We start from the raw sequence: 95,508 nt of genomic DNA on the forward strand, positions 1-95,508 counted from the left end.
AACGTTTAGGACGCAAGTGAAAATATGTATTTATTTTTAATTCAATAAAAAATAAAATTAAAATAAGAGAAGTAATAATAAATTCTCCCAAAATATTATTAATTTTCGGAAACTAACCAATGTGGAAATCGGTGAATGTTTATTTTTTTAACTAAAGAAAGGAGGCAAACAAAACAACGACAATGAGAACCGCTTGAAAAACCAAGCACAATTAAATTAATGATTCATTCACAAATCTTAAAAACTAAGTTATGTTAAAATTAACCAGTCGCTGGAACAGACTTTATGCTGTTTTGGCCGTAGTTTCCACATTTTCTATTTTTAGTTGCCAAAAAGCTTCATTAACTCCTGAGAGTCCAGAAGCACAACTGAACAAAAAAGCTGCTGTATCCGCACAGGCAGGAGCTACAATTGCAACATTAAATTGGGATCAAACCTATCAAAAGATTGATGGATTTGGTGCATTCGGAGGCCGGATTGTTCCATTCTTTGAATCCGCAAAAAGAGATAGTATTCTGGATTATTTATGGGGAGGCAGTGGATTGAAACTGAATATCCTTCGTGGAAAAGTACTTCATACCTATCCTTTTAATCAACAGACCAAGGTCGTTACCATTAAACCGGCAGGAGTTTCGATTGACGTAAACCCCAACAGTGCGACTTATCAGAATTTGACAGCAGATGAAAAAGAACAGCTTGGACAGGTCTGGATCATCAAGAAAGCAAAAGAAAGATTCCAAGTTCCCTTCGTTATGGCAAGTACCTGGACTCCGCCCTTATACATGAAGACCAATACGAGCAGTATTTCCGCGAAATGGTTTAATGGACTTAATTTTAATACTTCTTCAACAGCTTTCGCGCGCTACCTGACTGGATTTGTAAAATCATTTCAAAATGAAGGAATTACAATCAATGCTATCTCTCCTTCAAATGAGCCTGAAAATGTCTTTTCAGACTGGGATGCTTCTTATTGGGACGCTTCGCATTTGGGACAATTTATTACCAACAATCTCCGTCCAGAATTAAACGGCGCTGGTCTACAATCCACCAAGATTATATCTTCCGAAAATGCGGCCTGGGGAACTGCCGATAATTTCCTCTCAGGCATGGACAGAAGCAATGTCGACATCCTTGCGGGGCACGGCTACGTTGAAATAAGTGGCATCATCACTGGTCAACGTGGGTTTAACCAGAGTCCGTCCATGTGGAATTTTAGTATTGGTGGTAAACCAATGTGGGTAACAGAAGCGTCCGATGATGGCGGCAATTATGACAGTGGCATTGAAGGCGGCTTGAAACTGGCCGTTAATATGCACAAACTACTGGCGGATTGTAATGCCAATGCCTATGTGTTTTGGCTAGGGATGCTGGCATTTCAAAATAATGAGGCGCTTATTTGCACAAAGAGTAATGGTTCTTTGGAGTTTCCAAAAACGTATGATGTGATGGGACATTATTCCAGGTTTATCAAAGCAGGTTATATGCGTATCAATGTAGCGGTTCAAAATGGAAATGGCTTATTGATTTCGGCTTACAAAGATCGTCAATCAGGTAAGTTTGCCTTAGTTGTTACCAACACGGGTACTGCAGCTGTTCCATTGGATATCAACCTCACAGGTTTTGCAAGCGGCGCGCTGAACAATTACCAAACCACGGCAAGCAGTTCTGGCCATTGGGGTAACGTCGGAGCTGTAACACCAAACAGCTCAGGTGTCTATTCCTTAACAATACCTGCTAAAAGTATAAGCACTTTAGAAGGCAACAAACTTTAATTTGTTCATCATACTGAGGGAGCTGTCCTCCCTCAGTGTATTGTTCAAAACACATATTCTAGTTCTAAATTTTGTGCCATTGCCTATTTCCCTTTATCTTGAAAACTTAACTTTCCATAGCATCTGAAGATATGCCTTCGAAAGCATAAAAATTTGAACGACTTCTAAAAATAAGAATTTAAAGAACAAAATCCAGCTGGCTTTCGTTCTTTAAAAAATCAATTCTAAATCATTAGGAAATATAATGTTAAAAAAACAAATTGAAGAACGCACCTGTTCTTTCCGAACTAAAATATATTCCAATATCTTTGCTACCTATATTTTGGAAAAACTACTATGAAATTGCGCTACCTTACGATGCTTACTCTTGGGATATGTACTATCTCTGGATTAAAAGCACAAGAAAAATCAAATCTTATCAAACTAAATCTTTGGCCCCTATCTGTCGGAAATATTGCATTGGAGTATGAAAGATCGCTCAATGAGCACCTATCGATCAATGGAACGATAAGTTATCGTCCAAAAACCAACTTACCCTTTAAATCCCTATGGGAATCTGTTTTTGATGATGATAATAATATTTTGGGTGAAGCTAAATTAGGCGCTATTTCCATTACCCCCGAAGTACGTTTCTACCTCGGGAATAAAGAAGTGTTAAAAGGATTCTATATCGCGCCCTTTGTCAAATACGCCAATTACAGTGTACACACAAAGATTACCGTCGATGAATCAAATTATCACCGTGAAGTACCTCTATCGGGCAGCTTAGATGCTTTTACCGGTGGGGTAGCTGTCGGTAACCAATGGAAACTTGGACAAAACATCTATTTAGACTGGCGCATTGTCGGTCCCGGTTATGGCTTCAACAATGGAAAGTTCGAAGGGAAAACTCCATTAAATGCAGACGAACAACGCGAAGTAAGGAGACAACTGGATGAATTTGATAGTAATCTCATGAAAATCAAAAAAGAAGTAAATGCCGATGGCGTAACACTAAGCACTAGCGGACCGTTTGCCGGTATTCGCACCGCATTATCCATAGGCTACCGGTTTTAATTACAAGATCCTACGTTCCTCGTATCATCTTTTCCAATAAGCGCACAATGGTGCGCTTTTATCCATAGCAATCGCTAAGGATCCTTTGTGCAGTTTTCATTCCAGTTTCGGGAAGAAATAGATCAACTATTTAGTAAATACCCAAGGATTTCTATCTTTGCACAACAAATAACCAGAATATTTAACTAATTAATAACGATTATTTCGTCGCGAGGTTGGTAGCAGACTGGTTTAAACCTAATTTGATTATGTACGCCAATTTTCAAAGTCAGCTAAAGTCTACAACTAAAACCGCCATTATCTTGGTGAGCACTATGAAGGAATAACATCCCTATCGCTAGTTTTTTAAATTAGATTATGCTCACGGGCATACTTAAGCATTTATCCTATGGTTTGACATTCTGCTTTTGCCATCCCGGATTCTGGTAGTTTCAACAATCAAATCCACTTAGTCTTCTATCCGCTATTTAGAATGGCCCTTGGGAGGTGTTTCCAGAATTTTAATAAAATGTGCCTAATTTTATCTTTAATATCATTTTCTCCAAATACTCTTGCTACCTTTGTTCTTCAAATTAAATTAACATGCCAAAAGAGACAAGAACAGGGCTTTATCAGGGAATCATCGAAAAAGATGACAACGGGAATTACTTTTGTGGTCCCTACCTACTGGATTATCAGACCGTAGAAACTTACTATAAATTGGGCGATCGCGTTAGTATCAAAACCATTATCAAAAATACAAGCCGCAAGAGTATGGAAGCTTATCCGCAAAAATCAGTTAAATTTTCCTATGCGTCAGAGGATCATGGAAATGATTAAAACCCATTTAGATTGAACAATATAAATAACAAGGCCAGTTCTACAGAAATGGCCTTGTTATTTTCAAGATTGTTTTTGACGCGAGGCGAAAAACAAAGCCTCTGATTTTTGGTAAATCAAGAGGCTTCAACATAATCAAATGGATCGATTACTTTATAAAATAGGTATATTTTTTTTCAGCATAAAGAATGTACATTCAATAACTTATCTAAATGATGCATCTAAAATTCATTTTCCATAAAAGCTATTCTAAATTCACATTCTTTTTGAGCGATTCAACCCGTCGTCGCTACCATTTAGTGTAAGTGTCATTACTGATTTACGCATCAAATATAAAAAACTAGTTTAATAGCTTCCGAGCGGAGATAATTGCTTGTGCCTAATTTTCGTTGAAATAGCGATTCAGTACGATGAAATTAAAGAGCGAAGTAAGGCGATATATCTCGATAATAAAATTATATTTGCAAAAAAAACAATTAACCAAGCAATGAATAATAAATGTCTTAATTGCAATTGTGCGATAGAAACCAATTTTTGCGGCTATTGTGGACAAAAAGCTGCAACGCACAGAACACGATATTAATGCCGTAATCAATACCATTGGATTACGCAATCTAAATTATATTGGAATTAATATATAAGTATACACGAATCACTAGCCAATAAGGTCTTATGCTACAAAAACGATCAAGTTTTTTTCTACAATTTGGTATTCTATTAAATTTAATTACATGTAATTTTTGTTTTGCACAAAGACACAAATACGATAATAGACGAATAGATAGTGCAACATTTGTTGAAACTAGAACAATATTAAGCCAGTTAAGCACGGATCAATATGAGAAAAGGATATTCACCAATGAGTTCGTTACAATACCTTACCGGCTTCTCTTACCAAAAAATTTCAATTCAAAAAGAAAATATCCTGTTGTCATTACATTTCATAATTCATCTAGAATGGGTAGTGACAATGAAAACCAATTAGAACATTTGGCAAGAACCTGGATTAGAGAAGATATTTATACAAGGTTCAACTGTTTCGTTGTTGACTAGTACCGAGTCTTCAGGGCAATAGGTTGTAATTCCTCATTCGGTATCTGAGGAACATATACGGTCTGTCCTCCCCTTTCGTCGATCAACAAGGCCAATAAACTACTGATGTCGTCGATCGTGTCCAATCCTATAGGGCTGTCTACTATAGCTACATCCCGATCCGAAAGAATCTTTACGGCCTGATGGAAGCTTTCTTGAACCACTAAGATATCCCCGCGGCCATCCTGGCAGGCGCGATAGATTTCTTGAAGATCAGTGATCACTAAGCCCTTGCCCACAGCTGCTTCCAATTCTTTAAAGTAGTCCTCATTTTTTCGTACAAGCTCCTGTTTCATAAAATTCCAAGCACGGCTCTCCAACTGATGTGTTTCAATGTTGTTATAATCAATAGGCAGGTATCCGTAATAGACCGAGGGGCGATCTGCAACCTGTAAGAGCTTGCTATAGTTATCTTCTGTACAGAAAACGAGCGTGACAATCCTCTCTTCACCAATAAATCGTAAAAGCGCTTTATCAACCCGATTAAGATATTCCCTGAGAAGATCATCAAGATGTTTGGCATCACTGCTCTTATCCGGAAAAGTATTATGGAATTGATTTTCGGGAATCGGGAACTCTTCGCTACTGATATCCTCAACAATACGACCATTGGTGGCTCGAAAAAGGTGGACACCGCTTTGCGAAAGGAGCATCACAAGATAACTGGTTTGACGGCCAATCTCCTTCACCAACGGGCGTACTGCAAATGTATTGCTGATATGGACTCCTTCTTGGTTTGTCTCCCAAGAGGACTTGAAAACTTCACTGATGGTATCAGAAACGAAAATATGAAGACTTTCAAGATTATAATTGATATCGAGCTCCTGCTCAATTTTTTCCAATTTTTCAATCAGACCAGCAATATCTTTCTGATCATGTTTATCCAACAACCTATCAATCGCTTCTCTTTTAAAATTTTTGATTTTTATGCGGTCACTGAGATTATCAGGATGTGTTCGATGGGTATTAACAGAAATGGTTACACATAATTCATCCTGAACCCGAATAAGCGTTTGCAGAAGTTGTTTTTCGAACATTACCATAAAGAAATACGTTAAGAAGTAAATACAGTTATATGTAACAACAATTGCAGGAAGCTTCTTGTTTGGATAAAATTGAAGTGAAACAGTTTCCGAGAACTTATCTTCAAAAAACAATACATCCCCTTGACAGTTATGCTAGGTAAAAAAGCATCTACATGAAAAATATTTTTATCGCGGCGTGACAGGTTGTGTCGATCTCCAACACTCCTGTAGATACGATAAAACTGCCATTGAAGAAGTTGATTTTGATATTCTGATTGACTTTACCGCAGCGTTTATCGCAAAGGAAAATGTTCTCTTTCGAGGAATAAAAGCTAGACAATTGAGGCCTAGCTTTTATTTATAGTTGTCGAAACGGTTAATTTAAGCGGTAAACTTTGAGCTGTTTTTGCAGCTTTTTACGTACCATGTGAATTCTGGTCTTTATAGTGCCTTCTGGCATATTAAAATAGGAAGCGATTTCATGGTATTTATAACCATCTAAAAATAAACGGAAAATTTCATAATTTTCGGGCGTAAGACTGGTCATCGCTTTTTCGATGTCTTCGGCCATAAATTTATTGATCCCTTTGTTAAGTTCAGACGTATTGGTACTTTCTAAGGCAATATAATTATCCTGAATTTCCGTCACCCGCTTGGCTTTTCTATACTTATTAATATACGTATGCTTCATAATCACATATAGCCAGCTCATTAACTTCGGGTGCTGCACAAAGTTGTCTATGGACTTCAATGCCCTTATCCAGGTTTCTTGGATCAAATCTTCCTTTTCATCCGGATCAGCTGTAAATTTAGCAGCAAAATGATTAAGCAAACTTCTTTTTTCGTTGATGAGTACATTTAAATTGTAGTTGTTCATAACTTACCCTCTTTCTTTTTTCAACTGATTGTTTAAAATGGTTTTACATGAACAGAGGTAACAAGAAGGATGCTAGATTTGAAGTTCCATTTGCGCCAAAAAATAAATAGCAGCGTTGAGGGTAGAAATACGTTTTCCTATTTTATAAAGCTAATTAAGCAAAGTTTAATAGCTTTTTGACATTTATTTTAAATAATGATCAAAAAATAAGCAACTAATAAAAAAAGATAATAAGGTATTTATTTACTGCTGAAATGTTAGAAATACGTTTATTCTGCGTTTTAGCATTTTATATTCAAATGAACATTGTATACAGTTGTTGAGAAAACTGAACATCCTATTGATCGAAATACGATATAAAAGCAAACTATCACTCTTCGAAAGCTGTTCTAAATAAAAAAATCAAATTATGGGAAATCTATTGTACATCATCGCCGTTATATTGGTCATCATTTGGGCGATAAGTTTTTTTGGAGGTTACGCTACGGGGAATATCATCCACGTGTTATTGGTCATTGCCATTATTGTCGTTTTATTACGTGTCATTCGTGGTGCTGCTTAAACTGAACTCAAAAGATGAAACAAAGCCGAACATAAATTACGTTCGGCTTCGTTTGTTTTGAAGATTTACAAACTCGCTATTGATTCCATGGCAAAAAGAATAGTGTGATATTGTCGCTAAGTCTATGTTCTTCATTTGTAACTGAGGTAAGAATAATACCTTGACATTTTAATTAAGCTTTTCAAAACATCGAATGAGCGCAAACGTTTCGGTTTCCAGTTTTGTTCAAATTAAAAAGGAACGCCAGGAAGCATTTTTGCCGATCCCATTTAACGCTTTTTACGATATAAACTGAACCACTATGACACAAAACTCAGAAATCATGATTCATGCTGCCCGACTGGGCAATCTCGAAGTCTTACGTGAATTGATCAATCAGAATACCGATGTAAATACACGAGACGACAAAGGCTATACCCCATTGATCATTGCCTGTTATAACAATAAGCTGGCTGCAGCCCAATTACTATTGGAAGCTGGTGCCGATGTAAATGCACAGGATAACGGTGGAAACACAGCCCTGATGGGTGTTGCTTTTAAAGGTTATCATGATATTGCCAAATTATTAATCGGTTATGGCGCAAATTTAAACCTGCAACATGGAAACGGTGGCACCGCGCTGATGTTTGCAGCCATGTTTGGTAGAAATGAGGTACTTAAGCTTTTACTTGACAATGGTGCAAATACCAGGTTACTCGATACCCGTGGCTTGTCGGTGTTAGACCTCGCCGCGCAACAGGGAAATGATACCGCCGTCACACTGCTACAGCATTAGTATTTATTTAAATAGGATGGTCCATAAATATGCCCCAAATAGTATAAAACTTTTTGGGGCATATTTCTACATTGGATATTATTTAGATACTACGCAGGCACTTTGCGCGATTTTTCCCGCTCCCAAAACCGGTGTTGGGCAATTGCTTTAATGAATTTATCCACTAAGGACTTCGGATCCTGATCAACTATGATTCCGTCATCAAGTACAGTCTCCGCTGAAAACTCTTGGTATACCTTGCTAAAAAAATAGGTCGCTTCCAAAACTGGACTTGCCTCGACATCTGCTGCAATTGCTTTACAGTGTTTGAACGCTTCATTTAGAAAATGAACAGCATCGGCATTGGACTGTAACGTAGCAACGCTATCCTTTCCTCCAGGTATATATATGGCATCATACAGCACCGATGCTCCCGTTAGAAAGCTTTCTTCCACAGGGATCTTCTTTTTATCCGTGCCCGTAACCTCCCCGAGCTTAGGTGCAATAACGTGGACAATTCCACCTTGAGCCCGGATCGTATCTACCACGGCCTGAAATGATTTCGTGTCTACTCCATCAGCAGCAAGCACGGCAATCTTTCGACTCTTTATCGTATCTTTTATCGTATTTTGCATACTTAAGGCCGCCGATTTTTTTAATTTTTCCTTAACTTGAATAGGTTCATAATCGGAAGGATCAGCATCGGCTGGGAGGCTCTTATTAATTGGCTTTTCAACTTCTTCTTGCACCTGCAGCCCCAAGGCAAACGCAACTTCAGCTGCCAGCCCCTGATCGACCAGCGACAGTATACCGATCATGCGTTGCCTTACCGAAACGGCCTTCACTTTACCCAGCTCAAAACTGAACGCATCTACAAGATGATTTTTTTCCGGCTCAGACTGACTATTATAAAACAGCCTTGCTTGACTAAAATGGTCGCGGAAACTATCGCTCCTAGCCCGCACTTTTCTGGCATCAATACGCTCTTGATAACTTTTAAAACCACCATCTGCCTCGCCTACCTGCGCAGGATCATTATTCCCCAATGAATTTGGTCCGTAACTCGTTTTACCCCGATCAATCCTTTGCCGCATAAATCCATCACGCTGGTTGTTGTGCGAAGGACAGATGGGCCTATTAATCGGAATTTCATGAAAATTAGGTCCACCTAAACGAATAAGTTGGGTATCTGTGTAAGAGAACAATCGTCCTTGCAACAACGGATCATTTGTAAAATCAATTCCAGGTACAATATTGCCAATATGAAAGGCAACCTGTTCCGTTTCGGCAAAGAAATTATCGGGATTGCGATTTAGAGTCATTTTTCCAATAGGCTGAACAGGCACCAGCTCCTCAGGAACAATCTTCGTTGAATCTAGCAGGTCGAAGTCATACTTAAATTCATCAGATTCGGGAATGACCTGTATGCCGAGTTCCCATTCCGGAAAGGCACCGCTTTCAATGGCGTCCCAGAGATCCCTTCGATGAAAATCGGGGTCTTTACCGGATATATTTTGAGCTTCATCCCATGCGACTGAATGAACTCCAAGCAATGGTTTCCAATGAAACTTAACAAAGTGCGATTCGCCATTGGCATTGATCAACCGAAAAGTATGAACACCAAACCCCTCCATCATGCGGTAGCTGCGCGGTATTGCTCGATCACTCATCAGCCACATGATCATGTGTGTCGACTCAGGCATTAAAGAAATGAAGTCCCAAAATGTATCATGGGCAGAAGCCGCCTGTGGAATTTCATTGTCGGGTTCGGGCTTGACAGCGTGAACAAGATCGGGGAACTTCATTGCATCCTGAATAAAGAATACAGGCATATTATTACCCACCAGATCAAAATTACCTTCTTGTGTATAAAATTTGACGGCAAAACCACGAACGTCGCGGGCAAGATCCGTCGACCCCCTCGAACCAGCAACCGTAGAGAAACGCACAAACACTGGGGTTTCAGTTTCGATATCATTAAGAAAACCCGCTTTTGTCCATTCAGCTAAAGGCTTGTATAGTTTGAATACGCCATGCGCGCCCGAACCTCTTGCGTGTACAACACGTTCGGGAATGCGCTCGTGGTCAAAATGTGTGATCTTCTCTCGAAGAATAAAATCTTCCAAAAGCGTAGCGCCCCGATCTCCAGCACGCAGTGAGTTTTGGTCATCATTGATCTTGACTCCCTGATCAGTGGTCATTTGCTGTCCTGTGGCGTCCGCCGTATGTGGTCTTAGGGCGTTGACCTTTTTATTTTCCACTGGATCAACTTGTTCAGTCTTCAATTCTTTTTTTTTCATTATAATCGATTTTTGGGTTTAAACATCGTTTGTTGTATAAACTTTGGAGAAAATTCAGCTGTAACTTTTGCATATCCATCTGGACGGGCAATATTCACCATTTCATATAGGAACTTTTCCAATCGACTAATCGTTTGTTTTAATTCTAAAAGTGTTCTTAAATTTTCGTATCCCAGAAGATCGGATGGCCTGTCAATAAGGCAAAGTATAGATTGGATGAAACTTTGATAAGAGTAGGTTGGGCAGATAGTAACTCTACCGCTGTTAAAGGTTGCTGCTACGTTCAAACAAAAAAAAGGAGCTTTCGGGCTCCTTTTTTGGTTTATTGATTTTTTTCTTCGTCCATTAGGCTTTAAATGTTATACAAAAAGTTGTACCTATATTTAGCTCGCTATCGACGTTGACTTTTGCCTCGAGACGATCTACGATGCGTTTTACTATAGAAAGCCCAATCCCCGACCCTTCGAATCCCTGCGAGTTAGGCAAGCGTTTAAAAATATCAAATATATTACTATCATCCTTAATATCCATTCCGATACCATTGTCTTTAATGTAGTAGTGAACGAATTGTCCCTGCTTTTCACTATATACCTCGACTCTCGGGCGATCTTTTTTACTGCTATATTTTATGGCATTGCTGATCAGATTTAAGAACAACTGGTATAACAGTGTTCTTTCCCCTAAAATCGGCAAAGTTTCTCCCAAAACAAATTCAAGATGGGCGCTTTCAAACTGCTGCTTACAGCTTTCGAGAATGTTAAGAATTTTATTCCGTGGATCGATCAGTTCCGTTTTGAAGGCTACATAATTCGATTGCGTGAGCTGATACACCTTGTCCATCATTTCAGTGATCAGCGCAGTAGCATCCATAATATTTAGTGCCATTTTGCGTAACATATCCTTCGGAAGATCATCTTTCATCAACATCATCTGGGCAGCAAGCTTTATCGATGAAAGTGGATTTTTAAGATCATGGGTTAATGTATAGCCAAATGTATCCAAGGCATTGTTGGACCTGACAAGCTCTTTATTGAGCTGAGCGATCTCTCCGCCGCGCTGGGCAATAGCTTGTTGGGTTATTTGTGCGACTTTCTCCATAAAAGAAAGCTCGGCACTTTTCCACTGGATAGACTTGCCTTTCATCTTTTCACGCCAAGCTTCAAAAGATGTCCGTGGAGATGGAAATTCAACTTTCTTTTCAGGATCGTAATGATATATTTTTTCGGGTTTTCCAGCCCATACATCTTCGTAAACATGTTCTTTGCGGAATAAATAGATGTGCCATTTATTGCTGGGAAGGATATTTATCCGCAAAATGCCAGGCAATATAACCGCTTGCGGGGGTTCACTGTCGCCATAGACAAAGTTTGATGTGAAAAACAAGTCATCTTGACCCTCCTCTTCTATAAAGCGATCGATATCACGCAACTGCAATTGAGTGGGTACATCGCCCCAACTTTTAGAACCCCGGTCGTGCTTGATCATTAGTCCATCTGCGCCCACAATTTCTATAATTTGTGGTGCAAAGCGTTCAAGCACAACTCCAATATCACTATTAACCAATAACTCAGACTTCAGATCACGTTCCATAACACCCATAATGGTTTGCGCTACCAAGTTTTCTTTTTGATGTTCTGAAAGATAGTAGTTTATAGCGTATTGCGTTAAAAAAGCGCATAAATGACGTTGGGCGAGATCAACATTCAAAGGCTCGCTATTTTGGCACGCCACCAAGCCCCAAAGTTTTCCTTCGATAACGATAGAAAAACTGGCACTGGCCCGTGCTCCTGCGTTTTTAAGATATTGTAAATGTACTGGAGATAATGCTCTGAGGCTACAGCGTGTCAAGTCTACCTCAGCAGCCTCCAAACCCTGTATACCAATAGTCGGACCATCAACATCAGCTACGTGGCGCGCAAGAAACTTCACATAGAGTTCGCGTGCTTGTGCCGGAATATCAAATTCCGGATACCGGTAGCCCATCAATGGGGTCATTCCATCTGCGATGGACTCTGCAATGACCTGTCCGCTATTGTCCTCCTCGAAACGGTATACCATAACTCGGTCAAAACCAATGATCTGACGGATCAGTACAGTCAATGATTGCCAAGCATTGCCATGACGTTCTTCAAGGTACTTCGCATAATAAAATAATCGCGTCGCTTTTAAATGATTTTCATTACAGATTTCTATTTCAAGGTATGTCCGCTCGTCGTACTGGTAAATACTCAGGTAATAGTCTACATTTTTAATGCGGATACGCTCCACAAAACGTGTAAAGATCTCTCCTCTAATTTGCGTTTCAATCTCTTTAAGATTCAACTCCTTTTCGGACGATAGCAATGGTAATAGCTGAGCAATAGAGCGTCCGAGGATTTCCTTCATGGGAATATCAAGGACGATAGTTAAGTTTTCACTTGCGGCAATACATCCGCTCTCATCAAAAATACAAAGGAAACCGAAAGACTGGATCTTACCGCATAGGTGGATTTTCTCTTCGTGACACTCCAGTTGACGCATAGTTTGCTAGTTTTTAATCATTTAATTCGCTAATAATAGGAAATTCTCGAAAGAGATAATTTGCCATACATCATAAATCTAGCACCCCTCTTCAAACATGTCATATCTTAGGCTAAGATAAAAAAAAATTGCGACGAATAACAGATCAAACGTTTGTTTAAAATTTATTCTGAATAGCTTATCGTTCAAACCACTGATATTCAAAATCATAAGCAATTGTTCCTTTTAAAAATAAAAAAGCTAGGTTGGAAAGGACCTAGCTTTTAAAACTTTCTTCACGACTGGACAAGCCGTATTTATATAAGGAACAATACTTTTAGCGAAGTTGTTTGAATAATTTGTTTTTATCTTTTAATAGCTTTCATTCCTGAAGATCAACTCACTTAAATCTTTCCAAAACGATCTATTTCGAAGTGTAAGCATACCCTGACCATGGTAATAAGGAACAGTCCTGCACTGCAACAGCGTCAGTCTCTGCCAAAAGGTCGGCGTCCGGTACATTGGTATCAAATGATAAGGTCCATTGCACAGCTGCTGGTAGATTGACATGTTGTAAATGAGCTGAAAAGTTCATCAGGATAATCATTTGCCTCTCCTTTTGTTCCACATAGATACTAAGTACCTTCTTATCACAGAGGCACTCAGTCCTGATATCACTTCGTTGCATATTTTTTAACAACGGATTGCTTTTCCGAAATGCGATCAACGATTTATAATAGGACAACTGTTGCTGATATGGTAGCCTGTTCAATTCGTCCCAATCCAACACAGCTTGCCTAAATATTGTTTCATCCTGTGGATCGGGAACCTCGTGATCTGTGAGAAAATCTTCAAACTCCCGCTTGCGGCCCTCCCGCACCAGCTCTACTAGCTCTGGATCACTGTGACTGATAAAATACGGAAAAGGTCGCGCTGTCCCCCATTCTTCGCCCATAAATAGTAGCGGAAGATAGGGCGACATGAATACAGCAAAAGTCATAAGACATGTTATTTCTCTGGCGTAAAGCGAGGCAGCACGATCACCCAGCATCCTATTGCCGACCTGATCATGATTCTGACTGAAAACAATGAAGCGATCGCCCGGAATACCCGTCGTATCTGTTCCAAAAAATTTCTCGCGATGGAAAGAATAGTTCCCATCAAAAACATAGGCCTTCTCATAGGCTTTTGCCAGATCTTCCACGCCATTAAACTCCTGATAATAGCCCTTTTTTGGTTCGCCTATTGCTACGCGTAAGGCATGGTGAAACTCATCTAGCCACTGCGCATCCATCGCAAAACCATTTTTCACCAAGGGGTCTAAAAATCTTCTGTCGTTAAGATCACACTCAACAAAGAGATATCGATTTTTTCCCGATTTGGCGATCACATTATCCGTTTCCGCACGGATTTCCTGAAGGATGTGAATTGGACTAAAATCCTTGATCGCATGTACTGCATCCATGCGCAGCGCATCAATATGAAAGTCTTCAAACCACATCTGTACATTGTTGACTACCAAATCCCGCTGTCCGTGACAGAAACGGTCGTCATAATTGAGTGCATCGCCCCAGGGCGTTCGATATTTCTCAGTGAAATAAGCACCATACTGCGCAAAATAGTTTCCTTCGGGGCCTACATGATTATAGACCACATCGAGAATTACAGCTATACCAGCCTCATGACAGGCATTAACTAGCCGTTGCAATTCGGAAGCGCCACCATAAGAATGCTGTACCGCGAATGGAAATACGCCATCATAACCCCAATTTCTCTCTCCGGGAAATTGAGCGACCGGCATTATTTCGATAGCAGTTATTCCCAAATTTTTCAGATAAGGAATCTTTTTGATAACTCCATCAAAGTCATGTGACGACGAGAATGTACCTACATGAAGCTCATAGATGATAAAATCTGATTGTTGCGGCGGCTGATAGTCTTGATCGGTCCATGAAAAAGCGAGGTCTACAGCTTGAGACGGTCCATGAACACCTTCCGGTTGTGAACGAGAAAGCGGATCAGGGAATTCGTTGTCGTCTAACCGTATTCTATACAAATCGCCCGCACGGATTAAATCACTTTCGGCATACCAATAACCGTAGGCTTGCTGCTCTAGCGGGATTTCGACACCCATATTATAAAGCATGCAATAGACATTCTTTGCATTTGGCGCCCATACGCGAATCTCCCATAGCGCACCATTGTATTGAACTCCTAATTGTCTAATTCCTGTTTTGCTCATAATCCAGTGGTCGCTCTATTGTGATTGAAATAAAAGAATCGAGCGCGAGGGCACTAAAACCGTATCCCCGGCTGGAAACTCCCCAAAATCACCTATCCTATCGCTATTCGTATCTATGATCTTATTCCAGGAAGCCCCATAGATTTCACTAGGGAGTTTATAGGCGACATCTTCCCAATGAGCATTAAATAAGAGGTAAAAATTGGCATCCACTATTTTATTACCAGCGATGTCTACCGATCGAATTCCCTGACCATTGAGAAATACAGCAAGGGAACGGGCATAATCCTCCTGCCAATGATGATCGTCCATCTCAGATGCATCTGGGAGAAACCACACGATATCCTCGACACCCGTACCACGAATAGGTATACCTTGAAACCATTTACGACGGCAGAATACAGGATGTTCACGGCGAAAATGAATTAATTTTTTAGTAAAATCCAATAAAGTTCCATCCACGCTGGTCCAGTCCAGCCAAGAGATCTCATTGTCCTGGCAATACGCATTATTGTTGCCTTGCTGTGTTCTGCCCAGTTCATCGCCAGCGACGAGCATAGGCACACCTTGCGACAGGAACAAGGTCACCAGCATATTTCGTTTTTGTTTTTGTCTTAGGCTATTAACTGTAGCATCCTCTGTAGGTCCTTCGACCCCGCAGTTCCAGGAGCGATTGTGACTTTCACCATCTTGATTATCCTCGCCATTGGCTTCGTTGTGCTTATCGTTATACGATACAAGGTCATGAAGTGTAAATCCATCGTGGGCCGTAATAAAATTAACACTGGCGGAGGGTGTTCGATTATCCCCCCGATATAAATCGGAGGATCCTGTAAGGCGATTGGCAAATTCAGCAATCATGCTATCTGCCCCGATCCAATAATCGCGGATGCAATCACGGTATTTTCCATTCCATTCGGCCCAGCCAGCAGGAAATTCGCCAACCTGGTATCCACCTTCTCCGATATCCCAAGGCTCTGCAATGAGTTTAACCTGTGAAATCACGGGATCTTGATGAATAACGTCAAAGAATGAACTTAATTTATCGACCTCGTGTAACTCCCGTGCCAATGCTGATGCCAAATCAAAGCGGAACCCGTCAACATGCATTTCTTCAACCCAATAGCGCAGACTGTCCATAATCAGACGTAATACATTGGGTTGACGTGTATTTAAGGTATTGCCGGTTCCGGTAAAATCCATATAATACCTTTGGTCTTCCGCCAAGCGATAATAAGAAGCATTATCAATTCCTCTAAAAGACAGTGTTGGCCCCATTTCGTTACCTTCGCCGGTATGGTTGTAGACAACATCGAGGATCACTTCGATACCGGCATCATGTAAGGCCTTGACCATTTTTTTAAATTCCATAACCTGCTCGCCATGTGTACCTGAAGCGGAATAGCGCACATCGGGAGCAAAAAAACCGATGCTATTGTATCCCCAGTAGTTAGTGAGTCCTTTGTCCTTTAAATGACGGTCAGTCAAAAAATGATGGATCGGCAACAATTCGACGGCAGTAATACCCAGTTCTTTCAGGTAATTTATAGCAACAGGATGTGCCAAAGCAGCATAGGTTCCTCTTATTTCTTCGGGAATGTCAGGATGTGTCGCTGTAAAACCTTTTACGTGGGTTTCGTAAATAACACTCTGATGCATCGGTACCCGCGGCGGACTGTCGTTCCCCCAATCAAATTTGTTATCAATAACAACAGCTTTGGGAACAAAAGGAGCGCTGTCTGTTGTATCTAAACTCATATCATCGTCTCCAATAGTGTATGCAAATAGCGCATCATCCCATTGTACAGTACCTGATATTGCTTTTGCATACGGATCAATCAACAATTTATGGGGGTTAAAACGGTGTCCTTGCGATGGATCGTGCGGACCATATACCCGATAGCCGTAGCGTTGTCCCGGCCTAATTCCCGAGAGATAGATATGCCACACTTGGTGCGTCTTCTCGGTTATTTTAAATTTTGTGACTTCCTCCTCATCGGAACTGGTATAGAGGCAAAGTTCAACAGCTTCAGCATGTTCGGAGAAAAGGGCAAAGTTAACCCCTTCCCCATCGTAAGTAGCTCCTAATGGATAAGGGCTTCCGGTATAAATTTTTGTTTCCATCTGTATGTTTAACGGTTGTATAATTTCGTGTAGTAAGCTAATTTCTCCTGGTGGTTTGCTGCAAATGCCCCTTTTTGCATACGCCATACCCAATTGCCAGCTGTGCTGGCGGGACGGTTCATGCGGCAAGATCCATCAAGATTCAGGATATCTTGCATCGCGATAATGACGCTGTCTGCAACGGATGCGTAGAGTGAACGTATGAGGACATCATTTAGATTTGTATTTTCAACGATTTGCCCATAGTAATTATTGATCCTTTCTTTGCCCGCTCCATCGAGATCTTGATTAAACCAAGACAGCGAAGTATTATTGTCGTGGGTGCCCGTATAGGCGACAGTATTGCGGTTATATTGATGCGGGATATGAGGTGAATGGGGCATATCGTTGCCAAAAGCAAATTGTAATACGGCCATTCCCGGAAAATTATATTCATTACGTAGCTGATATACCTTAGCGTCTATGTCACCAAGATCTTCGGCGATAAAAGGCATATGATCCAACGAAGTTTTCACATGATCAAAAAAATCCGATCCAGGCCCTACAACCCAGCTTCCATTTTTTGCGGAAGTTTCTTCATGGGGCACTTCCCAATAGGAAGAAAATGCTCGGAAATGGTCAAGCCGTAACGTATCGAATAGCGTACAGTTATGTGACAAACGTTCCACCCACCATTGATAACCATCTTTTTGAAGTGAGCTCCAATTATAGGTTGGCATACCCCATAATTGACCGTCGGCGTTGAAGTAATCGGGTGGTACCCCCGCAACATGATTTATAGTACCGTCTGCTTTTAATGAAAAGTACTGCGGATTGACCCACACATCGGCAGAATCATAGGCAACATAAAATGGGATATCCCCTATAAACCTAATCCCATAATCACGCGCATAGTTTCTTAACGCACTCCATTGCCTAAAAAATAGGAACTGAAACCATTTTTCCTGTTGCAATTCATCTGCAAATCGGGTGGCGAAATCTTCCAGCGCTGCGCTATCGCGAAGCTTATAAAGCGCTGGCCATTGATACCATGGACGATTGTCATGTCTATTTTTCAAAACTTTGAAGAGTGCATAATCATCAAGCCAGGAAGATTCGCGGTCTACAAACTCGGAAAATTCTTGCGTAGGCTGCGCTGGAAGACGATGGAATGCCTTTTCAAGGAGCCGATATTTTGAGCTGTTTATTTCCGCGAAATCTATTGTTTGCAAGCCCTTCTTTTTCAAGGTCTTTAATTCATCCTTATTCAGCAAGCCAAATTTTAATAATTCCTTTAAATCGATGAGTAAGGGATTTCCAGCCCTGCTACTTAGCGTGCTATAAGGCGAATAACATTGTGCTAAGTCTGTAGGCCCCAATGGAAGGATCTGCCACCAGCTTTGGACTCCACGTTGGAGCTGTTTAACAAAACGGCGAGCTTCATTCCCGAGATCTCCGATCCCATAAGGTGACGGTAATGAGCTTATATGCAACAATACACCGGAACTCCTTTTCTGAGTGGAATCTTTATATTTTAAGATCGCCATGGGAAGATCCTTAAAAATAGCATTGATAGGAATTTCTGTGCCTTCGCCACTGCTATCCATCAAAACATGCTGCCAAGTCACTGAACGATGAGTTAAGAGATGAACTTTTGTATCGGACCAATCAAATGAACAGGGCACAAATTTTGCGATTTTACCAATAGCGGCAAGATGTAGCGGTAAAATCACCACTAACCACTCATCCCCTGACCTACGTGCGAAAGCCAATATATGTTTCCGATATCGACCAGTCACCTTCAGTGGAATATAGCTGCTATCCGGTGCAAGTGTATGATCGTCCTTTCTCAGTTTCACCAATTCCTTTACCAACCAAAGTTTTATTCTTCCATCGTGTCTATTTCGCCATAAAAATGGAATTCGCTCTTCTTTGGCTGTCTCTTCGATAGTGTCGAGGAGACTTTTACTTAATTCATAAGCTATAGGTCGTCGGTTGTCGGGATCAACAAAGCTATAGTTCCAAAGTTCTGATCCCTGATAGATATCGGGTATACCAGGACAAGTAAACTTTAAAATTTGCTGAATAAGTGAATTCAATATTCCATAATCAGCGACTGCCTCAATAAATTGATAAAAGCTCGTAAAAAAAGGACGGTCTTTGTCCAGCAAAAAAGAAGCGAAGTCCCGAACTGAAGCTTCATAAACTAAATTTGGATTCTCCCAGCTTGAGCGTTCTTTACCTTCGCGAAGGTATTTCACCAAGTAGTCCAAGAAACGTTTTTCAAATGATGCTGTATTTGCCTTCGCATCCTGTTTCTCCATTGGATAAGAGGAGACCAAAGACTGGTAGATGAAATATTCATCATTTGGGTGCGGAAGGTCCTTTCGATATTCATTCCAGACCACATCCTGCCAAATGCGCAGTTGTTTTACCCACTTTTGCGCCATAGCAGTCAGGACCAAAAGGCGGCTCCGTGAATCCTCCCCCCGCTTGGTGTCGTGTGTTGAACTGGCGTTGATTGACAGTGGCCAATCTTTTTGCCGATCCTGCATAAATCGGTGAAATTGCTTGATACTAAGCCCTAAATTCTGTGGATGGTCACCCACTTCATTATGTCCAATAAACCGGTTGTAGGTGTACATCAAGGTATCTTCCACCCCTTTTGCCATTACTGGCCCAGTCAATTGCATGCAGCGGAGAAAGAAATCGGCCAAAGCAGTTTGGTTCGGCGATTGATAAGCTACCTGCGCTTGCTGAAACTGATTTCGAAATTGATCGACCAGCTCTTGGTCGAGCTCGGGGTTCTTCATCAACTTTTCAAAAAGTGAAGACACAAGTTCGAAGTTCGTTATTGACAATGGAAAGCAATCATCATAAAGCCGATAGACCGGAAAAAGTGCAATAAAGGACTTTAAAATGTCCTTTAGCGCATCCCGCTTCTCTTGGTCAACAACACCCAGAAGTGATGCTAACGATTTGGCAAGATTGTCGAGCTCTCCCTGCATCTGATCTGTAAGAATCTTACATTTTTTTGCATATTGATCTTTTTTAATTGATAAGTTTTCGCCAGTAACTTTGCGATAATAGTTATTCAATATTTTCTTTCCCGACTGGCAGGAACATACATTATTACAAACTGATAAAAAATCATAGCCCGTTGTTCCCTGTATAGGCCAGTCGACCGGGAGCTTCTCTCCTTTCTCCAGTATCTTTTCAGCGACGATATACGTTTTCGGACCGATATATTTTCTCAAATTGTAGAGGTAGGCTGTGGGATTATAAAGTCCATCGATATGATCAATGCGGAGTCCATCAATCAGCCCCTCGTCAACGAGTGTTTTGATTAGCTCATGAGACTGCTTGAATACTTCTTCGTCCTGCACATTTAAACAAATTAGTTCGTTGACCGTAAAAAAACGTCTATAATTTATTCGTTGATGTGTATGCCACCAAGGACAAAGCTCATAATTCTGACTATTTACCAATTCAAGAATACGATCGGGATCCGCATTAAAGCGTTGCAGCGTAGACGTAAGTATCTCGCCTGAGAGACCTTTAAAGATGTGTATTCGCAACTGCTTCCACTCTTCGCTATCTCCATTGGCTTGAACGGTATTTATCTGAACCAAAAGGCCGCTAAAATCGGCTTGTGTGTCCCGTAAATAATCGCCCAATATAAAGCCATAGGATTCTGGTGAAATTGGATAAACATTTCCTTGATAAGAAAGTCGAAGACTATCATCGGAAGAAACGACTGTAATTTCATTGTCTGATATTGCTTCATCCAAAGTCTTTGCTAATATAGGTACCATTAATTTTCCCTGCTCAAATAAATTCGAACTATAGCAGGTATCAAAAAAACGGCTAAATGTTGATGACTGTCCAAATTCCAGCAAATCCATGAGCCATTCGTTCGCTGGATGAAATGCCATGTGATTTGGAACGATATCCTGAATCCATTTGATATTGGATTCTCTTAATTGTTTCTTAATAGCCCTGAGCTCGTCGAGTGTACCTACTTCTGGATTTATCTGACACATATTAACACCGTCATAGCCATGGACACTCCCCGGCGTTGATTGTAAAATAGGTGCAGCATAAATCGTATCTATACCTAGATCAAGCAGGTAAGGAATTATGGCCTTAAAATCAGCAAAGTTAAACGCTTTATGAAATTGAATTCTGTAGGTTGTATTTGGCTTATTAATGGATACATTTCTATTCGTCTGCATAGCGCTGGATTTCATTTTAGTTCAGAACGCCAGCCAGCCATTTTAGTTCAATCGTTTTTCAAAAAAGGGAAGTTGAAATGAGATGGAAGGGTGTTGAAAATAATAAGGCAAAAAAATAATTTAAAATTAAAACGAATCTTGCTGAGCTGCGTTCTACCTGTACTTCTTCAATAATTGCAGTTTAAATTATTATAATATGAAAAAAATAGGAATTACGTTTTCCGCTTTTGATCTGCTTCATGCAGGTCACATTAAGATGCTCGAAGATGCCAAAGAACAGTGCGACTTTCTGATTTGCGGTCTGCAGACAGATCCAACTCTGGATCGTCCAGAAAAAAACAAGCCGACACAATCGGTATTTGAACGCTATATGCAATTAAAGGCATGTAAACATGTGGATATGATTATCCCTTACGCTACTGAGCAGGACCTAGAAGATGTTTTACGTTCATACAAAATACATGTTCGCATTTTGGGTGATGAATATATGGATAAGGCATTTACAGGCAGACAGTATTGCGAAGAAAAAGGGATACGACTTTATTTCAATAGACGGGAAAACAGGTTCTCGAGTTCGTCTTTGCGAAGAATAATTGCATCGAAGGAAAACACTAGTAAGGGCGCCGTAGTCAGTATAAACGATGGGGCTAATTACGCGTTAAAGCGCATAAATGCATAAACTAATAGTAAAAATATGATTATAGGTATTATTTTCGGCGTATTTGACATGTTGCATGTAGGCCATATCGTTGCGCTACAGGAAGCGAAGAGTCAGTGTGATTATCTCATTGTGGGACTTAAAACTGATTCAAATGTACAGGAAGCTGATGGCCATGACACGGCTCAAACCATGGTCGAAAGATTCATCAAATTGGAAGGCTGTCAGTTTGTTGATGAAATCATCCCTTTTGAATCGGATCACGACATTACAGATATGCTTCAGTCACTACCTGTCCACAAATTCTTTATAGGGGAAGACTATAAGATGGTTGATTTTTCAGGCAGAGATTATTGTATTTCAGAGGGAATTGAAATTTGTTATACCAAGAACAAAAACCGATTTTCAAGTCAGTCGCTTCGAAAAATTGTGAGTGAAAAAGAAATTGAGAAGGCGGAAAGGAGTTTTGGCGCAAGTTTAAAATGCCATTCCGCAAATATTATTTCAACTACACCCCAATAAAGGAGCAATGAAATATAGATACTGCAGGCTTGTAAACAACAACAATATCGTTCGTTATGGAAAAAATCAATATCGGTATTATTACGAGTTTAAGAAAGCAGTTGTTTGCCTATCGCATCCTTTTTTCTGAACATTTACAAAGTCCCGCAAGGGTTGTCCTGGAAGCAGCATCTCTTGAATCTATTAGCAGCAATTCTCTCATTCATGAAAAGCCTGAATTGCTGCTGCTCGATTATCGTTTGGTATTTAAAGATACCGCCCTTTTCTTTTCGCTTCTAAATAATCGCTATCCAAACCTGATCGTTATTGTTCTTGTGGATCAAACTCAGCTAAAAGAAGCGAAGCGATGTCAACAGTTTGTTGATGCCTATGTAGCCCCAAACATAGAGATTCTCCAGCTTTTTAAACAGATTAGGAATCTAACAGTACGCTCTCCCTTCATGAACGCACATTAGTATAACAAGTGATGGCTTCGTTTTTTAATGAAATACCTGAGATAAGCGTATAAATAACGTGTACTTTGGGGCATTATCGAGAAAATTCCAATCGCAAAAATTTAATACGGTTTTAAATCCTTAGCTGATTATGTTGGCGCGACTCACACAGTGATTCTAACATACTGATAATGAACAGTCATGACCAATATTAAGTATAAATTACATCTTCCGTAATATTTACCTAAAGATCGTCTCAGCGTTCCAACACGCAGCATTTTGACTAAAATCTGCACTGTTGTTGTTCTATAATTGCCGTAACATTTAGAAAATAACAACATGCAGCACATCGAGATAAACTCATTTTTTAAAGAAAAAAGAAGCCTACTCAAAAATTTCGCTTCGCAATTTACTTCAGATCCGGAGATTAAAAATGATCTTATACAGGACACCATGGTTAATGCATTAAAATCCATCGAAAAGCTTATACATAATCCTAAGGTGGGCTCATGGTTGTATGTGATTATGCGCAACATTTATATTAACCATTACAGAAAAACAAAACGTACCGAGAACTATCACCATGAGTATGCAGCTTTAGCCAGTGCGGATTCTGTTTCAACAAATTTAAGCAGCAGCAAATTTATCCAGGATGATATCCAAAAAGCATTGCGTCAGCTTTCCGAAGATAATTATGAAATTTTCAACGTGTTTCTAGAAGGTTATAAATATCATGAAATCGCTGAATATATGCAGATGCCTGAAGGTACTATTAAAACACGCATTCATTTTATTCGAAAGACCATGCAAAAGCAGTTAGCAATATATCATTAATATAGGGGATATATTAAACTATAAAAAAATAAAAATTAAAACTATTTACAAATAAATCTTGTTATTTAAACATTATCACTAAATAAATAAATATTATGATTTCAAACAAAACATTACTTGCTTCACTAGCTACCGCAGCGATTTTAGTTTCGTGTAATAATCAAACACCGCAGGAAAAGGCGGCTGAGAAGTTGGAGCATGCGGAGGAAAAAGCAGCTGACGCCAATGAAGAGGCAATGAAAACTTCCGAAGATGCTGCGACGAAAGATGCAGAAGCCGTTGTTTATTCCGATAAAGCGGCGGCTAATGCAGCCATTGCTTCAGTGACAGCCCCTGTCCTTTCCAATGATAAAGCCAAGGAGCTTTATACAAAATTAGGTAAAACTTGGGTGGATCGCATCAATGCAGAGTCTGCAGATCAAGCGTTGGATAAAGAGAAATCACTGTTGGATATTAAAAACGAGATCGAAAAAAGTCTTGCTGATGGAAAAATATCTGCTTCGGATAAAGATAACATCATGAAATACCAATCGGATTGTTTAGCCGCTATTAAAGCTGCGCTCTAGAACATACGAGCATAATAATCAATAAATCATAGGATATTTTGCGATTCACTTTCAAATCGTAAGATATCCTATTATTTTTGTTGTTATCCTTACGGCTCCATTGATTAAAGAAAGATGAAAATTATGAAAATCCATTCGACCAATTATTTTAACACATTGATTGAAGCTGCTGCAGATACCAAAGTAGTTAAGGGCACTATTCCACCATCAAAAAGCAATAAAACCGTTGCTAAACGACAATATGAATTAATCGCCTCTGCACCTTATCAGTATACATCTGACGATATTATTTTCCAAGTCTATGCGGAAAGAAGGGATCTAACGCCAGATGAGTATCCTGAAGCAAGAGCAGTTTTTTTCTCAAGAGGACAAGCTTGCCTGCGAGCTTCCCCACTTACAAAAACCTATGGGTATGGGATTCATAGTAATAGTGAAGGCAAGATCGCTCTATATGGAATGGAAACAGCAATTTATCAGAAGTTTGTAGCGGATGATAATACAGCGAAAGTTAAAGCAATGAGGTCTACTAGGTAGCACTTGCAAAATAAAATGGTGTTGAAAAAATTAACATTTCTCATGAGCAATCACTTGCTCCAAAAAAGAAATCTGCCGTTCGTTTATTTTCTTCCTAGCCTCCGCAAATGTAAACCAACCTCCGCGATCTACTTCTGGATAAGTTTGCGTTTTTCCGGATTTCGGCGGCCATTCCATTTCAAAGGTATTGCTTACCAGATCAGCAGGATCTATATCTCCTTCAATCGCCCAGCACTTAACTATTTTTCCTCCTTTCTGTTGAATAGCTTGTAGCGCAATAAAATTTCCGCTGGGAAGATAGCCTGTCTCTTCAATAAATTCCCTTTTGGCTGCTTCAAGTTCATCTTCATACAAATCGATTTCTCCCTTAGGGATTGTCCAAGAGCCTTCATCTTTTTTCGTAAAATAGGGACCACCAGGATGTACTAAGAAAAAATAAATTTCTAGCGCCTCAAATTTATACAATAACAATCCAGCACTGGTATTTATCTTTTTAGCCATTGTTGCTGCTATTCCGTAACCGAATCCATGTAGGGGCATGATCGCTGCTCTTTTCCCAGCCGCGAACATGGCGATCAATACCGCCTTCAATCAAACGATTCTGAATTGAAGGGCTTAATAGGATATGATCTATACGCAAACCGGCATTTCGACTATAAGCCTGACGAAAGTAATCCCAGAACGTATACACCTGCTGATCCGGAAAAAGCTGACGAATCGCATCCTGCCAGCCCGCTTCAAGAAGTTGACTGAAAGCCTCTTTAACCTCCTTTCTGAACAATGCATCGTTGACATATTTTTCAGGTTTATAGGTATCCATTTCGGTTGGAATAATGTTAAAATCGCCGATGAGTATCGCTGGAATATCCATACTAAGCAACGTTTTGGCCCGCTTAGCTAAGCGCTCAATCCACGTCATTTTATACTCAAATTTGGGCCCGGGAAAAGGGTTCCCATTGGGAAGATAAAGACAGCAAATCGCGACTTGCTGGATCATAACCTCCAAATAACGGCTTTGAACATCTTCGGCATCACCTGGAAGCGCTCTAGAGATTTCTTCGATCTCATATTTGGAAAGAACCGCAACCCCATTCCAGCTTTTTTGACCGTGCCAAACGGCATGATATCCGATGGCATTAATTTCTTTCAGTGGAAAACGTTCCTGCGGAGATTTCAACTCCTGGAGGCATACAACATCAGGCGATTCTTCGGCCAACCAGCGAAGCAAGACTGGTAGACGCGCATTGATACCATTAATATTATAGGTAGCTATTTTCATGAACTCATTTTTAACTTAAATAAACAACCAAAGGAACCTCTTTATTGTTTGAAACTGCTAAGAAAAATTTAAGCGAGGAAAATTGAACACCTTTAGCAAAACAGCACTTATTTATGAAATTCGTATGGGATTAAATGACTATTTAAGTGATACGACGATAAATTCATTTCTCCAACGCTATAAATACGTATTTAACCTGTATTTTTCGGAAGTTCCTTAGCTACCCTACGCTATTTCTATTCAAAAACTACGGTTAAAGCTTCATAAACATCCTTTAGGTATAAATTTTGTTTCAATTACATCAAAAGAATTTACACTCAAATAGCGTACGGATATGGAAAATATTGAAAACAAAGCAAAAAAAATAGGTTTGGAGAAAGGCTACTATTTATTGCTAATGGCCATTTTGGATCTTCCAGTTGAAGAAGTGCAAAATACAGTAAAGGAGGGTTAAATCATATGAAAAAAATAGCAATCATCAGTACTTGTCCGCCTCAAGAATGTGGGTTAGCAACTTTTACGAAAGATCTTAAACAAGGTATGGAATTCGATCCTACTGTACAAATTGACATCATCGCTTTATCTAAACAGGGATTAGAGGATTTTAATGAATCTGTACGCTTTGTCATCTTTCGGGATCGACTTGATAGTTATCATCAAGCAGCTCGTATCATCAATGAGGAATATGATTATTGTATTGTGCAACATGAATTTGGAATATTTGGTGGTGCCGACGGTATTTTCATCACACAAATCGCCAACAATCTTACTATACCATTATTAACCGTATTTCATACTATTCTACAAACCCCTTCATTGCAGCAGAAAGAAATTATGGAATTACTTCTGGAAAAATCTCAGGTGGTTGTCAGCCTATCGCCAAAAGGAGTAGAATTGTTAAGGGAGCAATTTGATTCGGCTCTTACGGATAAAATTAAAGTTATACCGCATGGCGTGCCGCAGTTTGACTATAATCAGGGGTTAGCCAAGTACAGGTTGAATTTACAGCAAAACTTTGTGATGATGACTTTTGGTTTAATCGGAAGAAGTAAAGGGCTTGAATATGCCATAAAATCCCTATCGGGTATCGATCTTCCTGAATTCAAATACTTGATTGTTGGAAAAACACACCCCAATGTGCTTGCCCATGAAGGTGAATCTTACCGATTCGAACTTCAAAATTTAGTTGATCAACTAGGTTTACAGGATAAAGTTGTTTTTATTGATAAATTCTTAACGGATGAAGAACTTAAAGAGTATCTGACAGCATGCGATATATACTTATCCCCATACCCTCACGAACAACAAATTAGCAGTGGAACCTTATCTTTTGCAGTAGGCGCGGGAGCTGCAGTTATCTCCACTCCTTACTGGCATGCCAAAGATTTATTGAAAGATGATCGTGGCATTCTTACCCCATTTAACGACATAGAATCCATGCGTGGCAACATCAAATTATTGTATACCTCCCATCGACTACTCGCTTGGCATCGTTTCAAAGCACGCAGCTACGGAGAACAAACTGTATGGAAAAACGTAGCAAAAATGTATATCGAGCTTCTAAATGGAGTAACAACACCGGTGAGATCTTTAATTGATTATGAAAAATACCTCTCTTTTGATTTGAAAAGAGAAGCATAAAGTTAAAGGGCTGTCCGAGGAGTCTAACTTTTCAGGGCAGTGATTAACGTGGACAGCCCTTCCTTTTTACTATTTTATGTACATTCCATCCAATTCAACAACCTTTCGGATAATCAATTCTCAAACGGATTGGCTTCACTTTTTACTCACCCTATTTAGTCGTAATAGCCTATTTAAAGTTTCGAATGCCTTTATGGTATAAATGGCCTGCGCTTCTTCCATTTTGACGCTCGATTGAAGTTCAATTTTTTCAGTACATATAATCTTGTCCTTTTCAGCAATTGAAATATAGGCGAACAATTTACCAGCTGATTCGGGCACGGCTGTTGCATATCCGGTTGTGGCAATAGCCCATGTTGTACCAAACAGGTTGCTTACTGCAAGTGCCATTTCTTCGGTAATTTTCGGAGATACGCAGTCGCATCTTTCGGCTTCCTTTGCATCTACCTTTAGTATTTTTATCTTAGCATTAATCGTATAGGTGGTCACTCCCCCAGCGAAAACTTCCATTGCTCCCTCCATCTGTGTACAGGCTAACTGCAACAATCCCGCTGTCACACTTTCAGCAACGGCAATACGATCTTTAGCATCTTTGAGATTTTGAGCGACTTCGCGCAGTAACAATTCTGGAAACTCTATTTTCATTATATATTAATATAAGGTCATCTACATATGAAGGCATTGCCTACGCTATCTTTATGCCACATGGTATATTTTAATCTCAGGATTATTGCTTATTAGTGGCTTTAGTGCAACGAGGATGATATTATTGTATAATTCTGTTGACAAAAAGGCCTCAGCATCTTCATAAGTATCAAAGCCATATAAGAGCTGTATATCCTCATCGCTGAAAAGTAGCTCTTGTGTTTTCGCTCCTTTTATTTGTTCTCGAAATAAATCTTTGAACTTATTATATGTACTTGTCAATTCCCCCCTATTGGAAGAATTCATTTTTAACACAATTTGCAAATATGCTGTCGTCATTTGTTCCTTATTTTTATTGTCCATAATGGTTTAAATTTCCCTGACCCGGTACGAATGGATTGGAATTGCCCAATCCAAATGTCTCTAAAAACCAAACAGCTTCTAACCAAAGATCGTTTGTAATAAATTAATATTCCTTCGTTATCTAAGCTAACTTTAGCATAAACATTTTAGATGATATGCATGTTAAGTAAAAGGACGATCTTTGCATACTAACATTGAGATAAAATCTATCAGCACATGATATATTCAAAAATAGCGCTGTCAACTGTACTTTTCGTATTAATGGCACTCACTTGTACAGGCCAGAGTTTTGATCGCCAACTGAGGAATCAAAAGGAAAAGACGCAAAAGGAATTTTTGAAGTTTATTACTGAAATAGGAAGTAAAATAACGGATTCGACCTTAACGACCGAACAGCAAAATGCATTATTTAACCCGATCGTTGCGTATGCTCATAAAGAACATACTGGCTTAACACGATTGCGCAAAAAATACTTTGAAAAAATACAGGCTCCACCAACAGCACTTAATGCATTTATTTTTGATAGCAAGCCTCCTGAGGAACTTTCAAAAATGTTGGAAACCCCACAATTCACGACAGTAACCTTGCTACAGTGTTATCGACCTATCGAAATAGCGCGACTTATCAGCGGAATTATACAACCTATGATTTACCAACAATCGAACATAGGAACAAACGAATCTACAATAGCTTATGCCTTTGGAAATCAAGTCTTCGCTAAACAATTAAAGGAGGAGGTTTGGCAAATTTGGCTAGTAAATAAGCTTTATATGCTTAAGTTCAACCTTAATCTCCAAACGATGGTTATCCAAAATTCGGAATATACGCTACCCAATAAAGTGGAATATTTACGACTTGGGATTCCGTTCGTGCCCCAGAAACCAGCCAATGAATTAGAGAAACTCTACCAGGAAATGGATGAAATACGCTGGAACAGCTATTCATCAACTTGGATACAACAACTCAGCCCTCAAGAATGGCAAGATACTATTGATAAGCGATTAGGTACATTTTACCTAAAAAATCAGCCCCGCTTCATAAAAGTTCAAAATGAAATACTCAAGGATCTGGAAAAAGCAAGCAATTTGGATACGAACTGGCAAGAATTGCACTTATCTTCCGATGAAAATATACAATTGACAAAAACCTTAAAAAACAATATTTTGCAACCCGATGAAGTTGCACAGCAGCTATTTTCATTTTCAAACGGCATTATCCCCTTTAATCAAGATGTTGAAGAAATTGGAAAAAATGCAATGTCAGAGTTTTTACACTATATCGTTGGACATGAAAAAGACCAGGTGTGGAAAATTAGATCTTTAGGTTATTCCATTGCATTCGAATATAAGTGGGACCTAAAGCAAGGCCGGTTCTCTGAAATAAAAATCTTTCAGAGACCATCCTAGTGTAAATTCCATTGTGGCTATACTAAACTTTTTTGAATTAGGTATCGATAAAAAATCAGTGCTGAAAACAAAGCCGTCTTTATGTTATCATTTTATGCTTGGCGCCCCATTTTTCCAACTGACACCAAATAGGGATAAGTTCTGCCGCAATTTCAGTCAATTGATACTCCACTCGAGGGGGCACTTCCGCGTAAGCAATCCTTTTAACCAGTCCTTGCTTTTCCAGCTCTTTGAGCTGCAAAGTGAGCATGCGATCTGTAATCCCTGTAATCAATTGTTTAATCTCACCAAACCGCAGCTTGCCATGCTGTAATTTAGCAAGTATCAACAGCTTCCATCGGCCACCGATCTTACATACAGCATACGCTAAATCACATTCAATAATATACTGTTCATTAATCCTATTGGTTGAATTTTCTTTTCGTTTTCCCATAATTTAAAATCTCTTTAATAGCATACAATCCACAGCAAATAGGGACAAATTTAAGACTTCTACCCTACATCTGTGGCACCACATTCGTCAATAATATGACACAAAGCGAAAGGAGGTTATAGCTCCAAAGCTAATAATCATCAGCTTTGAAAATAATTTAAAACCGAAATTATGATTATAGAGAAAAACAGCTATTTTAGATTTGGTAATCCAATTATTCATTCCAAATATGCCAGATTCAAATTTTAGACTTCGAATATGATCCAACAATTCTATGCCTATCTAAAAATTTTAATGCTATTCATTTTTTTAGATCTTCTAATATTTTTAAGAATTCGGTCATTATCAACTTGGAAATCCAATCGAAAGCTACTGAACATAGTCTGGTGGTCTATCAGTATACTTTCCTATCTATCCATATTTCTTAATTTATTTTTTAGATGGACTAGTTTTGAATCTGCCTGTTTGGTATTTTTTCCAGTTTCGTTGCTATTGGGTAAGATAATCTGTCTTTTTTTTATTGGTATTGATGCGGTTGTGCATATTTTCAACATAATAAACAAACGAATAAAAGAAACTAAATCGTTGCCGAAACAAATTGGAAATTTACCCTCCATAAAAAGATCAGATTTTATAGTCAAAAGTGGTCTCCTGTTAGCCAGTGTCCCCATCGTTGCACTTACACGTGGATTTGCCTTCAATTTGTATAAGTACCAGGTCAATCACCTCGATTTAATTTTACCTAATTTACCGAAATCATTTGAAGGAATTACTATAGCCCAAATTTCCGATATACATGCAGGTAGTCTATTTAATTCAACTGCTGTAAAAAGAGGGATTGACCTTTTGTTAGCACAGAACCCTGACATCATCTTTTTTACAGGGGACCTAATCAATGATTTTGCTGCTGAAATGGAAGATTATTTATCCATATTTGATAAAGTGAAGGCTCCATTAGGTACGTTCTCTATCCTCGGGAACCATGATTATGGAGATTATCATTTTAACAGACATCATTTCTTTGATCAGAAGCATTTGACCAAACAACAAAACCTTTCAAATCTCAAATCCATTCATCAACAACTGGGTTGGCAACTACTTCTCAATGAATCGAAAGAACTCGTACTGAATAACGAAAAGATTACGATTATAGGTGTCGAAAATTGGGGCGCAAATAATCCACAAAATTATGGGAATATCGATCTGGCCATGTCTAAAGTAGATAAATCCTCGCCTATCAATTTGATGCTTTCACACGATCCCTCCCATTGGCGCGCAGAGATCCTACCCAAATATCCCACAATCGACGTCACTTTCAGCGGGCATACGCATGGGGGGACAATTCGGCTATAACAACCCGAATTATCAGTGGAGTCCGGTCAAATATGCTTACCGCGAATGGGCAGGCCTGTACCGTGAAAAGCATCAGGCTCTGTACGTAAATGTTGGCTTCGGTTATCTAGATTATCCAAGCCGAGTTGGGATACTACCGGAGATCACTATATTTCACCTGAAGAGTAAAGGTTAAAGCAAATTAAATACTGTCCCTGATGGATTTTTCACCCAGTACATATTTTCGGGTAACTCATTAAATTCATCACAGATTTCAACACAATTTCTAATCGAATTTCCTATCGGCTGGTCTGAAATACCAAGAAGTAGCAATTAGAATAATGTATAATAGTGCCGGAGCCATTAAAGCGAAAGAATCTCCCGATGCAATATGCGAATACAAGGCACCAGTAGCCGTAAAGAAAATACCCGCATATGCCCATTCTTTCCAAAGTGGTCTTTTGGGCCAAAGCAAGGCAACCACAGCTAATAGTTTCCAGATTCCTAGTAAAGGAAGTATATAACTCGGATATCCCAAATGGTCTATATTTTGTATCCCACCTGCACCTTCTGTTTGAATTTTAAAAATCTGTATGATAGCAGTTGACAATAACCCTACAGCCAACCATATGGTTGCTATCCAATAAATTATCCGATTTCTTTTCATAATGCGTTGATTTATTTATTATCCTGTTAATTACTTTACATTCCTAGCCACCTCTCCTATCTTCAACACCCGGTATTATCCTTGCCACCCAAAATAAAGCAGCTCTTTTACTGACCGTTCTTTATTATGTAGCTATTTGACTACAAATATAAATGTAGTTATGTAACTACGCAATATTATTTTCACTTTTTTAAAGCGAGGCATTGAATACAACGGCTATCCTGCGATACCCCAATTAAACCTGCTAATTATTTTTTCATTTATTTGAGTTAAGATCAATCCGACGTCACATAGTAACAACAAAATAACCGTAGTTACTATTCATCGCTGCGGTGGGCCGGAAATTCTGTAAGGATGCCGTAACATTGGGGCTAAACAAGGAGGCTGCAAGGTAGGTGAAGCCGTCATCACAACTGCAGGCAAGCTAGCCGCTAAATATGTAATTCATACAGTTGGACCAGTGTGGAATGGTGTCATTACACCGTTTCTGATGGCCGATACAACACTTAAGCAGATCAAAATAGTATGTTTGACGATGATACCTTTCTACTGATCAATCAAATAATAATATAAACCTAGCTTAAAACTAAGACTACTCCGCTTCAAATTCCCATCTATATTCATAGGAAGGAACAGGCTTATCAATGTGTGGAAATTGCAGTTTTTTGAGTTCCCTAATATGTTCAAAATCTTTATTTAGAAGTAAATATATACCTGCGTTCTTACCTATTTCTCTTAATATTTCTGGGGTAATCTCTTTTTCTCGACTGTTGGCAGATATGATCATTTTTACAAATTGCTTGCCCGATGAAGTTATATACGGATTTAGCTTATAGGGCCCCGGAATACCAGTATTTTCGTGAGATTGTCCTGCCAATACATCATTGATATAGATAGCATAGTCTACATTGTTTATTTCATGGTAGAGAAAGTATGATTTTACGACCGAGGCTATTCCGCTATGACCAACTTCAGCAACCTCTTCATTTCCCCTATCTCCACCGCTATTGTTACACGACATAAACAACACAACACAGTACACAGCAATGACGATAATTTTTTTCATTTCGTATTTTCTCCTTATTTTTAAAACTGTCGCAGTATTCCTTTGACAGCGATTCTAAGCCAATACGACCAACAAGTTAACAAACCAATTTAAGGCCCTAAAACAAGAAATTGCAGATGGCTATACAGCTTATTAAGATACAAATTAGTAGGAACAAAAAAAAGGAGGTAAACAAACAGATATGCCCAACTTTTTAAAATTTCTTTATAAGTCATTAGAATTCACGATATTTGAAAAAATAAACACCCTACCAGTATCTGTTTAAAACATTGGTTATCCAATAGCTGGATAACCATTTTTTTGCAAGAAGCTATCCTGAAGTTGCCCCACTCTCAATATAGCATGTCTAACAGTATGTAAACACAGCTTCACGATTGTTCGGCTGTCATCTATCTCGGTAAACTTTCGGGACGGCGCATACGATAAGAAGTCCCTGTGATGGCGTGCAAAAAGGCCTCAATATCTTTTATTTCATCTTTTGTCAGATTTAGGGGTTGCATCAATGGATCAGTTACAGGATAAAGTGGATCTTTTGCTTTCTGCTCAGCAGTAGCGGAATTCATCTGCATACCACTATTGTACATATTCAACAGACCGGTCATATTCCAAAACAATCCGTTGTGCATCCACGGATCGGTATTCATCACGTCACGTAGCGATGGTGTTCGAAAACGTCCTACATCAGCAGGATCCTTTGTAATCTCGTATCGTCCCAGGTCCTGATATTTCCGTTTGTAATAGGTGAGACCAATATTGTGGTACAGATCATCGGTAAAAAATTGACCATTATGACAATTCATACAGCGCGCTTTGGTGCGAAATAAATGAAGACCGCGAACTTCCTGATCTGACAACACTTTATAATTGCCATCTAAAAACTCATCAAAACGACTTCGCCTACTTGTTAATGTCCGTTGAAAAGCACTCAAGGCTTTCAGCACCTCTGGCATCGAATAATCGGCTTCCCCGAAAGCATCCACAAACAATTTGTTGTATGCGGAAATGGCCTTTAGCTTGGGAATCAGTTTTGTCAATTCCATATCCATTTCATGATGAGCCTCAATAGGCCCCAAGGCTTGTTCCTCCAATGAACCAGCACGACCGTCCCAAAACAATTCCTTGCGTGCATACACATTGAGCAACGATGGCGTATTACGCGTGCCTTCAAGATGATCATTACCAACTGGCACGGTAAGCTTGTCAGCCCAGGAACTTTGCGGGTTGTGGCAGCTACTACAGGATATTTGATTGCTTCCCGATAGAATGGGGTCAAAAAAAAGATATTTCCCCAACTTCACATCAGGCTTTTCCATTAAAGAAAAATAACCGGTATCGATCTTGGGTAGCGACTTAAATTCATTCCAATGAGCCCCAGCATCAATTGTTGGTTTTGGCCATTCGCTCACCGGCCGTCGATAATAAAGCTGTATCTCATCATCAAAGGCTTGCTGTTGATCTTTCATAGAAAGCAAACCCACAAAACCAACAATAGTAGCCAATACACAAAACTGCTTTTTCATTCTCTCTTAATTATGCTTATAAACAAGTACGATAACTATTTTAAAATATATAAGAAACTCCCAATTTACCCGAAAACCAATCTTTACCTGGCACACTTGACAACTCATAGTCTATCGGTACCAAATTACCCCTACACTGATAATCCATCTGGAGCTGTATGCTCCAATTGTTCTTTGCATGATGCGTGCCCCATACCCAGGACATATTCCAGCTATTACGTGGAGCGGTGTCGTAAAGATAATCTTGATACAGTATCTGCTTTCCAAAATCCCCTGTATTCAACTCAGATACGTAGAGATTATGGCTTGGTGACCATTGTTTAGTATAGCCGATTGTTCCTATTATGTCGGCCGACTGGCCGAGCCGGAATGTTCGATTCAGTCCCAGTCCCAGTTTAACTTGATCAAATTCCATTTGGTTACCACTAACACCATCTTTTTTCTCGGTCTTATACATACCAGCATGGCCTTCAAACAAATACTGATGTACGGCTAATTGAGTTTTAAACGAAATTTCATGCCGACGATAGGTGTAGTTATTTGCTAGATAACTATAATTAAAATCCTGTCCATTTTCAATTTGTCCCTGCAGCGCTACTCTTAGCAATCGCTTACGATGCATCTGCCGGCTCCATAAAAAATCGATTGATCCGATATCTTTTTTATAATCATTTAAGGACAAATAGGTCTGTTTTGAGTTATCATTTCGTCTGAATGATTGTTCTTCATTTAGATAGCGACTATTAAAATAGATCTTATTCCTATCATTGGGTTTCAGCAAGATATGCGCGCCGACGCCTTTACGGTGAATAATATCGTTGTAATTGATCTCTTTTAGTCGCTCACTCGCACTTCCAAAACCGTTCATCATCCAATTGACATACAATGGGTCTTCTGTATTGGTTGTATACTTGTCATTTTTATAGCCCACGTTGACCCGTTCAGAACCATATCCCCAAATACCAGCAATATGATAAGAAAATGTTGGCAGATTGTGACCAACACTCAATTCAAACTGCAGGTTCATATCTTTGATATCGCCTCTGGGATCATTATTGGAGTAGTGAGAGCCTAATCGATAATCGATGCCCAGGGAAATCGGGAGCTTAGCATCGAAGAATGCTCTTTGGATTCCCGCATCGAGCTTATAGGTCTCTCGACTGTATTTATTTTTTCGCAACGAACCAAAATACAATGGCGCATCGACATTCCATCGTGACTGATGGCGCAAAGCAGTACTGTCTTCTACGGAGCGGTCATATGAAAATCTTCCCCAAAAGCTAGTTTTGCGCCAATCGGTCTTCCCTTCCGTATACAATTGGGATTGAATGAGCCCATCAGTTCCTTGCGCCGCCTTAAAGTCCCCTTGCCCCCTGCTGTGCCGAATACCAAATAGAGAAGATCTATTTTTGATTTCCTCAGGAATCCATACCCTATTTCGTATGGCCATATCATGCATTATTACAAATGATGGCTGATACCAATAGGTCAAAGCTGCTGTTGAATCTAAAGAATTAGACGTACTCTGCCCGAAGACAGCGTGGTGGGCTAAGAAAGCCCCCCAAAATAACATGATGTATCTCACACTTTTCATTCAGGTATTTTTTATAAAATACCAGCTTTCCAACGAAAAAGCTGGTATTGGGAATAACCGTTTTTCATTAATCACCAAATCCAAATGGATTTGCTTTTATCGCGATAAAATCTTCTGTGGAATTATTTGTATCTTTTAATTTACGAACTCCATTGTTCGTTTTTTCGGTTTTGCGAATTACAGATTGCGATGAATAGCCACCTAATGGTGCGAAAGTAAAACCTGCATCCTGTGACGCCGTCAATTTTTTAGGAATTCTCGCGTCCTTGGTGTTTGGCTGTACTTCTACGGCATCCATAATCCAACCGACAGGTAACTGTCTGTATTTTTTTGCGGTGGAAGTCGGAACACTGATGGACGGTTCCGCATAGCTCTTCAAATTCTCCACGTCTGAACGATTCGCGTGCTTAAAAATAACATAAGCATCCCGTCCTAAATTATCCAATATCCAGTCATTCCCCGTATAATCCAATATCTCCACATTGGGAACAGCCGGATTGTCAATATCTGTTGCAAAAGGAGTTTTGCCAGGGATATCTCCAAAATAAACCTCAAAATTAGCTTTACTCAGGTCTACTGTAAGATCCGGATTCTTGATGGCTACTTCTTTTCCATTATTACCAACAAACGGTGCTTTATGGTTTAGCGCATTTTGCGCAATTACAATGCTTTTACCAGGTTCCACTGGATAGGTCTTTCCATTGCCAGGAATCATAAATAAATCTCTTAAGTAAACATAGTCTGTATTTTCTGATTCGTAGCCGCCCATTCCTGAAGATTTACTCCAATCCAATTGGCCATTGGATTGATAGTAATCGGATTGACTGGTCGGAGATTGCCTTCCCCATAACCGGCCAAAGTAAAGACTATCGGCATATAAAACACGTTCTGTATTATTGTAAACTTCAAAAAACTGATCCCTGAATACCGCTCCTTCTTTATTATCAGAACCCGCATAGTAAATCTGCTTGATGACAAAGTCGCCCAATAGACCTGCAACCAATTCCATATCCAAAGTCGTAGAACTGGTTAAACTGATTTTTTTCAGCGAAGCATTGAATGTCACGTCTTCAATACTTGATTCTCCTGTCAAACTGTTGTATTGCGCTTTGGGTATCGTAATAGAAGCATCAATATCATATTCACCCGGTATAATAGAAGTCAGGTTGACCACACCTTGGGACGAAGAATATGTAGCACTGGTTTTTGTTGCCAGATTGGTTATCTTAACAATAACCTTGCTTAAGTCCAACTTGGTATTAAAATTTTCAGAAGCATATTTTAAATTCAGCTTAATATCCAGCGGTTGTACACCGGATGTATTATCTTTTTTACAGGAGATAAAAGGTAAAAAGAGAAAAGGAATTAAGTAACGAGTTTTCATTGTGTTTAGTTTTTATGTTAAAATTTATAAGTCAGTTGGGCGCCATAGTTGGGAGATGAATTTGGGGCTTGCACTGAAGAAGCTCCTTCCCTATAAAAGCGCGGTTGGTAATCCAGAAAATTATAGACGTTAAATGACAGGTAAATATTCTTGCCTATTTCCTTGGCCATATTGAGACCAAAGTTCCAGTAGATGTAGTTGTTTTCAATATTTACCAAGTCAGCTTCATTTTTCCTTGCTGTGTATAATTCGAGATGCTTCGGATTGTTTATATCAAATTGATCAATGGTATGATACGTATAATCACGTGTATAATATCCTACAGGAATAATATCTCGGTAATTAGATTTATTGTAGTTTAATAATTCACAGTCTGCACTCAGTTCAATAATCAAACGCAAAGCGGGAAAATGAGTTGAACTTCGTAACTGCGCTCGACTTAAATAGTTCTTGGTAGATTTGGACGGAAAAAATCCAAGGATAACGTCATCTAACGCTGTCTTTTCGGCATTAAAATTCAAACGGCTTAGCGCACTGGAACTAGAATTGGCTAGGGTAAATGCGGCAGTAGCGGAGAAAGTTGTCATAATCTGTTGAATTCTAGGTGTAGAATACATGACTTCCGCACCAATATTGGACGATTTATTACTATTGGCAAAGTACAGATTGGACATTAAATAGCTTCTCGTCCCCGTCTGTTCAACTATTGGTTTACCCCCGGGCACCGCAGTAGCCGAATAGGTAGGCAAGTCAATGAGTTGATCAGCCGTAACCGTGTTGATTCCGCGCGTATTTTTTTTATAGAAAAGATTCGTACGTAGTTGATGCCCATTCTTATGCCATGAAAACGATGATTCCAGCGTTTGCCCTACACTACTTTTGAGATTGCTATTATCTTTTTCATAACGCCGCAAGTAAATCAATGCCATACTTTCGTCAACCTTACCATTATAAGAGTTGAGCAATATAATTTCATCAAAAGTAGGCCCGGGATATAGTTGTGCTAATCCAGGAGATTTGAAGGATAAGCCGTATGCTAGCCCAATCTGAGTTGATTTAGAAAGTGAATAATTGATATTGGTTCTTGGAGAGATGGAAGAGTGACCATTCATAAGATCCCAGCGAACGCCCGCCCGCACGCTAAGATCCCTTCCCCATACTTTTGTCCGCATAGCATCCTCCGCATACAAGCCCAGGTTTTGCAAAGCGTTTGTTAATGAAAAATCATAATACCTATCCGATCTCGCTCCAAGATCCTTTTTGGGAATAGAAGGATCTGCAATTCGCCCCTTTCCACGGTTGATGTCATAACTATAGTTACTTCCAAAGTTTATTTTGTGGATAATATCGCCGGTAATTGCGATGGCATTTCCTTCCAATCGGGCATTTAAATTCAATGGTCTATTATCCACATGATCTAGCGCAGTATACTGACCAGGTGCATATTGTCCTTCTACAATTCCAGTTTGCACAGAATCGGTATAAAGCACGACTGCACCATTATAGTAATACTCCCGATAGGTTTTCTGCAGTGTTGAACTTATTCCTGCATTGAGACTAATGCTTTTAAGGAATTTATGGTCCAATTTGTAACTGGTTCGGCTAGCAGCATTCCAACCCCAGCCGCCAAAAGAAATGGCATTCGAGAGTGGGTCATCTGGATCTTTTCGGACCTGATCAATAACTTTATTGTAAGAGCCTGAGAAGGTTTGTTTCAGACGCTTATCTGCGCCAAAATAGTTTGTCCATATCAAAGTTCCGTTTACGCGGTCGTATTGTTTCAGCTTATCTCTATTGTCTGCGTAAGACTGCACATAACCGAAATCCACATTAATTGTCCCAAGCTTTTTTCCGAGCTGCATTCCCTTAGACAGACCATATGAAGTTGCATTGCTCCGCACTTGAAGCCTAAAAAAAGCCGGAGTCTTGCCTGCCTGCCTTTCGATAATAACGGCACCATTTGATAAATCGCCATAGCGTGCCGGTGCTACGCCAGAAATAACTTCCAAATGTTCGATATTTTCTATCGGTATCTGACGCAGATCCAGACCGCTAAACACGTTTTCTCCAGAATAGAATTTTCCCGTTGTCGGTCGACCGGTTAAACCATAATCTGAAGGTCTAATTGCATTCGTTGCGGAAGACATGCCAAATATTCCAGCGTTCCGCCCTTGCATATTTCCATTGTTACCCAAAACCATGTCATCCATTATGATAGCGACACCAAAGGAGTTATTCAGTTCATTCGCGTCTAGCGATCGTCCTGTAGTCTCACTAAAAGCACCTCTCAGCGTCAGATTTTGCATCTCCTGCACAGAAGGGGCTGTATTCTTCCGGTTTGGCAATCGGTTCAACAGATCGTTTAAACTTAGCGCCGGATAACGTTCAATCATTTCGCGATCAAATACGAGTGATGAGTTGCTCAACTCTCCTCTCTTCGCCTGTACCCCAACTTCTTCAAGAGCAAGACTCATATCTTGCAACAAAAAATTTTCAATCTTTTGCATCGAATCTAACAGGACTGTCCTTTCAACCTTTTTCTTACCAATGTAGGAAACCGATAGCGTAACAAGTTTGCCATACTGCTCTTTAGGGATGGTTAAACGATATTCACCACGCCCATCGCTCATACTGGAGAATCCTAACTGATCCAAAATAACGGTACTTCCCAATAGGACTTTCTTATTACTATCAGTGATCTTTCCCCGGATGTATATCGACTGTGCATGCGCAACTGCAATTGTGTAAAATAAAATAAAACTAGTCCAATAGAGCTTTTTCATAAGTGAGAATAAAAGCGCACAAAAAGGCACATCTATTTAAAATGATTCTAAACAGATGCAAATGTAACGTATTTTAACACAGTATTTCAAATTATTTTTAATAATTCTAAATAAACTGCTGCATAAAAAATTAAATATGAACTAGAAAGACGCAAAAAACAGAATACTGACACGGATAATTTTTACTTCGAAATTGTGCGTAATGCTTTTCGAATAATGTAGTGTGTTTCCTTGGTATTACTTTCTTCTTCCCAAAGATGACAAAGTGCTCTAACAAAACCAGGTTGGCTTTTGCTTGCGTCATTCAGCCAATTTGCGACGCTATCCCGAACATATTTTGAAGGATCGGATTTTAGCGGTTCTAAAATAGGCAAGGCTAGACTTGGTTCCTGCTTCAACCGATCGATGTGCTTACACCATACGCCCCTCGGTCGAGTTGACTCCGTAGCAAAACGCCTCACATTTTCATCCTTCTCCATCGCCCATAGGCTCAGATAGGTAATGCTCCTGTCCAAATCAAAAGCTATCCTATTACGGATGGCCATCCAGCTGATTTCTCGTACACCAAAATGTGTATCTGCAGCAAAAGGACGTATTGATGAAAGCAGTTCCTCAATTTCAAGCTGTTTATCATTTCCAATCGCGTAGGTCGCCCAGCAACGCACGAGATCTGCAGGATGATTGAATAATATTGTCAGGAAGGTATTATCACGATTTTGTGTGATCATGTCGAACAGCGCACGTCCGATCGTTTCATTGATGGAATTTACCGTCGGTTTCTGTAACTGCTCCAACAGCAACAAGATTGGCTTTAAGTAGTGAATGCGCGCATTCTGCTGAAGAATGTGCTCAAGTAAAAGCCGTTGGTCAACAGCTAGCCACTCTACAAGATTTGCAGTTTCAATTTCACCGCGGTTCAGACTGGCTAGGCAGTCTATTGAAATATCAGCTGTCCGCCTTACCCCTTTACGTTGTACTTTGCCCATAGCTGTATGATTAACGCATCAATATTAGTCTTAGCTCGGGATTACAGTAAGGACACCAGTTGCCGCGGAAAAAGGCCACGCTAACCGTTCCATTCTCCAGAAGTTTTCCGAGCTCAATTTCGCTATGCAGCGAATTCATCAAACTAAAATTCCGGACCTTGTCCCCCATCTGCAGGCTCTTTTCGGTTAGATCGCCAGACTGAAGATCCTGAATGGATCTGCCAAATATTACCTTTATTTCAAGACGAAGATTAGCTAAATTCGCATTTAATTTAGCAATTTTGTGTTCTAAATTTTTCATGATGCTGTACGTTATTTCTGCAAAGTTTTAAAAGTAAATGCACAATCACAATACCGCATATTATTATCCCTATGGGGCAAAAAAGTCAATTTTATGAGTATAACAGAGAAAGCAATAAAACAAAAAATATGTCCATTGGAATTTGCCGTCAATGCGATTAGCGGGAAATGGAAAATTCCGATTGTCTGGCGTATCAATGAAGGGGAAAAACGCCCAAGTGAAATGCTTCGTGGTATTGCAACAGTTGATAGACGGGTGCTAAACCAACAATTGGCCGAAATGGTCAATGATGGTATTTTAAGTAAACAATCTTTCCATGAGCTTCCTCCCAGAGTGGAGTATTCATTGACACCCTTAGGGAAAAGTTTAGTGGAAGTACTCTGGAAATTAAATGCCTGGGGAGAACTTTTATTGGAAAATTCCAATAAAAATTAGCACAAAGGGGCAGATTCGAGCCACACACCGATGCGCTATTTGTACGAAATGCGTTCGCCCCAGCTATGACAGCTATTTACGAAAACTGCAAAACACAAAATGCTGTTTCGTGTCGAAGGGTGTTATATGGTCAATAGTCATACATTCAATTTTCCTAAAACATGTCTGGAATAAATCGCTTATTGATTGTGCTGAATACTGTTTAATAGTAATGCCACTACATTTCTTTGGCCCCTGTTCAGAAAAAGTTCCAACGACTAAAATACCTCCCACCGCAATTGATTGATCTGCGATTTTGATGTAACGATCAATCTCCTGGCGAACAGTCAAAAAATGAAAGGTGGCCCGATCATGCCAAAAATCATAAGTTGCGTCGGGAACGAAATCCAAGATATCCGAAACAATCCATTTGACTTTAGTCGCCTCATCCCCTAATCGCTTCTTCGCTCGTTCAATTGCAGCGTTGGATATATCCAATACAGTAATATCTTCAAATCCTGCTTTCAGCAAGAAATCAACCAGGAAACTGTCACCACCACCTATATCGATGATTTTCGCCTTTTTTGGAAGGTTAGCTTGCTCTATAAAATGTAGCGATGCTTCTGGATTGGGCTGGTACCAGCTCACTGATTCCAGCGGCTTGTTTTCGTATATGTCTTCCCAATGCTTCTTTCGATTAAAATTTTCCATCTGTCTATTGTCCTGGTAAAATTTGATGATTGATATCTAATGCCCTAAGGTTTAGGGCAAAATTTTTAGCTCCTTAAAGACTTTCCGCGTATCTCTTTGCGGCAGCGCGAGAAATCAGGACGATTGAACTTGCGGTCCTGAATAAGCCGCGTTGCAAAGAAATAAATCTTTTCTTTTTGCTCAACATAACCTATCCACCATCCGGTATTGATCTGATTGGCCATAGTCCATCCCGTTTTAGACCAAACTGTACCCGCAATCCTGTCTATTCGAAAATATCCATATTTTCATCATAAATAGGGCTTTTCATATCCAGAAATTTCAACACACTGTGAAATACGTGATTTTGGGTCAACGTTTTATTTGGTTTCAACTGTTTTGAATGATCAGAAACCCAAACAATAAAGGGAATCTCGTATTGCTCTTTTGGTGCAATGCTCATCGGCAATCCGTGCATATACAGGTTATTTTCACCCAGCGATTCGCCATGGTCCGAGACGAACAACATGGCACTATTATATTCCTTCAATTGTTTTAGATCCTCAATCAGATTATGTAAAATATAATCTGTATAAACCACGGTGTTATCATAAGCATTGATCAACTCTTTTTTAGAACAGTTTCCGAGTTCAACACTATTGCATACAGGTTTAAACAGCTCGAATCGAGCGGGATATTTTTTGCTATATGTTGGCCCATGGCTTGTACTTTTGTGGAGCACAACAAAAATTTTATCTTTTTTACTGGAGGATATTCGCTCCTTTAGACCTGTTAAAAGTACCTCATCGTAAGCACATCCTTCACCCTTACAATTTGTGGCAAGTTGATCATTTGTTTCATATTCTTTAATATGTACAGGTGGCTCCCCCCAATTACTTGTTCGCCAGATTACATCGACATCATTTCTATAGAGATAGTTCGGCAGGATTTCATACAAATCATCTGTATTTTTATGTTCCAATATACATTTTACTCCTGCTGTCGTATAGGTGGAGCAAGAAGTTGCGTCAAAATGATAAAGGTTGGGTGTTTTGGAAAGTAGCGGATTTGTATTCTTTTGATAGCCATATAAGGAAAAGTTATCCCTTCGAGCAGATTCACCAATAACAAGGACAACCACTGTCTTTTTGTGGTCAGTTATCGTCGCATCTGGCAATAAAATCTCTTTTTTATTTTTTTGATGTTCGTGAATGTAAAAACGCGAAATATTGACGGTATAAGACCACGGCATGGCAAGTGCGCCCAAAGTCTTCGAATTCTTGTCGATCCATAACCAATTAGTCGCATTGGCGAATATTAAAATAACGATAAATAATAGCGAAAGTGACGAAGTGATAAAGAACTTCTTTGGTTTATCCTTTATTACTTTTGCTTTAATAATGAAGATACTGGGAATAATACCGAGAAAAACGAGATAAACGATCAATTTCAGGGAAAAGAAACCGCTGGACTCGGAATAACGGGTATTCAAGATATTGCCGATCATGGTTTCATCCAAAATAACGCTATAGGTATTTACAAAATAAACGGCTACTGAATTGATCAGAAAGAACAACACAAGTATCGATTTCCCGAAGCGACGCGAGGCTGAAAAAAATAGATAAAGTACAAAAGCATTCATCACCAGCATCAAAATCATTAGACTGCCAATCAGAACAATGCCCCCAAAGCTTTTATAATCAACATTTTTAAAAACAAAAGTATAAAATGGAAAATGGAAGAATATAAAATTCAACACACTCACGAAAAGGACAAAATGAACTAGTTTTAAGCTATTTTTTAGCATAAACGGTAATGATTTTATAAAGTGTACTAATTAAGCAGATAAATGTAAAATAAAATATTAGCAAATTATCATTAATTATTCTATTGACCAATACTATACTGAAAACGAGGAATAATAAAATGAAAATTGGATAATACCGTTGGTCGTTGACCCAATTCCATAATTTAAATTCCCTGCTAAAAAAAATTCCGAGCAGCCCCGAAACATATCCTATAATACAGCCACTAACTACATCTAATGGATAATGTGCCCCCAACGCGACGCGAGATAAAGCAAGCATTAACCCAATACATGTTAAACCAAAAAACCACATTATTTTATAACTCAATCGTTGCGGCATAAAAGCATACATGATAACGGTCAGCGTTGTAAATATCGTAATGGAATGGCCCGAAGGCAAGCTATTGTTACCAAGAAGCATCTTACCAGTAATTAAAAAACTCGTTTGATTAAACACCGCTGCAGGTCGTGGTACAGCAAATGCCACTTTTAAAACAATGGAAAAAAAAGCTGAAATTAGCGATGCTGATATCAATGCTTCCCATAATTTAGGCGCATATAATACAAAAACACTCAATAGTGACAGGCTAATTAAACAATCTCCAAACTGTGTAAAATTAGACTCAAGATTTGGATATTGTCCGAGGTAAGCATTTATTGTGAAAAAGCTATTCTTCTGAATGACCGTATAGCCATATACATTCAATGCATGATTAAAATAGAGAAATAGCATGAGCAGAACTAATAGAAGTATAGGTAGAAAGAACAAAGGTTTTCTAAGCCTAGCATAATTATGGGTTATCGTCGAATTCATATTCATCGTCTACTCGTCTTTTAATCGAGTAAAGAACGGTTCGAATTCTGTAGAAATTTAGAATTTTAAGCTTGAACATATTTTGTTTAATCTATTGGATCCCTTTGCCGTTAGGTCAGGAACGTCCTATATATTGATAAATGCCAAATCGGTCCATACGCATGGCATATTTTGACGGGTGCGTTTTTTCAATTTGCCGGTATCCGTCGCTTGATATTGTTATTACGGATGTTGCCATGGACTGCGATACCCTCTCTGCAATAATTGAGTTGCTTCAGGGTCATTAACACATATTTTTTGCGTAGGATCATAAACCAGGGGCCGATTCAACTGCATCGACAAATTGGCTAATATGCAACTTGCGGTGGAGATATAGCCTTCTTCAATATCGGCTACAGGTAGGTGATTATTTTCAATTGCTGATAAAAGATCAAGCATATGTCGTCGCGTTGCCGGAGCTGTATGCAGTTCTATTCGATGCTCTTCCAGATCTTTAGGAAACGTCTCTTTTTCTAAGATAACATCCTTTCGGATAGTCTCACCTTCTCCGATGGGAATGAACTCATATTTCATCACACTTCCCTTTAAAGTACCTTTGTCACCGTATATAACAAATGCCCAAGGATATTCAGGGTCTGTTGCTGCTCCCCATGTCCTATGTTGCCAGACACAGTTAAGATCTTCGTATTCAAATAGAGCGGTCTGCGTATCTGCAATCGTCGATTTGCCTTCTTTTTGGACATAAATACCGCCTTTGGCACTCACGCTTTTGGGCCATTTAAGTTGCAAAAGCCAACGTACCGTATCAAACATATGCATCCCCATATCGCCGGTTATCCCATTTCCATAAGCCATAAAGGTTCGCCACCAGCTGCCATGCGGTAAACCATCGTAAGCTCGTAAAGGTGCCGGTCCTGTCCATAACTCATAATCTAAGAACTCTGGAACTTGTTGTGTAGGCGGGTTACCATTTTTCCGCATATGATAGTAGCAGCACATCTCCACATGCGAAACCTTACCAAGCAGGCCGCTATCGACCACCCGCTTCTTAGCGTCGATGAGATGCGCCGTACTGCGCCGTTGGGTCCCTACCTGCACTTTCCGGTTATATTTTCTAGCCGCGCGCCATATGGCATCGCCCTCAAGTACATCCACACTGATGGGTTTCTGCAAATAAAGGTGAGCCCCCGAACGCATCGCGTCTATAGCCTGTCTTGCATGCCAGTGATCCGGTGTGCCAATAAGGATAAGATCGAATTTATGGTTAGCGAGCATCTCCCTATAATCTCTATAAAGCTTTGGAACCTTTTTTGAAACCTGGCGCTCAGCAGTTAATCGCCCCGCCTCCTGCAAATGGTTGTCGTCAACATCACATATGGCGATAACATCAACATCCCGAACCTGCATTAAACGGAACAAATCACTCTTCCCATACCAACCCGCACCGATCAATCCGACCCGAAAATTTTTAATCGCATCTTTAAACGACAGACCTTTAACTTGCAAAGCGGATAAAGTTAAGACTGCTCCCGCTCCTTGAATAAATTTTCTCCGATTTAGATTGAACATAGACACAATTTGCTGGTTTATTACCTAATATAAGAAAAATAAGCAATAAACAATAAAATATTGCATCAACAAGCGCAGCTATAGAGCGGATAATCTGGGAAATTACGGAAAGAAAGGCTCGGAAGATATAGATATTTAACGACTATTAGCAGTCGGGGAATGGATTAAATCGGTTTGATGGACTGAGTCCCGGCTTTGATTAAAGGTTCCGGGACTGTGCCAATTTTCTTATAGACTAAAACTATTCAAAAAACTCTCTAATTCTTCAATTGCTACATTATTTGCTGAAGAGACAGTTGCAAATCGATTTGATTCGAGATATTGAATGCTAGTCAAACCATCGTTTTCAAACATGCTCCAGTCAAAAGACGCCAGCCAACCTTTGTAAGGCTTAACCTGCATTTTGGTTCCTAGGTCTTCAATTGATTTTAGGTCGATATAGTTCATCAAATTTAACTTTACCTGATCCGAACCTGGACCGGCTCCGTCGGTAACCATCAAATAAATATTTTGCTCTCCCTTCACATAGTTTGCCGTTGCGTAAGATCCTGACTCCGCATCCTCGAAAGCCGTCACCTCTGTGAGCTTAAATCCGTTGATTTCCGGTTTGAACTTTGCCTTAAAATCAGCCGAACTGATAGGCTTCATCTTTCTCAGCGCTGTTGCTAATTGTTCAACCTTCAATGAGTCTGAATTTACCTGCACATATTCAATGTGTTGAACAGCTAATTGCTCTCCGGCAAATACAGCCTTTGAATTGGCCATGCTCGCTAGGGCCGCACATACCATACTAATTCCTAAATAAGGATACTTCATATCATTATTTCTCTAATCTTTCTCCCCTATAAACAAAAAGCACACCACTCTTTCAGATAACCTTCACTATTTCTTTAAAAATAGTGTAAATTCACGTTTACCAAACAGTTAGAAAATGAAAAGAGAAACCATATACCTAAAAGTAATATTATTTTACGTGGCTTCGCTGGTGTTGTTTGCTTTCGCTGCCGCTGTGACCAAACAGACAGCGTTGTGTTGCAAAGGGTAGCGAACATCAGTCTGAAAACATCGCGTTTATTGCCTATACGATTGTAATGCTTTTGGGTATTCTCATCGTCTATAGACTATCAAAAAAAACATCGTTTCAAACGAACAATAGGAACCAGATCCATTAATTCCACAATCGATGCACAAGACATCGGCAAAAGCCTTTTCAAACATATCATTTCCTTATTCATATCGACGCCTTGTAGACACGAAGCTACAACAACCAGACTTACTGCAAGTTCTAAAAATAAAGGCACGGCTTTTGTAAACTACTAAATAAAAAAAAGTATTATGAGAAGAACGCCTTACACCACATCTGTTATTATATTACTCGTCTTATGTGTGATTATACTAATGAACACATGTTCAAAAATTGCCTAATTTATATCCAGTTTGGGCAAAATTGCAAAACCAGTGATAACGACGAGTTCATCGCTGAAAACAGCATCTAAAAAATAGATTCTTAGGCCCTCCTCATGGCTTTCATCAAGTAGCTAAATTTCGCTTTATTGATCAGGAAAGAACGCGATCCAGACAGATTGTACAAAATTTCGTTTTTCCCGGACGTATAATTACAAAAAAGCCCTAGAGCGAGGAACTCTAGGGTCTTAGCCATATATTAACCTATTTTATGAAAAGTATTTGTATCAATAACGTCTTAGTTTCCTATTTATTTTGTAAAACATAGAAATTTCTTAAATTTTCTTTTTTCGTACAAAGATTCAATTCCTATCACTTGCCTTGTAATTATTCCTATAGCTGTCTTTTACCAGTTCATATCAATTACCTTACAGCGGTTGTGCTAAACCAATCAATAATCCCTCTACTCCCCTTAGATAACAGAGACGATACGCATTTTCATATTGTACCGCCTCCCCGACCATCACAGCTCCATGATTGTCAATGAGTCGCCGCAGCACATCATCGATATCTTCAACGGTAAACATTGCCCGCAAATACCCCAAGGCATTGACCGGAGCGTTTCTATGATCTGCAATTATCGCTGGATCAATAAATCTTGAAAGCTCCAATCGGCTATGCCCATCTGGTGTCACCATCATGGCGATCTCCACATGCTGAGCACCGAGACCTGTTATTAGACCTGCCCATTCCCCTTTAATCTGTGCCCTTCCCTCCAAATGTAAACCAAGTTCTGAAAAAAACGAAATCGCGTTGTCCAACGACTCCACCACGATACCCATATTATCCATTCGAAGTAACTTACTCTTTTCCATAATACATCATTTATAAGGACTTATAATTCCTATTAAAGATACAAAGGAAAATTTTAAGGCGACCACTTTACCCAGTCTTTAGAATTTATAGGACAGGCCAGCTTTTACCATAAAAGGTGTTCCAGGGGTGAAATGCAATTCAGAAACGGGCTGTTGTTCATTTCTTAATCGAGTCTCGGTCTCAAACTGTGCTTCATTCCATTTGGTGTCAAATAAGCTTTGGGCCTGCAACAAAAAATTCCATTTTCCCACGCCATAGTTAAGCAGAAGATCGTTGACCAAATAACCTTTAGCACGTACCGAATTATCTTCTTTCGCTGGTTTTGTATTCATATAACGATAGCGCAAATTGGCCGAAATGCCGAGCGGTAGCTTCACAGATACTCCCCCTGTACTTGTTAAAGAAGGTACCAGCGGGATATAGTTTTCGCCTTTTGGTTGGTCAATTGCCCGCGCGTACGCATAATTGATGTCGCCATCAAAATATAACCATGGAGTAGCTTGATAGCGTAGACTCAAATCAGCCCCCAGACGTTTCGTTTTGCCTGAAGGCTCTACAACAGCTTCATCCCCGACGTACACAAATTCTTGCTGCAGGTATAACCCCCATAAAGCAGGCTGAATAAAAAGGTTATCAGTTGGCTTCCAGATCAAGCCAAGATCTGCACCAAAGGAAATGGGCATAATATCTTTTCCCTGTTGTTCCATCACCACCCTGATATCGTTGGAATGAAATCCCATACCCGTTTTCAAATAGATTTGGGCGCTATGATTGAACGTATATCCAAAGTTCAGCTTTGGGCTGATTCTTGTTGCAGAAGCCTCTTGCCCTGCAGGATCACTTTTCAGCTTATCATGCAAGTTGAAAATCAAGTGATCGACACGTAATGCAGGATTAATCGTCCATTTTCCAATACGCCAATCCAGATTGCTATAGGCATGAAGATTCATTTCTACACCCGAAATATGCGAAAGCCGATCCAATAATTCGTCGCGCTGATAGACATGGTTCAGTTGAAGATCTTTGATATCATCCACTCGGAGCCCAACCCCCGATGTCCAAGAAAGCCGACTATGATCAAAATGAAATTGGCGATTGTATTTGTTTTCGATACCGTACAAGTATCGATTATCAACCTGCTCTATTTCATCGCCATGAATGGGGTCTTTCAGAAAGAAAGTAAAATCCGAAAACAACTGAAAGTTATAGCGTGAGAAGTAAACATTGCTTTCCCAGCTTTCCTGATCACTGATCAGCGCACGGTATTGCATCGCCAAATTCATGCGGGATGTATTCCCGCCTTCTGTAGAATCAATCGAACCCCAACGGCTAATCAGTCCCTGACGAACAGCCCGCTCCGGAATCTGACCCGATGCATTCCAACCCCAACTGAATATGGACCCCTGGAGATTGATATAATGTTTCTCATCGATCCACTGATTATATTTCGCAAATAGATTGACACGACTAAAATTTTGCTTGATGTCAAAAGGACCATTCGAATAATTGAACTCTCCTGCGGCATAGGCATATTTATTCTGCTCATGGTTATTCAGCAGATTAAGCATGGCCACGGTACGCCAGGAATCAAAAGAACCGCCTTCAACCTTAAAAAGATTATGATCCAAATGATCCAAGGTCGTAAAATTAACATAACCCGATGTGTTCAAATCGCCTTTGTCTGCATAATAAGCACCCTTGCCAAAATCAATGTCTTTTACCGTTTCTGGAATAATAAAATGGAGATCTGCGTATCCTTGACCGTGCGCATGAGAGACCATATTAACGGGAATGCCATCTGCAGTAATGGCAATATCTGTACCGTGATCATTATCAAATCCACGCAAAAATATTTGCTCAGCCTTTCCACCACCGGCATGCTGTGCTATAAAGAGCCCAGGAACTTTTCGTAACAGATCTTGCGCCGAATTAACGGGAATCTTACTTAAATCAACTTTGCTCAATGTTTTACTGCTATTGAATGCATCCACCTGAATTTGACTCAACTGCACTTCATTTTTTTGCATCTCGATTTCAATCGGAGACTTCGCTTCTTTTAGGATGTATACCTGATCGAGATAGCCAATCCGGCTCAACAATAAAGTATCCGGAAATGTTCCCGGCTGTACGGAAAAAGTACCATTCGATGCTGTATGACTATGTTTTATTCCACGTTGGTAACGTATATTGACTTCTTCTAATCTCTGTTTACTATCCTTATCTTTCACAGTTCCCTGAATTACATGTTGCTGGGCATAACTGTGTGTAGTAGACATTAGGCTTATAAAAAGGGTGATTTGATGTTTGTTCATATCCTATTTAAAAAATTACCATCCCAGAAATAACATCCCCGCACCGCAAATTGAGAGGACAGCGCCACTAATAGCGTGTACATAGCGATCAAGTTTTTCGGTGTTGAGCAAATTATAACCATAAATTCCCAACAAGACCATCCCAACCATGGTTGCCACTGTTGTGATTGTAAAGGTGCTAATCAGTGTAATCACCTCTGGCATTGAGCGGTGAGCACCTGAAAAAAATAAAAGTGGAATCAATGGTTCCGATGGTCCCATGACGAAAATTGCAAATAATACCAAAGGCGTTACCTTCGTTTTTTGATGATGGTGATGATGCCCTGATGTGCTTTTCTCATGCGTGTGTTCATGCACATACACCTCATCACCCATCACATCAAAATGCTTATGAGAATGCTTCTTTGACATTTTCCAGATCCCGTAAATCAAATATCCAAGTCCAAAAATAAATAGTGCCCAACTCGAAACATTGCCGCGCACGTCCTGCAACCAGCTGATCTTATTGAGCTGCCATCCAAGATAAACGCCAATAATCCCCAGTATGACCGAACTGAAAACATGCCCAAGCCCACATATAATGGTCCATAATATGGTTTTCCCCAACGACCATTTTTTCGATTTGGACAATACAATAAATGGCAGATAATGATCTGGGCCCGATGCAGTATGAAAAAAACTGATCGTAATAGCTGTAATAGCTAATGCGTAAAGTGTTGTGTTCATATAAATGATTTAATAGCAAAGCAGCTGATTAAGCCGCTTTCTTCAAGCAATGATTTATTAAATCGGTTTTATAGCCGTCTGTCGACCCAACCGATGATATTCACGAAAAGGAAAAGGGATTTAACCGAAAATTTTAAAGGAATGGTATAGGATACACCTGTCTGGCAGCCTGTTCGATAGATATTTATTTTGGAGTTCATAAAAACTATGCCACGACTTCTTATCCGCAAATAGCAAGAAAATTGGTAGAATCAGTCCCAAGGTACAGAGCCGAACGGCATATGCTAAATGTTGATCATAACGCCATTCGAACGAGCATTCTTCGATCGATCCGACATAAAAATCGAAATGGGATTGTGAAGAAGTTATTGCCGTTTTTGAGGTGTTTTTATAGGTAGTATGTGAAAAGACATCCTTGTTTATTTTACCTGTAAAAAACAGACAGAAAAAAACAATGGGCAAAACCATTAAAAGTTGTCTTAAATACCTATACATAGCATGTAACATCCCTATGGGATTGATAGATCAAATGTATTATAAGTTTGAGCGCATAGAGTAGCACAAATCTTGAATTTTATAGTCTTTTTCTAACCTGCTAAAAAATGTATATCTAAAAAAAACAGCGCAAAAACTTCACTTATACCAATAAAAACGCAATAAAACGGTAGAAAAACAAAATATCCCAGCATAAATCAACAGAGTTAAATTAGCACAAATCACGATTTACAACCGATCAAGTCGTTCCTATATTTTCGGCTATCGACCGGCTTGCCATATCGCTTATAATTGTAGTCTATCACATTATTTTCCCTCTTGCATCTCCAGCACCACTTGCTTCCGGATAAACATAGGATCATTAGAAAATTAAGCCATAAAATAATCCTAATTTTCTAATGATCACGCTAAAGCTGACGCAGGATTTAAAGTATAATTTTAAAGGTTTTGTCTGTGGCCAACAGCACAATACTAAGTACACACATCAGCAAGGAGTTGTAGAAATGATGATACTCTTGATGCGCCATATGTGCCGTAAACGCCGCAACCGCAAATGGAAACAACAGCAGCACTGCAGCATTCTTAAATTGCGGGTTATACAAACCTATTAAGAGCAATACTCCCCCCATTAGTTCCCCTATTCCGATAATGATCGTTCAAGTCTTATTAAAACCCAGGGACTGCATGCTTTGCATCATGGCGCTCTTTTGAAAAACTTTGAATAATGATGCATATCCAAATACATAAAGGTAGTACGCATAGCTCAACCAATGAGCGACTGATTTAATCGTTTCCATGTTATACTTTTTGTTTTCCTACAAATTTCTTTATTAATTTGCAGGAATAACAGTACATACAAGATTGTATGATACCAACAAAAAAGTTTGTATGAACCCGCGAAAAGAGAATTCAACCAATCACATTAATGAGCTATACTGGAAAGACCGTTGTGGTATTGCATTTACCTTGGCCACCATAGGTGGCAGATGGAAAATCAACATCCTTTCCTATTTGCTAAATGAAGGTAAACTCCGCTATAGTGAGTTGCGGAAAAGACTTGTGGGAATATCTGAACGTATGCTGATTGCTAAACTAAAGGAGTTGGAGCATGACAAGCTGATTAATAGAATTGTATACCAGCAAGTTCCCCCAAAGGTAGAATATGAATTAACCGAGCTCGGCCGTTCGCTCGAGGAAATATTAAACCTAATGGATAAATGGGGAGAAGATAATCTCCCCGAATCAATGCTTTGATAGTGCATAGAGTGCAAAAGTACCTAACCAATGTGACCCCATGTAATCATCCTTGGTTGTAATATTGGGCAAAGAATACTTTAAATGTTTATTCGCCAACCTATGCAAATAACTTAATTCAGGCAGCGCTTTGGCGATACCGTTTAAACAGTTGGCGCGACTAAAATTAAGTCCATCCAGATGGACCAAATGTCCGTCGGTTCGATCTTTCACAATACCCGGTTCTAAATTGAAATCGGGATTAAACAGATCTGGCATAAAATCCTTTAACCATTTACGGTAATCCTCCTGTTGCAGCACCATACTCATACAAAGGGCTTCTTCAAGACAAGGAGAAAGAAAATCGCTTCCACTTGGCTCAAAAGAAATGTTGCAGCTCTTATCCTGACTGTATAAACGAGAAGCATTCGTCATTAATGATTTTTCAAACGTCACATTTCCCGTGCTTCTTGCATAGTCCAGGGACAGCGAAAGGCCAAAGGCCGAATTATCATGATAGCCTGTCCTGATCGGATAGACCAATTTGGGCAAATATTCCTGATACGATTTTACCACATGTTTCACCAACGGTTCAAGATTCGATGCCCAGCGTTTTGCATCGGCATTTTCCCAAGTTAATAATTCCTTCTGCAGCTGCAACAACCAAGCCCAGCCATACGTACGCTCAAAGTTCTTATTGTTCTTATCTTGAAAGAAATCTAATTCAACAGCCACATTTTCTGCTGTAATATTTCGGTTCAATTGGCGTCGAATTTCACCTGAGCTATCCAAATTCGGAAATTCCTTCAAAATATGCACAATTGACCAATACCCGTGTACAGAAGAATGCCAGTCAAAACAACCGTAAAAAATTGGATGCAATGTACGCGGTGCTTTTAGATCACCATCACTACCGAGTACCTGTCCCAGCTTATTGGGATATTCCACTTCGATGCAATGCAGTGGCAAACTGAGCAGATGCTTGGCCTGAACGCTATCCAAGGTTAAAGGTTGATCATTTGAACTCGTATTTACTTTGATCGCTGAATTATTTTGACATGCAACAAAAGCAACGGACATGCAAAGAAGCCATATTATTTTCTTCATAAACCCTTATTTTATAAACGACTATATAACATTTAATTAAGTAATTGTTCTACCAGTTCAGGAACAGCTATGGTCGCCGATTCTTCAAAACACTGTATATTACGTAAAGCGTTGTCATGAGGAATCTTTTTGTCAATTAAAAACGATTTACAGTGACTAGGCGCAAATTCTTTAAGTCCCGCAGCGGGATAAACCTGTAGGGAGGTTCCCACAATAATCAAAATATCGGCCTTCGAAACCAGGCTTATCGCTTCCTCAATGGCCGGCACAGCCTCTCCAAACCAGACTATATTTGGCCTCAGCTGACTACCCTTCTCACAAAGATCGCCCATTTTGATCTCATCACCAACAATGGGATACACCAAACGGTCATCGACAGATGACTTCGACTGATCCAGGCGTCCGTGCAAATGAACGATATGGGATGAACCTGCCTGTTCATGCAGTAGATCAACATTCTGCGTCACAATACTCACCCGGTATGCTGATTCCAATTTTACCAGCGCATAATGAGCCGCATTTGCCTGTGCGACCAAAGCGGCTTTCCGTCTCAGATTATAAAACTCCTGCACCAAGGCTGGATTTTTATGCCAACCTTCAATGGAAGCAACTTCCATGACGTCATGTCCTTCCCACAATCCATTGGCATCCCTAAAGGTAGGTATACCGCTTTCAGCCGAAATACCGGCCCCCGTCAATACAACGATATTTTTCTTTTCCATCTTAAATCTATTTGTTGCACCATTGTATAGTTAAGATTGACTTTTGATATGACCTTCATCATGTCTGTAGGCCTGATCTAGATCATTCATTTATCAACAAAGATGCATAATTATCCGGCAGCTCGAGTCGGATCGAATCTTTACTCAAGGCTGCCTTACGGTTCATATCATCAAAAGAACGTTGGTAATACACAAAAGCGCTATTTGGTATATGCAGTTCACTGGCTTTCTGCGCGTTGAACACATAGCGATTATTTTTTAATTTGACATGCTGATAAATCCGATAAGTAACAACTTGAATCTGTACCTTATCAAATTTCGGAATGACCTTTAAATCCGCCGGTTCATGAAAGTATTTATCATTGAAATACATAAATTCATTTGACTCTGCTAATGTTGCTAGAGCTAACCTTCCATTGACCACTTCATTCACTAACGAATCTGCCCGCAATCGCTCGGATTTACTTCCGTCACCGGAAGAACAACAAACACAAAGAAGAGCAAAAATTGGGATCAAAACAGCTTTGATTGGATTCATAGGCCTAAGTTATAATAAAAAATGCTTTTGCGCCACAATTCAGGAGAAAATGCACCGAATACCGAAAGAAAATGGATCAGAATTAATAAATCAGCATAGTTTATATCCCGCAAAAAAGCCCAGGATATTTTGTTATCCCAGGCTTCTCTTCAACGCTAAGTGCTATCCGACCTCTTAAAGGTTATTTTCGATAGCGCCCACTTTCTCGCGATATAGCTTTATTGGTGCATCCAACAAAACAGCAATAACTGTCATATTCTTATCCAAGCGCTCTGCTGGTGCCTGAATGTAGATAATACCCGGGATGCTACTCCAATAGAGCTTATTGAAAAGCTCATGATTTATCATGGAGCCCTCACCGACCACGCGGATCCTGGCGACTCCATTTTTAACACCTTTTAGTGCAATAGGACCCGTAGGTTTTCCCTCGACAAACAGATACAATGTCTGGCGATCTTTAGAGAGCGCGCTTAGTCCTTCATAATGTCCTTCAGGTAAGCCTTTTCCAGTCTCATAAAGTGCTTCGGCATGATCCTTAATCCACTTTAATACCGTTGGATTAGTCGCATTACTACTTGGCAATTTGGTCTCTAAGCCATCCACGGTCAATCCGGAATTATCAAAGATATTTTTTCCGGCATGCAGTGTTGAAGCGATCTGACCTAAAGCACGACCTGTCAACTTATTATCCAGTACAGATTTCAACGTAACTTCAGTATCTTGCGGTGCAGTCCAACGAAGCGCCTCCGCAAAGTTCAGTGCAATCACAGTGACGTCCTGATCAAAGTTTACTTTCGTTAAATCGACTTGAACGGTTCCATTTTCCGACTTAACGTTCACTTTCGCGGATGCGTCGCCGACAACTGAGACTCCTTTAATGGCCGTATGATTAACCAAACCTCTGAGCTGCAATTCGGGTTTCTGTTCATACACGTAAAGATAAAGTGTCTTTCCGTCCTTTGATAAAGCAGATTTCCCGCCGTAGTTCACAAATGGAATACCGGCTCTTGTACCGTAGATCGCAGCTGCATGCTTATGTGTCCATCGCCCCAGCTGTTTCAAAATATTTAATTGTTCCTCAGGGATCGTTCCATCTGCCTTTGGACCGATATCCAACAATAGGTTTCCACCCATGGAAATACAATCTACCAACGTTCGAATGATCATATTCGGTGATTTGTACTTTTTATCGAAGGGTTGATAGCCCCAAGAATCATTCATGGTATAACAGAGTTCCCAAAATTTAGCATCAGGACGGGTTACTGGAATCCCTTGCTCAGGTGTATCGTAATCTCCATGATGATTCAATCGCGAGTTTATAATAATATTCGGATTATATTTTCGCAAAAGATTCAAGGTCTCTTTAGCTTTCCACTCCTCGGCACTATGCTCCCAATCCCCGTCAAACCAAAGTAATTCGGGCTTATACTGTTCGGATAGCTCAGTCAATTGCTTCTGGTAATATTTTACATAATTATCCCAACGAGAAGGCTCACTTTTCAATTCATAACGTTTTCGATTGCGCGTAAAAACATCGTAATAAGGATGGCTCCAATCGGGCAAAGAATAATACAGTCCAGTATGCAAGCCTTCTTCTTGTATGGCTTTCACAAATGGTGTGATTACATCCTGTTTGGCAGCTGCGTCTTGTAATGTCGTGATCGCTTTATCAGCCTTCGTATTCCACATCGAGATCCCGTCATGGTGTTTGGTCGTAATCACCGTGTATTTCGCACCAGCTTCTTTGATCAATTTGGCCCATTCCTTCGGTCTATAATCCTTTGCTGTAAAACCATTCAGTTGCTTGATATAATTGTCATGATTGATGTAATTATTGAAGAATGACCAAGATTCTGATATTCCATCGACAGAATAAATCCCCCAGTGAATAAAAATACCCAGTTTGGCATCTTCAAACCAATCCATTTTTTGCGGTGATACATTGTTCTGCGCTGAAACGTTTAAGCACGCGGACGCCAATAGAACAAAAAGAGAAATCTTTCGAAACTTCATAAGCTATTTTATCGATTACATAACAGTTTAAGCGGGCAAAATACACATAAATCAGCACAATCCAACTATGTAAGGGATAAATTACGTTGGAGAGCAATTGAAATCTATCATCATACTTCGCTTAGCTTAAGCTTAAAACACAAAGGGAATATTCCTATTATTTAAACGGATCTCATAGGGACTTTATAGGGACCTCATTCGGACCTCATTCGGATAAAGCCGTGTAAAGTCCCTTTTAAAAACCTATAAAGTCAGTCTTAAATACCTATGAATTTTGATGCTTGTAGCACTATGCCCTATCGTTGGATTGATTGAACATGTCGCAGTGTTAAAATTCTTCTACTTCGAGCATCAAAATATGGGCTAGTCTTGATCATTTTCACCTGTTTGTATGTGCTTACAAAAACTTCATGTATATTTGGCCGGTATGATCGAATTATATACAGATGGGGCTTCAAGTGGAAATCCGGGCCCTGGAGGTTATGGAACCATCTTAAGAACTATTTATACAGGCGATAATGAAGCCTTTAAAGGTAAACTGATCGAAAAAGAGTTTTCGGGCGGTTACCGCAAAACGACTAACAACAGGATGGAATTGATGGCTGTGATCGTCGGCCTCGAGGCACTGAAAAATCTACAGCAACATGTTACCGTGTATTCTGACTCCAAATACGTCATTGACGCCATTGATAAGAAATGGGTATATGGTTGGATACAAAAAGGTTTTGCGGGAAAAAAGAACAAAGATCTTTGGTTGCGCTTAATGAACGCCTATAAGCTCCATACCGTACGCCTTGTATGGGTAAAAGGCCATGCTGGGCATCCGTTAAATGAGCGCTGTGATCGTTTAGCTGTCGCAGCATCCAAAGATAAGGCAAATTGGAAAATCGATAGTGTTTTTGAAATGGAAGAAGGTAAATAAAAACGGGGCATTGTACAATGCCCCGTTTTTATTATTTCCATGCGATTATTCGCCGCTTTCCTTAGCTGCTAAGTATCTTTCAGCTTCCAAAGCTGCCATACAACCTGTACCTGCAGCAGTGATTGCCTGACGGAAGATGTTATCCTGAACATCACCACAAGCAAAAACACCCGGGATATTTGTTGCAGTACTATCTGGTTTTGTAATTAAATAACCTGTTTCATCCATATCCAATACACCTGTGAAAAGCTCGGTATTAGGCTTATGCCCAATAGCAACGAAGAAACCTGTTACTTCGATATCTTTTTCAGACTGGTCTTTATTGTTTACAACACGTATTCCGGTCACCACCTGACCATCTCCTAGGACTTCTTTTGCCTCAGAATTGTAGTGAACTTCGATATTTGGTGTATTCATAACGCGATGTACCATTGCTTTAGAAGCACGAAACTCGTCACGGCGAACCAACATATGTACTTTTGAGCATAATTTTGCAAGATATGTTGCTTCTTCTGCCGCTGTATCCCCAGCACCTACAATAGCAACCTCTTGGTTTTTAAAGAAGAACCCATCACATACAGCACATGCTGAAACACCAAAACCATTGTATTTTTGTTCAGATTCCAAGCCTAACCATTTTGCTGTGGCTCCTGTCGCAATAATCACTGTATCTGCGGTAACTTGTACTGTTCCATCGATCTCAACACGGTGTACCTCACCTGTAAAATCCACTTTAGTCACATATCCAAAACGCACTGAAGTTCCGAAGCGTTCAGCTTGCTCGCGCAAATCTTCCATCATCACTGGTCCAGTGATGCCTTTTGGATAACCAGGGAAATTGTCCACCTCAGTTGTTTGAGTCAACTGTCCCCCTGGCACAATACCGGTATAAACGACTGGTTTCATATCCGCACGGGCTGCGTAAATCGCGGCAGTATAACCTGCTGGTCCCGAACCAATAATCAAACACTGTACATGTTCCACTTCTTGTTTGAATTCCATAATCCTTTTTCTAAGCTATTAATTAACGTTATTTTTTAAATTTATCTTGCAATCCTTTCAGCATATCCAAAGAAATGTTCTGCGGCGCTTCTTCTTTTTGTTGATTGAATTCCTTTTTCGCAAGTTTTTTATCTTCTACAGAATGGGTGGCTGCAGCTGCTTTTGCCTTTTGCTCACTCTTTTCCTTTTTATACCGATTCCAGATATTCTCCAAGACCTTCTTGGTATACAATGGAAAATCACCATTCTGCATCCATGCGTAGTAACTGGGCTCTTGCTCAAATACTTCTATAACAGGTCTTCCTTTATGTTTACCAAAATTAATCGTTTCCAATCCCTCGGCATTATAGACGAGACGTCCGGCAAAATCTACAGGCTTACTTAGGTTGGTAAACGTATGCAACGCCTCAACATCGTTTACCACAGGATAAGATACTGTCCCATGTTTATCTTCGAATGCTGCACCCTCATATTTTGTCAGCTGCGCTTTCAAGACCTCATATGTGGCACGAACATCCGCTTCCGCTGTATGCGCATTTTCAAGATTTTCGTTGCAATAAAACTTGTATGCAGCTTTCAGCGTACGTTGTTCCATCTGATGGAAGATATTTTGAACATCCACAAATGCTCTACCCTCCAATGAAAAATCAACACCTGCCCGTAAAAACTCTTCCATAAGCATTGGGACATCGAATTTATTGGAATTATAGCCCGCGAGATCTCCATCGGCAATAAAAGCCGCAAGTTCCACTGCGATTGCTTTAAAATTAGGAGCATCCTTCACATCTTCATCATAAATGCCGTGAAAAAAAGAGGATTCCGCAGGGATAGGCACTTCTGGATTGATCTTCTTTGTATAGACTGTTTCTTCACCACTGGGCATCACTTTCAGAAATGATACTTCCACAATACGATCGGTCGCTACATTAACACCTGTAGTTTCCAAATCGAAAAATACCAATGGTCTTTTTAATTTTAATTCCATGCTGGATAATACACTTTTTTATCAAAAACCAAAAATACAAAGTAGTATTCGATTTTTGTAGTCTAAGAAATTTAATTTACAACCGCTTGATGAACTGGTTCTACTTGACTAATTTTCCCAACAACAACCTTCACCATGGCATCGTAGTCCAAGTATTTATTGGCAAGATGCTGCACCTTCTCGGGCGACATATTTCTGATCTGTTCCATATAATAGGAATAATAGTTCAATGTCATCCCATTTAACAAAACACTTTTGAACTTGTCGGCATGCGAAAAGATACTTTCCAACGAACCCAACATAGAACCTTCCATATAGGTCTTCACAAGATTGACCTCATCCTCGGAGGCCAAAGTTGTTTTCAACAAATTGATCTCCTTTTCTATTTCAGTCAACGTGGCCTGTGTTACATCTACCCCAACTTCAGTTACAATGGTCATAAAACCAGTATGTTTCAAGGTAGCAACAGCCGAACCAATGCTATAGGTATACCCTTTTTCTTCTCGGATATTGCGCATTAGGCGGGAACCGAAAAAACCACCTAATAATGTGTTGACAAATTGTAATGCCGGATAATCGGGATGTTCCCTTCCAATTGTCTGACAGCCTAACCGAATGGCAGACTGCAAGGCATTATCTTTTTCCTCATAAGCCAGGTTATTTGAACCTTGCACCAAAACTGGGACTTCCGAAGGAGATACAGCAGCTGCTCCTTGCCAATCGACACCGAAGATTTGCTCCAACTCCTGCAAAAGCTCTTCAGAAACATTACCTGAAACAATTAATGTACAATTGGTAGGAACAATTTCCCTACGGTACAATTCGATCAGCTGCGCACGCGTAATTGCATCGTAGTCTGTTAGTTTTGGTGTACGCCCATAACGATTGTTCTCACCAAAGATCAAATTGTAAAATTTGCGTCTCGCCAGATAATCATTTTTCTGAATAGAAACTTGAAACTTTTGCTTGTTATTACGCAAATAGGTATCTAACTCCTGTTGCGGAATCGATGCTTCCGTCAGAATATCTTTTACAAGCGGCAAGAGTACTTGACTATGTCTATTCAATGTATAAAGCGACAAAGAAGTTACGTCAAAAGAATATTCAGGAACAAGAAATGCTCCGTAGAAATCCACTTTATCTGCAATCTCTGCACTCGACATGGTCTTTGTCCCCTCCTTAAGCAATGCACTTAAAGTACTATTTAACAACGGATTTTCAGCCGCACCGTCAAGATAGGTATTCTCAAAGATCCATTCTATCCGTACCAGCTCCTGCTCGGGCGACTGGAATACATAGACAGGCAATCCGTTTGCAAACTGCTTCTTGATTGGTTCTTTCAAACTTATATTTCCAATTTCACGGAACTCGGGTGCTTTTGTTCTATCCAACATGTACAGCCTCCTCTTGTTTTGATTTATACATTAATATAGAAGCATTCTCCGGTCTAAAAATAACCTGAGCTTGCTGTTGAACTTCCTCAGCACTCACCTTCAAATATTTTGAAACCTCTGTGTTAATGCCGTCTGCATCCCCCAGCAACTCATGGAAAGCCAAGTTCATGGCTTTATCCAAAATTGATAGTTCTGCAAAAACATTTGTCGATTCGATCTTATTCTTCACTTTTTCCAATTCAGCTACAGGCACCAACTCGGATTTTATGACCTCCAATTCTGCCCACACCGCACGTTCACCTTCCTCTAGCGAGATGCCTTCCGATGGTTTTCCTTCAATAACAAAGAGGTTATTGTCGATACTTCCCATCACATAAGCATTTATTTCACTAAATAACTGCCCCTCTTTTACCAATCGACGATACAAACGTGAAGAAGAGCCCCTCGATAAAATGTCCGACAGAAGATCCATTGCAAAATACCCCTCTTCCAATCGAGCAGGGCCATGAAATGCCATATAAAGCGCATCCAAAGGCACCTCTGCCCAAGTCGTTTCACGCCTAATCTTATCTTGCGCGGGTTCTTTAGGCAATTGGCGATTGTATTTTTCGCCTGCCTCAATATCGCCAAACCATTTTTCGGTCAAAGCTTTTACTTCCTCAAAATGCACATCCCCAGAAACGACCATAATTGCGCTCTGCGGATTATAATGCAACTTGAAAAAAGCTTTAACATCTTCCATTGTAGCCTCTTCAATATGGCTCAGTTCTTTTCCGATGGTTGCCCAACGATACGGATGTACCTGATAGGCTAATGGACGTAATTTTAGCCAAGCGTCACCATAAGGCTGATTCAAATAACGCTGTTTGAATTCTTCACTCACGACATTCCGCTGCACTTCGAGGCTTTGTTCGGAAAAAGCCAAACTTAACATCCGGTCCGACTCCAACCACAATGCCGTTTCTAGATTTGAAGAGGGTAAAGTGATGTAATAATTTGTAATATCGTTGCTGGTGAATGCATTATTCTCGCCACCCACTTTTTGTAATTCGGTATCGAAATTAGGAATATTGATACTTCCACCAAACATCAGGTGTTCAAATAAGTGCGCAAATCCCGTCTGTTCCGGCGATTCATCCCTTGCTCCCACATCGTACAAGATATTGACGCAGGCCATGGCTGTATTATGATCCTCGTGTACCAATACACGTAGGCCGTTTTCCAACGTAAATTTTTGATAAGAAACCATCTATTTTTTCTTCGATGTTTTTAAATCCAGTTAATACCTTTTCGCAATAAAGATAAGGTTTTGGCTTCTTCGGAGCCTTCTTCAGGACGATAGTCATATACCCAATTGGCTTGGGCTGGTAGACTCATCAATATGGACTCAATCCGACCATTCGTTTCAAGTCCAAATTTAGTCCCCGAATCCCATACGAGGTTAAATTCGACATAGCGTCCGCGACGGATCAATTGCCAATTTTTCTGTTGATCTGTAAAGGTTTTATGTCGATTTTTCTCCACCAATGCAGTGTAGGTTGGTGCAAACGTGCGTCCAAGGTCACAGGAAAAAGCAAAAATATCTTCCATGCTCACCCCCGTTTTTTCAGTATTCAACTTATCGTAAAATACACCTCCTATGCCACGTGTTTCCTGGCGATGTCTGATATAAAAATAATCATCCGCCCAATTTTTAAACTTTTCATAGTAGGTAGAATCATGTCTATCACAGACATCTTTCAGCTGCTGATGAAAATAACGCGCATCCTCTTCATCGATATAATGCGGAGTTAAATCAATACCGCCGCCAAACCAACGAATCTGATCGTTCAGTTCAAAATAGCGGATATTCATGTGTATAATAGGTACGAAGGGATTGTTTGGATGGATTACAATGGAAACCCCTGTCGCAAAAAAATCATCTTCTTCCACCGCAAATGACTTTTTGATCGCTTCAGGTAATTTGCCATACACAGACGAAAAGTTAACGCCTCCTTTTTCAAAAATTTGACCATTTTGAATGATCCTGGTGCGACCGCCACCGCCGCCTTCACGCTCCCACAATTCTTCTTCAAAGCGTGCCGATCCGTCTAATTTCTCCAGCGCCTGACATATTTCGTCCTGAATTTCTTTATAAGCTAAAGCAATCGCTTCTTTTGTTATCATCTACTCTATTGCTACTTTATTATGTTAATTTTTCGCTCAATGCTTGAATAATTTTAGATGCAGGGAGGTGTTCATACAAAATTTGATGCACGGCATCGCATATTGGCAATTCCACCGCATATTTTTTCGCATACTCTTGAATACATGCCGATGCGTAATACCCTTCAGCCACCATATTCATTTCCAACTGCGCAGATTGTACACTGTAGCCCTTTCCGATCATATTACCAAAGGTTCTATTTCGGCTAAATTGGGAATAGGCTGTTACCAAAAGATCCCCTAAATAAGCCGAAGTATTCACATCCCTTGACGTATCACCATCTACTTTACCTACAAAACGACGCATTTCGCGAATTGCATTGGAGACCAGCACAGCCTGAAAATTATCACCGTAACCTAAGCCGTGGCAGATACCTCCAGCTAACGCATAGATGTTTTTCAATACTGCACCAAATTCTATTCCGAGTACATCTTCCGAAAGAATCGTCTTGATAACCCTTGACGACAGAAAGGAAGCAACCAATGCTGCACTATCCAGGTTCTTACAGCCGAAAGTTAAATACGACAATTTGCCTAAGGCAACTTCCTCCGCATGGCAGGGACCACCAACCACACAGATCTGTTCAATATCGACCTCATAGCGTTGCTCCAAAAACTCACCGATAATCAAATTATCTTTGGGAATAATCCCCTTGATGGCTGAAACAACAATTTTATTTCTAAAATCTTCCTTCGTCACATTGGCCAGTGCATCCTTCAAATAGGCCGCAGGCGTATTTAAAATGACAATATCTGAATTAGTAATTACATTTTTAGCATCGGTATCAATCGTCGTAATACTAAGATCAACCGAAACACTGCTCAGGTAAGTCGGGTTATGTTTGAATTTTTGAATATATCCTGCATCCTCTTCCTTTCTTACCCACCAAAAAATATGCTTGTCTTGGTCATTTTCACATAGCATCTTGATCATAGCAGTAGCCCAACTTCCGCTACCAATTATACCAATCTTTTTCCCCTGCATGTCTTTAATTTGTTTTCGACAGCAAATATACTTATTTACTAACGAGATATACGATTCACGCGGTGAGATATGATACTTTCGTTACTTTTTAAGCAAATAAACGCTCCCAGAAGCCTAATTCCAAGCCAACATAATAATCGTTGTTTTCGAATTTTATGGGGTAAACGCGAATAAAATCATGCTGTTCGGGATTACCTCTTCCCGACACCAGATCGAATTCATGGCGATGAAAAGGACAGATTACTTTGCCACGTTCACACCAGCCATTTTTCAATGGTGCCCCAGCATGTGGACATTTAGGCGAGAAAGCATAGAGTTGGTCTTCGTACCAGGTAATACAAATAATTTTTCCACCGAATTTATATTCGCTGATGCCCTGATTTTTAAGAAAATCGGCATGTTCAATTTTGTACCAATGAACCATTCGACAAGATAGCTAAAAATTACAGTGAATTTTCTATCTTTGTGCAATTTCAAAAATTTGCACTATATATGGCTTTACAATGCGGTATCGTAGGTTTACCAAACGTCGGTAAATCAACATTATTTAACTGTTTGTCGAACGCGAAGGCGCAAGCGGCTAACTTTCCATTTTGTACAATTGAACCAAATGTTGGGGTAATTACCGTACCGGATGCCCGTCTCAATAAATTAGCTGAATTAGTCAACCCGCAACGAATTGTTCCAAACACCATCGAGATTGTCGACATCGCCGGTCTTGTGAAAGGAGCTTCAAAAGGTGAAGGCTTAGGCAATCAATTCTTAGGAAATATTCGTACAACAAATGCTATTATTCACGTTTTAAGATGTTTTGACGATGGGAACGTGATCCACGTAGATGGTTCGGTAGACCCAATCAGAGATAAAGAAATCATTGACACCGAATTGCAGCTTAAAGATTTGGACACTGTAGTAAAACGTATCCAGAAGGTAGAAAAAATGGCTAAAACAGGCGGCGATAAAGATGCAAAAAGAACGTTTGACATCCTATCAATCGTCAAAGATCATGTTGAAGCTGGAAAATCCGCCCGTACAGCAGCGATTGAAGCTGAAGATTTTGAGTTTATCCAGGATTTAGCCTTGTTAACGGCTAAACCTGTACTTTATGTATGTAATGTAGATGAAGGTTCTGTTAACACAGGCAACGCCTACGTAGAGCGTGTTAAGGAAGCCGTGAAGGATGAAAAAGCCGAGGTATTGATTATCTCAGCACAGATCGAATCTGAAATTGCCCAACTGGAAAGCTACGAAGAACGAAAGATGTTTTTAGACGACTTGGGTCTTGAAGAATCTGGCGTACATAAGCTTATCCGCGCTGCATATTCGCTTTTAAATTTAGCGACTTATTTTACCGCTGGTGTACAGGAAGTTCGCGCTTGGACGATTGAGAACGGATTTACAGCCCCTCAGGCTGCAGGTGTAATCCACACAGATTTCGAAAAAGGGTTTATCCGCGCTGAAGTAATCAAGTATGACGATTTTGTCACGCTTGGCTCCGAAAATGCGGTAAAAGAAGCTGGAAAATTATCAGTGGAAGGAAAAACATATATTGTCCAAGATGGCGATATCATGCACTTCCGTTTTAATGTATAATCATTCCCACCTGTTCAAACTGATAAATACAAAAAAGAGGCCAGTACATTTCATGTACTGGCCTCTTTTTTTTGTGTTATTTAACAAAATAGCGGTGTTCAATCACCTCTACTTTTTTGATATCCTTATCTTCCAGCACTTTCTTAACATCACAATGACCAGTTACGCCGCGATAGATCAGCGCTCCACCAAGGGTCAATCCTGATAATCCAGTCAGTGGTGATTTAAAAAGTTTTTTAACACCCAAGCCCAATATGAATCCGCCGGCAATCACCGACAGAACACGCTCAGAGGTGCCAATATTTTCTTCGATACAATCGTCTTCGATCTTTGTTTTTATCTTATCAAATGCAAAGTTTAGTAGGTTACTCATAATTATCTCCATTTTATTTATCGTACATGTTATAAACAAATGGTGTCCTAAAAAAGTTTAGGAATAGAATAATAGTTTTTTATGTTGTTTCTCCGACGACATCTCTTATATTCGTATTTAACAAATTAGAGATACATGCAAATCAAAAAATATTCTGGTGAATTGGTACCCTTTAATGGTGAATCGCTACGTCATTCGCTTTCTCGTTCCGGTGCCAATGCTGACCAGGTCAATCAGGTCTACGATAAGGTACTCAACGAAATATATGATGGGATTTCAACAAGAGAACTCTATCAGCTGGCCTTTGATACGTTAAAAACTGTGCGAAATTCTTACGCCGCTCGCTACAGCCTTAAGAAAGCCCTGCGTGAACTTGGCCCCGAAGGTTTCTACTTCGAAAAATACATTGCCCACCTTCTGCGATCCATCGGATATGAAAGCACCACCGGACAGACCGTACAGGGACATGCCGTTTCCCATGAATTGGATGTTGTAGCCTATAAGGACGGTAAACTGATCACCGCCGAATGCAAATTTCGAAACGATATTGACGCAAAAATATCCGTAACGACGCCCATGTATTATCTTTCAAGATTCAAAGATATCAGCAATATCAATTATCAGTTTTTTGGAAAACAGCTGCAGTTTCAAGAAGGCTGGCTGATTACCAACGCATACTTCACCTCCGACTCGATTGATTTTGCCAAATACTATCATATCAACTTGCTTTCTTGGGATTATCCAAAAGAAAATAGCATCAAAAAGAAAGTAGACAAAGCTGTTTTCTATCCGGTCACTTGTCTCACAACTCTTTCCGACCTTGAGGAACAGCAACTGCTCAAAAATCAACTTATTTTGGTAAAAGATATCGTCAGTAATCCCGAAAAATTGGATCTCCTAAACTTAACAAAAGAACGGAAAGAAAAGGTCTTAAACGAGGCTCGCGAACTCATAAACTATCAGGTGGAAGAAGAGTATTAATTATAAAAAAAGGTGTTATGTAACCTGTTTGGACAGCTATACATAACACCTTTTTCAGTAGTCGATATTACTTCTAAAGCTTGGTCGGATAATAGATCTTGCCATATTTCGCAAGTTCGCTTAAATCTGTCTTTTCCCAAAATATACCATAAATGGCTGCTCCGGACCCTGACATAGAAGCGTAAATTGCTCCTTTTTGATATAAAGTTTCTTTGATTTCTTTCAACAAGGGGTAACTTTCGAAAATACCATCCTCAAAATCATTTCGAATATGAAACTTCCACTCTTGGATGGGCAAACGAATCGCTTCTTCCAAATTAACTTCGGGTGCCTTAGGTTGCACAGCAGCAAAAGCCTCAGCCGTAGAAATATGAATATTAGGCATAATTACCACAAGATGGTAGCCATCCAGATTTAGATTTAAGTCTTTAAAATCTGTCCCAATACCTGTTGCAAAAACAGGATTATTTGCGATAAAAAAAGGACAATCGGCACCTAGCTTTGCGGCGTATCCCGCCAGCTGCTCTTCAGTAAGATTCAATTGAAAGAGCGTATTGAGTCCTTTCAAAACAAAAGACGCGTCCGCAGAACCGCCGCCTAATCCTGCTCCAATCGGAATTTGTTTGACCAAATCAATGGAAACGGGTGGAATGCCATAATCTTTTTTCAACAATTCAAAAGCTCTTATACAAAGGTTATCATGGAGATTCCCTGGGATACGTTCCCCTTGAATGTTTAGTGTTGTCTCCGCAGCAGTCGTTTCCAATAATTCGATAATATCGTAAATCGGAAGTGGATAGAAAACGCTATTCAGTTCATGATAACCATCCGTACGCTTGGCAATGACTTGCAGCCCAATATTTAGTTTAGCGTTTGCAAAAAGTATCATGTGAATTGCTCTAAATCGTATATTTCAAAATTAATAACTTACCAATGAAAAGATATTATCACTGAACCTAGATAACCGTCCTTTCGCTTTAAGGAAATCCAAAGAGATAATAAAACTGTAGGCGACAATCTCCCCACCAAGTCGTTCAATAAGTTTACTGGCGGCAACGACGGTACCCCCTGTCGCTAAAAGGTCGTCGTGAACCAATATACGGCTTCCTTTTTCAAAAGCATCTTCATGGATTTCAATGGTTGCCTGGCCGTATTCCAGTGCATACGATTCAGATACGGTTTTAAAAGGCAATTTACCTTGTTTTCGGATTGGAATAAAAGGCAAGCCCAGCCTATTGGCAAGTAAAAATCCAAATAGAAAACCCCGACTCTCAATTCCAGCAATAGCATCTATCTCTATGCCTTGCAATTGATCAATAATCGCATCAACCATTTCGCTACACAATGCCGCATCTTTCAACAAAGGGGTAATATCTTTAAAGACAATACCAGGTTTAGGAAAATCCACAATATCCCGGATTTCCAGTTTCAATTTATCTTGAATCATTCTCAAATATTAAATAAGGCGCAATCTTCGCAATCGCAAGATCTGAAAGTGTTCCTATTTTTGTCAAGTCCTCAATATTGACATAACTTCCATGCTGATCCCTATAATTGACGATTAGTTTCGCATCTTTAGGGCTAAGATACGGATGTTTGGCCAATGAATTTGCATCAAGCTTATTAATATTGATTTTTTTGATTCCATCTAAATTGGCTACAACAATATAGTCTTTAATCTGGTCATAGGTCTCGGCTGTAACTCCATAAACCTCCTTTAATTGTTCTATGCGGTAGAATCCACCAAGAACCTCTTTATATTTCAAAATGCGTTTGGATAGAACCGAACCTATCCCTTTAAGACTGATTAATGCTGTGGTATCACAGGTATTAATATCGATAAGCTCGGCTTTATTTCTTTCAAATTTATCGTAAAGCAAAGGCGCTTTATTTTGTTGTTTTGTTCGCGCTGAATCAGGCATTGTTTTGATTTGAATGTAGGGCTCTAATCTGTTGTAAAGTCGGCCATTGATCGAGTAAATTTTCTTCAGATCGGTTTTTACCCTAAACCTTCCACCTTTTTTTTCATAGTTTTTCAGGACCGCAATCTGTTTATCAGAAAGCCCCAACTTATGCCAATCAGCGTGTGGTAAATTGTTTGGATCAAAATAGAATAGTTTGGTCTCTTCCAAAACCGAATGTTCAGATATTGCCCCCGCGCTTTTGTCTTTAGTCGAATAGGTTGCCTCGACCTCCTGTTTGTTTACCGGACCAGAGACCTCAAGAGAGTCATGAAAGGATTGTTCAAATAATTTGGCCTGATTGGGAATTGGATCGCGCGTATTGCTTTTAATCAAAGCATAGATCGTCACAAACAACACAATGATTACCAAAATAATGAAAAACCCATTTTGTTCTGTTTTATTAAATTTAAAATAAGCCAATAGCCTCTTCATAAGCCGCTAAAAATTGGGATATCTAAATTTAATAAATTATAAGGAAAATAAAAAGGGAATTATTAAAAACAATTCCCTTTTTATTAATTATTATCTACAAAGAGATTTATAACTTTGACTTGTCCACTTTTTCAACTTGGCTACCATCCTTTAAAGTTTTTGAAATAGCATCAAATGGCCGAGAGACCACTTCATCCCCTTTTTTCAGCCCTGAGGTAACGATGATATTTTTATCATCCTGAATACCGGTCTTTACCAACACCTGCTTAACCGTTTTATCTTTTAGGACAAATACATACTCCTCCACTTTCTTATTTGTATTGGTAGAATCTTTATCATCAGAACGCACAGTTACCGATTGAATCGGAACAACCAGCCCTTTATCATGTTTTGTAAATATCTGAACGGTTGCTGAAAGCCCTGGCTTAAATGGCGATGCAACGTTCTCTTTCATCAAGTCCTGATACGATTCTGCACTGATGCGCACTTTTACATTAAAATTTGTTACCTGATCTGTCGATGATGTCGTCGTCGTTGTTGTTGCTATATTTTTAGACGAGCTAGCAATTTCCGTCACAACACCTTTAAACTTCCTATCCTTAAAAGCATCGACTTCGATCTCAGCTTGATTCCCTACCCTTACATTATTAATATCATTTTCATTTACATCGACATTAACCTCCATCGAGCTCATATTGGCTATACGCATAATTTCTGTACCTGCCATCTGCGCCGTTCCAACAACACGCTCTCCCTTTTCGATAGACAAGAGCGAGATGATACCATCTGAGGGCGCATAGATTGTCGTCCGATTCAAATTATCCTGTGCTTCTTTTACTGACGCTTGTGATTGATCAATGCCATATTTTGTCGAACGTACCGTTTCCCTTTGTGCTTGGATAGAAGCCTGTGCAGCAAAATATTCGGCAGAACTTTTATCCATTTCTGAAGCAGAAATAACACGTTTTTCGAAAAGCTCCTGATTCCGTTTATAGGTAGCGGCAACATTTTTGAAGTTTTCTTCTTGTTGTTTTAATTGCTGTTGTGCAGCTGCGAGATTGGCCCGCTGTGAATTCATTGCCGCAACCGAACGATCATAACCAGACTGCAAAATATCAGGTTTGATGCGACAGAGCACCTGTCCTTTTTTAACAAAATCACCTTCTTTAATGTTAAGCTCAACAACCTCGCCAGATACCTCCGAACTCAACTTAACCTCCACCTCAGGCTGAATCTTCCCACTCGCAGAAACTAATTCATCGACATCGGCCTCCTTTACGACATCTACAGCGACTTTAGTAATCTCTCCCTTTCCAAACCAGCCAGCTTTAAAACCTATGAAGCCAAGGACCACCAAGAGCACTACGATGATCAGTATAATTTTTCCAATGCTACGTTTTTTCTTTGCCATTTCTTTTGTTAGTTCAAATAGATTAATTGTTATCGAATTGAATTGGATTTCCAAGGTAATAATCGATGATCTTCGATCTGAATATTACGTTATATTTTGCTTGAATAAGGTCAAATTCGGCCTTATTTCGTTCTGTTTGAGCTGTAAACAATTCCAGTGAATTCGCCATACCAATATCATAACGCTCCTTTGTTGCCTTGAATGCTGTTTCAGCACTTTCAAATGCTACAGTAGCCGAGCTATAGCGTTGTTTGGCCGCATTCACATCCAATACAGCCTGATTAACCGCCTTGTTTAAGTTATTTTTTGCCAACTGCTCGGATGCCTCCGCCTGTTTCAAACCAATCTTTGCCTTGGCCACATTCACTTTATTCTGATTTCTCGAAAAAATTGGAATGGCCAGTGATAAACCTGTGAAAAATGACTTATTATCCGATACTTGCTGGCCAAAGGGCACTCTAAAAAGAGTTGCAGGATCTAAGGGATCGGTTTGTCTTGTCGTTGCAGAGGAGTAATTCGTTCCATAACTCACATTCAGATTGAGTGTAGGATAATAGCCTCCCTTCGCGATATCGATTTGTTTCAATGCCACCTCTTTATCCAATGCAGATTTGTGAATATCGGGCTGTAAGGTGAGCGCTTTTTGGTAAACATCCACGGCATTCTTATCCACTGCATGAACCAATATGGCTTCCAGACTCGGGCGTTCCAAAGAAATAACGGTTTCAGGAGGCATTTCCATCAACTGCTTCAAGGTCAACAAAGACATTTCGTATGAATTTTTTAGATTAACTTTGTTCAGTTCATTTGTGGCAACCTGATTTTTTGACTTAGCAAGATCGGCAATTGTTTTATTACCAACTGCAAATTGGATGGAGTCCAAAGAAAATTGTTGCTTTGATAAAGCAATCTGATCTTCACTGGCAACCATCATCTCATGATTGGTAATTGCTTCCAAATAATTCACCAACACATTGAGCACGAGATCATTCTTGATCTTATCTACCTGAGTCGCTGTAGACTCCAGTTGCAATTTATTCGCTTTGATCTGATTGACCTGCTGAAAACCCTGAAATAAGTTGACACTAGATCCCACGGAGCCACTGGTTCCTTTTGTCCAAGTGTTATTAACGATTCGTCCAGAAGTTAAATCGAAACCAAAACCATAACGGAAACTTTGATCCACAGTAGCACTCAGGTTTGGCAACAAATTACTTTTTGCCTGAAACAGGTCCTGCTCAGCAAGATCTTTGTTCAGGGCCGCTTGCTTTATCTGTACGTTCCGTTCCAATGTCATACGAATGGCCTCGGCCACCCCCACAACCTGTTGGGCTTGAACCAAAACATTAGTTCCAAGAAATAACCCAGTAAATACTACTGCAGAATAATAAAATCTTTTCATGTCCATATGTAGAACCATACATTTTTTTTTAGATTTGAACTTCATTTATCGGTTATGTATTTTGTCAAATCTCCATTTTTCCTTAGATGGCTATATCCCAAATCAATATGGAACATGCCACGTCATGAAAAAAAAGTCTATCTTACTTTTGACGATGGTCCAATTCCTGAAATTACACCTTTTATACTCGATATCCTAAAAAAATATCAGGTGAAGGCAACATTTTTTTGTGTTGGTGAAAATATTAAAAAAAATCCACATTTGTTTCAACGAATTTTAGCGGAAGGACATCAGGTGGGCAACCATACTTACAATCACCTCAAAGGCTGGGAGACAAATGATGAGCAGTATTTGGCAAATGTTGCAAAATGCCAGGAACTGACCCAAACCGATCTTTTTCGCCCGCCTTATGCCCGAGCAACAAAATCCCAACTCCGTCAACTCTATAAAAAATACCGTGTGATCATGTGGGATATTATGTCGGGTGATTTTGATCCGAATTTAAGTCCCCAGAAATGCCTCGAAAACGTTTTGCCCAACATTAAAAATGGCTCTGTTATTATTTTTCATGATAATATCAAAGCCATTCCCCGTGTCGAATATGTTCTCCCTAAAACAATAGAATTTCTATTAAAAAATAACTATCAGCTTTCGAGAATAGATTAAGGTTTACTTCTAGCAAACGTCACCTCAGATTCATAATATTTACCTACACTGACACTGAAATACCCCAATGCATTGTTGCTTAAATTTGAAATCGGATTAGATGGCGAAGCCGAACCAGGATTAATCATTTGAAAACTATTCCAGTAATTGTAGGCACCTACATCGATACATTGACGTAGGATACGCACACGATCACCAACTTTCAAATCTCTATCGCGGTCGACAATATCATGCTGCACCTCTAAGCCATTGTTATACTTATCGTTAAAGACATCAATAAAACGTAGTTTACCTCCATTCACCGACATCTTATACTTATAATAATTCCCTTTTTCCGGGGGGTCAACAAATACGAGAGTTGGATAATAAATGGTATCAGTAAAAATAATGCGCTGTGAAAGCCCTATAGAATCCACATCCACATAGCTGGGAACCTTTGATACCCCTTGGATCTCCCTTCCATCAGCGGTCTTTACCTGCAACTGGTAAGTGACCTTCTCCTGTAACCGTAATGTCTTATTGGTATACAGCCCGTCAGCCCCCGCTTGAAACGTATAAGTGCGATTATTTTGCATATTCTTAACGATCACTTCTGCATCTGTTATCGGAGAAAACAGCGAGTCTTTAATACTTACAACCTGCTGTATACTAATCTCATGCTGTTGATCCGAAACCATCAAATCTGCGGTGATAACCAATTGACCTGTATTTTCGGGCAGTTCCAAATCTATTTTGTCTTCGCAGCTCCCTAAAGTAAATAATGCAACAGCTATAACTCCTAATATCTTCTTCATACTTTGCTAAAATTTAAAATTCCACGTAATCGATGGTATCGCTCCAAATAATGCTATCCGATAAATCTCGGTGACATTGGATTGTCCTTCTTTTTCTCTAAAGTCGATCAAATAGGCATTTTTTCGGTTATAGGCATTGTAGAGACCAAACGACAAGCTCGAGTAGCTATTCTTTGTTCGCTTAATATCATAAGTTGCTGCCAAATCCAGGCGGTGATAAGCTGGCATCCGCTGCCCATTTCTTTTATCGTAATAGAAGATCGTACGATCGTCAACAAAATATTTCCCCGCGGGCATCGTTACGGCGTCACCTGTATAGTAGACAAAATTGGCGCTCAAATTCCACTTCGGATTTAACTGATACTGCGCCACAAAGGCTATATTATGGGTTTTATCCTGCCGCGCACTAAACCACGCACCATCATTGATCTGTTCAAATTGGCGCTCACTTTTGGATAAAGTATAACTCAGCCAGCCGCTAAATCGCCCCAGTCTCTTTTTCAGAAACCATTCAATGCCGTACGCTCTACCTTTTCCAAACAGCAATTCCCCTTCCAGCAATTCATTTGCCTGTAGATCGGCGCCATTCCTATAGTCAATCTGGTTCTTTAAATCTCGATAATAACCTTCAACAGAGAATTCATATCTGTTGGATGCAAAATTCCGAAAGTAACCCAGCGAATACTGATTGGATAACTGCGGCTTAATTGTATTATTGCTCAGTACATATTGATCGGTAGGAAGACTGCTGGTCGTATTACTCAGTTGATGCAAATACTGAACATTGGTATTAAACGAAGCCTTTACCGTTGTCAAATCATTGATCGCGTAGTTTAAGGAAATGCGAGGCTCCAGATAGACGTACTTTTTACCCAACTTGCCATTTCCTACATAGGTAGAATCCACGGCCTCGCCAGCAGGATCGAAAGTATAAAATGTTCCCGGTCCCAATGCCGCGTAAGCGGATGCTCTCAGTCCAAAGTTTAATTTTAAACGGTCGGTAACTGACCAGTCATCGGTTAGATATGCAGCAACATCAACACCCTTACGATGTTGAATTTGCAATGAATTCACCTTCGAATCTTCCCCCGCTTCGATACTTGCCGGTCGGATTTCCTGCAGGGCTGCCTGCAATCCAAATTTTAGATTGTGACGGTCCGAAAGATTGTACTGAAAATCTTGCTTAAAATTGTAATTAAAGATATCTGAGCGGATCTTAAAGTTATTATCATCCTCAATCTTAACCTGATAATTGAATTTACTAAAAATAAGCGTAGTATTGCTAAACAACCTATTGCTCCAGACATGGTTCCAACGCATGGTTCCAGTCGCATTTCCCCAATTGAAATCAAACAAATCATGATAAGCCATTGCATCCTTACCGAAATATCCAGACAAGTAAAGTGTATTCTTATCATTGATGCGATAATTAAACTTTGCATTGAGGTCATAAAAAAAGAGCGCACTCTTCTTAATATTCTCATCACTTGAAAGTTTTAAGAAAAGATCCGCATAAGTACGTCTGCCGGAGATCATAAATGAGCTCTTGCCTTTTTGAATAGGTCCTTCCAATTTAAGACGCGAGGCGATAAGCCCCAAGCCACCTTCTACGTTGAAGTGCTGATTGTTTCCATCCAAGGTGGTTATTTCCATAACCGACGAAATTTTACCCCCATATTGAGCCGGAACCCCACCCTTGTAGAAATTCACGTCTTTGATCGCATCGGAATTAAAGGTCGAGAAAAAACCGAACAGATGGGAACTGTTATAGACAGGAGCCTCATCCAGCAAAATCAGGTTTTGGTCGCCACCACCACCACGCACATAAAAATTGCTGCTTCCTTCGCCACCACTGGTTACTCCTGGAAATAGCTGAATGGTCTTGAGAATATCTTTTTCTCCAAATAGTACAGGGACTTTTTCGATTTCTTTAGGGCTAAACTGCGTAAGCCCAGGCGTTAGATCCTTTATTGATTTGCGCCTATTTCCGGTCACGGTAACCTCGGCGAGCTGATTTTCCTCAGGTACCAACTGAATAATATAAGTGGAGTCCTTATCCAGATAAACAGAAAATCCTTTTGTTCGATAGCCTACCGACGATACTTCTATCCCTTTGCTGCCATCACGGACAGACAAGCTAAAAAAACCATATTTATTTGACGCAGTGGATTTTTTCTCCGCATCGTTTCGTATCACGGCACCAATAATATTCTCACCGCTGATACTGTCCCTAACAAACCCCGAAATAGATTTAGACTGTTGACTATACGCTTGCTGCGCGCAGAACAAAATGGAAGAAAGACAAAAAACAACCTTTATAGGTTTAAACATAATCAAGTGAAGTCAAAATTTTGCTGAAAATAATAAAAAAGCCTTACAATTTGTAAGGCTTAATAATAAGTTTATAATTTGTTAGTTAAGGTCTCTGTTTAACAAAAATAGCATTTTATTCATTTATGCCAAATATTTATCCATTTTTCTTTTCACTTTTCTTCGCTTGATCAAAATATCCCTTAAAAAAAGCCATTTGATAAACAATTGACCGAGACCAGTACTCCCAATTGTGTCCACCTTCACTTGTAACAAAGGTATGATTTATATTATGGTACATCAATTTATCATGCAGCGCAACATTCACCGTGTAGAAAAAATCTTCCTTACCGCAATCGATGATTAAGCGAAGTTTATTATTGATTAATTTGGGAACCATATTCATAACAACACGATCGTCCCATTCTTGCGGTACATCAGCATAATTCCCTATGCGATCTTTAATTTCCCAATTTAGGGGGAAAGGTCTAAAATCTACCCCACCGGCCGTACTTCCTGCAGCGCCATAGCTATCCTGATGTTTTATGGCCAGCGAGAGCGCGCCATGCCCACCCATACTTAACCCCGTAATAGCCCTTCCGCTCCGATCTTTGATCGTTGAATAATGCTGATCTACATAATCGATCAGCTCTTTGGACACAAAGGTTTCATATTGGTAGTTTTTATCGTTCGCGATGTCCCAATACCAGCTTCCAAAACCGCCATCGGGACAAACCACCATATAACCATACTGATCTGCCAATGCGCTTACACTTGAATTTTTAACCCAATTGCTATAATTACCGGAATAACCATGCAATAGGTAAAGGACGGGATAATTGATTTTGCTCGAGTAATTTTGCGGTAGAATTACAACTGTCTTAATTGCTTTACCCATAGACGGGCTCTGAATGGACAGGGTATCAACTTTGGCAGCATAGGAGTTCGTGAGTGTGCATAAAAATAAAGTGAATGCAATTAACAGCTGTCTAATACCGGCCAGACAAAATAGGCCGCTTTTGATAGGATCGGTTTGATGAAAATTATGCATCGAATAACTGAAAATAGGTCTAGTGTTTATCATAAATGTATTGATTTCTTTCAAAGAAATAAAGATAGGATTTTAAACCAAATGGACGCTCGCTAATTGTATAAAATCCAGTTCCATTGCTATCGAAAGCTATTGCTTCCCCCTGCGGCTCTACCTGATAAGGCAGAATAGCTGGCTTTCGTTGCAATACCTGCTTCCAGGATTCACTTCGGTTTCTCTGCCAATAGAAAATATGGGTAATATTCTTTACAAGCAGTTGTGTACCTGTCTGATCTATAGCAGAAGCCGTAGCAAAAGTAAATGGCAGCTCTGCTATCCTATTTAAGGTAAAATATTGCTGTTTAACATTTGTAAATACAGCGGCGCTATAAACAGTCGATCGAAATTCACGTTTAGATATAACATACAACATGTTGTCAATTGGATCAATCATAATCGATTCGGCATCTAACCGTTGCTGGCCGGGAAATTTAAGAAAGATAGCCCGAATGGACTTCTTCGGAATAAGCCCAGGATCATCGGCCTGAGGCTCAGGAAATACATACAGGCATGTCCAGGTTCTTTTCCCGGCGTTGTTTCCGATGTCCGCGAGGACGAGAAAATAGGTATCTCCAATTTTCACCCGATCGATATCCTCACAGTCGACGACAGAGACTCCTTCAAGTGAAAATTTTTTCAGTAGTTTGGCCTGACGATCAATTAAATAAATAGTTGCACCGTCACCACTATCATTGTGTACCCAAAAATTACCCTCCTGATATGCCGGTGTAATACCCGACACTTCCTTCAATTGTGGATCAGTCAGTTCCCCAAGAGCAATTTGCGTTTTAAAATAATCCTTCCTATTTTGGCTGTACACCTGCAAACTTAACAGCGAAAATATAAACAGCAGGCACAGATTCAATCGTGCAATATTCATGTTTAAAGATACGTTTTTATTGATATTTACATTCCAATTATGAAGAAGCTTTCCACATACAGTTCATTACTCCTTCTTTTAACACTCTTATTTCCTTGTCACAGCCTACTCGCGCAGAATTCTTCATTTCGTGTAAAAGTAAAATCAGGTCTTCGACAAACACCCCCCTATCTTGTCAAGTACTACAACAGCAAAGATTGGGAGAAATTCAATACCGAGATACGCCAATTTGATTATGATCCCAAATTTGAATATGACATCAAGATCCTCAAACGTCAAAACGGTTCACGTCCAACATACAGCTTAGCCAAAACGATCACAAAATCATTATCGGAAGAGACGGCCGTAGACACATGGGAAGTTGGAGAAAACTACGTAAATGCTCAGAACCTTGGTAAATTGAAGTGTCTGCAGATAAAATCTGATAAAAAAAATAAATGGGAATACCTCGCTGCAACCATTCAAGGTTTCGATTACCAAGAGGGCTACCGTTACCGCATTCGGGTAAAACAAACGAAACAAAAAGATACAGAGACCATCAGATACAGCTTAATTGAAGTTGTCTCAAAAGAACGTACAAATGAACTGCCCAGTGTGGCCGCATTTCTGGCTCGTTTTAAATGGAATTTACTTCAGTTAAATGGAAAGGATGTCACCGACAGCAAATCAAGCATCGGGTTCGATGCCCGAAATGGCACGATTACCGGAACAACGGGATGCAACAATTTTTGGGGAAATTTCACTATTAAAGGGGACAAAATCAGCTTTATACACCTAGCAAGCACCATGCGTGCCTGCAATGGCCAAAATATCGAAAATGACTTTTTCCAAATTTTTGAACAAAAACAAATTCAATTTGACATAGCCGAACAAACCTTAAATTTATACAACGACAGAAAACTAGTCATGATTTTTGGGTTAGAGCGGGAATAAAAAAACACCCAAAGTCTGGGAGACTTTGGGTATCTTAGCCATATTATTAACCTATTTTATGAAAAGTATTTATGCCATTTGGAAATGACATAAACAAATATGTGAAATAAATCGGAAACAATCGAAAGCACAATAATATTTTAACAAAATTTTAACATTTCAAAAAATAATGAGATAAATGAGCATAAAAATGATTCATTTTGACTCATTCCGATCCATATTTATCCTGTATCTTACAGGTTTAAACCGATACAATGATTAAAACATTTTTAACATCAACAGCCTTACTTTTAACCGCGACACTTTTTGCCCAGAAGAACCCTGTCATCAAGGGAAACTATGCCGATCCTGAAGGTATTATCTATGGCAATAAATACTGGATATTCCCGACCTATTCGGCACCTTATGAAGAGCAGATATTCTTCGACGCGTTTTCATCTTCCGACTTGGCCACCTGGACAAAACATAGCCGTATCTTGGAGAACAGCAACGTTAAATGGGCGAAAAAAGCCATGTGGGCACCTGCAGTATTGGAAAATAAGGGTAAGTATTATCTGTTTTTCGGAGCCAATGATGTGCATCAGGGAGAGATCGGAGGCATTGGGGTCGCTGTGGCCGACAAGCCAGAAGGCCCTTATACCGACCTATTGGGCAAACCCTTAATCAACGATATTATCAATGGCGCTCAGCCGATAGATCAGTTTGTTTTCAAAGATAAAGACGGTACTTTCTATATGTATTACGGCGGTTGGAAGCACTGCAATATGGTCAAACTGAAACCTGATTTCACAGGCTTGCTCCCTTTTGATGACGGGACCTTTTACAAGGAAATCACCCCTAAGGATTACGTCGAAGGACCATTTATGTTTATAAAAGATGGAAAATATTATTTCATGTGGTCGGAAGGTGGCTGGACAGGCCCCGACTACAAAGTCGCTTATGCCATCGCCGACTCGCCCTTTGGCCCTTTTGAGCGCATCGGGACAATATTGGAACGGGATCCGGAAGTCGCTGTTGGCGCCGGACATCATTCAGTCATCAAAGTGCCCAACAAAGACAAGTATTTTATAGTCTACCACCGTAGACCACTTGGCAAAGATGGAGCCAATGAGCGCGTCACCTGTATCGAAGAAATGAAATTTGACAAAAATGGACATATCATACCTGTTAAGATGACCTTTACAGGTGTCAAGTATCCATTAAAATAGCAAAAATACTCGTTTTTGCAAACAACAAAAGAAGCCCAGATCAATCGAACTGGGCTTCTTTTTTTATGAAAACAATTACCGCTTAAATGCTAGAAATTGCATTATTTAATGTTTCAGATGGACGCATTGCCTTAGCAGCCAATTCATCATTCGGGAAATAGTAACCGCCGATGTTTTGTGCATGCCCCTGTGCAGCGATCAGTTCTTCATTGATTTTCGCTTCATTATCTGTCAACACCGTTGCAACAGTTGCAAATTTCTCTGCCAATTCAGCATCTTTTGTCTGTGCCGCCAAAGCCTGAGTCCAGTATAGTGTCAAATAGAAATGTGATCCGCGATTATCAATCTGACCAACTCGACGTGCCGGAGATTTATCGTTCGCTAAGAATTTTTCTGTTGCTTCATCCAAGGTCTCCGCCAATACAAGCGCTTTTGGATTATTCTGTGTTTGAGACAAGTGTTCCAAAGAAGCACCAAGCGCCAAAAATTCACCCAATGAATCCCAACGCAAGTAACCCTCTTGAAGGAATTGTTCTACGTGTTTCGGAGCCGAACCACCAGCACCTGTTTCAAATAAACCACCACCATTCATCAATGGAACAATAGACAACATTTTAGCTGATGTACCCACTTCTAAGATCGGGAATAAATCCGTCAAATAATCACGCAACACGTTACCAGTTACTGAAATGGTATCTTCGCCCTTGCGAATACGTTCCAAAGAGAATTTCGTCGCATCAATCGGAGATAAAATACGAATATCCAAACCAGTTGTATCAAAGTTTGGCAGGTATTTTTCTACTTTTTTGATGATTTCTCTATCATGTGCACGGTTTTCATCTAACCAGAATATAGCTGGAGTTTCAGATAAACGAGCACGATTCACAGCCAATTTCACCCAGTCTTGAATTGGTGCATCTTTCGTTTGACACATACGGAAGATATCACCTGTCTCCACTTTTTGCTCCATGAAAACATTTCCTGCAGCATCAACCACGCGAATAACGCCGTTTCCTGCAGCTTGAAAAGTTTTATCATGAGATCCGTATTCCTCAGCTTTTTGCGCCATCAAACCTACGTTTGGCACAGAACCCATTGTTTTAGGATCTAAGGCACCATGCTCCTTACAGTCTTCAATTGTAGCTTCGTAAACGCCAGCGTAACAACGATCAGGAACCATCGCAATAGTATCTTCTTCTTGACCGTCTTTATTCCACATTTTACCACCAATACGGATCATTGCTGGCATAGAAGCGTCAATAATAACATCAGAAGGCACGTGGAAATTTGTAATGCCTTTATCCGAATTTACCATCGCTAAAGCAGGGCCGTTTGCGATAGCAGCGTCGATAGCAGCTTTCACTTCAGCCTCTTTTGCATGGCCCGCGATTTTAGCATAAACCTCACCTAAGCCGTTATTTTTATTGATACCCAGCTCTTTGAATAAATCGCCATATTGCGCAAAAACATCTGCAAAATAAGTTTCAACAACAGCACCAAAGATAATCGGATCAGAAACTTTCATCATTGTTGCCTTTAAATGTGCAGACAACAATACCCCTGCCGCTTTCGCTTCAGCGATAGCATCTGCTACAAAAGCTTTCAATGCTGTTAAACTCAACGTTGAAGAATCAATAACTTCACCCGCTTTCAATGGCGAAAGTCCTTTTAATTCTGTTACTGCACCTTGCTCATCAACAAACTCAATTTTAAATTGGCCTTCATTTTCTACGGTTACAGACTGCTCTGAGCCATAGAAATCACCTGAAGTCATTGACGCAACCTTTGTTTTAGAATCTTTCGCCCAAGCACCCATTTTATGTGGGTTTGCTTTTGCATAGTTCTTAACCGCTTTAGGCGCACGGCGATCTGAGTTTCCTTCACGCAATACAGGATTTACCGCAGAACCCAATACTTTGGCATATTTCGCTTTAGCTGACTTTTCCTCTTCTGTTGTCGCTTCATCAGGATAGTTTGGAACAGCGTAGCCTGCTTGCTGTAATTCAGCGATAGCACCTTTTAACTGCGGAATCGAGGCGGAGATATTCGGTAATTTAATGATGTTTGCTTCAGGAGTTGTTGCCAACTGACCCAACTCAGCCAATGCATCAGCAATTTTTTGATCTTCTTTTAAAAATTCTGGAAAGCTAGCAAGAATACGGCCTGCTAAAGAGATATCTCTCAATTCAACATCGATATCAGCTGTAGCTGTAATCGCTTGAACGATAGGCAAAAACGAATAAGTCGCTAATAAAGGAGCTTCATCTGTTTTTGTCCAAACAATTTTTGATTTGTTTGACATAGTAATCTATTAGAAATATGTTTAATTTTTAATGCTATGTGAAATCATTGAAAAATCTGAATTTCTCAAAAATTCGCCTAAAGATAAGAATAAATGCCATAATTAACGAGGAATTGCACCCCTTTTGACAATAAAATTGTGAAAATAAATATATTTTGGCAATACAGAATAAGTCGCCCCTCCTCTACCCAAAAGTATTTCCTCTTGACATTTCAGTGACCAGATACTACAGGCGAAATCCTATTTTAGCTCAACATAAAAACACGACTTACAATGAAAACATTCAAATTGAACAATGGAATTGAAATTCCGGCAATTGGATTTGGAACCTGGCAAATTCCTGAGGGCGACGAAGCTTATCAGGCAGTTAAAGAAGCACTTGCCGCTGGGTATACACATATTGATACTGCGGCCATATATGGCAACGAAAAAAGTGTTGGAAAAGCGATAAAAGACAGTGGTATCGATCGTAATTCGCTGTTTATTACAACAAAACTCTGGAATACCGAGCGTGGATACGATAAGACTATTGCTGCATTCGAAAAATCGCTCAGCGCTCTACAATTGGATTACCTTGATCTTTACCTGATTCATTGGCCTGCCAACGAAACGCAATTTGCAAACTGGTCTGACATCAACGCCGATACCTGGCGGGCTTTTGAGCAGCTGTACAAAGAGGGGAAAGTTAGAGCGATCGGCGTGAGTAATTTCCCCAAAGACTACCTCGCCAAATTATTGGAGTCAGCGACAATCATCCCTGCAGTGAACCAAATTGAATTTCATCCGGGTTACCTTCAGCAAGATACTGTGGCACTCTGCCAATCCAGTGACATCCTTGTTCAGGCTTGGTCACCCCTGGGTTCGGGCAGAATATTACAGGATGAAACACTCGTTGCTTTGGCTAAGGAAAAGAATACTAGTGTTGGACAACTCTGTATCAAATTTGCTTTATCTCAGGGTATCTTGCCGCTGCCAAAATCAACCAATCCCGATAATATTAAAAGAAATTTAGTGATCGACGATTTTGAGCTGACAGCAAGCGATATCAAAACTATCCTCGATTTACCTGAAATGGGGTTTTCCGGATCGGACCCTAAAAAAGTCGCTTTTTAAAGGTGATAATATAGGATTGATGGAGTCGCTCTTGGGCTGCTCCTCCAATCTTATATTGTTGAGCTTCCAGTACCAAAGAAACTGATTCTCGTTTCCTGAATACATTTAACATATTTTACTACCGTAGTGACCAAGTTGCCTAAAATATTCCGTACCTTTTCATTGAAAAAATGAATGAAATAGAACTTATAGATCAATCGGAATTTCCTGCGAAGGGAGAAGACTACTACTATCACCCCTTATGGACGACGTGTATACTGCTGTATAGAGGCTCTATGCAGGTCAATAGCAATGGTACGCCCACCGACCTTCAAGCCGGTAACATCCTGTTTATCGGATACAATAAGTACTATAGCTTTACGACAATCAGTACCAATGCTGTTTTTAAAATACTCCATTATGACAGGAATTTTTCCAACCGAATACGCTTGTCAATCAGTCGGTACGATGCTTATCGATTAATTAATTCCAACCGCTCCACACCCTTTACTCCTGCCGCCAACGATTTTGAAGCTATTTGGACATTGTTAACCACTTTACATAGCAACCGTAAAAAACCAATCGATCTGAAGAAGGATTTCCTCCAAAAAGCCAATATCAATATTTTTATGGCGATTATCTACCTTTTGGCCGATGTGATCTATACTGCTGGTGAAAGCTCCGGAAAGGCACGCAACAAGAGAAAGGAAGAAATTACCGTCCATTTTTTACAACTTATCGCCGATCACTACAAAACGCAGCGCGATCTCGCATTCTACGCCGACCGCCTCCACATCTCCATCAAATACCTGTCGATCAGCGTCAAGGAGATTACACAAGAATCGCCCTCGGAAATTATCAGTAACTGGCTAGTCACAGAAGCTAGAGCGCAGCTCACCATTTCTACCAAAACAATCAACCAGATCTCACAAGAGTTTAATTTTTCAGATCAATATGCTTTTAGCAAGTTTTTCAAAAAACATGTCGGCATAACACCTAAGCTATTTCGTGAACAACAGGTAAATCTTGTTACCAATTGAACATCATAAAGCAGTAATCAAACATTTCTTGTCACCCCAGGGCATGCTAACTTTGTAGCACATATATAAACAAAGTTAAATACCATGAATACAAAGTCAAGAGCCCGAAAAATAGGTTTTTACTTGACGTTATGCTTCTTTACATTCTTTTGCAATCAAACATACGGTCAAGACAGCATAAACAGCCGAAAAATATCAATTGAAAAACTGTTCGAACTTGCTATCCATAACCACCCAAATCTTATTGTTTCGGCGTCGGCCGTAAGTATCGCCCAACAAAAAACGGAAGTTGCAAAATTAAGAAGGCTTCCCGAAATCAGTGCTTCAGCATCGGCTTTTTACCTCGGCAACGCTGCGTTGATCGACAAAGACCTTTCGGGGTCGGAAAAAGTCCCTTTACCCCATTTCGGTAACAACTATGCATTGGAAGCGAAAGAACTTATCTGGAAGGGCGGTGTCGTAAAAAATAGCATCAAAGCATCCTCGCTGGGCGAAGAACTGGCTGAATTGGACCATAAGAATGAAGAACAGAACATTAAAATTTTGGTTTTAGGCTATTACCTTGATCTATTTAAACTGAAAAATCAAGAAGCTGTCTACAATCAAAATATTGAGCTTGCGCACAAGAGACTGGACCTGACGGAAAAATTATATAAACAGGGCATGATCACCAAAAATGATGTTATCCGCAACCAATTGCAAATATCCGAGTTGGAGTTAGCCAAAGAGGTGATTCAGAATAATCGGAAAATCCTGAATGACGAGCTTATAGTCGCATTAGGGCTACCGGAGGGCACAGTAATTGAGCCGGATGACAAACTATTAAACAGCAGCTTTCAGCTGGCAGACCTCGCGAGCTTAAAACAAGACGCTTACGTTTCCAGTCCCGGTCTACAACTTGCGGCCAAGGAAACCGAACTTTTACTGACAGAAAAGGCTATTACAAAATCAGAGCGATCCCCTGCCCTCAGCCTATTCGCGGGAAACAGTCTTGTGAAACCTATCACCAATGTGATGCCGGTGATCGACAAGTATATGAATACCTGGAATACCGGTATCTCCCTGAATTATACGATTTCTTCCATCTACACGACAGGAAAAAAGCTTAAACTAAATGATCTACAAATTGAAAAGAACGAAAAATACACAAGTGCTCTGAAACAAAAAACCAGCGTCGCTGTTAATACTGCATACATTAAATACAATGAGGCCTACTCACAACGCAAGACGCTGGAGTACAATAAAGCTCTTGCAGATGAGAACTATCGTATTATTGAGAAAAAGTACTTGAACCAATTGGCGTTGATCGTCGATATCATGGATGCTTCAAACTCAAAACTTGAAGCGGAATTGAAATACACAAATGCTGAAATCAATATTGTGTATGCATATTACAAACTTTTAAAAGAGACTGGAAAGATCTAGTACATTTTCCTTTTGCCTAATTTAATCAGTTTTATATATGTAAGGCCTCATTAAGTAATTAATGGGGCTTTTTTATCGACAATACTGCATCATCTTAACTCATTATTATGGCAAATTCATTTTTTAAAACAATCAGATCATCCATCAAGCACTGGTATATTCCATTGATTATCGGCATTCTATTAATTCTTTTGGGGTTCTATACCATTTACACACCTGTTGCCGCATTTCTCACATTAGCGATTCTATTTTCATGGTCATTTATTATTTCCGGTATTTTGGAAATTATCTTTGCCGTGCAGAACAAAGATGAAGTGGACGGTTGGGGTTGGTACCTCACCGGAGGGATTCTTTATACCCTATTCGGCATATTACTGATTGCCAACCCGTTGCTTTCAGCCAGCACGTTGGCGTTTATTGTAGGCTTTTATGCGCTCTTTAAATCCTTTCAGTTGCTATCCTTTTCTTTTGACCTCAAAAATTACGGCAGTAAATCTTGGGGCTGGAATTTATTATTTGCCATTTTAGGCATTATTTTCAGCTTTATCTTACTTTGGAATCCGCTATTTGCAGGTTTTTCGCTGGTCATATGGACCGGAATGGCCATAAGTACGGTGGGCTTTGCAGCCTGTGTCTTTGCATTTCAGCTGAAAAGTCTCAAAGACATCCCGAGCAAGCTGCCAGACGAGTGGAAAGAGCGTTATCAGAAGCTTAAAGAAGAATTTGATCAACACCGCAAATAGAAAAAGGGCTTAATTGCCCTTTTTTTATCAATATTGCTCCGACTGTTAAGTTTATTTACTTATTTCGACAATCTTAAAAGGCACATTATGAAGTGGAAAATCTTGTTTATCCGTCTTTACCCGACTGATTTTCATGATCACCTCTAATCCCTCATAAATCTCGCCAAAAACGGTAAAATCGTGATCAAGTCTTGGCTGTCCGCCACGAGCCAAGTACTCCTGACGTTGTGCTGCAGTATATTTTATCCCTTTCTTCAATTCCAGACTATCCAGTTCTGCTGCCGTGATTTTCTTTCCGACCACGAAATAGATCTGATTCAAAAAAGATGCTTTTGCGGGGTTTCCATCCCGTCCTGCACCCAAGGCACCTATTTTATGATACGCCCGGTCATCGAACTCTGCCGCCAATCGCGGTTTTCTATGAAGAGGATCTGCCGCCTCACGTTTTTCAATATCGATATCATGCTCTCCGCCCTGCACAACAAAATTTTCGATAATGCGATTAAACAATGCTCCTTGATAGACCGTATCCCGAATAGATCGCAACATCAAATCGCGATGATTGGGGGTATAATCATAAAGTACAACTTTAAAATCGCCAAAATCAGTCTTGAAAAGTAAATGTTTTGATTGGGCATAACAATTCCCCAATACAATAAAAACAAAGCTTAGGATGGTTAGAATTTTCCTCATCGTATGAATTAATCGTTTTCTTAGATTTCATATAAAAATACATTAAATTTCGATTTTTGAAAGACATTGAGCGGCAGTTTTCCAAATGCTCTCGAAGAATATCTGTACAGGATACTTTCAAAACTTTTCCTGCACTAAAAAATTACAGCCATGGTATGGAATTAAAACTTGCAAATAAGCGTAAATTTATCTTAGTTTGGATTAAAACTATTCAAGACTATGCAGTATACAGCAAATCCAGACCGATATCAAGATATGATCTATAATCGTTGTGGTCAATCCGGTCTTCTATTGCCTGCCATCTCATTGGGAATGTGGCATAATTTCGGTGACGACACAGCCCATCAAACGAAAGTTGATATTTGCACAACAGCGTTTGACCTGGGAATTACCCATTTCGATCTCGCAAACAATTATGGTCCGCCTGCAGGAAGTGCCGAAAGGGCCTTCGGACAAATATTAAAAGAACAATTTTACGGTTTACGCGATGAGATGATTATTTCATCAAAAGCGGGATATCACATGTGGAATGGGCCTTACGGAGAATGGGGAAGCCGTAAATATGTGATATCAAGCTGTGAGCAATCACTTAAACGCCTGGGTATCGATTACGTCGATATTTTCTATTCACATCGTTTCGACCCCAATACCCCCTTGGAGGAGACCATGCTGGCGCTAGATCAGCTTGTCCGTAGCGGAAAAGCGCTTTATGTCGGTATTTCATCCTATAATTCGCAACGCACAAAAGAAGCCCATGCAATCCTGAAATCATTGGGCACACCTTTTATTATTCATCAGCCTAGCTATTCTATGCTAAACAGATGGGTAGAAACCGATGGCTTGCTCGATACCTTGGATGAGATAGGCATTGGTTCTATCGTCTTTTCCCCTTTGGCACAGGGCATGCTCACCGATAAATATTTACAGCATATCCCCGAGAATAGCCGTGCGGCGCAATCCAAATCACTTCAGACAAAATTTCTGAATGAAGAAAATCAAAAGAACATCCAGGCCTTACATGCAATTGCACAGCGTAGAGGGCAATCACTGGCACAAATGGCTATAGCATGGGTTTTACGCAAGAAGCAAGTTACATCGGCGCTAATTGGCGCCTCAAGACCACAACAGGTCATTGATTGCGTGGGTGCGCTGAAGAATCTGACGTTTAGCCCGGAAGAAATTCACGAAATTGATCTTTATGCAAAAGACGGCCATATTAACATCTGGGCTAAATCGGCTGAGATTGATTAAGATCAATGCCATAAAAGTTTTCATCCGAGGAACTACTTCACGCATGGCTGAATTCCATAAACTAAAAACGAGCCCGGATAATACCGGGCTCATTCCGTTAATTAACCCATTTTTTTCAATATCTTTTCAAAGGTGTTGATATTCCGGCTTGTCATCTTATCTTTCAGATTCTTTTTCCCCAACACCTTTCCGAAGCTGGAATCCAAGGTATTGCCCTTGGGTACGCGCCAATAAAAGACCGTATCGACAATTTCTCCCTTCTCTCCCGGCACATGTGTCGAATTGCTGAATTCATCCATCAGTATTGTTTCGACACCTGTTGTCCCTACAAAAGCATAGACATGGAAGTCTGTATGTATTTCAAAAGGAATATTTGCCTGCAGCAATTCCACTTCTTCCTGTGATCGGATGAACAAAAAAGCTTCATAAGAAAAATATGCCGACATGGAATCCTCTAGTAACTGCTTGAGCGAGGCGGGCGCTTTGTCCGACGAAAAAACAATATTTCCAGAAGCCAGTACCGAAGTAACGTCCGTTACACCGGCGTCCTTAAAAACCTGACTGACATCTGACATCTTCATATTGGTTCCCTTCACATTGACGCCGCGTAGAAAAGCACAGTATTTCATAGTATTACATTAATCGATTATTTCGTCCATCGGATCCCAAAACAGCTTTCTAAAGTCCTTGATCCGTAAATTATTGACAACAAGCCCCTCGGCTTCAAGCCGTTCTTGAAATTCAGGCACTGCGAGCGTGCCGCCACTGGATACAACACGGTGGGCGGGTACATCACTGGGACATCCTCCCATAGCCTTTCCGACATGTCGCGAATGATTTGGATAGCCCAAGGCTTTTGCTATCGACCCATAGGTCGTCACTCTTCCTTTCGGAATCAGCTTTGCAACCTCATATACCTGCTGTTTGAATTGCTCATCCATGGTAATTTATATTTTATTTGCCTTGATTATACATGTCAAAAAATTTTCTTTCGCTATTTCTACAGCAAAAAAGGAAAGTAAACTAAGTTACAAAAAGCTACTATAAGCTGTACAGTCTTTAGTTGATTCAATTGTCTAATTTTTTGTTTCCATATGCTTGTGGGGGAAAATATTCTTCCAATTGTCTATATACACGATTCCAGCTAGGGTTATCGTCAGCATTCAGTTTTACATATTGCCCCTTTTTTGTTGTAATGCTTATTTTTATATCTATTCCGTCGTATGGCTGACGCGATTCCTCTTCTTTAGCGGTAATAAATTTTTCCAAATCAATTTTATCCAATAACAAGTTCCATTTATCTTCCGTGTTGACATATGATTTTAGGGTACTCTGCGCTGTATCAATTGCAGAAAACAGACAATAAATACTATCTCTTGTTATCTTCATCGTATAACCTTTTGAAGGTGTTACTGTAAATCCGCCAACCATAGAAATTGACACTGCTGTAATCTCATCTTTAGTATTTTCTGCCGTCACCCGATGTGAGTTATGGGTACAGCTTTCTCCTAAGAATAGCTGTCCGACCAAAAGTGAGAACTGTAGGATCAATTTTCCGCCCATATCTTGTTCCTTTAAACGTTAATAAGTATATAATCAAAAAAAAAAAACGTTATCTGTTGTCAACAGACAACGTCTTTTGCTGCTTTCCTAATTTACAAAAGTTATTAGGATTTCGCGCTCCCAATCGCTATATTCCTTACGTATCAAATTGATCCCTCGAAATACAATCTCAGCGTAAAATCCACCAATAAGCAAAGCCGCAATTATCGTCATGACGAGCCTTGCCAGACTAAAGGCAACACAGACTATTGCAGTAACAGCTCCTAGGAAAAATACATTAGCGGTTAATTTTTCTTCATTCTCTTCGCTCTTTTCGTCGGGCTGTAATTGCAGGATCTGATTGCTGTATATTCAATTTTATATTCAGACAAAAGCTGTACAATTATTTCGTTGGTTTCGTTTTCGTTCAATCCCATTTTTTCTCCGAGATCAATTTCGTTTAGTTGACCATCATTGTCTATTAGTGCCCAGTAATATTTGTCTTTATTTTCCATGGTTATATGTTTTTTGTACCGCTATCATCATATGTGGGCTGAACGGAAGAAGGCAGCTATCATTTTCAGTAATTTGAATAAGCTCCATGAGTACTCTCCGCCGTTGGTAGTTCTGCATATTGGCAAAAAAGTCTTTGTCCAACCATGCCATACCTTCAACTGCGTACGTATTTAAATAGGTTAATTGTTGATTTAAAAATTCATTCTTTAATTGTTCGGGCCTATGATAAAATGCTTCTGCTAAAAGCCAAGGGAAATCAGGGGGCGGATTATGTTTGCTAAGTGTTAGTTCTTCCTTACACATTTCAAAAAATGACTTTTTGTGGATTAACCCATTTAAAAGACCTACCAAAGTGGATGCAGTATAATTAATGGCAAAACCCAATATAACGCCGTTGTTTTTCAAAACTCGTTTGGCTTCACAAATGGTTAAATCCCGGTCCTCTTTCTCTTGAAGATGATAAAGTGGACCGTGTAGTATAATAAGGTCGGCATAATTATTTGAGAACTCTAATTTTCGAGATTCTCCTTTGTGCACAGCAAATTTGTTTTTCAATTTATTAGCTCTGTCGCGGGCTATTTTTAAATGTTTTGTAACGGGCTCTACCAAATGAACTCGATGTCCTTTCTTTGCAAGCCATTCCGAATACTTCCCTGTGCCACCACCGATATCAATTATGGTTAATGGTGAAGAGATGATGTATTTTTCAATAAGTGATTTTATTCTTTCAAACTCAAATACTCCCATTCCCTTATCAAGTCTGGTTTCTTCCGATACTTTATCGTAGAATAACTCTATTTCTCTACTTATTAATTGTTTACTATTCATTATATTCCTTGTATAATAAGCATTTTAAATGCTATAACATCGTAAAATGATAAACCAATCGATTTGATAATCAATTTTTCGGTTGTGATTTAATAAAATATGGGGATACAATTATCTGTGCACTGAAAGTCAAAAGATTTCATGCAGTTATAGCTCTTTTTCGAGCATGTCTTTTTTAGTTAAGACGCAGATAATATGTTAGATATAGTATAACAGACTACAAAGATAGATTTTTTTTCTACCTATTCATTTCTTTAGATGAATTTCTATGATGCCCTTTGCTCCTGACGTACAATTCAATATTTTTACATTTAATCGAACCAAAGATTCTTTAAGTCAAGTCGTTAAGCAGATTTACATGTTGATTATCAATTGTTTATACTGAATTTCGTGGCACATTTTTTCAAAACTCCAATGTGCCACGAATGTGCCACAAAAATTATGAGTGTTTTTGAAAATTTTAGTAATTCCCATAAACAAAAAAATCCTGCAAATCATTGATTTTGCAGGATTTATCTATTTTTTAGTGCTTTTTAAAAACTTTAAATTTGCACCTGGCGGAGAGTGAGGGATTCGAACCCCCGAACCTGTGACAGTTAACGGTTTTCAAGACCGCCGCATTCGACCACTCTGCCAACTCTCCGCGACAAAAGTACGAATTTTCACACTCCCACCAAATTTTATTTTATATATTGCGCTTATTGAGCTTTTATAAACTGAATATCAGCACTAAATTTTACTTCGTCACTTACCATTACCCCTCCTGTTTCCAACGCCGCATTCCAATTAAGGCCAAATTCTGAACGTTTGATTTTGCCTTCTACAATAAATCCAGCTTTCGTATTTCCCCAAGGATCTTTTTGGATACCCGCAAATTCCAAGTCGAAAGACACCGGTCTAGAAACGTCACGAATTGTCAAATTTCCCTTAATTTCATTATTCTCCAAGCTCGTTGCTTCAAATGTAATTGCTGGATATTTCTCTACATCAAAGAAATCTGCACTTTTTAAATGACCATCACGTTGCTCATTACGTGTATTAATCGATGCCGTGTCAATAACAACTTTCGCAAGGGCATTTTTAAAATCTTCGCCCTCGGCGTCAACATCTATTTTAAAACTGTCAAAGTTTCCTTTAACGTTTGTAATCATCATGTGTTTTACTTTGAATTCTATCTCGCTATGTGCAGCGTCTAGTTCCCATTTTCCTTGTGCCATAATTTTATGTTTTTTTCTATTTGTTTAACAACACAAAGTTAACAGCAGTTTTATTCAATTTGTTTGACCTAGATCAATAAAATAATCTTATTGAAAAGCAATCAGTTATTGAAAAACCACAAAAAAAAGTCAGTGATATTTTGGAAATATAACACAAATGTCTACTTTTGCATTACCGAAAACGACGCGCCAATAGCTCAGCTGGATAGAGCATCGGTTTTCTAAACCGACGGTCTCAGGTTCGAATCCTGATTGGCGTACTTAAAAGCTCCTCTGTATGACACAAAGGGGCTTTTTTTATACGTATCCGTCCTACCAAGTACA

Annotated in this window: 87 protein-coding genes, 2 tRNA genes and 1 pseudogene; 30 read left to right on the plus strand and 60 right to left on the minus strand. The window is 39.7% G+C overall.

Annotated features, from left to right (window positions below; genetic code table 11):
• The first annotated feature begins 251 nt into the window (after positions 1-251).
• The 3 genes from B3E92_RS03620 (at position 252) to B3E92_RS03630 (ending at position 3,647) form a co-directional block, all read left to right on the plus strand.
• Positions 252-1,772, plus strand: coding sequence for a glycoside hydrolase (locus B3E92_RS03620; RefSeq protein ID WP_286895409.1), 1,521 nt, complete (start codon positions 252-254; stop codon positions 1,770-1,772).
• 336 nt (positions 1,773-2,108) lie between these two features.
• The gene (locus B3E92_RS03625; protein ID WP_286895410.1) at positions 2,109-2,828 is read left to right on the plus strand and encodes a DUF3575 domain-containing protein; all 720 of its coding nucleotides are present in this window, start codon (positions 2,109-2,111) and stop codon (positions 2,826-2,828) included.
• 582 nt (positions 2,829-3,410) lie between these two features.
• Positions 3,411-3,647 carry a hypothetical protein gene (locus B3E92_RS03630; RefSeq protein ID WP_070564469.1) on the plus strand — a complete coding sequence of 79 codons (237 nt, stop codon included), beginning with the start codon at positions 3,411-3,413 and terminating at the stop codon, positions 3,645-3,647.
• A gap of 1,049 nt (positions 3,648-4,696) precedes the next feature.
• Here the strand turns inward: B3E92_RS03630 and B3E92_RS03635 are convergent.
• Together B3E92_RS03635 and B3E92_RS03640 are read right to left on the minus strand one after the other, a co-directional pair.
• Positions 4,697-5,782: a hypothetical protein gene (locus tag B3E92_RS03635; protein ID WP_286895412.1), complete on the minus strand. Its 1,086-nt coding sequence runs from the start codon at positions 5,780-5,782 to the stop codon at positions 4,697-4,699.
• Positions 5,783-6,140: 358 nt separating this feature from the next.
• On the minus strand, positions 6,141-6,641 hold the full coding sequence (locus tag B3E92_RS03640) for an RNA polymerase sigma factor (protein WP_046676293.1): 501 nt from the start codon (positions 6,639-6,641) through the stop codon (positions 6,141-6,143).
• Positions 6,642-7,050: 409 nt separating this feature from the next.
• On the opposite strand from B3E92_RS03640, the gene B3E92_RS03645 reads away from it, so the two are divergent.
• A complete protein-coding gene (locus tag B3E92_RS03645; RefSeq protein WP_115048587.1) occupies positions 7,051-7,203 on the plus strand; it encodes a lmo0937 family membrane protein in 153 nt (50 codons plus the stop codon).
• Positions 7,204-7,504: 301 nt separating this feature from the next.
• Positions 7,505-7,978, plus strand: coding sequence for an ankyrin repeat domain-containing protein (locus B3E92_RS03650; RefSeq protein ID WP_286895413.1), 474 nt, complete (start codon positions 7,505-7,507; stop codon positions 7,976-7,978).
• A gap of 89 nt (positions 7,979-8,067) precedes the next feature.
• On the opposite strand, the gene B3E92_RS03655 is transcribed toward B3E92_RS03650, so the two are convergent.
• The 5 genes from B3E92_RS03655 to treY all read right to left on the minus strand — a co-directional run bounded on the left by B3E92_RS03655 (position 8,068) and on the right by treY (position 21,336).
• The gene (locus B3E92_RS03655; protein WP_286751804.1) at positions 8,068-10,257 is read right to left on the minus strand and encodes a catalase; all 2,190 of its coding nucleotides are present in this window, start codon (positions 10,255-10,257) and stop codon (positions 8,068-8,070) included.
• 345 nt (positions 10,258-10,602) lie between these two features.
• Positions 10,603-12,777: an ATP-binding protein gene (locus tag B3E92_RS03660; protein ID WP_286895415.1), complete on the minus strand. Its 2,175-nt coding sequence runs from the start codon at positions 12,775-12,777 to the stop codon at positions 10,603-10,605.
• A gap of 403 nt (positions 12,778-13,180) precedes the next feature.
• Positions 13,181-14,998, minus strand: a complete 1,818-nt coding sequence (gene treZ / locus B3E92_RS03665) for a malto-oligosyltrehalose trehalohydrolase (RefSeq protein WP_286895417.1) — start codon at positions 14,996-14,998, stop codon at positions 13,181-13,183.
• Between the two features lie 15 nt (positions 14,999-15,013).
• Positions 15,014-17,122: a glycogen debranching protein GlgX gene (glgX, locus tag B3E92_RS03670; RefSeq protein WP_286895418.1), complete on the minus strand. Its 2,109-nt coding sequence runs from the start codon at positions 17,120-17,122 to the stop codon at positions 15,014-15,016.
• Between the two features lie 8 nt (positions 17,123-17,130).
• A complete protein-coding gene (gene treY / locus B3E92_RS03675) occupies positions 17,131-21,336 on the minus strand; it encodes a malto-oligosyltrehalose synthase (protein ID WP_286895419.1) in 4,206 nt (1,401 codons plus the stop codon).
• Between the two features lie 196 nt (positions 21,337-21,532).
• Here treY and B3E92_RS03680 point away from each other — a divergent pair, with 196 nt between their 5' ends.
• The 6 genes from B3E92_RS03680 (at position 21,533) to B3E92_RS03705 (ending at position 24,884) form a co-directional block, all read left to right on the plus strand.
• Positions 21,533-22,015: an adenylyltransferase/cytidyltransferase family protein gene (locus B3E92_RS03680; protein ID WP_046676287.1), complete on the plus strand. Its 483-nt coding sequence runs from the start codon at positions 21,533-21,535 to the stop codon at positions 22,013-22,015.
• 15 nt (positions 22,016-22,030) lie between these two features.
• Complete coding sequence (locus tag B3E92_RS03685) at positions 22,031-22,516, plus strand: adenylyltransferase/cytidyltransferase family protein (protein ID WP_070560786.1); 486 nt, start codon at positions 22,031-22,033, stop codon at positions 22,514-22,516.
• A gap of 56 nt (positions 22,517-22,572) precedes the next feature.
• Positions 22,573-22,971 carry a response regulator gene (locus B3E92_RS03690; protein ID WP_286895420.1) on the plus strand — a complete coding sequence of 133 codons (399 nt, stop codon included), beginning with the start codon at positions 22,573-22,575 and terminating at the stop codon, positions 22,969-22,971.
• 318 nt (positions 22,972-23,289) lie between these two features.
• Positions 23,290-23,784, plus strand: a complete 495-nt coding sequence (locus B3E92_RS03695) for an RNA polymerase sigma factor (RefSeq protein WP_286895421.1) — start codon at positions 23,290-23,292, stop codon at positions 23,782-23,784.
• Between the two features lie 95 nt (positions 23,785-23,879).
• Positions 23,880-24,350, plus strand: coding sequence for a hypothetical protein (locus B3E92_RS03700; protein WP_286895422.1), 471 nt, complete (start codon positions 23,880-23,882; stop codon positions 24,348-24,350).
• A gap of 114 nt (positions 24,351-24,464) precedes the next feature.
• A complete protein-coding gene (locus tag B3E92_RS03705; RefSeq protein ID WP_286751798.1) occupies positions 24,465-24,884 on the plus strand; it encodes a DUF6157 family protein in 420 nt (139 codons plus the stop codon).
• A 30-nt stretch (positions 24,885-24,914) separates the two neighbouring features.
• Here the strand turns inward: B3E92_RS03705 and B3E92_RS03710 are convergent, their stop codons facing one another.
• Both B3E92_RS03710 and xth read right to left on the minus strand, forming a co-directional pair.
• Positions 24,915-25,385: an NUDIX domain-containing protein gene (locus B3E92_RS03710; RefSeq protein WP_286895423.1), complete on the minus strand. Its 471-nt coding sequence runs from the start codon at positions 25,383-25,385 to the stop codon at positions 24,915-24,917.
• Positions 25,378-26,163: an exodeoxyribonuclease III gene (xth, locus tag B3E92_RS03715; RefSeq protein ID WP_286895424.1), complete on the minus strand. Its 786-nt coding sequence runs from the start codon at positions 26,161-26,163 to the stop codon at positions 25,378-25,380. The genes B3E92_RS03710 and xth overlap by 8 nt, the downstream gene beginning before the upstream one ends.
• 459 nt (positions 26,164-26,622) lie before the next feature.
• On the opposite strand from xth, the gene B3E92_RS03720 reads away from it, so the two are divergent.
• Complete coding sequence (locus tag B3E92_RS03720) at positions 26,623-27,804, plus strand: glycosyltransferase (protein ID WP_286895425.1); 1,182 nt, start codon at positions 26,623-26,625, stop codon at positions 27,802-27,804.
• Positions 27,805-27,939: 135 nt separating this feature from the next.
• On the opposite strand, the gene B3E92_RS03725 is transcribed toward B3E92_RS03720, so the two are convergent.
• Positions 27,940-28,449 (minus strand): CinA family protein, encoded by a 510-nt coding sequence (locus tag B3E92_RS03725; protein ID WP_286895426.1) that lies wholly within the window; start codon positions 28,447-28,449, stop codon positions 27,940-27,942.
• Between the two features lie 51 nt (positions 28,450-28,500).
• Positions 28,501-28,812: a hypothetical protein gene (locus B3E92_RS03730; protein ID WP_053003998.1), complete on the minus strand. Its 312-nt coding sequence runs from the start codon at positions 28,810-28,812 to the stop codon at positions 28,501-28,503.
• Positions 28,813-29,028: 216 nt separating this feature from the next.
• Between B3E92_RS03730 and B3E92_RS03735 the strand changes: the two genes are divergently transcribed.
• The gene (locus B3E92_RS03735) at positions 29,029-30,219 is read left to right on the plus strand and encodes a hypothetical protein (protein WP_286895427.1); all 1,191 of its coding nucleotides are present in this window, start codon (positions 29,029-29,031) and stop codon (positions 30,217-30,219) included.
• Positions 30,220-30,298: 79 nt separating this feature from the next.
• Here B3E92_RS03735 and B3E92_RS03740 read toward each other — a convergent pair whose 3' ends face one another.
• Complete coding sequence (locus tag B3E92_RS03740; protein WP_046676278.1) at positions 30,299-30,652, minus strand: winged helix-turn-helix transcriptional regulator; 354 nt, start codon at positions 30,650-30,652, stop codon at positions 30,299-30,301.
• A gap of 585 nt (positions 30,653-31,237) precedes the next feature.
• Between B3E92_RS03740 and B3E92_RS03745 the strand changes: the two genes are divergently transcribed.
• Both B3E92_RS03745 and B3E92_RS03750 read left to right on the plus strand, forming a co-directional pair.
• Positions 31,238-32,005, plus strand: a complete 768-nt coding sequence (locus tag B3E92_RS03745; protein ID WP_286895429.1) for a metallophosphoesterase — start codon at positions 31,238-31,240, stop codon at positions 32,003-32,005.
• Positions 31,983-32,180 (plus strand): hypothetical protein, encoded by a 198-nt coding sequence (locus tag B3E92_RS03750; protein ID WP_286895431.1) that lies wholly within the window; start codon positions 31,983-31,985, stop codon positions 32,178-32,180. The genes B3E92_RS03745 and B3E92_RS03750 overlap by 23 nt, the downstream gene beginning before the upstream one ends.
• Positions 32,181-32,270: 90 nt before the next feature.
• On the opposite strand, the gene B3E92_RS03755 is transcribed toward B3E92_RS03750, so the two are convergent.
• A complete protein-coding gene (locus B3E92_RS03755; RefSeq protein ID WP_236560186.1) occupies positions 32,271-32,651 on the minus strand; it encodes a DoxX family protein in 381 nt (126 codons plus the stop codon).
• Between the two features lie 364 nt (positions 32,652-33,015).
• Here B3E92_RS03755 and B3E92_RS24350 point away from each other — a divergent pair, with 364 nt between their 5' ends.
• Positions 33,016-33,204, plus strand: a complete 189-nt coding sequence (locus B3E92_RS24350) for a macro domain-containing protein (protein ID WP_236590877.1) — start codon at positions 33,016-33,018, stop codon at positions 33,202-33,204.
• Between the two features lie 39 nt (positions 33,205-33,243).
• On the opposite strand, the gene B3E92_RS03765 is transcribed toward B3E92_RS24350, so the two are convergent.
• The 7 genes from B3E92_RS03765 to B3E92_RS03795 all read right to left on the minus strand — a co-directional run bounded on the left by B3E92_RS03765 (position 33,244) and on the right by B3E92_RS03795 (position 42,285).
• Positions 33,244-33,717: a hypothetical protein gene (locus B3E92_RS03765; RefSeq protein WP_286895432.1), complete on the minus strand. Its 474-nt coding sequence runs from the start codon at positions 33,715-33,717 to the stop codon at positions 33,244-33,246.
• 389 nt (positions 33,718-34,106) lie between these two features.
• Entirely contained in the window at positions 34,107-35,237 is a 1,131-nt protein-coding gene (locus B3E92_RS03770) for a cytochrome-c peroxidase (protein WP_286895433.1), read from the minus strand.
• A gap of 40 nt (positions 35,238-35,277) precedes the next feature.
• Entirely contained in the window at positions 35,278-36,831 is a 1,554-nt protein-coding gene (locus B3E92_RS03775) for a DUF6850 family outer membrane beta-barrel protein (RefSeq protein ID WP_286895434.1), read from the minus strand.
• A 67-nt stretch (positions 36,832-36,898) separates the two neighbouring features.
• Complete coding sequence (locus B3E92_RS03780; RefSeq protein ID WP_286895436.1) at positions 36,899-38,215, minus strand: DUF4876 domain-containing protein; 1,317 nt, start codon at positions 38,213-38,215, stop codon at positions 36,899-36,901.
• 17 nt (positions 38,216-38,232) lie between these two features.
• Positions 38,233-40,998 (minus strand): TonB-dependent receptor, encoded by a 2,766-nt coding sequence (locus B3E92_RS03785; RefSeq protein ID WP_286895438.1) that lies wholly within the window; start codon positions 40,996-40,998, stop codon positions 38,233-38,235.
• A 182-nt stretch (positions 40,999-41,180) separates the two neighbouring features.
• A complete protein-coding gene (locus B3E92_RS03790) occupies positions 41,181-41,984 on the minus strand; it encodes a DNA alkylation repair protein (RefSeq protein WP_286895440.1) in 804 nt (267 codons plus the stop codon).
• Between the two features lie 10 nt (positions 41,985-41,994).
• Entirely contained in the window at positions 41,995-42,285 is a 291-nt protein-coding gene (locus tag B3E92_RS03795) for a redoxin family protein (protein WP_286895442.1), read from the minus strand.
• A gap of 93 nt (positions 42,286-42,378) precedes the next feature.
• On the opposite strand from B3E92_RS03795, the gene B3E92_RS03800 reads away from it, so the two are divergent.
• Positions 42,379-42,720 (plus strand): winged helix-turn-helix transcriptional regulator, encoded by a 342-nt coding sequence (locus B3E92_RS03800; protein WP_070560815.1) that lies wholly within the window; start codon positions 42,379-42,381, stop codon positions 42,718-42,720.
• Between the two features lie 72 nt (positions 42,721-42,792).
• Here the strand turns inward: B3E92_RS03800 and B3E92_RS03805 are convergent, their stop codons facing one another.
• The 10 genes and pseudogenes from B3E92_RS03805 to B3E92_RS03850 form a co-directional block, all read right to left on the minus strand.
• Positions 42,793-43,410 carry a class I SAM-dependent methyltransferase gene (locus B3E92_RS03805; protein WP_286768977.1) on the minus strand — a complete coding sequence of 206 codons (618 nt, stop codon included), beginning with the start codon at positions 43,408-43,410 and terminating at the stop codon, positions 42,793-42,795.
• A gap of 51 nt (positions 43,411-43,461) precedes the next feature.
• Positions 43,462-43,652 (minus strand): annotated as a pseudogene (locus B3E92_RS03810) (class D beta-lactamase); the annotation flags it as partial.
• A gap of 23 nt (positions 43,653-43,675) precedes the next feature.
• Positions 43,676-45,196 (minus strand): phosphoethanolamine--lipid A transferase EptA, encoded by a 1,521-nt coding sequence (eptA, locus tag B3E92_RS03815; RefSeq protein ID WP_286895444.1) that lies wholly within the window; start codon positions 45,194-45,196, stop codon positions 43,676-43,678.
• The gene (locus B3E92_RS03820; RefSeq protein WP_231585349.1) at positions 45,183-45,929 is read right to left on the minus strand and encodes a phosphatase PAP2 family protein; all 747 of its coding nucleotides are present in this window, start codon (positions 45,927-45,929) and stop codon (positions 45,183-45,185) included. Before B3E92_RS03820 ends, eptA begins: the two co-directional genes overlap by 14 nt.
• 303 nt (positions 45,930-46,232) lie before the next feature.
• Entirely contained in the window at positions 46,233-47,579 is a 1,347-nt protein-coding gene (locus B3E92_RS03825) for a Gfo/Idh/MocA family protein (RefSeq protein WP_286895447.1), read from the minus strand.
• A 228-nt stretch (positions 47,580-47,807) separates the two neighbouring features.
• On the minus strand, positions 47,808-48,395 hold the full coding sequence (locus tag B3E92_RS03830; RefSeq protein ID WP_070560823.1) for a hypothetical protein: 588 nt from the start codon (positions 48,393-48,395) through the stop codon (positions 47,808-47,810).
• 1,016 nt (positions 48,396-49,411) lie between these two features.
• On the minus strand, positions 49,412-49,858 hold the full coding sequence (locus B3E92_RS03835) for a VOC family protein (RefSeq protein ID WP_286895449.1): 447 nt from the start codon (positions 49,856-49,858) through the stop codon (positions 49,412-49,414).
• A 78-nt stretch (positions 49,859-49,936) separates the two neighbouring features.
• The gene (locus B3E92_RS03840; RefSeq protein ID WP_286895451.1) at positions 49,937-52,135 is read right to left on the minus strand and encodes a TonB-dependent receptor; all 2,199 of its coding nucleotides are present in this window, start codon (positions 52,133-52,135) and stop codon (positions 49,937-49,939) included.
• A gap of 51 nt (positions 52,136-52,186) precedes the next feature.
• Positions 52,187-52,897, minus strand: a complete 711-nt coding sequence (locus B3E92_RS03845) for a hypothetical protein (protein WP_286895453.1) — start codon at positions 52,895-52,897, stop codon at positions 52,187-52,189.
• Between the two features lie 920 nt (positions 52,898-53,817).
• Positions 53,818-54,045, minus strand: a complete 228-nt coding sequence (locus B3E92_RS03850; RefSeq protein ID WP_349681661.1) for a DoxX family protein — start codon at positions 54,043-54,045, stop codon at positions 53,818-53,820.
• 235 nt (positions 54,046-54,280) lie between these two features.
• Between B3E92_RS03850 and B3E92_RS03855 the strand changes: the two genes are divergently transcribed.
• Entirely contained in the window at positions 54,281-54,646 is a 366-nt protein-coding gene (locus tag B3E92_RS03855; RefSeq protein ID WP_112374699.1) for a winged helix-turn-helix transcriptional regulator, read from the plus strand.
• Here B3E92_RS03855 and B3E92_RS03860 read toward each other — a convergent pair.
• From B3E92_RS03860 to B3E92_RS03875, 4 genes are all read right to left on the minus strand, one after another.
• On the minus strand, positions 54,635-55,732 hold the full coding sequence (locus B3E92_RS03860) for a DUF2891 domain-containing protein (protein ID WP_286895455.1): 1,098 nt from the start codon (positions 55,730-55,732) through the stop codon (positions 54,635-54,637). The genes B3E92_RS03855 and B3E92_RS03860 overlap by 12 nt on opposite strands.
• Before the next feature lie 32 nt (positions 55,733-55,764).
• Complete coding sequence (locus B3E92_RS03865) at positions 55,765-56,454, minus strand: SIR2 family NAD-dependent protein deacylase (protein ID WP_046676258.1); 690 nt, start codon at positions 56,452-56,454, stop codon at positions 55,765-55,767.
• An 82-nt stretch (positions 56,455-56,536) separates the two neighbouring features.
• Entirely contained in the window at positions 56,537-56,992 is a 456-nt protein-coding gene (locus tag B3E92_RS03870) for a hypothetical protein (protein WP_286895458.1), read from the minus strand.
• A gap of 174 nt (positions 56,993-57,166) precedes the next feature.
• Complete coding sequence (locus B3E92_RS03875; protein ID WP_286895460.1) at positions 57,167-59,005, minus strand: alpha-L-fucosidase; 1,839 nt, start codon at positions 59,003-59,005, stop codon at positions 57,167-57,169.
• A 427-nt stretch (positions 59,006-59,432) separates the two neighbouring features.
• On the opposite strand from B3E92_RS03875, the gene rnhA reads away from it, so the two are divergent.
• Positions 59,433-59,927, plus strand: a complete 495-nt coding sequence (gene rnhA, locus B3E92_RS03880) for a ribonuclease HI (RefSeq protein ID WP_112374834.1) — start codon at positions 59,433-59,435, stop codon at positions 59,925-59,927.
• A gap of 45 nt (positions 59,928-59,972) precedes the next feature.
• Here rnhA and trxB read toward each other — a convergent pair whose 3' ends face one another.
• The 7 genes from trxB to B3E92_RS03915 form a co-directional block, all read right to left on the minus strand.
• Complete coding sequence (gene trxB, locus B3E92_RS03885; RefSeq protein WP_204991166.1) at positions 59,973-60,929, minus strand: thioredoxin-disulfide reductase; 957 nt, start codon at positions 60,927-60,929, stop codon at positions 59,973-59,975.
• 28 nt (positions 60,930-60,957) lie between these two features.
• Positions 60,958-61,914: a 3'-5' exonuclease gene (locus tag B3E92_RS03890; RefSeq protein WP_204991167.1), complete on the minus strand. Its 957-nt coding sequence runs from the start codon at positions 61,912-61,914 to the stop codon at positions 60,958-60,960.
• 71 nt (positions 61,915-61,985) lie between these two features.
• Positions 61,986-63,308, minus strand: a complete 1,323-nt coding sequence (locus tag B3E92_RS03895) for a M16 family metallopeptidase (protein ID WP_115048531.1) — start codon at positions 63,306-63,308, stop codon at positions 61,986-61,988.
• The gene (locus tag B3E92_RS03900; RefSeq protein WP_286895463.1) at positions 63,298-64,557 is read right to left on the minus strand and encodes a M16 family metallopeptidase; all 1,260 of its coding nucleotides are present in this window, start codon (positions 64,555-64,557) and stop codon (positions 63,298-63,300) included. The genes B3E92_RS03895 and B3E92_RS03900 overlap by 11 nt, the downstream gene beginning before the upstream one ends.
• Before the next feature lie 20 nt (positions 64,558-64,577).
• Positions 64,578-65,474 carry an oxygen-dependent coproporphyrinogen oxidase gene (gene hemF, locus B3E92_RS03905; protein WP_070560847.1) on the minus strand — a complete coding sequence of 299 codons (897 nt, stop codon included), beginning with the start codon at positions 65,472-65,474 and terminating at the stop codon, positions 64,578-64,580.
• Between the two features lie 19 nt (positions 65,475-65,493).
• Positions 65,494-66,498: an NAD(P)H-dependent glycerol-3-phosphate dehydrogenase gene (locus tag B3E92_RS03910; protein ID WP_046676250.1), complete on the minus strand. Its 1,005-nt coding sequence runs from the start codon at positions 66,496-66,498 to the stop codon at positions 65,494-65,496.
• 88 nt (positions 66,499-66,586) lie between these two features.
• Positions 66,587-66,922: a Rieske (2Fe-2S) protein gene (locus B3E92_RS03915; RefSeq protein WP_286895465.1), complete on the minus strand. Its 336-nt coding sequence runs from the start codon at positions 66,920-66,922 to the stop codon at positions 66,587-66,589.
• Between the two features lie 68 nt (positions 66,923-66,990).
• Here B3E92_RS03915 and ychF point away from each other — a divergent pair, with 68 nt between their 5' ends.
• The gene (gene ychF / locus B3E92_RS03920; protein ID WP_286895466.1) at positions 66,991-68,091 is read left to right on the plus strand and encodes a redox-regulated ATPase YchF; all 1,101 of its coding nucleotides are present in this window, start codon (positions 66,991-66,993) and stop codon (positions 68,089-68,091) included.
• Positions 68,092-68,167: 76 nt separating this feature from the next.
• On the opposite strand, the gene B3E92_RS03925 is transcribed toward ychF, so the two are convergent.
• Positions 68,168-68,464 carry a YgaP family membrane protein gene (locus tag B3E92_RS03925; RefSeq protein ID WP_046676248.1) on the minus strand — a complete coding sequence of 99 codons (297 nt, stop codon included), beginning with the start codon at positions 68,462-68,464 and terminating at the stop codon, positions 68,168-68,170.
• Positions 68,465-68,599: 135 nt separating this feature from the next.
• Between B3E92_RS03925 and B3E92_RS03930 the strand changes: the two genes are divergently transcribed.
• A complete protein-coding gene (locus B3E92_RS03930) occupies positions 68,600-69,445 on the plus strand; it encodes an ATP cone domain-containing protein (RefSeq protein WP_112374691.1) in 846 nt (281 codons plus the stop codon).
• A gap of 73 nt (positions 69,446-69,518) precedes the next feature.
• Here B3E92_RS03930 and ispE read toward each other — a convergent pair whose 3' ends face one another.
• From ispE to B3E92_RS03955, 5 genes are all read right to left on the minus strand, one after another.
• Positions 69,519-70,334, minus strand: a complete 816-nt coding sequence (ispE, locus tag B3E92_RS03935) for a 4-(cytidine 5'-diphospho)-2-C-methyl-D-erythritol kinase (RefSeq protein ID WP_204991168.1) — start codon at positions 70,332-70,334, stop codon at positions 69,519-69,521.
• A gap of 30 nt (positions 70,335-70,364) precedes the next feature.
• Positions 70,365-70,892: an adenine phosphoribosyltransferase gene (locus B3E92_RS03940; RefSeq protein ID WP_046676245.1), complete on the minus strand. Its 528-nt coding sequence runs from the start codon at positions 70,890-70,892 to the stop codon at positions 70,365-70,367.
• On the minus strand, positions 70,879-71,841 hold the full coding sequence (locus B3E92_RS03945; RefSeq protein WP_070560859.1) for a helix-hairpin-helix domain-containing protein: 963 nt from the start codon (positions 71,839-71,841) through the stop codon (positions 70,879-70,881). Before B3E92_RS03945 ends, B3E92_RS03940 begins: the two co-directional genes overlap by 14 nt.
• Before the next feature lie 106 nt (positions 71,842-71,947).
• Positions 71,948-73,252, minus strand: a complete 1,305-nt coding sequence (locus B3E92_RS03950) for an efflux RND transporter periplasmic adaptor subunit (RefSeq protein ID WP_070560902.1) — start codon at positions 73,250-73,252, stop codon at positions 71,948-71,950.
• Positions 73,253-73,274: 22 nt separating this feature from the next.
• On the minus strand, positions 73,275-74,654 hold the full coding sequence (locus tag B3E92_RS03955; RefSeq protein WP_159332923.1) for a TolC family protein: 1,380 nt from the start codon (positions 74,652-74,654) through the stop codon (positions 73,275-73,277).
• A gap of 114 nt (positions 74,655-74,768) precedes the next feature.
• Here B3E92_RS03955 and B3E92_RS03960 point away from each other — a divergent pair, with 114 nt between their 5' ends.
• Positions 74,769-75,320, plus strand: coding sequence for a polysaccharide deacetylase family protein (locus tag B3E92_RS03960; RefSeq protein ID WP_376746068.1), 552 nt, complete (start codon positions 74,769-74,771; stop codon positions 75,318-75,320).
• Here the strand turns inward: B3E92_RS03960 and B3E92_RS03965 are convergent.
• The 4 genes from B3E92_RS03965 to B3E92_RS03980 form a co-directional block, all read right to left on the minus strand.
• The gene (locus tag B3E92_RS03965; protein WP_112374687.1) at positions 75,317-76,114 is read right to left on the minus strand and encodes a DUF4249 family protein; all 798 of its coding nucleotides are present in this window, start codon (positions 76,112-76,114) and stop codon (positions 75,317-75,319) included. The genes B3E92_RS03960 and B3E92_RS03965 overlap by 4 nt on opposite strands.
• Before the next feature lie 6 nt (positions 76,115-76,120).
• Positions 76,121-78,445, minus strand: coding sequence for a TonB-dependent receptor (locus tag B3E92_RS03970; RefSeq protein ID WP_286895468.1), 2,325 nt, complete (start codon positions 78,443-78,445; stop codon positions 76,121-76,123).
• A 136-nt stretch (positions 78,446-78,581) separates the two neighbouring features.
• On the minus strand, positions 78,582-79,508 hold the full coding sequence (locus B3E92_RS03975) for an alpha/beta hydrolase family protein (protein WP_312743373.1): 927 nt from the start codon (positions 79,506-79,508) through the stop codon (positions 78,582-78,584).
• On the minus strand, positions 79,495-80,394 hold the full coding sequence (locus B3E92_RS03980; protein ID WP_286710506.1) for a hypothetical protein: 900 nt from the start codon (positions 80,392-80,394) through the stop codon (positions 79,495-79,497). The genes B3E92_RS03975 and B3E92_RS03980 overlap by 14 nt, the downstream gene beginning before the upstream one ends.
• A 39-nt stretch (positions 80,395-80,433) precedes the next feature.
• Here B3E92_RS03980 and B3E92_RS03985 point away from each other — a divergent pair, with 39 nt between their 5' ends.
• Both B3E92_RS03985 and B3E92_RS03990 read left to right on the plus strand, forming a co-directional pair.
• Positions 80,434-81,327 (plus strand): DUF4377 domain-containing protein, encoded by an 894-nt coding sequence (locus B3E92_RS03985; RefSeq protein WP_286895469.1) that lies wholly within the window; start codon positions 80,434-80,436, stop codon positions 81,325-81,327.
• Between the two features lie 254 nt (positions 81,328-81,581).
• Complete coding sequence (locus B3E92_RS03990; protein WP_139144861.1) at positions 81,582-82,535, plus strand: glycoside hydrolase family 43 protein; 954 nt, start codon at positions 81,582-81,584, stop codon at positions 82,533-82,535.
• A gap of 82 nt (positions 82,536-82,617) precedes the next feature.
• On the opposite strand, the gene B3E92_RS03995 is transcribed toward B3E92_RS03990, so the two are convergent.
• The gene (locus B3E92_RS03995; protein WP_046676239.1) at positions 82,618-84,837 is read right to left on the minus strand and encodes an NADP-dependent isocitrate dehydrogenase; all 2,220 of its coding nucleotides are present in this window, start codon (positions 84,835-84,837) and stop codon (positions 82,618-82,620) included.
• 273 nt (positions 84,838-85,110) lie between these two features.
• Between B3E92_RS03995 and B3E92_RS04000 the strand changes: the two genes are divergently transcribed.
• From B3E92_RS04000 to B3E92_RS04015, 4 genes are all read left to right on the plus strand, one after another.
• Positions 85,111-85,950 (plus strand): aldo/keto reductase, encoded by an 840-nt coding sequence (locus B3E92_RS04000; protein WP_286895470.1) that lies wholly within the window; start codon positions 85,111-85,113, stop codon positions 85,948-85,950.
• A 170-nt stretch (positions 85,951-86,120) separates the two neighbouring features.
• On the plus strand, positions 86,121-86,969 hold the full coding sequence (locus B3E92_RS04005; RefSeq protein ID WP_286895471.1) for a helix-turn-helix domain-containing protein: 849 nt from the start codon (positions 86,121-86,123) through the stop codon (positions 86,967-86,969).
• A gap of 84 nt (positions 86,970-87,053) precedes the next feature.
• Positions 87,054-88,394: a TolC family protein gene (locus tag B3E92_RS04010; protein WP_112374681.1), complete on the plus strand. Its 1,341-nt coding sequence runs from the start codon at positions 87,054-87,056 to the stop codon at positions 88,392-88,394.
• Positions 88,395-88,501: 107 nt separating this feature from the next.
• The gene (locus B3E92_RS04015; protein ID WP_046676237.1) at positions 88,502-89,137 is read left to right on the plus strand and encodes an HdeD family acid-resistance protein; all 636 of its coding nucleotides are present in this window, start codon (positions 88,502-88,504) and stop codon (positions 89,135-89,137) included.
• 51 nt (positions 89,138-89,188) lie between these two features.
• On the opposite strand, the gene B3E92_RS04020 is transcribed toward B3E92_RS04015, so the two are convergent.
• A complete protein-coding gene (locus B3E92_RS04020; RefSeq protein ID WP_115048508.1) occupies positions 89,189-89,830 on the minus strand; it encodes a peptidylprolyl isomerase in 642 nt (213 codons plus the stop codon).
• Between the two features lie 219 nt (positions 89,831-90,049).
• On the opposite strand from B3E92_RS04020, the gene mgrA reads away from it, so the two are divergent.
• Positions 90,050-91,081 (plus strand): L-glyceraldehyde 3-phosphate reductase, encoded by a 1,032-nt coding sequence (gene mgrA, locus B3E92_RS04025; protein WP_204991172.1) that lies wholly within the window; start codon positions 90,050-90,052, stop codon positions 91,079-91,081.
• 101 nt (positions 91,082-91,182) lie between these two features.
• Here the strand turns inward: mgrA and B3E92_RS04030 are convergent, their stop codons facing one another.
• The 7 genes from B3E92_RS04030 to B3E92_RS04060 form a co-directional block, all read right to left on the minus strand.
• A complete protein-coding gene (locus tag B3E92_RS04030; RefSeq protein ID WP_070560882.1) occupies positions 91,183-91,710 on the minus strand; it encodes a DUF1697 domain-containing protein in 528 nt (175 codons plus the stop codon).
• 9 nt (positions 91,711-91,719) lie between these two features.
• Positions 91,720-92,022, minus strand: a complete 303-nt coding sequence (locus B3E92_RS04035) for an MGMT family protein (RefSeq protein WP_112374679.1) — start codon at positions 92,020-92,022, stop codon at positions 91,720-91,722.
• A gap of 127 nt (positions 92,023-92,149) precedes the next feature.
• On the minus strand, positions 92,150-92,644 hold the full coding sequence (locus tag B3E92_RS04040) for a hypothetical protein (RefSeq protein ID WP_286895474.1): 495 nt from the start codon (positions 92,642-92,644) through the stop codon (positions 92,150-92,152).
• A 284-nt stretch (positions 92,645-92,928) separates the two neighbouring features.
• The gene (locus tag B3E92_RS04045) at positions 92,929-93,138 is read right to left on the minus strand and encodes a hypothetical protein (protein ID WP_112374677.1); all 210 of its coding nucleotides are present in this window, start codon (positions 93,136-93,138) and stop codon (positions 92,929-92,931) included.
• Positions 93,128-93,967 carry a class I SAM-dependent methyltransferase gene (locus B3E92_RS04050; RefSeq protein WP_286895476.1) on the minus strand — a complete coding sequence of 280 codons (840 nt, stop codon included), beginning with the start codon at positions 93,965-93,967 and terminating at the stop codon, positions 93,128-93,130. Before B3E92_RS04050 ends, B3E92_RS04045 begins: the two co-directional genes overlap by 11 nt.
• Positions 93,968-94,522: 555 nt before the next feature.
• Positions 94,523-94,610: transfer RNA gene (locus tag B3E92_RS04055), tRNA-Ser, on the minus strand.
• 55 nt (positions 94,611-94,665) lie between these two features.
• Entirely contained in the window at positions 94,666-95,184 is a 519-nt protein-coding gene (locus B3E92_RS04060; protein WP_046676084.1) for a YceI family protein, read from the minus strand.
• A gap of 186 nt (positions 95,185-95,370) precedes the next feature.
• On the opposite strand from B3E92_RS04060, the gene B3E92_RS04065 reads away from it, so the two are divergent.
• A tRNA-Arg gene (locus tag B3E92_RS04065) sits at positions 95,371-95,444 on the plus strand.
• The last annotated feature ends 64 nt before the right edge of the window (positions 95,445-95,508 follow it).

The organism is Sphingobacterium sp. UBA6317, assembly GCF_002440385.1.
Classification (GTDB): domain Bacteria; phylum Bacteroidota; class Bacteroidia; order Sphingobacteriales; family Sphingobacteriaceae; genus Sphingobacterium; species Sphingobacterium multivorum.

What these genes read in the sequence shown, in the direction of transcription:
- B3E92_RS03620 (WP_286895409.1), top strand. Translation starts at nt 252, where the DNA reads ATGTTAAAATTAACCAGTCGCTGGAACAGACTTTATGCTGTTTTGGCC.
- B3E92_RS03625 (WP_286895410.1), top strand. Translation starts at nt 2,109, where the DNA reads ATGAAATTGCGCTACCTTACGATGCTTACTCTTGGGATATGTACTATC.
- B3E92_RS03630 (WP_070564469.1), top strand. Translation starts at nt 3,411, where the DNA reads ATGCCAAAAGAGACAAGAACAGGGCTTTATCAGGGAATCATCGAAAAA.
- B3E92_RS03635 (WP_286895412.1), bottom strand. Translation starts at nt 5,782, where the DNA reads ATGGTAATGTTCGAAAAACAACTTCTGCAAACGCTTATTCGGGTTCAG.
- B3E92_RS03640 (WP_046676293.1), bottom strand. Translation starts at nt 6,641, where the DNA reads ATGAACAACTACAATTTAAATGTACTCATCAACGAAAAAAGAAGTTTG.
- B3E92_RS03645 (WP_115048587.1), top strand. Translation starts at nt 7,051, where the DNA reads ATGGGAAATCTATTGTACATCATCGCCGTTATATTGGTCATCATTTGG.
- B3E92_RS03650 (WP_286895413.1), top strand. Translation starts at nt 7,505, where the DNA reads ATGACACAAAACTCAGAAATCATGATTCATGCTGCCCGACTGGGCAAT.
- B3E92_RS03655 (WP_286751804.1), bottom strand. Translation starts at nt 10,257, where the DNA reads ATGAAAAAAAAAGAATTGAAGACTGAACAAGTTGATCCAGTGGAAAAT.
- B3E92_RS03660 (WP_286895415.1), bottom strand. Translation starts at nt 12,777, where the DNA reads ATGCGTCAACTGGAGTGTCACGAAGAGAAAATCCACCTATGCGGTAAG.
- treZ (WP_286895417.1), bottom strand. Translation starts at nt 14,998, where the DNA reads ATGAGCAAAACAGGAATTAGACAATTAGGAGTTCAATACAATGGTGCG.
- glgX (WP_286895418.1), bottom strand. Translation starts at nt 17,122, where the DNA reads ATGGAAACAAAAATTTATACCGGAAGCCCTTATCCATTAGGAGCTACT.
- treY (WP_286895419.1), bottom strand. Translation starts at nt 21,336, where the DNA reads ATGCAGACGAATAGAAATGTATCCATTAATAAGCCAAATACAACCTAC.
- B3E92_RS03680 (WP_046676287.1), top strand. Translation starts at nt 21,533, where the DNA reads ATGAAAAAAATAGGAATTACGTTTTCCGCTTTTGATCTGCTTCATGCA.
- B3E92_RS03685 (WP_070560786.1), top strand. Translation starts at nt 22,031, where the DNA reads ATGATTATAGGTATTATTTTCGGCGTATTTGACATGTTGCATGTAGGC.
- B3E92_RS03690 (WP_286895420.1), top strand. Translation starts at nt 22,573, where the DNA reads ATGGAAAAAATCAATATCGGTATTATTACGAGTTTAAGAAAGCAGTTG.
- B3E92_RS03695 (WP_286895421.1), top strand. Translation starts at nt 23,290, where the DNA reads ATGCAGCACATCGAGATAAACTCATTTTTTAAAGAAAAAAGAAGCCTA.
- B3E92_RS03700 (WP_286895422.1), top strand. Translation starts at nt 23,880, where the DNA reads ATGATTTCAAACAAAACATTACTTGCTTCACTAGCTACCGCAGCGATT.
- B3E92_RS03705 (WP_286751798.1), top strand. Translation starts at nt 24,465, where the DNA reads ATGAAAATTATGAAAATCCATTCGACCAATTATTTTAACACATTGATT.
- B3E92_RS03710 (WP_286895423.1), bottom strand. Translation starts at nt 25,385, where the DNA reads ATGGCTAAAAAGATAAATACCAGTGCTGGATTGTTATTGTATAAATTT.
- xth (WP_286895424.1), bottom strand. Translation starts at nt 26,163, where the DNA reads ATGAAAATAGCTACCTATAATATTAATGGTATCAATGCGCGTCTACCA.
- B3E92_RS03720 (WP_286895425.1), top strand. Translation starts at nt 26,623, where the DNA reads ATGAAAAAAATAGCAATCATCAGTACTTGTCCGCCTCAAGAATGTGGG.
- B3E92_RS03725 (WP_286895426.1), bottom strand. Translation starts at nt 28,449, where the DNA reads ATGAAAATAGAGTTTCCAGAATTGTTACTGCGCGAAGTCGCTCAAAAT.
- B3E92_RS03730 (WP_053003998.1), bottom strand. Translation starts at nt 28,812, where the DNA reads ATGGACAATAAAAATAAGGAACAAATGACGACAGCATATTTGCAAATT.
- B3E92_RS03735 (WP_286895427.1), top strand. Translation starts at nt 29,029, where the DNA reads ATGATATATTCAAAAATAGCGCTGTCAACTGTACTTTTCGTATTAATG.
- B3E92_RS03740 (WP_046676278.1), bottom strand. Translation starts at nt 30,652, where the DNA reads ATGGGAAAACGAAAAGAAAATTCAACCAATAGGATTAATGAACAGTAT.
- B3E92_RS03750 (WP_286895431.1), top strand. Translation starts at nt 31,983, where the DNA reads ATGGGGGGACAATTCGGCTATAACAACCCGAATTATCAGTGGAGTCCG.
- B3E92_RS03755 (WP_236560186.1), bottom strand. Translation starts at nt 32,651, where the DNA reads ATGAAAAGAAATCGGATAATTTATTGGATAGCAACCATATGGTTGGCT.
- B3E92_RS03765 (WP_286895432.1), bottom strand. Translation starts at nt 33,717, where the DNA reads ATGAAAAAAATTATCGTCATTGCTGTGTACTGTGTTGTGTTGTTTATG.
- B3E92_RS03770 (WP_286895433.1), bottom strand. Translation starts at nt 35,237, where the DNA reads ATGAAAAAGCAGTTTTGTGTATTGGCTACTATTGTTGGTTTTGTGGGT.
- B3E92_RS03775 (WP_286895434.1), bottom strand. Translation starts at nt 36,831, where the DNA reads ATGAAAAGTGTGAGATACATCATGTTATTTTGGGGGGCTTTCTTAGCC.
- B3E92_RS03780 (WP_286895436.1), bottom strand. Translation starts at nt 38,215, where the DNA reads ATGAAAACTCGTTACTTAATTCCTTTTCTCTTTTTACCTTTTATCTCC.
- B3E92_RS03785 (WP_286895438.1), bottom strand. Translation starts at nt 40,998, where the DNA reads ATGAAAAAGCTCTATTGGACTAGTTTTATTTTATTTTACACAATTGCA.
- B3E92_RS03790 (WP_286895440.1), bottom strand. Translation starts at nt 41,984, where the DNA reads ATGGGCAAAGTACAACGTAAAGGGGTAAGGCGGACAGCTGATATTTCA.
- B3E92_RS03795 (WP_286895442.1), bottom strand. Translation starts at nt 42,285, where the DNA reads ATGAAAAATTTAGAACACAAAATTGCTAAATTAAATGCGAATTTAGCT.
- B3E92_RS03800 (WP_070560815.1), top strand. Translation starts at nt 42,379, where the DNA reads ATGAGTATAACAGAGAAAGCAATAAAACAAAAAATATGTCCATTGGAA.
- B3E92_RS03805 (WP_286768977.1), bottom strand. Translation starts at nt 43,410, where the DNA reads ATGGAAAATTTTAATCGAAAGAAGCATTGGGAAGACATATACGAAAAC.
- eptA (WP_286895444.1), bottom strand. Translation starts at nt 45,196, where the DNA reads ATGCTAAAAAATAGCTTAAAACTAGTTCATTTTGTCCTTTTCGTGAGT.
- B3E92_RS03820 (WP_231585349.1), bottom strand. Translation starts at nt 45,929, where the DNA reads ATGCTATTTCTCTATTTTAATCATGCATTGAATGTATATGGCTATACG.
- B3E92_RS03825 (WP_286895447.1), bottom strand. Translation starts at nt 47,579, where the DNA reads ATGTTCAATCTAAATCGGAGAAAATTTATTCAAGGAGCGGGAGCAGTC.
- B3E92_RS03830 (WP_070560823.1), bottom strand. Translation starts at nt 48,395, where the DNA reads ATGAAGTATCCTTATTTAGGAATTAGTATGGTATGTGCGGCCCTAGCG.
- B3E92_RS03835 (WP_286895449.1), bottom strand. Translation starts at nt 49,858, where the DNA reads ATGGAAAAGAGTAAGTTACTTCGAATGGATAATATGGGTATCGTGGTG.
- B3E92_RS03840 (WP_286895451.1), bottom strand. Translation starts at nt 52,135, where the DNA reads ATGTCTACTACACACAGTTATGCCCAGCAACATGTAATTCAGGGAACT.
- B3E92_RS03845 (WP_286895453.1), bottom strand. Translation starts at nt 52,897, where the DNA reads ATGAACACAACACTTTACGCATTAGCTATTACAGCTATTACGATCAGT.
- B3E92_RS03855 (WP_112374699.1), top strand. Translation starts at nt 54,281, where the DNA reads ATGAACCCGCGAAAAGAGAATTCAACCAATCACATTAATGAGCTATAC.
- B3E92_RS03860 (WP_286895455.1), bottom strand. Translation starts at nt 55,732, where the DNA reads ATGAAGAAAATAATATGGCTTCTTTGCATGTCCGTTGCTTTTGTTGCA.
- B3E92_RS03865 (WP_046676258.1), bottom strand. Translation starts at nt 56,454, where the DNA reads ATGGAAAAGAAAAATATCGTTGTATTGACGGGGGCCGGTATTTCGGCT.
- B3E92_RS03870 (WP_286895458.1), bottom strand. Translation starts at nt 56,992, where the DNA reads ATGAATCCAATCAAAGCTGTTTTGATCCCAATTTTTGCTCTTCTTTGT.
- B3E92_RS03875 (WP_286895460.1), bottom strand. Translation starts at nt 59,005, where the DNA reads ATGAAGTTTCGAAAGATTTCTCTTTTTGTTCTATTGGCGTCCGCGTGC.
- rnhA (WP_112374834.1), top strand. Translation starts at nt 59,433, where the DNA reads ATGATCGAATTATATACAGATGGGGCTTCAAGTGGAAATCCGGGCCCT.
- trxB (WP_204991166.1), bottom strand. Translation starts at nt 60,929, where the DNA reads ATGGAATTCAAACAAGAAGTGGAACATGTACAGTGTTTGATTATTGGT.
- B3E92_RS03890 (WP_204991167.1), bottom strand. Translation starts at nt 61,914, where the DNA reads ATGGAATTAAAATTAAAAAGACCATTGGTATTTTTCGATTTGGAAACT.
- B3E92_RS03895 (WP_115048531.1), bottom strand. Translation starts at nt 63,308, where the DNA reads ATGTTGGATAGAACAAAAGCACCCGAGTTCCGTGAAATTGGAAATATA.
- B3E92_RS03900 (WP_286895463.1), bottom strand. Translation starts at nt 64,557, where the DNA reads ATGGTTTCTTATCAAAAATTTACGTTGGAAAACGGCCTACGTGTATTG.
- hemF (WP_070560847.1), bottom strand. Translation starts at nt 65,474, where the DNA reads ATGATAACAAAAGAAGCGATTGCTTTAGCTTATAAAGAAATTCAGGAC.
- B3E92_RS03910 (WP_046676250.1), bottom strand. Translation starts at nt 66,498, where the DNA reads ATGCAGGGGAAAAAGATTGGTATAATTGGTAGCGGAAGTTGGGCTACT.
- B3E92_RS03915 (WP_286895465.1), bottom strand. Translation starts at nt 66,922, where the DNA reads ATGGTTCATTGGTACAAAATTGAACATGCCGATTTTCTTAAAAATCAG.
- ychF (WP_286895466.1), top strand. Translation starts at nt 66,991, where the DNA reads ATGGCTTTACAATGCGGTATCGTAGGTTTACCAAACGTCGGTAAATCA.
- B3E92_RS03925 (WP_046676248.1), bottom strand. Translation starts at nt 68,464, where the DNA reads ATGAGTAACCTACTAAACTTTGCATTTGATAAGATAAAAACAAAGATC.
- B3E92_RS03930 (WP_112374691.1), top strand. Translation starts at nt 68,600, where the DNA reads ATGCAAATCAAAAAATATTCTGGTGAATTGGTACCCTTTAATGGTGAA.
- ispE (WP_204991168.1), bottom strand. Translation starts at nt 70,334, where the DNA reads ATGATACTTTTTGCAAACGCTAAACTAAATATTGGGCTGCAAGTCATT.
- B3E92_RS03940 (WP_046676245.1), bottom strand. Translation starts at nt 70,892, where the DNA reads ATGATTCAAGATAAATTGAAACTGGAAATCCGGGATATTGTGGATTTT.
- B3E92_RS03945 (WP_070560859.1), bottom strand. Translation starts at nt 71,841, where the DNA reads ATGAAGAGGCTATTGGCTTATTTTAAATTTAATAAAACAGAACAAAAT.
- B3E92_RS03950 (WP_070560902.1), bottom strand. Translation starts at nt 73,252, where the DNA reads ATGGCAAAGAAAAAACGTAGCATTGGAAAAATTATACTGATCATCGTA.
- B3E92_RS03955 (WP_159332923.1), bottom strand. Translation starts at nt 74,654, where the DNA reads ATGAAAAGATTTTATTATTCTGCAGTAGTATTTACTGGGTTATTTCTT.
- B3E92_RS03960 (WP_376746068.1), top strand. Translation starts at nt 74,769, where the DNA reads ATGCCACGTCATGAAAAAAAAGTCTATCTTACTTTTGACGATGGTCCA.
- B3E92_RS03965 (WP_112374687.1), bottom strand. Translation starts at nt 76,114, where the DNA reads ATGAAGAAGATATTAGGAGTTATAGCTGTTGCATTATTTACTTTAGGG.
- B3E92_RS03970 (WP_286895468.1), bottom strand. Translation starts at nt 78,445, where the DNA reads ATGTTTAAACCTATAAAGGTTGTTTTTTGTCTTTCTTCCATTTTGTTC.
- B3E92_RS03975 (WP_312743373.1), bottom strand. Translation starts at nt 79,508, where the DNA reads ATGATAAACACTAGACCTATTTTCAGTTATTCGATGCATAATTTTCAT.
- B3E92_RS03980 (WP_286710506.1), bottom strand. Translation starts at nt 80,394, where the DNA reads ATGAATATTGCACGATTGAATCTGTGCCTGCTGTTTATATTTTCGCTG.
- B3E92_RS03985 (WP_286895469.1), top strand. Translation starts at nt 80,434, where the DNA reads ATGAAGAAGCTTTCCACATACAGTTCATTACTCCTTCTTTTAACACTC.
- B3E92_RS03990 (WP_139144861.1), top strand. Translation starts at nt 81,582, where the DNA reads ATGATTAAAACATTTTTAACATCAACAGCCTTACTTTTAACCGCGACA.
- B3E92_RS03995 (WP_046676239.1), bottom strand. Translation starts at nt 84,837, where the DNA reads ATGTCAAACAAATCAAAAATTGTTTGGACAAAAACAGATGAAGCTCCT.
- B3E92_RS04000 (WP_286895470.1), top strand. Translation starts at nt 85,111, where the DNA reads ATGAAAACATTCAAATTGAACAATGGAATTGAAATTCCGGCAATTGGA.
- B3E92_RS04005 (WP_286895471.1), top strand. Translation starts at nt 86,121, where the DNA reads ATGAATGAAATAGAACTTATAGATCAATCGGAATTTCCTGCGAAGGGA.
- B3E92_RS04010 (WP_112374681.1), top strand. Translation starts at nt 87,054, where the DNA reads ATGAATACAAAGTCAAGAGCCCGAAAAATAGGTTTTTACTTGACGTTA.
- B3E92_RS04015 (WP_046676237.1), top strand. Translation starts at nt 88,502, where the DNA reads ATGGCAAATTCATTTTTTAAAACAATCAGATCATCCATCAAGCACTGG.
- B3E92_RS04020 (WP_115048508.1), bottom strand. Translation starts at nt 89,830, where the DNA reads ATGAGGAAAATTCTAACCATCCTAAGCTTTGTTTTTATTGTATTGGGG.
- mgrA (WP_204991172.1), top strand. Translation starts at nt 90,050, where the DNA reads ATGCAGTATACAGCAAATCCAGACCGATATCAAGATATGATCTATAAT.
- B3E92_RS04030 (WP_070560882.1), bottom strand. Translation starts at nt 91,710, where the DNA reads ATGAAATACTGTGCTTTTCTACGCGGCGTCAATGTGAAGGGAACCAAT.
- B3E92_RS04035 (WP_112374679.1), bottom strand. Translation starts at nt 92,022, where the DNA reads ATGGATGAGCAATTCAAACAGCAGGTATATGAGGTTGCAAAGCTGATT.
- B3E92_RS04040 (WP_286895474.1), bottom strand. Translation starts at nt 92,644, where the DNA reads ATGGGCGGAAAATTGATCCTACAGTTCTCACTTTTGGTCGGACAGCTA.
- B3E92_RS04045 (WP_112374677.1), bottom strand. Translation starts at nt 93,138, where the DNA reads ATGGAAAATAAAGACAAATATTACTGGGCACTAATAGACAATGATGGT.
- B3E92_RS04050 (WP_286895476.1), bottom strand. Translation starts at nt 93,967, where the DNA reads ATGAATAGTAAACAATTAATAAGTAGAGAAATAGAGTTATTCTACGAT.
- B3E92_RS04060 (WP_046676084.1), bottom strand. Translation starts at nt 95,184, where the DNA reads ATGGCACAAGGAAAATGGGAACTAGACGCTGCACATAGCGAGATAGAA.